The sequence below is a fragment of the Stappia sp. genome (genome assembly GCF_965276915.1).
Lineage (GTDB): Bacteria > Pseudomonadota > Alphaproteobacteria > Rhizobiales > Stappiaceae > Stappia.
The window spans coordinates 4,800,319-4,914,568 of sequence record NZ_OZ255709.1 but is presented as its reverse complement, the minus strand read 5'-3'; the positions used below and the strand labels follow the sequence as shown (position 1 = coordinate 4,914,568).

Genomic DNA, 114,250 nt, shown 5'->3' with positions numbered 1-114,250 from the left:
TGCCTCCCTGTCATGATCGTTAATGATCGAATTGAAGGGAGTCAATGCATAGCGATCAAAAATGCATATGCCTTTGAACCAGTGAAACCTGTGTTCCTGGCGGAGCGCTCGACATATGTAGACGGGTTGTCCGTCCATCGCCGGGAGGTCGCCCGTGCCGCGTCATGTGGAGCCCGGCCCCTTGCGGGCCACGCAGAGCCGGCCAGACTGGCTTGCCCTCGTGTCGGTCAAACCGGCGGTCGGTCAGAAACCGCTTCGAGGTCATTGCAGACGGGTCGAGCCCTTGCCTGCCGGGGGGCTGCGCTGGCGAACGGCAGCTATGCAAACGCCGCGATCCGAAATTCGCCAGTCCGCGCGACCCCACTTCAGGCCCCGGCATCCGGTTCCGCGCTGCTCGTTATCGACCGGCGGAAAACCTGAAGTGCAGCGATGAGGCCGGCGGTGCGTATCCGCCGGCCAACACTGCACTACGCTCAATAGGCGTAGCGCTGCTCCAACTCATCGAACATGTTCTTGCGCACCATGCGCTGGCGCTCGAGGAAACTAGCCACCGGCCCGCCTTCGTCCATCCTGCCGGTGTCCTTGAGCTGTCCGAGCGCCTGCTGCATTCCGTAGACGGCAGATTGCAGGGCGACATTCGCATAGAGCACCAGCGAGAAGCCCATCTCGCCCAGTTCGTTCAGGTCGAGGATCGGCGTCTTGCCGCCGACGACCAGGTTCACGAGTTGCGGCGTGCCTTTCAGAGCGGCTGGAATGCCGCGCATTTCGTCTGCCGATTGCGGTGCTTCGACGAAGGTGATGTCGGCGCCGTCCTCGATGAAGGCGGCGGCGCGATCCAGCGCTTCATTGTAGCCGTGGGTGGCGCGGGCGTCAGTCCGTGCGACAATGAGGGTGTTTTCATCCTGCCGTGCGTCCACCGCCGCGCGAATGCGGGAGCGCGCCTCTTCCAGCGGAACCACTTCCTTGCCGGAAAAATGGCCGCACCGCTTGGGCGTCTTCTGATCCTCGAGCTGCACCGCGCTGGCACCCGCGCGCTCGAGCGTACGGATCGTGTGACGCACGTTGAGCGCATTGCCGAAACCGTTGTCGGCATCAACCACGATGGGCAGTTCGGTCGCGTCGCGGATGGTGGAGGTGTGCTGCGCAATCTCGCTGAGGCCGACGAACCCCATGTCGGGCATGCCGAGATAGGTGTTGGTGAGCCCCGCGCCGGACAGATAGATCGCCTCGAACCCCTGATCTTCTATGACGCGCGCCGCAAGCGCGTTGGCCGCGCCCGGCATGAGAATGGCGCGGCCCTCCAGGATACGTCGTTTGAAGGCGCGGTTGATTTCGTGGTTCAGCATGAAGCGTGTCTCTTTCGTCAGTCCTGTTGGGCAAAGGGGTTTGCGGCGGGGTGCGGCACGTAGATGTGTCCGTCCATCAGGCGCCGCTGGGTGCGAAGGATGCGCGCGACGCTGATGACGCCGCTTTCGGGGTCGCGCGTCGCCCCCACGGTGACGATGCCGCTCGGCGTGCCGATGCGCAGGTTCAACGGATCGGCGCCCTTCGAGATGCAGGCGTTGACAACGGACCCGTCAACCACGGCGGCGCAGGCAAGGGCCAGCGCGCCGGTCACCGGAACCGCCCGATGCGCCTGGCCGGCCGAGATCATGCGGATCTGCAGGTCCTGGGCCTCCGCCGGATGGGTTTTGCCTGAAAGGTCCTTGTAGGCGGCGGCGGGGCCGATCATTGCCACCTTCGGCGTGGCGATGCGCTCCGCCGCCGCCTGGAGATCGGCCGTCAGTCCCATGATGAGAGATGCCTGCCGCCGGATGTCTTCAAGCCGCGCCATCAGCGCCGCGTCCTCGTCGATCGCACCGGGATGGCTGCACGTGTCGCCGGCAACTTCGCCTGCCGCAACAAAGACCGAGGGAACGGCGGCGTCGATCATTGTCACGCGCGCCTTGCGGCCATCCTCGAGCGTCAGCACGTGCGAGGCCTGCCCGTCAGGCAGGGCGCCCCGCCCGAACGTGTCGGAGGGATCCAGAAAGTCCAGCGCGACCGGCGCGCCGGTGCCATGAACGCCGGGAACGGTCGCCGCTCCCGTCACGACCGCGCGGCCGGCCGACACGGCAAAACGGGCGAGGATCACCTTGCCGGAATTCGTGTTGTGGATGCGGACCACGGCTTCGCCGTCCCGTGGCCCTTCGACCAGGCCCTCGTCATAGGCGAAAGGTCCCATGGCGGAACTCATGTTCCCGCAATTTCCGCTGAAGTCGACGGTATCGTTGTCCACGCCGATCTGGGCAAAGGTATAGTCGATGTCGGCGTCGTCACGGCTGGCCGGGCCGACCACGCACACCTTGCTGAGCGAGGAGATTCCGCCGCCCATGCCGTCGAGTTGCCGCTTGTTGGGGTCCGGACTTCCCATAAGCGCGGCGAAGAGATGCGGCCAGGCCGCTTCGTCCTCCGGCAGGTCCTGGCGCTTCAGGACAACCGCCTTGGAAGTGCCTCCACGAATAAAGGCCGCCGGGATGCGTTTCTGGCTCATTCCGTCTCCCCGGCGGTCTCGGAAAGCTGCGCCTCGAGCGCGGTCCAGCTGTTGCGGATGTGCCGGCGCATCAGCAGGCCGGCCACTTCGGCGTCCCCGTCGGCGATCGCCGTCGCGATGCGCTTGTGCTCGTTCAGTGCCTCGGCCCCGCGTCCGACGACGTTGCGGTGCTTGACGCGCAGAAGCGAGAGTTGCGGATAAAGCTCGCGTGCCAGATAGCGCAGGATCAGGGGGTTCCCGGCCATTCGCGCGACAACCATGTGAAAATCGCGATCACCGCCGCCTTGCAGGTAGGCGCCTTCCGGATGCGCCGCGATCTCGCCGGCGTGCTGATCAAGCAGATCGCCAAACCGCGCCGCGGTTTCAGGCGCCGCCCTGGAGGCCGCGAGCATTGCCGCCTCGGCCTCCAGGGCGGCGCGAATTTCATAAAGTGCCCGCGCGTCCGCACGGCCCATCTCGCGCACCCGCGCACCGCTATTGGGAACAATCGTCACAATGCCGGCTTCGCTCAGCAGGTTCAGCGCTGCGCGCACCGGTCCCCGGCTCACCGCGAACCGTTCCGCCAGTGCCACTTCGCCAAGACGCGCGCCCGAGGGGAGGCGGCCTGCAAGGATGTCTTCCCGCAATTCGTCAGCCAGTCGCTCGGCGGCAAGGCCGCGAGATTTATCCATTATTGTTGACAATTTTTATCTCCGGAGACGATTTTCCGAAATTCGAAATTCGCGACAGCCCGTAAAATCCTTAAAAACCATCGACATGTCAACAATGTTCAATCTCTTGACATGAGAAGTCGGGGCGGGATAACTCTGGGCCTCTTAAAATTGAACTACAATATGACAACCACAAAGTCTGGGAGGACGCTTGTCCATGAGAAAACTCGCAATCGCCGCAGCCGCGCTCGGCCTGTCGCTGGCCGCAGCGCTGCAGCCCGTCGCAGCCACCGCCGAGGAGGCCTGGCCGCCGCGCAAGATCACTTTCGTCGTGGCGCTTGGACCGGGCGGTTCGGCGGACCGCACGGCCCGCGCGCTGGCGCAGCGCCTCCAGGAGGAACTCGGAACGCCGATCTCGGTGGTCAACCAGAAGGGTGGCGGCGGCCATGTCGGCCATACCTATTTCTCCCAGATGCCGGCGGATGGCAGCTATTTCCTCGCCACGTCGATCCATCCCTACATTTCCAACGCGATCCTGCGCTTTGACGCGGATTATTCGCTGGACGACTTTGCCTTCATCAATGGTCAGTGGAACGATCACGACCTCTTCGCGGTCAATGCCGAGACGCCGTACAAGACGCTTGCCGAGTTCATGGCGGCAGCCAAGGCCGAGCCCGGCAAATTGAAGGTTTCCGTGGTTCCGGGGTCGACCGGTGCCATCAATCTCGAGCTGGCGCTCGAAGCCTTTGGCGTCGACAAGAGTGCCGTTAACGTCGTGACCTACCAGTCGGGCGGCGCGGCACGCACCGCTGTGGCCGGCGGGCAGGTCGACATGACCGTGCTTGCCGCCGACGGCACGCTGTCGGTGGCGGAATATGTGCGCCCGCTCGCGCTGGCCGCCGACGAGCCCAGCGAAGACTGGGATGCGCCGACCCTCAACGCCGCTCTCGAAAAGAACGGGCTCGCCGCCGTCCCCGTGCTGGCCGGTTCAATGCGCGGCCTGGCGGCTCACGCGGCCTTCAAGCGGGACCATCCCGAAGCCTTCCAGAAGATGGTCGCCGCCTACAAGGCTGTTCTCGAAGACGAGGAGTTCGTTGCCGGCCTCAAGGCGCAGAAAATCGGCACGGAGTGGCTCGGGCCGGAACGTACCACCGGGATCATCAAGTCCAACTTCGAAGTGCTGAAGCGCTTTGACACCAAAGAGTAGGCAGCAAAGCGGGAGCATCGGCTCCCGCTTTCTTTCTCGACCCTGCAGGAGCGAGGGACGGACATGACCACGAGATTCCCGGCCACGCATGCCGCATTGCTCGGCATTGTGCTTGCCATATCAGGCTTCATACTCTGGAGTGCCGTGTCCGCCTCCACCTCGCTCAACAATCTCGTGGTGGTCGCGCCGGTGGCGGCTGTGCTCGGCGTGCTCCTGCCGGTCATCCTTGCGAGCGCGTTGCGCAAGCCCGCGCGCGAGGATGTCGGGAGCGGAGCCTGGGGCGATCTCCTTCTGCTTGCCGGCTTCAGCGCCTTCTGCCTTGCGCTCACGCATGTCGGTTTCGATGTCGCGACCTTCGTCTTTGTCTGGGCCGGGGTCGTGATGAGCGGCGGGCGCGGCCTGTGGCAGCCGCCGCTTTACGCCGCGGTCTTCACTGTCGTTCTGGTCAAGGGGTTCGGTTCGCTCTTCCCTTACCCGATGCTGACGCTGGTGTTCTGAAATGATCGACCATTTCGCCCTTTCCCAGGCCTTTGGCCTGCTCTTCGCCAGCTTCGAGCCGTGGCTGTGGGTCATCCCCGGCCTGCTGATAGGCCTGATTTTCGGCTCGATCCCGGGCCTGCAGATATCGATGGCCATGGCCGTCTTCCTGCCTGTCACCTTCGGCATGGACTTCCTGCAGGCCATGCTGTTCCTCACCGCGATCTTCACCGGCGGAGCCTACGGAGGTGGCGTAACGGCGATCCTGATGAACATTCCAGGTTCATCCTCGTCGATCGCCACCGCTTTCGATGGCTACCCGATGGCCCGGCAGGGCAAGCATAACGAGGCGCTTGGCCTTGGCCTCGCCGCGTCGGTGGTGGGGGCGTTTGTCGGCTATGTCCTGCTGCTCCTGCTTATCAACCCGCTGGCCGCGCTGGTGCTGAAGGTCGGCCCCATGGAGATGGTCGTCGTCGTCCTGTGGGGGCTCACCCTCATCGCCACGCTCAACGACAGCAGCCTGTCAAAGGGACTGCTTGCGGGGTTTTTCGGCCTGATGCTGAGCCAGATCGGCATGTCGACCACCGGCGTCATGCGCACCTCCGTCGGCAATCCGCATCTGCTCGACGGCATTTCGGTCGTGCCGGCAATGATCGGTATTTTCGCGGCCTCGGAGCTTCTGCGGCTGCGCGGCAGCGCCTATCTGGTCCAGGACGAAGCGCAGCGCGACATCGCATTTTCCAGGATCCTGCGCGGCGTGGGCGAAACCTTTCGCTACCCCGGCGTACTTGTTCGCGGCAGCCTTATCGGCGCGGTGATCGGGGCGATCCCCGGCGTCGGGTCCTCGGTTGCCAATCTGGTGTCCTATGGCGAGGCCAGGAGGACATCCAGAACGCCCGAGATCTTCGGCAAGGGTGCGCCTGAAGGCGTTATCGCGGCCGAATCCGCCAACAGCAGTTCGGAAGGCGGCTCGATGACGGCGCTTCTGGCGCTCGGCATTCCCGGCGGCGCGGCAACGGCCGTGCTGCTCGCCGCCTTCTCCTTTCACAACATCGTCGGCGGTCCGTCCTTCATTCGCAACCAGACCGATGTGGTCTATTCGATCATTCTCGGCAATCTGGGGCAGGTCCTGTTGCTGGCCGTCATCGGCCTGCTGATGCTGCGGGTTCTGGGAATGGTGGTGCGGGTTCCTCTCGCCTATCTCGTGCCAAGCGTTCTGGCGATGTGCGCCTGGGGTGGCTACGGCATCACGGGCACGGTTGCAGGGCCGCTGACCGTCGCCGCGTTCGCGGCCCTTGGCTGGCTGATGCGTTGCAACGACTATCCGGTCGCGGCAACGGTGATCGGTCTGCTGCTTGGTCGGATGATGGAAGGGGAGCTGGTGCGCACCCTGCAGATTTCCAACGGCCAGCCGCTCAACTATCTCTTCGAGCGGCCGATGGCGCTTGCCCTGTTCGTGTTCATGCTGATGGTTCTCGTCGGCGCGCCGCTGCTCAAGGCGCTGCGCCGGCGCAAGCTCCAGCAGGCCGGCCGTTGAGCATGCTCGCCTCGCCCGCCATGCGCGGCGCCGCGACGATTGGCATCGGGGCGGCGGGCGGTTTCGCGTTCTTCTTGTTGAACCTCCCGCTGCCGTGGGTCCTCGGCAGCCTTTCGGCTTCCGCTCTCGTTGCGCAGGCGTCCGGGTTTGGCCCCGCACTTCCCGCGAGATGGCGAAGCTATGCGATGGTTGCCATCGGAACGATGCTCGGTGCGGGGTTCACGCCCGACGTCATCGCCCGCTCGGGCACGTGGATCGTCAGCCTCCTCGCCATGGCGCTTCTGTCATTGGCGTTCGGCCTTTTCGCCTATGCCGTCTTCCGGCGCTGGGGAGGCATGAACCGCGAAACAGCGCTCTTCGCGGCCATGCCCGGCGGCCTTTCCGTGGTGACGATGCTGGCCGAGCACTACAGGACAGAGGCCAATCGCGTGGTTCTCTGCCACACGGCGCGGCTGGTGGTGCTGCTTGTGTCCGCCCCGCTGCTGATCCAGTGGATATCCGGCATCGATCTTGCCGCGGCGAACCGGTCGGCCTTCGAGGCTCCCGAAGCGTTCGACCTGCTCGAGCATGGCAAGCTTGCCCTTGTCGCCGGCGCCAGTTGGTATATCGCCACGCTTGTCCGCTTTCCCTCGGTGATGCTGCTTCTGCCGCTGGTGAGCTCGGCGGTCCTGCATGCAAGCGGGCTGGTGACGGTTCATGTTCCGGTCCTGCTTTCGATCCTGGCGCAGATCGTCATCGGTTCCGGCGTCGGCGCCCGGTTCGCCAGCTACACCTTGCGACAGATAGTCCGCGACGGCTGGCTGGCGGGGCTCGTGGGCATCGTTCTGGCCGCGGGGTCCCTTGCCGCGGCTTTCGTCGTTGCGCCTCTTGCCGGTGGCGATGTCGCGCCCCTGTTCCTGGCCTATCTGCCGGGCGGCGCGCCCGAACTCGGTGTCGTTGCGCTGGCACTGATGATCGATCCAGCGATGGTCGCCGCGCATCACGTATTCAGGGTTTTCCTGATCGTCGCGATCCTGCCCTCTGCGGCAAGCCGCGTGGCAGGAGATCACGGCCGTCGTCCATGAACGCCGGATGCTGGGCCAGGGGCAGTTCAAATCAGGGAAGAAGGCGTCCCAAAACCTAGGGGCTATTCAGCGGTCATTGATCAGCCAGCTTTGCGAGAAAGCGCAAAAGGCTCGCCAATCGGTTGATCATGAAAGGTTTTTCCAGAAGTTGAATGTTCGGTGCGTTGTGCCACGCCCGGGGAAGACGTCCGGGACTTGCCGTGGTCACGATGATGCCTCGCAGGAGCTCCGAGTTCTTCATGGTTTCTGAGATGAGCGCCTCGGTCGTGTTCCCCCGGCCCAAGTCGAAATCCGTGATGAAAAAAAACGGTTCGCTCTGCCGCGCCAACGCCTGCCTGGCCTCGCGCACGGAATGGCAGGCCGTTACCGAGTTTCCAAGCCGCTCAAGCAGGTCTTTGGTCGCTGAGTGAACTTTGGTGTTGTCCTCAAGCAGTATCAGGTTGCGCCATTTCAGGCCGTTGTCCTGCCTTGTACTGGGTGAGGGAAGCGCCCGGGCCGGTGCATCTGCCTTTGGCAGCTGAAACCGGAACTCTGTGCCCCCGTCTTGTAGCTTCCGATGCATCATCTCCGTATTCATGGCTTTCGTCAGAGCAAAGCAGATCGAAAGCCCCAACCCGTAGTGCTGAACCGTGTGTTCAACGGCCCTTGCCGCTTCTTGCGAAGGGGTCACAGACAATCCGGGCCCCTGGTCCGCAACGAGAAAGACGACTACGTCGTCCTCGACTTCACACCGCACGAGGGTCGAACCGTCTCGGCCATAGTCCAGGGCGTTGACAAGCAAGTTGCTCAGCACCCGGTAGATCGCTTCGGCATCTCCAAGCGCAAACGTATCCGGCGGCGGAAAACAGAGCTGCAATTGTGCCTTGGCCGACGTGGCACGGGGTGCGAACTCCAGCTCCATTCGCTGAAACAACTCGTTGAGATCAACAGGAACACTGATCGCGGTGAAGGTTCCGGCCTCCAGTTTGGAAAGGTCGAGAATGGAGTTGAACATGTGGCTTGTCTCGCGGGTCAGCGCGGCCAGCTGGTCAATCGTCTGGCGTGAATTCCTGTCGATGGAATTTCGATCAATGCCCCCGAGCAACAAGCCCATCGCATGGATCGGCTGGCGCAGATCGTGGCTTGCCGCCGCCAGCAGTTCGGACTTTGAGCGGTTGGCCTCCTCGGCATCCGCACGCGCTTCCGTTGCGGCCACATTCAACGCCACGAGCCGTGCTTCGCGTTCATTTATCGTATCGCGGAGGGTATTGAAGGATATCTCGATCATGGAGATTTCATTCAATCGCTCCTCAGGCCTGGCTGCGTTGCCTTCCCCCACATACTTGTTGATCTGGCGCGTCAGGCGCTGAATGCGGGCAACCACATTGCGGTCGAGATAGAAGAAGATCGAGATTGCAATGGATGCGAAGACCAGGAAGCCGACAAGGATCAGATAGGCGCTGACGCGCATCTTTTCACGGATAAGCGCGCTTCGGGCGTTTGCGCTTTCGTTCAGGGTCGCGGAGCTCAACCGGGTCGCATCGGTGAGAAGGGAAGACAGTTGCGCGTGCCGGCTCAGCCGGCCCTGGATCGATTTTTCGACACGGGTTTTCTCGCGGCCTGTCGCAATAAGATCCGTGACGAGCAACCGGGGCTCCGGCGTCAATCCCGAACTGGCCATGTCGTCCAATGCAGCGTCGAGCCGCGAGAAATCGACAGGTAGGCTCGCCTCCTTCAAGTCTCTGAGGAAAAAAAGGTATTTCTTCTGCAGGCCGGGTGGAACGCTGGATCGGCTTGCTTCTTCCGCCAGGCCGGCACGCGTCTTTTCCACCTCGATGCGCCGGGCAATCAGATCCGTAAGGACAATAAGATTGTCCGTGAGATCCGTGAGCCAGTCGTCGATCCTCGAAAAATCGGTTTTGTTCAGGCCGAGGTTGCGGACTTGCAGTCTCAGGCGGTCGATTGCCTGGATCTGGTCGGCGATCTGAATGCGAACAGTGCCGAAGGCGCTTTCCGAATGAGCGAGTGCCAGTTCGACTGCCTGGCTGCTCAACCCGGAAACCGCACCGTTCATCTTGATCGAGACATCGGCGCGAGGCAGGTCGATCGCGACGAGCCGATCGAATTCCTCGCTGTAGGAACGGATACCGAAGACGGCAATGAAGCCGATCGCAAGCGTCCCGAGCGACATGCACAGCAAGGACAGAAAGACGATCCTGCCGATGCCAATCTGCGACTGCTGCATATCAGTGACTTACTGGTTCTTCATCGGCAGGGCATACATCAGCCCGCCATCGCGCCAGAGCCTGTTCAGCCCGCGCTCCAGCCCAAGGTTGCTGTCGGAACCCAGGTTGCGGGCAAAAATCTCGCCGTAATTGCCCACTTGCGAAACCGTTCTCCGGGCCCAGCCTTCAGGCAAGCCAAGTTGCCGGTACGCCGGAATCTCCAACCTTTCAAGCACGTCAGGAGGGCTTGCCCGATAAATGCCCTCGGCTTCAGCGAGAACAAGGAGGTTAACAACCCACCGTATGATCTGTTCCCATTGTTGATCGCCATCGCGCACAACCGCGCTCAGGGGTTCATTTGCGAGAACGTCCTCCAATACTACCAACGACTTCTCATCCAGGCCGTGCATGGCCACCATGATAAGGAGATCACTGCTGTCGCTGGTGACGGCGGTGCACTCCTGCCCGAAAAAGGCGCGCCAACGTCCTGCTTGCGATGCGATCTCGAGGATCTCAGCATCAACTTTCTGGGCATCGATCGCCTTCCTGATGTTTAGAATGCTCGTCGTTCCGGCATTTGCGCAAATGGTATGGCCGGCAAGATCCGAGAGCGTCCTGGCCTTTGTGCTCGCATGGGCGAGAATGCGCTGCTCGTCAAAATAAGTGATGGCAGGAAATTCAAAGCCAAGCGCGACGTCGCGCTCCATGTTGAAGGTCGTCGTGCGAAACAGAACGTCGATATCACCGCTTCTAAGGGTGCTCAGGCGATTCAGGCTGTCCAACGGAACAAACTCGACGGCCTCCGCATCGGCCAGGGTTGCCGTTGCAACCGCGCGGCAGAAGTCGACGTCAAATCCCGCCCAGCTGCCATCCACCTGCTGCGTCGCAAAGCCGATGTCACCGATGCCGACGCCGCAAATCAGATAGCCACGGTCTATCACGTCCCTGAGGGTCGAGCCTGGTTCCGCGGACAGGCACTGCGGTGCGGCGACCAGAAGAAACGCAACGGATCGGAGGAAGCTTCGCAACGCAGAGATCATAATCTCGAACCTCAAGCTTGGGCGGAAATATCGCTGGCGCGGTAGCCTTGCGCGAAAAGCACTGCAGTCAAGTCGCTATGCACGACATTGAAGTCGACCACATCGCGGAGCACGGGCTTGCCGTTATAGCTCGCGGAAAGACCGGCGACCTTCAGCATGTCGATGTCGTTGGCGCCATCCCCGATTGCGCAGGCGTGCTCAGGCGAAACACCGAGATCGCGGCAGGCCCTTTCCAGAACCTCGCGCTTCGTACCGGCTGAACAGACGGGGGGAACAAGGTGACCCGTCAGAAGCCCGTCCTGAACGGCAGGCTTGTTGGCAATGACTTCGTCAAACCCGCAGGCTTCCTTGACCCTCTGTGCAAAGACGTCGTAGCCGCCGGTAACGAGAACAGTTCTTGCCCCTGCCTTCTTCATGCTTGAAACGAGACATTTCGCACCTGGAGTAAAGCGGATCCTGTCACAGAGCCGGAGCAACCGGTTTTCAGGCGTTCCGGCAAACAGCGCGGTTCGCGCGGCAAGAGAGCGAGTGAAATCAATCCGGCCGTTCATGGCAAGGCTGGTGATATTGGCGACCGCCTCGCCAAGGCCAAGTTCCTCGGCCAGGAGATCCAGCATCTCGTCCAGAATGATCGTCGCTTCCATGTCGGCAACCAACAGCTTTTTCTTTTCAAGCGGTTTGTGCGTGATGAAAAGGTCGATTCCAAGCGTCGCCGCATGCTCTGTGAGAGACCGGACCGACGCGGTGTCGAAGCTGCGTTCCAGTTGAAACAAGGCGGCCTGCCCGACCGAGAGCCACTGAAAGTCCTGCGATCCGATGGCCGTTCCCAGGTCGTTGAACGACGAAACGCCGCGTGACGGGCACCCGATAGCAACCAGATTTGAGTTCATGCTTGATCCTTTAGACCAAGGGTGTCCTCAGCTTGCGATTGCAGACTGAACCCTCGAAGTTATTGCGGTCCGTCAAGGTTCATTTGGGAGCTTTGGCGGAGCATCTGTAGTTTGTATCAACGCCGGCCTACGTGCCATTCGGCATGAAGGCCTACACAGCGCGCAATCTTCCGGCTTTCAGACTTCCCATAAGGCTCTGATTTTATAGCGATATATCAAACCTCATCCGAAGGTACCAATCCTCTTGGAGGAGCGTGTGGCCCGATCGCGTATCCACGCGGACGCAAGCTCGTCCTCACGGCGGATACTCGACGCAGGGCTTTCATCTCTATGATTTCAATCTGGGAGGAGGGGTTTTAAGGCTGCTTGTACGCGCCGGGAAACAAAAATTCAGAACATATACTTGCAAAAACCAATTCAAGGCGGAGGAGAGAGAAATGAAGACAAGGATCATGGTGCTTGCTGCGCTTGCAGGAATCGCATCGGCAGGTGCGGCCCATGCCGGCACCTTGGAAAAAGTGCGCGAGGCGGGCGTGTTGGCATGCGGTGTCAGCGAAGGCGTTCCCGGCTTCTCCAACCCGAATTCCGAGGGCCGCTGGGAAGGGCTGGACGCGGATATCTGTCGTGCTGTCGCGGCGGCCGTTCTGGGGGATGCAGATGCGGTGCGCTTTGTTCCGCTCTCCTCCAAGCAGAAGATCCTGGCGGTCTCGAGCGGGCAAGTCGAGATGACCTCTCGCACCACGACCTGGACGATGAAGCGCGATGGCGCCGAAGGCGTCGACTTCACCCAGGTGACGTTCTTCGACGGTCAAGGGTTCATGGTTCGAGCCGGGTCCGGCATCACGACGGCGGCGGGTTTGAACGGCGGAACCGTCTGCGTGACAACCGGGACGACGACCGAGTTGAACCTGGCCGATTTCGCTCGGACGAAGAACATCCAGATCGAAGCGGTCGTGTTTGAAGGCAAGCGCGAAGCGGTGGAAGCCTATCTGACGGATCGATGCGATGCCCTCACAACCGACGCCAGTCAGTTGGCTTCGTTCCGCATGAGTTTCCCCGATCCGGGAGCCCATACCATTTTGCCGAACCTGATCTCGAAAGAGCCCTTGGCTCCGCTCGTGGCGCATGGCGACAACAACTGGAAGGACATCGTGTCCTGGACGGTCTATGGCCTGCTCGCCGCGGAAGAGCTTGGCGTCAACTCCGCAAATGTCGACGAGATGGCGGCCGGTTCCTCGAACCCCGACGTTCAGCGCCTGCTCGGCAGTTCTGTCGACACAGGCAACTTCGTCGGACTGGGCCCAAGCTGGATGAGGGATGCGATTTCGGCAGTCGGGAACTATGGCGAAATCTTTGATCGCAACCTGACCAGGCCGCTCGGTCTCGAACGCGGCGTGAATGCTCAGTGGAAAGACGGCGGCCTGATGTACGCCATGCCGATCCGCTAGGCGCACGAGGAACTGATCAAGGACAAGGCGCGTCGAAGACGTGCTTTGTCCAGCCTCGCCATTGTTCAATGGAAGTAGTGATGCCGTTCAAAACAAAGTCGAGATCAGCCGCCCTGAGCGGGCAGAACATGGCGAGCATTCTGGTTCAGATTGCGGTACTCGCCCTTGTCCTCAGTGGTGTGTACTTTCTCTTTCAGAATACCCAGGCCAACCTGACTGCTCGCGGTATCGAAAGTGGTTTTGCATTTCTCGGGCATGAGGCAGGCCTGCCGATTGGCGATAGTCTCATCGAATACAATCCCACCAAAAGCTACGGTTATGCTTTCCTGATAGGTATTCTGAACACGCTCCTGGTATCCGCGATCGCCATCGTTCTCAGCACGATACTCGGGATTTTCGTGGGTGTTGCGCGCGTCTCGCCCAACTGGCTCCTGGCGAAAGTGGCGGCGATCTATGTCGAAACGCTGCGCAACATCCCGTTGTTGCTGACGCTGATCTTTGTCTACACGGTGGTCATCGGATCTCTACCCCATCCAAGGGCCCCGATTTCTCCGGTCGAGGGCGTGTATCTGACCAAGCGCGGTGTCTTTGTGCCGCGCCCTGTGGTGGAAGACGGGTTCATCATTTTCTTGCTGGCGGTCATGATCGCCGGAGCGATCTCGATAAGTTTCTGGATCTGGGCAAGAAATCACAAGAAGACAACCGGCAGGTCAGTTCCTGGATTTCTCGGCGGGTTAGGTATTTTCTCCGTGATCTCCACCCTTGCCTTCCTGGCAACGGGGGGGGCGATAGGGGCTGAACTGCCCACCTATAGCGGGCTCAACTTCGTCGGCGGACTGACACTCAAGCCGGAGTTTGTCTCACTCTTGGTCGGGCTGGTTCTGTATACCGCCGCCTATATTGGCGAGAACGTTCGCAGCGGCATTACCTCGGTGCATGCAGGCCAGATTGAAGCTGCCAATGCCTTGGGAGTTTCTCGGGGGATCGTGACACGTCTGATCATGCTGCCCCAGGCCCTGAGGGTCACCATTCCCGCGACCACGAATGACTATGCGAGCCTGGTGAAGAACAGCTCGCTCGCCGTGGCTATCGGCTTTCCCGACATGGTGTCGATCGGCGGAACCATCATTGGGCAGAATGGGCAAGCTATTGAAATCATTGGCATGTGGATGGCAGTTTATCTGACCATCAATCTTCTCATCTCGCTTGCAATGAACTTTCTGAACTCGCGTGTCCAGATTGTCGAGAGGTAGAATATGTACCCTGCAATGCGTTCGACATCCGCAGACGTCTTTCAGCCGACCGTCGCGCGCCCGGCGCCCGGTGGCAATATCGGAATGCTTAAATGGCTACAGGAAAATCTGTTTAGCGGATGGCTTAACAGCTACACGTCGCTCGTTCTGATCGGCTTTGTGCTCTGGATCCTTCCCGAGATATTCAGTTGGCTCGTGCTCGATGCGACGTTTGTTGGCGACGCAGTCACATGCCGCCGGAGCACGGGTGCCTGTTGGCCGTTCATCCTCGACAAGTTTCCGGTGCTCATGGTGGGCGTCTACCCTCAGGAGTTGCTCTGGCGTCCTGGATTGGCCTGTCTCGCGCTGCTTGTGTTGGCCGGGGTCACCTACACGGATCGCCTCAAGGGCGCTTCACTGGTTATCGCCTGGTTGCTGCTGCCGGTTTTCGCTCTGGTCATGATCGGCGGCGCCTTCGGCATGGTCGAAGTCGAGCAGTCGCTCTGGGGCGGGCTCATGCTGAGCGTACTGTTGGCGCTCGTGGGTGTTATTGTCTCCATACCATTGGGTGTTCTTCTGGCGTTGGGGCGTTACTACGGTTCCCCTTTGATCAAGTCGTTGTGCATTGGCTTCATCGAACTCGTCCGCGGCGTTCCACTGATTACCATCCTCTTCATGGCCTCCGTGATGATGCCGATGTTTCTGCCGCCCGAAATGGTCATCAACAACCTGATGCGCATTCAGATCGGCATGATCTTCTTCTCGGCGGCCTACATGGCGGAGGTGGTTCGCGGCGGTCTGCAGGCAATTCCGAAGGGGCAGACCGAAGCTTCCCTGGCCCTGGGTGTTTCACCTTGGAAAACCATCGCTTTCGTCGTTGTGCCGCAAGCGTTGCGCCATGTTCTTCCGCCTCTGATCGGCCGTTGCATCGCCTTGTTCAAGGATACATCGCTAGTGATCATCGTTGGACTTCTAGATTTTCTCGGCATGATCAAGAACTCGGCCTTTGATCCTGAGTGGCTCGGGTTCCAGAAGGAAGCCTACTTCTTTGCTGCCTTTGTGTACTGGCTGATTTGCTACGGCCTTAGCCTGTATGGACGCGCGCTTGAAAACCGCGGAGCCAGTGGCGCTCGCCGCTAGGCAACATCCTTAGGAGACTCCCATGAGCACCAGAATCGAAAGCCAGATCGCCGAAGACGAGTCCGTTATCGAGATGCGGCAGGTCAACAAGTGGTACGGCAACTTCCACGTTCTCAAAGACGTCTCGCTCTCCGTGAAGAAGGGTGAGCGGATTGTGATCTGCGGCCCTTCCGGGTCCGGTAAGTCCACGCTGATCCGTTGCATCAACCACCTGGAGGAGCATCAGGAGGGCACGATCACGGTCAACGGCACGATCTTGAACGACAAGCTCAAGAACATCACGAACATCCGCCGCGAAGTCGGCATGGTCTTCCAGCAGTTCAACCTGTTCCCCCACATGACCATCCTGGACAATCTTTGCTTCGCCCCTGTCTGGGCGCGCAATATGCCGCGCAAGGACGCCGAGGCAACCGCCTGCATGTATCTGGAGAGGGTTGGTATTTCCGAGCAGAAGGACAAGTATCCGGGGCAGCTGTCCGGCGGGCAGCAGCAGCGCGTGGCCATCGCCCGATCGCTTTGCATGAACCCTTCGGTAATGCTGTTCGACGAGCCCACTTCAGCGCTTGATCCTGAGATGATCAAGGAGGTTCTGGATGTGATGATCGAGCTGGCGGAGTCCGGGATGACCATGATCTGCGTCACCCATGAGATGTCCTTCGCCCGCATGGTGGCGGATCGCGTCATTTTCATGGATGGCGGCGAGATCGTGGAAGAAAATACGCCCGGGCTTTTCTTTGATGCGCCGAAGATTGACCGAACGCAGAAGTTCCTGAGCCAGATCCTGTCCCACTAATCCTTGCTTCCTCCTGGCGCGGCGCATCGCTTTTGCGGAGGTGTTGCCATGGGTGTTTCAGGTTCTACCGGAGGGCATTTCGATTTCCAGCACCGCAATTCTAGTTCAGATCCTCGGTTCCGTCGCCCTCATGCTTTGGGGTATTCGGCTGATCCGGACCGGTATGATGCGTGCCTTCGGGGGATCCCTGCGGCACGCCCTGGGGGTGGCCACCAATGGCAGGTTCATGTCCTTCGGCGTCGGTGTGCTCGTGACGGTCTTTGTTCAGAGCAGCACTGCCACGGCCATGATCGTTGCTTCTCTGGCGGCCAAGGGAATGGTTTCTGCGCCTGCTGCCCTGGCTGTGATGCTCGGTGCGGATGTCGGGACGTCGATCGCCGCCCAGGTTCTTTCGTTTGACCTGTCTGTTGCGTCTTACGTCCTGGTCTTCATCGGGTTCTTTGCCCACTCGCAATGCACCGATCATGTCAGACGGCAGCTGGGCCGTTGCGTGCTCGGACTGGGCCTTGTGCTCTTGGCGCTGTCGCTGGTGCGTTCATCGTCCACGCCCTTGCGCGAGTCCGCGTTGCTTGTCGAAATACTGACAACTCTGGAGAATGAAACACTTCTGACATTGTTCATTGTGGCCGCGATTACATGGCTGGTTCATTCGAGTCTTGCCATGGTGTTGCTGACGACATCGCTGTTCGTGGCGGGGGTTATTCCCGTCAAAATGGGGATGCTGATGGTGCTCGGTGCGAATATCGGGGGAACGATTCCGGCGATTGTCGCGACAATGAACGCAAGCATTGCGGGCAAGCGGGTGGCGATCGGCAACGCCGTGTTCAAGCTGACCGTCTGCCTGCTGTCGATCCCCTTCCTGCACCTCGTCGTGGAATGGCTGGCGCCTTACCTGCAGACGCCGGGCGCCCTGGTCAATTTTCACACAGGTCTAAATTTTCTGATTGCTGCTCTTTTCTTGCCTTGGGTCGGCGTGTTTGCACGGCTGTTCGAGCGAATGATACCGGACACCTCCCAACAGGAGGCAACGCCACTTGCCCGCTATCTCGACCGGAGCTTGCTGGATTCCCCGACATTGGCCCTTGCCAGCGCGTCGCGCGAGTTGAACCGGATTCCCGATCAGATTGACGACTCGCTCCTGGCGCTCGCCGCAACCATCAAGTCGGATGACCTGGCCGGCGTGGAGATCGCCAGACGGAACCATACGACGATCTCTTCTACGTTGGACCTGCTGAAATTCTACGTTAGTGACGTCACTCGCGGCGATATATCCGAAGAGGAAAGCAGTCGCGCGATGAATATCATGCTCCTGTCATCCAATCTGAGGCACGTTTCCGATCTTGTATTGAATGCGGTCATCTTGTGCGAGGCGCGCATCAAGGACCAGGCGCGCTTTTCCAACGAAGGAAAGCAGGAGCTTCTCTGTTTGGTGAATATCATTCAGCAAAGCCTTCGATTGACACTGGTCGCGGCCTTGCAGGGCGATACCCAGATCAGGAAGAACATAAACCGGCAACGAAAAGAGCTCGATCGACTTGTCGAGATCAGCTGGCAGGAACATTTCCGTCGCCTGAGCGACAACAATCCGTCAGCAGTCACGACCTCGGCAGTACATGGCGAGCTTCTCCGCGATTTCGCCCGCATCTTCTATCATATTCACGCAGCATCGAAGGTAATCGTATGACGTATACATCGGTGTTTGATATCTTCAAGATCGGAATCGGCCCTTCATCGTCCCATACAATGGGACCCATGATTGCCGCCAATCGTTTTGCTGCGGAACTGGCTGAGAAAGAAGTGGTATGCAATCCGAAGTTCAGAATAACCCTTCTTGGATCTCTTGCTTATACCGGTCGAGGCCATGCCTCCGACAAGGCGGCTGTGTGGGGTCTTTGCGGCTTGTCACCCGAGAGTTTTGATCACGCGGCAGCGGAGAAGGTCTGGCGAGACATTTCTGACAGCGGGCGAGGCGTGCATCCAGCCGTCGGGCCTTTCGAAATCGATCTCAGGAGCGGTGTCGTCTTCGACACGATCGTCAAACCGCGATGGCATCCCAACACGCTGACATTCGAGGCGTTTCGAGAAGACGGCAGCCTGGCGCTTTCACGGTCCTATGTGTCGATTGGCGGTGGCAGTGTCGTCGCCGAAGAGGACGGACCGGATTTCCGCGACGACGGTGCCTCGGGCGAGCGCAATGACGTTCCGTTTGCTTTCCAGAACGGCAAACAGCTCCTCGATATCTGCGCGGCGTCTGGTATTTCGATATCGGAGGTGATGCTGGAGAATGAAACAAGCCTGCGCGGGAACCGCGATATCGCCGAGGGACTGGATCTCATTTGCGAAGAGATGTTGTCGAGCATTTCGCGCGGTGCGTTGCAGACGGGCGTGCTGCCCGGCGGACTGCAAGTCAGGAGCAGGGCGCAAGCGCTTTTCAGAGCCCTGGAGGTCAACCCGTCCGCGCCTTTCCACGCGCAGGATCGCCTGCTCGCCTATGCTCTCGCGGTGAACGAGGAGAATGCCCGAGGAGCACGGGTCGTGACCGCGCCGACCAACGGCGCCGCCGGCGTTGTGCCTGCCGTCCTGCGATACTGGCTGGACGAAGCCCCGTCGGACCAGCATCCTCTCAGGCGAAGCTATCTGCTGACGGCGGCTGCCATCGGGGCGATCATCAAACGAAACGCTTCCGTCAGCGGTGCTGACCTGGGCTGTCAGGCCGAGGTCGGAAGCGCCGCGGCCATGGCTGCGGCCGGCTATGCGGCTGTCTGCGGGGGAACGCCGAGGCAGGTCGAGAATGCTGCTGAAATCGCGCTCGAGCACCACCTGGGGCTTGCCTGCGATCCGGTCATGGGGCTTGTGCAGGTTCCTTGCATCGAGCGCAATGGCCTTGGGGCCATCAAGGCGGTTGCTGCCGCACGTTTGGCGCTCAGCGGCGACGGTGACCATGTCGTGCCCCTGGACGCCTGCATCGAGGCGATGCGAAACATTGGTAACGATATGCATGAGCGCTATAAGGAAACTTCACAAGGCGGATTGGCCCTCTTCGTGACGGGATGTTGACGCCACCCCTGGCCGGGTCGATTGGATACTATGGTAAAGATACTCATCGTAGACGATCATTCGGTCATTCGCTCGGGCATGAAGGCCCTGCTTGAAATTGAGGTTGACGGAGCGTCTGTTTTCCTGGCTGCGTCCATCGCAGAAGCCTTGCAGACTGTGGAAGCCTCCCAACCTTTTGATCTTGTGCTTCTCGATCTCAAGCTGCCGGATGCAAACGGGTTTGAAGGGCTCAATCGCCTGAAACAGGCCGATCCCGCGATGTCGGTGGCGCTGATTTCGGGCGAGGAGGACCGGGAGACGGTCAACCGCGCGCGCGCCGAAGGGGCCGATGGGTTCATCCCGAAAACCGCCGATCCCAGGGTGATCGTCAATGTGGTCGAGTTGCTGCTGACCGGCGAAGTTTTTTTCCCGCGTGTCCTGTTCGACGGAGAAGCCGTGTCGCCCGGACCTCTCCCCGAGGCAGGATCCCGCCCGGAACGGCTTGACCTCACGAAGCGCCAAACCGACGTCTACAGCTTGGTCGTCGCGGGACTTTCGAACAAGGAAATTGCCCGAGACCTTGAACTGACCGAAAGCACGGTCAAGACGCACGTTGCCGCGATCCTGCAGAAAGCCGGCGCAACCTCACGCGGAAAACTGATTGCACGATCGAAGAACTTGACAGACCGATATCGAGCTTGACCTGCTTCTGCTTGAGGGCATGCCGCGAACCCGGGCCGGTCCAGGGTCGTCGCCAAAGCAGTTTGCCCCATATGCGGCCGGTGTGCCGCATTGCCGCCGAGCTCAGGGTCCAGCCAGGCGTAGCTCTGCTCGAGTTTGCGTTCCTATCCCGACTGTAGCGCCAGGTAGCGCAGATGCTCCGGCCTGCGGACGCTTTCCCGACGCACTGCGATACCGGCGTCGGCCATGCCCTGGGCAACTGCCTGCAGAGGCAATGCCTGCCAGCGCTCTTCGGCTTCGTCCGGGATCAGGCAGTTGTCGCCCCAAGGCGCAAATACCCGTTCCGGTCGAAGCGGAAGGGCACGGCAAGACGGAATGGAATCGCATTCAGGGGAGCGGACCGGCGTTGCGAGGCAGGTCCTGACCTCGCCAGGGACGGCTGTGCGGCGCGTATTGTTCAATCCGTGGGCCAGGCCAGCATTGCCGCGTCGACGATCATCTCGAGCTTTTCCGCGGATGCGCCGTCTCGGGCCTGGATCGACAATCCCTCGAGAACGGTGGTGTAGAAGGCGGCAAGCCGGTCGAGGTCGGCGGCAGGTGCAAGGTCCCCTTCCGCAACGCCGCGCGCAAGACGGTCCCTTAGAGCCGCTTCCCCGCTCAGCCGGTTGTCGGAAAGAAACGCACGCACGCTCTTGTTCTCCGGCGCGCCTAGCAGGGAGGCCAGCACAATCATGCAGCCGCGCGGGCCTTCGTCGGCAACATAGGCGCGGGCATTGGATCGAAGCATGGTCTCGACAGCCTCGCGTGTCGTGGTGGCTGCGCCGAGGCTCTGCGAAGTTGCCCGGCCTTCGAGGCGGTCGTAGAGTTCGACGGCCTCCCGGAAAATTTCTTCCTTGCACCCAAAGGTTGAGTAGAGGCTTGGCTTGTTGACCCCGGTGGCGTCGACGAGGTCCTGGATCGATGTGCCCTCGTAGCCTCGTGCCCAGAAGGTTCGCATGGCCGCAAGCAGAGCCGTGTCTCTATCAAACCCTCTCGGGCGCCCGATTGTCTGGGCAGGGGCTGATTTCGATCGGTTGCCGGGGGTCATTATTCCATCATCCGAAGACCTGCCACGCCGATCACGATCAGCGCCAGAAACAGGAGCTTCGTTGCGGACATGTGTTCGCCAAGAACGAACGTCCCGAAAATCGCCACGCCGAAGGCTCCGATACCCACCCAAATAGCATAAGCAGTGCTCACTGGAAGATGCTTTAGCGCCAGGCCGAGCAGAACGAGGCTCAGCATGGCAATGCTGACACCGATCAGGCTTGGCCAGGGCCTTGTGAACCCGTTTGCCTGTTTCAGCGCCAAGGCCCAGACGATTTCCAGCGCACCGGCCAGAACCAATAGTCCCCAAGCCATCTCAGTCCTCACTCTTTTCCGGCCGCTAAGGTTTGATCCCCAACGGCCTCGCCCGCTGCGCCACGGGGCTCGACCGGCCGCCTCGATGGTGAAGACTTCAAGCCCGGTGAACGGCCATCGCCTCTCGGCGCATGCCCGCGATGCATGCGGGGTCGTATCGGGGGAAGCCGTTGCAGGTCACGACGTCCGCCAGCCGACACCCGCCGGTTTCCACATGACCGGCGCGTTGGATCCGGCGGGTGCCCCGGGTGGAAAGCGGGCAACAGGCGCGGGGCGATGAACGCCACCCGGGCGTTGCCCGATGCGCCGCTATGCGGTGACGCCTCCATCGACAGCGAGCGATGCCCCGGTGATGAACCGGCTTTGAGGGCTTGCCAAAAACCCGACGGCGGCCGCGATTTCCTCCGGCCGGGCGTAGCGCCTGATCGCCATCAGCTCCAATTCTGCTTCCGCCGTCGGACCGTCGGCGGGGTTCATATCCGTGTCGGTCGATCCCGGATCGACGATATTGACCGTGATCCCGCGTTCGCCAACCTCGCGTGCGAGCCCCTTGGTGAAGCCGATGAGCGCCGACTTGCTCATCGCGTAGAGCGTCACTCCCCCATACGGCACCCGTTGGGCAAAGCAGGAGCCGATGGAGACGATGCTCCCGCCGGCGCCCATATGAGCAAGCGCGGCTTGTGAAGCCACGAAGACCGCCCTCGTATGGATCGCCAGTGTGTCGTCTATTTCTTCCGGCGTGGCGTCCTCGATGGGGCCTGCGTAGAAGACGCCGGCGCTGTTGACGAGAATGTCCAGTCGGCCCAGTTCCCTGGCGGTTTGCTCGACGGCCTCTCGCAAGGCGGCCGGATCGCGGCTGTCCGCCTTGATCTTCAGCATTCTGGTTCCGGCCGAACCGAGCTCCCGGACGAGATCTTCGGCCGCCTCGTCGGATGCGGTGTAGGTAAAGGCGATATCCGCCCCTTCCCTTGCGAGCCGCCGAACGACGGCGGCCCCGATGCCTCGCGATCCCCCGGTGACGAGCGCTGCCTTGCCTTTGAGTTCCACTGTAATGTCTCCTTTTGTACCGATCATTTAAAAAACCTATGCGACCATCCTTGGTCGGTCAATCAGTTTTATACCGATCGGTTAAAATTAGTTGGAATCGAGAAGCGATCCCGGCTCACGGCCGGCCATGACCATGCCGGCGGGACCGGTCGCACACGGGCGACCGTGACCGGGTTGGGAGCGGAGAGGCGCGATTTTCCCGGTGCGCGGCGCTTGCCGGCGGATCCGGGGTGAAACTGACAAGGTTCCCCCGCCATCCGGTTCGCGGATCCTCGAACCCCTTCGCCGTCAAGGGGGCGAGAGGCTGCGTGAAGCTGGAGGACGGGTGCCGGCCGTTGTCGGCCGCTGCCGTCAGCTTCCGTTTCCGGCGGCCAGCGGCTTCCGGTTGTCGGGCATGATGTGCGAGATGATGTTCAGCGCCGTCTTCGCCACGTGCTTCTTCATCGCCTCGCTGGCACCATTGCCATCGTTTTTGAGGATGCAGTCGACGACTTCCTGATGCTCGTCCCGCGACTGAGAGACACGGTCTTCGGAGAACAGGAAGCGGGCGTGGAACATGGAAAGCCGGTTGCGGACATCGAGCGTGATGTCGCGCAGCGCATCGTTGTGGCACGCGTCATAGATCGCCCGGTGCAGCGCGTGATTGGCCTCCGCATAGGCGCTCATGTCATGGAGCCTGATCGCTTCCTGTCCCTGGGCATGGAGCATGCGGATATGTTCGCGCTGCACCGCGTCCGCGCGTAGCGCGCAGTATCTGGCACAGAGCCCCTCGAGCTCGCCCAGGGCCTCATACAGATTGCGCAACGTCGTCGTGTCGATCGTCGCCACCGCGAAACCGCGACGCGGCTGCTGCTCGATCAACCGGGTCGAGGCGAGTTCGCGCAGGGCATCGCGAATGGGGCTGCGCGAGACCTCGAAGCGGTCGGCGAGCGACTGCTCGTCCAGCCGGTCTCCCGGCATCAGCTCGCCCTTCAGGATCTCCTCCGAGAGGACGTTGGCAATCTTCCGGCTCAGTGTGCTGCTCGCCATGGGTTTCCGCTCGTTACGACAGCGATCGATCGAATTCGATCACACAATCACGACCTGCAGGACAATAGCAACATGTCGCTTGCGCTTCCAGCGATAAATGTCGACATTAAACTATCTTTGTACGCAAAATGAGGTTTGCGGATGATCGTTCTTCACCACGCTTGGGATTCCCTGCAATCGTTCAAGGTGCGCATGTGCCTTGCCGAAATCGGAATTCCGTGGGACGGCATCGCTCTCAGCCTGACCGATTTCGACCATCTCAAGCCGACATATCTTGCCGTCAACCCGGACGGGCTGGTGCCGGCGCTGGAGACGGGCGAGGGGGTACTTGCCGAATCCTCGGTCATCAACGCCTATCTCGACGAGGCCTTCAACGCCTCCCGGCTGCAGCCGGTCGATGCCTTCGCCCGCGCGCGGATGCGGTGGTGGTGCCATCACGAGGATACGGTCGTGCATCCGGCGATCCGGCCGCCGACCTTCAATCTCTACATCAAGCCGCTGCTGGCGGGCTTGTCGGCGAAGGCGCTGGAAGAGAAGGTTTCCGGCCATCCGCAGCCGGAGCGCGCGGCGACCTACAGGGCCGCGGTCTCGGCGCCTTTCGACGCGGCAGCCGTCATCGCGGCCATCCGGAGCCTTGACCGCACCATGTTTCGCATCGACCGGGCCGTCGCCGGAAGCGGCTGGCTTGCCGGGGATGCGCTCTCGCTTGCCGATATCGCCATGGCCGCGGCGGTCGAGCGCCTGGAGATGCTCTGCCTTGACGGTCTCTGGGACAGGCATCCCGGCGCCCGGTCCTGGTCGCGCCAGGTGGCGGGCAGGCCGTCGTTCACGCTCGCCCGGGAGCCGGAGACGCCCGGAAAGCCGTCGCCGGTCGATCCCGCGCTGGTGCGGGCGCTTGTGACCAAGGCATTCGTCTAGTTGATAACGGAATACAAAAAAAAGATATTGCATACAAAAACTGAAGAATGTACACATTGATGAAATCGAAACCGAACGAGGAGAACTTCCATGCCAGTCATCGCCTTCGGCACATACGCATCGGACGGTCGGGAAGCTCCGGCGGTGATCTGCGACGGCGCGGTCTACGATGCCGGGGCGCTGCGGGAGGCGGGGCTGCACGTTCCGCACGGAAACTGGTCGAATGGCGAGGCGGCGCGGTTCCTGGAGAACCTCTGCGCGGATCGCAGCGACTGGGCCGCGATCGCGGAAGGCATCCGCGCGGCGGCGGCCGGCGGCAAGGTGCGCGCCGTTGCGGGTCAGGCCCGGCTTTCCGCGCCGTTCCGCCCGGGCCGGATTTTCTGCGCCGCGTCGAATTTCGTCGACCATGCCGACGAGATGGGAACGGTGCTTGCCGCCAAGGCGGAGAGCAAGCCCTACATGTTCCTCAAGCTCGAGGATTGCGTCATCGGGTCGGGCGAGCCGGTCAGGATGCCCGCCGAGACCAACCAGCTCGATTGGGAGGTCGAGCTGGCCGCGGTTATCGGCAAGCGTGCGCGTCATGTTTCCGTTGCCGATGCGCTCAGCCATGTGGCCGCCTACACGGTCGTCAACGACGTGACCGCCCGCGACATGAATGTGCGCGGCGACTATCCGTTCAAGTTCGACTGGTTCCAGGGCAAGTGCCATGACAGCTTCGCGCCCTTCGGCCCGTGGTTGGTGCCGGCCTCGCAGATCCCCGATCCGCAGAAGGTCCGGCTCAGCCTGACGGTCAATGGCGAGGTGATGCAGGAGGGCACCGCCGAGGAGATGATCTGGAAGGTCAACGAGCAGATCGCCTATCTCTCGACGATCGTGACGCTGAAGCCCGGCGACGTGATCGCGACCGGTACGCCGACCGGCGTGGGCATGGGGCGCGGCATTTTCCTCAAGCGCGGCGACGTGATGACGGCGGCGATTGCCGAGATCGGGGAGATCACCAATCCGGTGGAGTGACCGTATCGAGTAAACCGACAATCTAGGGAGGATTGATCATGCAGAACAGAAGGCGTGCATTGCGCATCACGGCGGCTGCCATTGCCATGGCGGCATTCATGGCCAGGCCGGCGGGAGCTGCCGAGGAGATCAGCTTCAACATGGCATGGCTGCCGCAAGGCAGCGTCGCCGGCCCGATCATCGCGAAGGCGAAGGGCTGGTTCGACGAGGCCGGGCTCGATGTCACCCTGTCGCGCGGTTATGGTGGCTCGCGCACGGCCAACGAGGTCGACCAGGGCATGTTCACGGTCGGATACGTCGATCCGATCAACGTCGCGCTCAATCGCCAGAACGGCGGCAGCCTGCGCATGATCGGCGTCGTCAACGGGGTCTGGCCCGCGGGCGTGTGCTACGTGAAGAAGGAAGGCGCCGAGCGGCGGGGCATCGACGATATCATCGGCCTGAAGATGGGCGGCGGCGCGGCATCCCCGGTCCACAACATCCTTCCCGCCTGGCTGGAAATGAACGGACGCGCGCGCGACGGGATTTCGCTTCTGCGGCTCGATCCGGCCGTGGTCGACGCCTCGCTTCTCGAGGGCAGGATCGACCTGGCCGAATGCTGGCGGGCCTCCAATCGCGCGGTGCTGCAGAAGATCGCCCGCAGCTCCGGAAAGGAAGTCGGCTGGATCGAGTATTCGGACCACGGCCTCAACGCCTATGGCAGCGGCTTCGTCGCCACCGAGGCGAGCATCGCCGGGAAGCCGGATGCCCTGCGCGCATTCCTGGAAGCCTCCTATCGCGGCTATGCCTTCGCCATGGAGGAGCCGGAAGCGGCGCGCGACATCCTTGTCGGCGCCTATCCGAGCCTCGATCCGGAGATCACGCTTCAGCAGATCAGGGAACTCGCCTCGCTGTTGGCGCCTTCAGGGGAGATCGAGGCGACGTTCGATGCCGGCCGTATCGAGGCGACTCACGCCCTGATGGTCAAGGCGTTCGACCTGAAGCCGGATGCGGTCCAGCCGGATCAGCTCTTCACCAACGCATTGGCTGACTAAGATGGCGGCCGGTCCCGCCGTTCGTGGCGGGCCGGCACCTTTCAAGCCAGGGAGATCGAGATGGCAAAACCGAAGCCCCGCAAGATGGGACACCTCGTGCTGCATGTGCGCGACATCCGCAAGTCCTTCGAATTCTACACCGAGGTTGTCGGTCTGACCCTTTCGGACTGGATCGAGGACAAGCTGGTCTTCCTGCGCTGCGGCGCGGACCACCATGATCTCGCGCTTGTGCAGATCCCGCCCGATGCCGGGAACCGCGAGGATCTCTACCGCGTCAACCGGCCGGGCCTCGAGCATTTCGCCTATGAGCTGGGTTCGCTGGAGGAGATCGAGGCGGCCGCCCGCCATATCCAGTCGAAGGGCGTCAGGATCGAGCGCGGCATCGGCAAGCACGGCCCGGGCGAGAACCTGTTCCTCGTCTTCAAGGATCCCGACAACAACAATGTCGAGTTCTATGCCGACATGGTCCAGGTGACCGAGGAGGCCCCGTACGATCCGAGCGTCTGGAAAGACGACGTGACCGCTTTCGATCAGTGGAAGTTCGAGAAGTTCCTGGTCGAGCCGCCCAAGGGCTGGGGTGAGGACTGATGCGGTACGGTTTGGTGGAGTTTGTCGCATGAGCGCGTTGTTTTCGAAGCTGCGGCTCCCGGAGATCGTTTTCTTCGGCCTCATCGCGCTCTTGTGGGAGATGGCGCCCGACTGGTTCGGCATCCGGCCCTATCTGCTTCCCCCGCTCTCGTCGGTGCTGGCGGCCCTGTGGACCAATGCGGGCGAGCTCTACCGCCACAGCCTGGTCACCCTGAACGAGGTGGTTGTCGGATATCTCTGGGCGGTTGTCGGCGGCCTCGCGCTTGGCCTGGCCATTCATGCCGTGCCGCTCGCGCGCCGCACCGTCTACCCGCTGATCATCCTCTTCCAGGGCCTGCCGAAAGTGGCACTGGCGCCGTTGATGGTGATCTGGTTCGGCTACGGGCTGACCTCGAAGGTGCTGATGGCGTTCCTCTTCGCCTTCTTCCCGATGGTCATCGGCATGCTCGGCGGACTGGAAAGCGTTCCCTCGCATCTGCGGGAGCATTTCGATGCGATCGGCGCCTCGCGCTGGACACGGTTCTGGCGGCTGCAGATGCCGGCGGCGCTGCCCTCGATCGTCGATGCCTGCAAGACCGCCATGCCGCTCGCCGTGATCGGCGCCATCGTCGGCGAATTCGTCGGTGCGGAAGGGGGGCTTGGCTACGTCATCCTCTCGGCCAACGCCTCGGCGCGCTCGGATCTCCTGTTTGCCGCGCTGGTGGTGATCTCAATCCTTTCGACGCTGCTCTACCTCATGGTCGAACTCCTGGGGCGCAGGGTCTGGTGGCGCGGCATCTGAACCGCGCCCGCCAAAGACGCAGTTACCACATCCACATGAAGCCAAAGGAGAATCTCAATGGCCAAGCTACGTCACGTTGCCATCCAAGTTCAGGACCATGCCACGGCGGCACAGTTCTATGTCGATGCGCTGGGCATGGAGATCGTCGGCCAGACCGACTCGCCCCTTGCCTCCGGCACCTATGTGTCCGACGGCACCGTCACGCTCGCGCTGCTTCAGTACAAGGCCGACGAATGGGCCGGCCGCAACAAGGATGACATCGCGATCAACCACATCGGGTTCTGGGTGGACGATCTCGACGAGCAGAGCGACCTGATCAAGAAGAACGGCGGAACCTTCTTCAAGGAGCTGCCGCTGTCCAAGGACTCGCTCTACTACGAGATGAAGTTCCTGGATCCGAACGGCATCATCTTCGATGTTTCGCACAATGGCTGGGTCGGGGCATCGAAGTGACGAGCCCACTCATCCCGGCGGATGCGAATGCATCCGCCGGGGCCATCAGCATCCGCGGGTTGTCGAAGACCTTCGGGGCGCTGAAGGTTCTCGAAGACGTCAACTGCACCATCGGGGAGGCGGAATTCGTCTCGATCCTGGGGCCGAGCGGTTGCGGCAAGAGCACGATCCTGAGGATCATTGCCGGCCTGATCGCACCCGATAACGGTGCCGAACTGAACCTCCTTGGTCAGCCGCTGACGGGACACAGCGAACAGGTGGGGGTCGTGTTCCAGACCCACAACATGCTGCCCTGGCTGACTGTCGAGAAGAACATCAGGCTCAACTGCGAGGTCCGCGGCATCGCGCGTGAGGAGATTTCGCGCCGTGTCGACGAGATCCTGCCGGTTCTCAAGCTCGAAGGGTTTCGCGACAAGTACCCGCATCAGATATCCGGCGGCATGAAGCAGCGGGCCGCACTCGGCCAGACGCTGATCGCGCAACCGAAGGTGCTGTTGCTCGACGAGCCTTTCGGTGCCCTCGACGCGCTGACGCGCGACCAGCTCAATGTCGAGCTGCTGCGCCTCTGGCAAAAGATCAGAAAGACGGTCGTCCTGATCACACACAGCATCTCGGAAGCCATCTTCCTGTCGGACCGCGTGCTCGTCATGTCGGACCGGCCGGCGCGGATGATCAACGATGTCAGGATCGACCTGCCGCGGCCGCGCGATCCCAAGACAACCCGGGAAGACCCGCGCTTCGGCCAGTACGTAACCCAGCTCAGCGCGCTCATGGGCGTGAACTAGACTGAAATCCTCGGAGACCGGAACTCATGGACCTGCAACGCTTTCACGGCATGTCGCCCGCCCTTGCGACGCCCTTCACCGCGAACCAGGAGCTGGACCTCGACAGGCTCGATGCCCTGATCGACGGGTATCTGTCCTGCGGGGTTCATGGCATTTCGGTCGCCGGCAGCCAGGGCGAGTTTTTCTCGCTGGACGAGGCGGAACACATCGCGCTGCTCGAGCGCTGCGTGAAGGCGGTCGGCGGGCGGGTTCCCGTGGTGGCCGGTTGCGCGCGCTCGAACCTGACCGAGACACGGCGGGTGCTCGCTGCCGCCGAGAAGATCGGCATCGACATGGCCATGCTGATCACGCCCTATTTCGTGCAGCCGAGCCAGCCGGAGCTCGCTGCGCATTTCATCGGCCTGGCGGGGGAAACGAAGCTCCCCGTGCTCCTCTACAACAATCCGCCGCGCACCAGCGTCAACATCGCCCCGCAAACCCTTGTCTCGGTGATGGATGCCGCGCCGAATGTGGTCGGCATCAAGGATTCTGCCGGCGACATGACGCAGTCGGTCGAGTATCTGGTGACGACGGACCGCCGCGCGCTGTTGTTCTCAGGCCGCGACACGCTCACGTTCTCCATGCTTCTCAATGGCGGGCACGGTGCGGTCTCTCCGGCCTGCAATGTCTTTCCGCGTCTCCTGGTCAGGCTCCATGACATGGCCGTCTCGGGCGATCTGGCGGAAGCGCGGCGCATTTCCGACCTGCTGTCGCCTTTGCGCGCGGCCTGGGTTCTCGGCTCCTTCCCCGTCGTCATCAAGGAGGCGATGATGATGGCCGGGCGCAGTGCCGGCCCGACGCGCGCGCCGGTCGGCCCGCTTGGCGCGGACGCGCATGCCAGGCTGAAATCCGTCGTCGATGCGATCATGCCGGAAGAAGAGGCATTGGCGCGATGAGCTGCGCAACCGGCCTGTTCGGAGCGTTGAGCCCTTGTGCCGAGGATCTGGTGACGCGCATCTTCCTGGATGCGCGCAGCCAGAACGGCTGGAAGGACACACCGGTTCTTGATGCGGAGCTGCACCGGATCTGGGCGCTGACCCGATGGGCGCCGACCTCGGCCAATTGCTCGCCGATGCGGGTGAAGTTCGTCCGGCCGGGTCCTGCGCAGGAGACGCTGCTCGGTTTCGTCGACGAGGGCAACCTTGCCAAGGTGCGGGCCGCGCCGGTCACAGCGATCCTCGGGTACGATCTGGCTTTTTATGAGCAGTTCGAGGTTCTGTTTCCGCACCGGCCCGCCGTGCGCGAGTGGTTCGCCGGCCCGGAGAATGCCGAGCGGGCGCACATGACCGCGATCCGCAATGGCACGTTGCAAGCCGGCTTCTTCATGCTGGCGGCGCGCGCCGTCGGCCTTGACTGCGGGCCGCTGTCGGGCTTCGACCACGAGGGCGTCGACCGGGCGTTCTGGCAGGGAACCGAGATCCGCACCAACTTCCTTTGCAGCCTCGGCCATGGCGATCCGGCATGCCTGTTCCCCCGCCACCCGCGCTTCGGTTTCGATGATGTCTGCGAAATCCTCTGATCCCGGCGCGGCTGCCGTTGGCGAGGACGGCGCGTTGCACCTTTCGCTCGGCCGCATCGGGCTGCAATCCGGCGAGGCGCTGGACGAGGCCGTGATGGTCGTGAAGACATTCGGCCATCTCAATGCCCGGCGCGACAACGCGGTGGTCATCCCGACCTCGTTCGGCGCCGGCCATCGCGATTTCGAGTGGATGGTCGGGGCCGGTTCACTGTTCGATCCGGCACGCTATTTCGTCGTGATTGCCAACCTGTTCGGCAACGGCCTCTCGACCTCGCCCGGCAACAGCGCCGCCTTCGCGGCCGGCCAGCCCTTTCCCCTGGTGAGCGCCTATGACAATGCGCTCGCGCAGAAATACGTCCTTGAGCGGTTCTTCGGCGTGCGCCGCATCGCGGTGGCGGCAGGCTGGTCCATGGGCGGGCAGATCGCCTGGCACATGGCGTCGCTGTTTCCCGACGATGTCGCAAATCTCGTCGCGATCTGCGCCACGGCGAAGACCTCGGCGCACAATCATGTCTTCCTCGAGGGCGCCAGGGCGGTGCTGACGGCGGATGGCGCCTATGACGCGGAGGCCGGCCGCTTCGTGCGCGCGCCGACGCGCGCCTTGCCGGCGCTCGGGCGGTTTTACGCCGGCTGGGCGCTGTCGCAGGCCTTCTATCGCGACGAGTGCTGGCGAACGGCGGGTTACGACAGTCTGGAGAGCTTTCTCAAAGGCTACTGGGAGGCGGCTTTCATCGAAAGGAACGCCGACAATCTGCTGGCTCACATCGCCACCTGGCAGGCGGCCGATATCTCGACCAACGATCGCCACCGGGGTGATCTCGTCAAGGCAATCGCTGCGGTGCGCGCCCGCGTCCTGCTGATGCCCGCCCGCTCGGATCTCTATTTCCGGGAAACCGACGTGAAGGCCGAGGCAGCGCATCTCGGTGACGTCCGCGTTGCCAGCCTGGTCTCGCCCTGGGGGCACCGCGCAGGCAATCCGGTGAGCAGCCCTTCGGACCGGGACTTCATCGTGAACCGGGTGCGCGATTTCATCTCATGCTGACAGCATCGCTTCTTTCCCTTGCGGACTGGGGTCTGCTTGCCGCGGCGGCGTTCGCGGCCGGCATCCTCAACACGATTGCCGGCGGGGGGAGTTTCCTGACCTTCCCCGCCCTCGTCTATGTGGGCGTTCCCCCGGTCATGGCGAATGCCACCAGCGCGTTTGCCGTGACGCCGGGCTATGTCGGCGGGGCGCTCGGATTCCGGCGGGAGTTGAAGACGCTGGATGGCGGCATGCTGCTGCGCATTTGTGCCGCGGGCATAACGGGGGGCATTCTCGGCGGATTGCTGCTGACGGTCACGCCCGCCAGCATGTTCAACGCGATCGTGCCGGGCCTGCTCCTGTTCGCCACCGTCATTTTCGCGCTTGGCGAGCGCATGGTTCCGCTCATGCGCGGGGGCGGCATATCGCCGGCGCTCGGGGTCTTCGTGGTTGCCGTCTATGGCGGCTATTTCAACGGCGGCCTGGGGATTGTGCTTCTTGCCCTCTTTGCCCTTCTGGGCATGACCAGCCTGCCGCTGATGAACGGCCTCAAGAACCTTCTGTCGTTCTTTCTCTCCTGCGCTTCGCTTGCCGTCTTCGCGCTCGGAGGTCTCATTGACTGGCGGCCGGCGGCGCTGATGGCCGTGTTCGCGATCGCCGGAGGATTTGCCGGTGCCGGCGTGTCCAGAAGGATCTCGAAACCTCACCTGCAGATATTGATCGTCGTGACGGGGGTCGTGATGAGCGGCGTGTTCTTCTATCGGCTTTTCTGACGGCAGGGCCCATCTGGAGGCAATGCGCGTCCGCGCATCTTGTAACCAGGGTGCGCGGACGCGTGTTTTGCCCTTGGCCCGTGCCGGCGCTCCCGTCAGCCGCCGCGGGCGATCACCACCTGGCGCTGGGCACCGAGCTTCTCCACCGAAAGTTCCACCACGTCGCCGGACCGCAGGAAGCGCGGCGGCGCGAAGCCGAGCCCGACGCCTTCCGGCGTGCCGGTGGCGACGATGTCGCCGGGCATCAGGCGCATGAAATGCGACATGTAGGAGATGATCGTGGCGACGCCGAAGATCATGTCCGAGGTGGAACTGTCCTGCATCCGCTCCCCGTTGACCGAGAGCGTCAGGGCAAGGTCCTGCGGGTCGCCGACCTCGTCGGGCGTCACCAGCCAGGGGCCGAGCGGGCCGAAATTCCTTGCCGACTTGCCCTTGATCCATTGCCCGCCGCGCTCGATCTGAAAGGCGCGCTCGCTGACATCGTTGACGGTGCAGTAACCGGCGACATGGTCGAGCGCGTCCGCCTCCTCGACATATTCGCATTCGCGCCCGATGACGACGCCGAGCTCCACCTCCCAGTCGGTCTTGAGCGAACCCTTGGGCAGGATGATCGGATCGTCGGGGCCGCAGATGCTTGAGGTGGACTTGGAGAAGAGCACCGGCTCGGCAGGTTCCGGGTTGCTGGTCTCCCTTGCGTGCCGGGCATAGTTCAGCCCGACCGCGTAGAAATTCCGGGCCGAGCCGACGCAAGGACCGATGCGGGTGTCGGCCGGAACGGACGGAAGGGCGGACAGGTCGGCGTCGGCCAGCCGTGCCAGCGTCTCACAGGTGATCGTCGCCGGCGTGAAATCGTCGATCAGGGCGGAGAGATCACGGATCGTGCCGGCGCCGTCGAGGCAGCCGGGCCTTTCCGCGCCTGTCGGTCCAAAGCGGAGAAACTTCATGCGTCGTCCTTTCGGTTCGTGAAACGGGCAGGCTGTTCAGGCGGAGCGCAGGATCATGTCGGCCGCCTTCTCGGCGATCATTACAACCGGGGTTGCCGTATTGCCGGAGACGATGCGCGGCATGATCGAGGCATCGACCACCCTGAGGCCCTTGAGCCCGCGCAGGCGAAGCCGGGGGTCGACCACGGCCTGCTCGTCGACACCCATCCGGCAGGTGCCAACGGGATGAAAGATCGTGGTGCCGATGTCGCCGGCAGCGCGGACGAGGTCCGCGTCGGAGACGATCTCCGCGCCCGGCAGGGCCTCTTGCGGCGCGTATTTCCGCAAGGCGGGCATGGTCATCAGCTTGCGGGCATGGCGCAGGGAGCGCAGGGCAATCTGGCGGTCGCCGGGTGTCGTCAGGTAGCGCGGCGAGATTTCCGGCGCGGCGTCCTTTGCGTTGCGCGCAAGATGCACCGTTCCCCGGCTCTCGGGCCTGAGGTTGCACACCGAAACGGTGACGGCGGGGTAGGGGTGGAGCGGTTCGCCCAGCCGGTCGGTCGACAGCGGCTGGATGTGGTATTCGAGATCGGGCGTTGCCTGCTCGGGGCCGCTGCGGGTGAAGATGCCGAGCTGGCTCGGCGCCATGGAAAGCGGCCCCGACCGGCTCCACAGATATTCGGCCGCCATCGAGATCTTGCCGGTGAGCGAGTTGGCGATCTGGTTGAGCGTCAGCGCGTTTTCGACACGGAACACCATGCGCAGCTGCAGGTGGTCCTGCAGGTTCTCGCCAATCTCGTCCCGCTCGTGCAGCACCTCGATCCCGGTCTCTTTCAGCCGCTTGCCCTGGCCGATGCCGGACATTTCCAGCAACACCGGAGAATGGATTGCGCCGGCCGCGAGCAGGACTTCGCCGCGGGTGCGGGCCTCGCTCACCCTGTTTGCGCGGGTGAAGATCACGCCGGCGGCGCGGCCGTTCTCGACGGCGATGCGCCTTACCTCGGCACCCGTCAGAACGCGCAGGTTGGGGCGCTTCAGGGCGGGCTTGAGAAAGGCCCGCGCCGCGCTCCAGCGCCGTCCGTTCTTCTGGTTGACCTCGAAATAGCCCGCCCCCTCGTTGTCGCCGGAGTTGAAATCCGTGCTGTGCGGAATGCCCATCTCCAGCGCGGCCGCCTGCACGTCCTCGAGCAACTCCCATTTCAGCCGCTGGCGCGCCACCTTCCACTCGCCGCCGGCGCGTGCAGTCGACCGTCCGCGTCGGGGCGGTCCTCGGAGCGCAGGAAGTGCGGCAGCACATCCTCCCATCCCCAGCCGGTGTTGCCGAGCGCGGCCCAGCCGTCATAGTCGGCGGCCTGGCCGCGCATGGAGATCATGCCGTTGATCGAGCTGCAGCCGCCCAGCACCTTCCCGCGCGGATAGGCGAGCGAGCGTCCGTTGAGCCCGTCTTCCGGCGTGGTGGCGAGCATCCAGTCGCTGCGCGGATTGCCCATGCAGTAGAGATAGCCGACGGGAATATGGATCCAGGGGTGGGTGTCCCTGCCGCCCGCTTCCAGCAGGAGGACGCGGTTGCGCGGATCGGCGGTCAGGCGGTTGGCGAGGACGCAGCCGGCGGTTCCCGCGCCGATGATGATGTAGTCGTAGTCGCCGTCGATGGTGGACGTCATTGGGTATCCAGAGTGTCTTGCCGGTGGCGAGGCGGGGTCAGTAGAGCGCGATGGCCGGGAAGGCGATCAACAGCCCGACCGCGATCATCTGGAGGCAGATGAAGGGCAGCAGCGAGCGGAAGATCTCGCCGAGCGAGATGTCCGGCGGCGTCACGCTTTTCAGGTAGAAGGCGGCCGGTCCGAACGGCGGCGTCAGGAACGACACCTGCATGTTCATGGCGAAGAGGACGCCGAACCAGACGGGATCGTAGCCGAGGCCGATGATGATCGGCACGAAGATCGGCATGGTCAGAAGCGCGATGCCGACCCAGTCGAGGAACATGCCCAGCACGAAGAGGATGAGCATCATCAGAAGGATGATGACGGTGGGCGAATCCGAGACGCCGGTGATCAGCGAGGAGATGAAGCGGATGCCGCCCATCAGGTTGTAGACGCCGACAAGGGCGCTGGCGCCGATGCCGATCCACATGATCATGCCGACGGTGGCGAGCGTGTGCATCGCCGCGTCGAGCAGCATCGGGAACGAGAACTCCCGTCGCAGGATCGTCGAGGCGATCACGCCGGCAACGCCGATGGCCGAGGCTTCCGTCACCGAGGCGATGCCGCCATAGATCGATCCGAGCACGACGGAAACCACCAGTATCGGCAGAACCAGGCCGCGCAGCAGCGGCAGCATCTCGGCAAGCGAGGGGCGTTCGTCCGGAGGGGGAGGCGCGACCGTGGGATCGGTGTAGGAGCGCAGCAGGATGTAGCCGATATAGAGCCCGGCCAGCATGAAGCCCGGCACGAAGGCGGCGGTGAACAGCTCGCCGACGGAGACATTCGCCGTCAGGCCGTAGATGATCAGCACGATGGAGGGCGGCACCATGGTTCCGAGTGAACCGCCGGCGCACACGACGCCGATGGCCAGCCGGCGATCATAGCCGAGCCGTAGCATCTGCGGCAGGGCGACGAGGCCGAGCAGCACGATCTCGCCGCCGATGATGCCGCTCATCGCAGCGAGGATTACTGCGACGAAGATGGTCTGGACCGCCACGCCGCCGCGCAGGCGCCCGCCGACCAGTTTCATCGCGTCGAAGAGATCGCGGGCGATGCCGGAGCGGTCGAGGATCGCCGCCATCAGCACGAACATCGGCACGGAGACGAAGACGAAGGACGAGACGAACGAATAGACGCGGCTGGTGATCAGCGGCACCGCGTTGGGGCCGAACCAGCCGATGGCGAAGACCAGGGCCACCAGCAGCGTGACAAGGGCAAGCGGCATGCCCGTCAGCAGCAGCATCACCAGCAGGGCGAACAGGACCAGCGTGCCGTATTCGATGCCCAGCGCCTTCAGGTTCACTCCGAGGTCGAGAAGCTCAAGCATCGTCGTGCCTTTCCGGTGGCGTCGGGCCGCGCAGGTAATTGAGCGTGAGGAGCAGGAACTGGACGCTCATCGTCACGAGGACGACGAGGAGAAACAGCTTCAGGAGCGCCGGGGCGGGCGAGTTCCAGGCGCTGCCGCTGGTTTCCAGGAAGAAGCTGCCATCGGGGCGAAACGTTGCCTTCATCGCCATCAGCCAGGCCGCCCAGGCGAAGAAGGCGCTGGCGCAAAGGCAGGCGATCGAGATCAGCACGTCGAGGAGGTTGCGCAGCCGAGCGCCGACGATGTCGTAGAGCAGCACGACGCGGATATGACTGTTGCGCGCGACGCAGTAGAGGCCGCCGAAGATGAAGGTGACGGCGCTCAGGAAGGTGGTCGTCTCGTGCGCCCAGGTGGTGGGCGAGTTGAAGACGTAGCGCAGGAAGATTTCCAGGACGAGCACGGCCATGGCGATGAGGATGCCGACGGCGAAAAGGCGTGCGACGCGCGTGATGGCCCAACCGAGCCGGCCTGCCTGAGGCAGATATTCGCGCGGCGTGGCGGCAGTGTCGGCGGTTTCTGGACGCGGGTCCGGCGCTGGGGGCATGGCGAGCCACTCCGGTCTGGTGCACGGTGCTGTCGGGGAGATCCGGTTTGTCGGAAAGAATGCGGGCGGGCGCGACGGCGCGCCCGCCCCGGTCCTGCCATATCAGTTCAGCAGGCCCTGGCTCTTCAGGTAGGTGGTCAGCTTGTCGTAGACCTTCTGGGCGTTCTCAGAGCGCTCGGCGACCTTGGCCCACTGATCCATGGCGATCGTGCGGAACCTGGCGCGCTCATCCGCCGACCAGTCATGGACGGTGATGTTCGGGTCGGCGGTGGCTTCCGCGTAGGCCTTCAGGTCGTTCATCGACAGGATGGCGACGGAATCCTGCGCGAAGTCGCGCACCGAGACCGTGAGGATCGCCTGCAGGTCGGCCGGCAGCGCGTTCCACTTCTCCAGGTTCATCGACACCTCGACGAGGGGCATGGAATGGAAGCCGGGATAGACCGGGTGCACGGCGACCTTGTGCAGGCCTTGCTGGTGATTGGTCGAGAAGACCGTGGAGTCCGCGGCATCGATCACGCCCTTGTCGAGCGCGGTGTAGACCTCCGAATAAGGCAGGTTGACCGGCACCGCGCCGGCTGCGGCGAAGACTTCCTGGATCAGCCCTTCGGGCGCGCGGACCTTCAGGCCCTTGAGGTCGTCAACGCCGTTGAGCGGACGCCTTGAGACGAAGCCTTCAAGGCCGGTCGTGGTCGCGCCGATGAAGCGCAGGCCATAAGGGCCTTCCAGCTCGTTCATCAGTTCGTGCCCGCCGCCGTAGTTGATGAAGCGGAACATCTCGTCGGGCGACGACCAGGCGCCGGTCGGGTTGGCGATCAGGCCGAAGGCCGGGTCCTTGCCGGAGAAGTAGCTGACGTCGGTGATATGGCCGTCGAGGATGCCGGAACCGACGGCTTCCTGGGTCTCGTTGTATTCGACCACGGCTCCGACCGGCAGGAGTTCGATCGTGAGACGGCCGCCGGACATCTCCTTGACGCGATCGGTCCAGGCCTGCTGGATGGCGAAGTTCGGATTGCCCGCCGGATCGACCGACTGGAACGTGAGCTGGAACTCCTGCGCCACGGCGCTGGTGCCGGTCATCAGACAGGCTGCGACGACGGCGTTGAACAGTGTTTTTCTCATGGTTTTCCTCCCAGGGGTGGACATGTTTGGCTGATCCCATGTCCTTGGACCGTGTCGCGGGTGCTTCCCGCGAAGGCGGTTGCTCGTGTCAGGCGACACCGCTCAGCGGTGTCGCGACCGGTGTGTTCACGAGGTTGCGCAGGCTGCCCTCGCGCAGGAACTGCATGGCCGTCTCCACCGACAGGCGGCGGGCGTCGGCGACGCTTTCCGGGCTCGACCAGGCCGCATGCGGGGTGACGAACAGCCGTTCCCCGACGATCGGGTCGGCTCCGTTCGCATAGGCTCGGGCGATGGCGTCCGCAGGCGAGGGCGGCTCGACCGGCAGCACGTCTATGCCGGCGCCGGCGATCGTGCCCTTGCGCAGGGCGTCGAGCAGGGCATCCACGTCGACAATGGCGCCGCGGGCCGTGTTGATCAGCACCGCGTGCGGGCGCATCTGCGACAGGCGCCCGGCGTCGATCATCTTCAGCGTCTGCGGTGTCAGGGGGCAGTGAAGGCTGACGACGTCGCTTTGGGCGAGCAGTTCCTCAAGCCTGTCGCAGCGGTCGACACCGGCGGCGATCTCCGTCCCGCGGGAAACCAGGGGGTCGTAGGCCAGAACCCGCATGCCGAAGGCCTTGGCCCGGAGCGCCGCGGCGATGCCGATGCGCCCGAGCCCGACAATGCCGAAGGTCTTGCCACGGAGGCGGGAGAGAAGCGGCGCGCGGGCATGGTCGAAGCCCTCCTGCGGCGAGGCCATCAGGTTGCGATGGTAGGAGCCGATGCCGCGGCGCAGGGTCAGCATCAGGGCGATGGCGTGATCGGCCACCTCGCTGGTGCCGTAGTCGGGTGTGTTGCAGACGGGGATGCCGGCGGCGGCCGCCGCCTCGAGGTCGATATGGTCGAAGCCGACGCCGGCCCGCACGATGATCCGGCAGCGTTCCAGCTTCGTGATCATCTCCCGCGTCACCGGCATCTCGTGCCAGACCACCATCGCGTCGCAACCGCGCAGCACCGCCTCCGGCAGGCGTTCGAAGCTGCGCTCCCGGTGAATATCCCAGTCCACCTCGTCGCCGGCCGTCGCCCTCTCGATCTCGGCGTCGTCCGGGTATTGGGCGTCGGGGGTGAGCAGGCGAAGGCGGGTCATGGAAACCTCTTGGAGTTCTGCGGCGCGATTGGGAACGCGATTGGCGATTGACGTTTCTATTCTAGAATTCTAGAATTTTACGAAATGTCAAACGGTTTTTATCGCGCTTGAAAAAGTCCGGAATTCAGGTGATTTCAGGCTTGTCGTCCGCGTTGGACCGCACCCGGACCGGGAAGGAGAGGGCCTTGTCACTTACCCAGGACGCCTGCGAGCGGCTTCGCGAGGCCATCGTTTCGGGCAAGTTCGAGTTCGGCGAACGGCTGTCGGAGGAGCAGATCGCGCGGGCATTGGGCATGAGCAAGGCGCCGGTGCGCGCGGCCTTCATGGACCTGCGCGACATGGGACTTGTCACCATCGTGCCGCAGGCGGGTACTTATGTTGTCACCCCCTCGCGGCAGGACGTGGAGGCGATGAGCCGCTTCCGCGCGATGCTGGAACGCGAGGCGCTGGAGACGGCCCTTGCGCGGGATCCGGACGCTTTGGTGCATCGGCTGAATGGCGCGATTTCGCAGATGCAGCATGCGATCGATGTGGGCGAATGGTGGCTCTACAGCCGCGCCGACAGCGCCTATCACAGGGCGATCCTGCAGATGGCGGGCAACCGCTACCTGGAGAAGGCCTACGACCTGACGGCGAACGCGCTGGAGGCGTTGCGTGCCCGGCTGCAGTCGGGCGAGGGCAATTTCTGGAGCCGCTCCTTCGCCGAGCATATCGAACTGCGCGACCTCGTCTCGCGCCGGGAATTCGAGGCGGCGCAGGCCCTGCTGCAGGAGCATATCCTGATCATCAACCGGTCGCTGTCGCTGCCGGAAACGGACCCGCAGGCCCGCCAGAAGGGCAAGCGGCGGTCGGACGAGGAATGCCTGGAAATCCTCTCTGCCCCTCTGGCGCCGTGATGCCGGCGGCCGCTCCCGGCGGGGCGTGATCGCCGTTGTCCCCGTTCACTATACGGGGAAAAGGGGCTGTCCCGCGCGGCAGGCGGAGAACCGGAGGGGCGCCTGAAACGACGGAAACGTTCCGGCGGACTTGTGCAAACGCGACAATTCCGAGCAAAAAACTGCGTCAAATTGCAGCTTTTTTTATCGAAATTGTCGCATTTTTTAGCCGATCGCCTCCAGTGGAGCGTCAAGTTGCAGCGGTTGCCGGCCGGCCGCGACAGGTTCCTGCCGGCCCGGCGTCACCCCGTCCAGGTGCAAAACGGTGTCGGCGACCGCCCGGACCAGCTCGGCATTGTGGCTGACCAGAACGAGCGACAACCCGCGTTCGGCGACACAGTCGCGCAACAGCATCATCGTCTCGCGCTGGACGATCGGATCGAGCCGGGATGTCGGCTCGTCGGCGACGATCAGCCAGGGGTCGAGCATCAGCAGGCGCGCCAGCGCCAGGCGCTGTGCCTCGCCGCCCGACACCTCGCCGATGCGGCGCGTGAGCAAGGCGGGGGCGAGCCTCAGGCGCTCGAGAACCGGTCGCAGGGCCTCCATGTCCGGGCGGCTGGCCGACAGGGCCATGACATCGTGCAGCTGGGCGCCGACGCTGCGATGCGGCGCGAAGACCGTGGCGGGATCCTGGTGAAGCTTCTGGAAGCGCCGCCGCAGCCGCCGCAATCCGCCGCGATCCCTCAGGATGTCGCAGCCGCGCCAGGATACCTCACCGTGCAGCGGCGGGAGCAAACCGAGCAACACGTTGCCGAGCGTGCTCTTGCCGACGCCGCTCGGGCCGGTCACGGCCAGCACCTCGCCGCGATGCACATGCAGGTCGAGATCGCGGAAAAGGGGGCGTGCGGGGTGGTGCGCCGCGCTGAGGTCGTGCGCCGCAAGCACGACGTCGTCGGAAGCCAGACAGGTCGGGCAGGCCGGCCAGTTGCGGGGATCGGCGGCAAGCCACGCACGCGAATAGGGATGCCGGGGCCGTGACAGGACCTCGTCCGTCGCGCCCGTCTCGACGATCTCGCCGTCCTTCATGATGGCGACGCGGCCGGCCAGCGCGCGGACCACGGCAAGATCGTGGGTGATGACGAGAAGCGTCTTTCCCTCGTCGTTGAGCTGCCGGAGAAGTCCGGTGACCCGCCCGATGCGGTCTGTGTCGAGGCCCTTGGTCGGCTCGTCGGCGATCACAAGCCCGGCCGGACTGGCAGCGGCGTTGGCGATCAGGACGCGCTGCGCCATGCCGCCGGAGACCTCGAAAGGGTAAAGGCCGCCGGTCGCGGCCGGAAGGTCGACCCGGGCAAGCTGGTCGGCGATCCCCGATCCGTTCGCGGGGACAACGAGTTGCCGGGCGATGCGGGCAAGCGGATCGAGAGCGGCCGCCGGCTCCTGCGGCACGATGCAGGTCTCGCGGTCCCAAAGTGCGCGAAGGCAGGCCCGGTCCCGCGCATCGACGACCTTGCCATCGGCAAAGCGAAACGCGCCGCGCGCGTCGAGGTCCCCGGGCAGCAGGCCCATGGCCGCCTGGGCAAGCAGGCTCTTGCCGGAACCGGTCTCGCCGATGACGCAAAGCACCTCTCCGGAACGCAAGGCGAGAGGACCGATGTTCAAAAGCGGCGTTCCGGTCCGGTCGACGATTTCGAGACTGTCGAGCGAGAAGGCGTGCGCGGTCATTCCTGTCCTCCTGCGAGATGCGCGGCGATGCTCTCGCCGACAAGGGTGAAGGCGAAGACGCTTGCAACGATGGCAAGGCAGGGCGCCAGGATCTGCACCGGCGCTTCCGGTGCGTAGGGGAGCAGTTCGCCGATCATCGCGCCCCATTCGGGCGTGGGCGGCTCGAGGCCAAGGCCGAGAAAACCCAGCGATGAAATCGTCAGGATCGCGGAGCCGACGCCGAGCGCGGCAAGCGAGACGGTCTGGCGCAGCACGGGCGGCAACAAGTGATGACGCAGGATGTGGCCTGACGAGAAGCCGGCGAGCCGGGCGGCCTCGACATGGGTTTCCTGCAAGGCGACGCGTGCGTTGGCGCGCGCCATGCGGGCAAAGAGCGGCCACAGGGCAATCTGGATGCCGATCGCCATGGGCAGCAGGCCGCCGCCGGTGAGCCCGGCCAAGAGCAGGGCCAGCAACAGGCCTGGAAACGCGAGGACGAGATCGGCGAGGCGCATGATGAGGGTATCGGAGAACCGGCCGCCAAGCGCGGCCGCGAGACCGAGCAGCACGCCCAGCACCGCCGTCGAGGCGACACAGGCAAGGGCGATGCCGAGCGAGCGCGGGGCACCGTGCAGAACCCGGGAGAGAATGTCGCGGCCAAGGTGATCCGTGCCGAGCAGATGGCCGGCTCCCGGCGGGACCAGCACCGCCATCAGATCCTGGCGGTTCGGGTCCGGCAGGGGAAGCCAGAAAGGGGCAAGGCTCGACACGGCAAGGAGGCCGGCAAGCGCCAGGCCGACGGCAAGGCCGTGCGACGGCCGGCGGCGCGGGCGGGCGAGGTCGGTAATGCTCATACGCTGCCCATCCGTCGCAGGCGCGGGTCGAGCCGGTAGCAGGCAAGGTCCGCCGCAAGGTTGGCGAGGGCGTAGACGAGGCCGATCAGCAGCCCGGCGCCCATGATCATCGGAATGTCACGGGCCAGCAGCGAGCGGATCAGCAGGTTGCCGAGGCCAGGAAAGCCGAACAGGGTCTCGACGACGACAAAGCCGTCGATCATGTAGGCCATCTGCAGGGCCATGAAGGTGACGACCGGGATGGCTGCGTTGCGCAAGCCGTGGCGCCGGAAGGCCGCGCCGGGCGGCAGGCCGCGGATCTCGGCATAGGTCATGAAGAAGGCCGAACGGACATCGACCACGGCATTGCGCACGACCCGCACCGAATAGGCGGCAAGGCCAAGGGCAAGCGTCAGGGCGGGCAGCACCATGTGGGCGACCGACCGGTAGCCGGCCGGGGGCAGCCAGCGAAGCCAGAGCGCGAACAGCGAGATCAGCAATACGCCGACAAGGAAGGCCGGTGTCGAGGCAAGAAGCACGGCCAGCCCCTGGGTCACGCGGTCGAGCCAGCCGCCGGGACGCCTGCCGGCGGCAAGACCCAGCGGGATGGCGACCAGATAGGAGAGTGCCCAGCCGGCCAGTCCGAGCACCAGCGTCAGCCGGGCATGGGTCGCGAGTTCCTCGCCCACCGGCCTGCCGCTGACCATCGAGACGCCGAGGTCGCCGCTGGCGAGCCGACCGATCCAGGTCGCGTATTGCACGGACAGGGGGCGGTCGAGCCCCTCCTCGCGGCGGATGCGTTCCGTCAGTTCCGGCGTCAACCGGTCCTGGCCGGTGCGTGCGGCGGCGACGCTGAGGGCGAGGTCGCCGGGCAGGGCCTGGACGAAGGCAAAGCACAGCGTCGCCAGGACGAGGGCGACTGCGGCCGCCTGCGCGAGGCGCGCGCCGATGATCCGGGCGAGCTGCATCATCCCGCCAGGGACACGTCTTGCAGGTTGAAACGCAGCTCGAACGGATCGCCGCGAAAGCCCGACAGGCGCCGGTTGACGGCGATGATCTGGTCGTACCAGACGACCGGGATCAGGGGCACCTCCTCGTGAATGATGCCGATGATGCGGCGGCGCAGGCCGGCCTGCCGTTCCGCGTCGGCTTCCCGCAGGTAGCGTTCGACAAGGGTGCGCAGTTCCTCGTTCTTCCAGCCTGTCGTTCCGGCGGCTCCGGGGGGGATCGTGTCGCTGGCGAAATCGGCGGCCACCGTCCCGATCGGATCGGGGACGATCGCCAGGTTGCGGGAGGTCAGGCCCATGTCGAGGCTTCCGTCGCGCTGGGCCTCGAAGATCGCCGTCCATTCGCCGATGCCGATGGTCAAATCGTAGCCGATCTCGCGAAACTGCGCCTGCATGGCCGTGGCGATGACGGGAAGCTCGGGCCGGTTGGCGAAGGTCAGGATTTCGCCGGAGAAACGGACGCCGTCCTTCATGCGCATGCCGTCCGTGCCGCGTTCCCAGCCGGCGTCGTCAAGCAGTGCATTGGCAGCTGCAACGTCCTTCTTGTGCGGAGCGATGTCGTCGAAATGCCAGTTGGCGAGGACCGGCGGCATGTACTGGGTGGCGGCGAGCGCCGGGTTGCGCATGATGCCGGTGGCAATCGCCTGCCGGTCGAGGGCCATGTTGATGGCCTGGCGGCAGCGCCTGTCGGAAAATTGCGGTTTGGCACAGTTCAGCATCAGGGTGTGAACGCGCGGGACGACCGGCCGGTCGATCGTCATCAGGCCGGTTGCCTCGACACGGCGAATGCTCGGGGCGGGGATGTTGAAGACAAGGTCGCTGTCGCCGGCGATGGCGATATTGCCGCGCGTTTCGCCGTTGGGGACGGCATCGTATTGCACCGTCTCCACCGTGCCTTTGCCGCCGCGCCAGGCGTCGTGACGCACCAGCCGCATGGCGTGGGGCAGCTCGAGTTCGTCAAGGCGGAAGGGACCGGTGCCGACGGGCCGCTCGAGCGTGCCGGAGGCGGAGAAGGACGACCGCGCGACGATGGCGGCGGAATTGTCGACCAGATAGGACAGGAACGGGCCGAACGGTTCGTCCAGCGAGAAGACGAGATCGTTGTCCTCGACGTCGATCGCGGCGATCCCGGCGCGCTTGAGATAGAGCGATTCCCCGATCAGGCGTTCAAGGCTTTCGGCGACCTCGCGCGCCGTGCAGGGCGTGCCGTCGTGAAAGACGAGGTCGCCGCGGATGCCGAGCCGCCAGCGCGTCGCGTCCTCGTTGACCGACCAGCTTTCCGCCAGCGCGGCTTCCAGGCGGCCTTTCTCGTCCACCGCCATGAGCGTCTCGACGATGCCGGGGCGGGTAAAGGAATAACCGGAATTGGCAAGATTGGTCGAGCGGATCTCCCAGGGCTGGGCGATGCGAACCTGCGGGCCGCCGGCTGCCGCCATGGCAATGCGCGAGGGCAGGGCCGCCGCGCCCGCGAGCAGCGCCGTGCCGGCCAGAACGTGTCGGCGGGAGAGATGTGCAAGGTTCATGGCGTCATCCTTTGGGTGGCGGTATTGCGGAAAAGTCGCAGCCGGGGAGCGAAGGCGACGAGGGCCGCGGCCGCGACCACGACCGCCGCGCCGACGAGGCTGAGGGGAGCCGGAACAAGGGCGAAGACGGCAAGATCGAAGCCCATGGCCCAGAGCATCGCGGTGTATTCGAACGGGGCGAGGGTGGAGACGGGCGCGCGGGCGACGGCCTCCGTCATCGCGATATGGGCAAGGCCGCCGCACAGGCCCGCGCCGACAAGCCACACAAGCGTCGTTCCGTGGGCATCGCTCCAGCCGAAGGGCGCGGTGGCAAGGCCGGCGAGGGCGCAAACGAGCGCGAAGTAAAAGGCGATGGTTCCGGCCGGCTCGGTCGCCGTCAGCCGCTTGATCTCGACCTTCGCCGAGGCGGTGGTGAGGGCGCAGGCAAGCCCGGCGGCGACGCCCAGAAGCGTCGAGATGTCGGGCGCCGGCCCGTTGAAGGCCGGTGCCAGCATCAGCCCGATGCCGGCGAACCCGAGGCCGGCGGCGCCGATCACCAGCGGGTCCGGCCGCTCCTTCAGGAAAATCATGGCGAAGGGAATGGCGACCAGCGGCGCCAGGAAGCCGAGGGCGGTGGCGAGCGCCAGCGGCAGATGGGCGAGGGAGAGGAATGAGAAGAACATCGCGGCGCAGCCGAAGGCGCTGCGGCGCAGATGCCCGAGCGGATTGCGGGTCGCAAGGGCTGCCGGGAACCGGCCGATGATCACCAGGTAGACGACGATCGGCACCAGCGCGACGGCGCTGCGCCAGAACACGATCTGTCCGACCGGCGCCTCGAAGGAGGCGAGCCGGACACACAGCGACATGCAGGCGAACAGGCCCGTTGCCGCAAGCCGAAGGGCGATGCCGGCGGCGGGGCTGCCGCTGTCCGGCGCGCGTTGTGCGAAAGAGGGGACGGTCATGCGGTGCGGGATCCGGATTGGGGTTTCAGGCTGCGTGTTTCAGGCGAGGGGATTCAGGTGGAGGGTTTGGTGGCGGACAGCAGGAAGGTGCGGCCGCCATACCCGGCGACGAGGCGCAGGCGCTCGCTCCAGCTCGCCGCCTGCCACTGGCGGCGGCGCACGGACGAGAGCGTGTCGAGTTGCATGTCGGTGAAGCCCGCATCGGCCAGCATCAGGTGAAGCTCGCGGGCCTTCAGGCCCTGGCGGAAGTGAACCTGTGCCATGATCCGTTCATGTGCGGCCTGGTCCCACAGGGGGCGGTTGCCCCGCAGGCGGTCGAGCGTCCGCGACAGGGTCACGAGAAGGCGGGAGAGGGCCGTGGTCGAAACCCAGTCGCCGTCGGCGATGACAAGCCGGCCGCCCGGCTTCAGCACGCGCCACCAGTCGGCGAAGGCGGCGACGGGGTCGACCAGCGTCCAGACCAGGTGCCGGCAGACAACAGCGTCATAGGCATTGTCGGCCATCATGGTGTTCTCGGCATCGCCGAGATGGAAACGGACGCGGGTTTCGGGATGCTTGCGGCGGGCCCGCTCGATCATCGCCTCGCAGAGATCGATCGCGTCGATGTCGCAGCCGATGCGCGCGAGAACGCGGGTGATTTCGCCGGTGCCGGAGGCCAGTTCGAGCACGCGGGCGCCGTCGGCGATCCGCCCGTGACGGCGGAACAGGGATGCCCAGGCGAGCAGCTCCGCATCGGTGCGGATCTTGTGTCCGAAGGAGAGATCGAAGGTCTCGGCGCGGCTCGTCCAGTAGTCGCGAATCTCGTCCTTGACGGAGAAATTCGCCCTGCTGGCCTCAAGGGGCAGCCTCGTCGCAATCGTCATTCGCTCATCCACGCTTCAGGTGCATCGGCAGGGCCGAAGCGGAGAGCATGGACACGCGAAGTACACGCGATCGGATCGAGCGGGCGCACCAAGCGCTCCGGTGCACCCCGCCCGGACCGAGAACAAGCGTGCAGGCAGGTCTCCTGGCTCGCGGGTCGTCACGATACGGCCGCCTTCCCGGATGTCTCCAGTGGCTGATGGCCGATCGCTCGCCGCTCACAGTTGCGGGGGCAGCCGCGGATTTGAACCGCGTTCCCTTTTCAGCCCGGACCTGAGATCCGGGCCACCATGCACGTGGGAACAAGGAATAGTTGCCGGCCCGGCAGGCGTCAACACAAAGGCGAGAAGGCATCGGGATCATCCACCGGTTGCAACGGGGCCCGGTCGGGGCCGGCCGCTGGCTGCGAAGCGGCATGATTGTTATAGTATAACAAAACGCCGCACAAGAGGCACGAGGACGGGCTGATTTTGCTCCGGGGCGTTATGCCGGGCGTCCGGCTGTGCTATCTCTCGGGACAAATAGACATAAAACGACAAGGAATCCCGGGGGGAGCTTTCATGGGAACGGTGGCGTCGAAACGCGCAACGCAGGCGTCCGCCGACGCGGAGTTCGGGCCATGGCTGTCGCAGGCCTCAATCCTGATCGTCGACGACGAGCCGGGCATGCGCAATTTTCTGGTCCGGACGCTCGCGCCCTATTGCAAGCAGGTCGAGGAGGCGGAAGACACCGCCATGGCCTCGGCGAAGCTGGATGCGCATCACTTCGACGTCGTCATCCTCGACAATATCATGCCCGGAAAGTCCGGCGTCGAATGGCTGGCCGAGCAAAGGAAGATCGGCTTCTTCGCCCGTGCGATCCTGATGACGGCCTATGCGGACCTGGAGACGGCGATCCAGGCGCTGCGCGCCGGGGCCGTGGATTTCGTGCTCAAGCCGTTCCGCTCGAACCAGCTTCTCAACGCGGTCGCGCGCTGTCTCGACCGGGTCACGCTGTCGCGGGAGAACCAGGTGCTGCGCCACCAGTTGCAGGCAACGTCCGACCATTTGCTGCTGCGCGACAAGCTGATCGGCCATTCGCCGCAGATCGGCCTCATCCGCGAGACGATCGCCCGGGTCGCGCCGCTGCCGACCTCGGTGCTGATCACCGGCGAATCCGGCACCGGCAAGGAAGTCGCGGCCCGCTCGATCCACGAATTGTCGGACAGGAGCGACAAGCCCTTCGTGCCGGTCAATTGCGCGGCCATTCCCGCCGACATGATCGAGGCCGAATTGTTCGGGCACCTGAAGGGGGCCTTCACCGGGGCCGCATCGAACCGGGAAGGGCTCTTCATGCATGCGCAAGGGGGCACGCTGTTTCTCGACGAGATCGGCGACCTGCCGCTGCCGCTGCAGGGCAAGCTGCTGCGGGCGATCGAGGATCGCAGGGTCCGTCCCATCGGCTCGGAGCGCGAGGTGCCGGTGGACCTCCGGTTCGTCTTCGCCACCAACGCGGACCTGGAACACCAGGTGGAGGCCGGGCGGTTCCGGGCGGATCTTTATTATCGCATCAATGTCCTGCAGCTCGAGATGCCGCCGCTGCGGGCGCGCGGCGACGACGTTCGCGAACTGGCCGAACTGTTCATGCAAAAGCTTGCCGTGCAGCTCGGCATGCCGCCGGTGCCGATGGACGCGGAGACCGTCGCCGGGCTGCTGGCCTATGACTGGCCGGGAAACGTGCGGGAGCTGCGCAACATGATCGAGCGCTCGCTTATCCTCGGCCGGTTCCCGGAGGAGATCTCGGGCAAGGGCGGGTCGGCCCTGGCGGGCCGCGACACACTGGAACCGGAGACGCTGGAAGAGGTCGAGCGGCGCCATATCCTGTCCGTGCTGGCGGCGAGCGAGGGCAACCGGGCGGAGGCGGCGCGGCGCCTGGGCATCGCGCGCAAGACCATCGACCGCAAGCTCGCCGACTGGAATGGCTGAGGGAGGGCAGGCGCCCGCCCGCCGCAACCGGCTCTCCGTCCGGGTCCGGCTGCTCGCCATCGCCCTGCTGCCGACGCTGGTCGTGCTGCCGTTGTTCCTCGGCTGGGCAATGGTCCGCTGGAACTCGAAATTCGACTCCCTGCTGAAAACCAAGGTGAACGGCGACCTGACCATCGCCCACCAGTATTTCACGCGCATCCTGGAGAATGCCGGCGAGCGGATCGACGCGCTCGGCCAGTCGGCGGAGTTTCGCGATATCGTCGCGAGCCGGGATGGCGCCGGACTGGCGGGGCTTTTGGAACGCCGGCGCAAGGAACTGGGCCTCGACTTCCTCTACCTCGCAACCGGGCAGGATGGTGTGCGGGCGGCCTCGCCCGCCGGGGCACGACCACCGCCCGGCCGCGACTGGCCGGTGATCGCCAGGGCGATGAACGGGGAGCCCGCGACCAGCGTCGACATTTTCGAGCGCGAAGACCTTGCCGGCATCTCGCCGGACCTGGCGGCGCGGGCAAGCCTCGACCTGATCCCCACGCCGAACGCGGTGCCGAGCGAACGCACCGCCGAGACAAGGGGCATGATCGTGCATTCGGCGAGCCCGGTCACGGTGCCCGGCAGCTCCGCCGCTGCCCTTGTCGGGGGAATCCTGCTCAACCAGAACCTGGTCTTCATCGACACGATCAACGACCTGGTCTACCGCGAGGCAAGCCTTCCGGAGGGCAGCCAGGGCACGGCGACGCTCTTCCTGGAGGATGTGCGCGTCAGCACCAATGTCCGTCTCTTCGAGGACCGGCGGGCCCTGGGCACGCGGGTTTCGGCGGCGGTGCGCGAGCGGGTCCTGGGCCAGGGCGAGGTCTGGCTCGACAGCGCTTTCGTGGTCAACGACTGGTACATCTCCGCCTACGAGCCGATCGTCGACAGCCGCGGCGACCGGGTCGGCATGCTTTATGTCGGTTTTCTCGAAACGCCGTTCCAGGAAGAAAAGCTGGCGACGCTCATTGCCGTCCTGTTCGGCTTCCTGGTCGTCACCGCCGGAAGCGTGCCGATGTTCCTGCGCTGGGCGCGGGGCGTCTTCAAACCGCTGGAGCGAATGACGGACACGATCGCCCGGGTGGAGCATGGCGACCTCGGCGCCCGCACGCGCTCCAACGGCGAGAGCGACGAGATCGCCCGTGTCGCGCAGCATCTCGACCACCTGCTCGACCAGGTGCAGGAGAGGGACCGGCAGTTGCGCTCCTGGAACGAGGAACTGAATGCCCGTGTCGAGGAGCGCACGCACGACCTGATGCAGGCCAACAAGCAGCTCGAGGAGACCACCAAGCAGCTCATCATGTCGGAGAAGCTGGCGGCCATCGGCGAGATCACCGCCGGTGTCGCCCACGAGATCAACAACCCCATCGCCGTCATCCAGGGCAATCTCGAGGTGCTCCGGATGCTTCTGGGAGAACGGGCCGAGGTTGCGGGCACGGAGATCCGGCTGATCGACGAGCAGGTCCACAGGATCAACCAGATCGTGATGAAGCTGCTGCAATTCGCCAAGCCGGACGAGTATGCAGGCTATGCCGACCGCCACGCCCCCGACGAGGTCATCTCCGACTGCCTGCCGCTGGTCCGCCACCTGTTGCGCAAGACCGAGATCGAGGTGCGGCGCGAGCCGCTGGCCCGCCGCACGGTGCTGATGAACCGGACCGAACTCCAGCAGGTGCTGATCAACCTGATCGTCAATGCCGTTCACGCGATGCCGGAGGGGGGCGTCCTGTCGCTGAAGACGCGCGACACGGCCCGGGACGGCATCGAAGGGGTGACCGTCGCGGTCGCCGACACTGGCGTTGGCATGAGCGCGCAGGTGCTGGAACGGGTCTTCGATCCGTTCTACACGACCAAAAGCCGTCAGGGCACCGGGCTCGGCCTGTCGATCACGCAGACGCTGGTCAGCCGGCAGGGCGGGGATATCCGTGTCGACAGCATGCCGGGGTCAGGCACCACCTTCACGATCTGGTTGCCTGAGACCTCGCCACCTGAGACCTCGCTGCCGGAGAGATGAGCGGATGAGGTCCGGTTGCCGATGGCGGGCCGGGCCGCCGCAGCAGCGGCGGACAAAATGTCCATGCCGCGCAGCGTTTCGCCCGGGGGCCTGGACAAATTGACCTTCCTGAATAGTCGTTATCTATCAAACCATTGATAATACTTATTTCCTCGAGTTGGCTTCGAACTTGCTCAGGTCACGGCGCTGCCTGGATGCAGCTCCCGCTTTCACCCGGGGGCTGTCGTTCCCGGCCAGAGGCGGGAGGCCCCTGGCGGGACGATGCAACCGGCAGCGGGCATCCGGTCCGAAAGGTCCGGCCGGGAGAGGATGTCGATTGCCGGCACCGGCCAGACCGTCTTCGCCGAATGCCCCGACATTCGTGCATGGGAGGAGAATTGGTGCATGTTTGACAGGCTGAAGAAACAACACATCGTCGCAGAGGACGGGTTCAACCGCTGGAAGGTTCCGCCGGCGTCGATCGCCATCCATCTGTGTATCGGCTCCGTCTATGCATGGAGCATCTTCAATCCGCCACTGATCAAGCAGTTCGGCGTGGTGGCCGCGGCTCCCGGCGACTGGAGCCTGTCGTCCGTGGTCTGGATCTTCTCGGTCTCCATCGTGTTTCTGGGTCTTGCCGCGGCCTTTGCCGGCAAGTGGCTGGAAGAGGTCGGACCGCGCATGGTCGGTGTCGTCGCCGCGATGTGCTGGGGCGGCGGCTTCATTATCGGTGGCGTCGGCATCATGACCCACCAGCTGTGGCTGCTCTACCTGGGCTACGGCGTGCTTGGCGGCTGCGGTCTCGGCCTTGGATATGTCTCGCCGGTCTCGACGCTGATCCGCTGGTTCCCGGACCGGCGCGGCATGGCGACGGGCATGGCCATCATGGGTTTCGGCGGCGGTGCCATGATCGCGACGCCGATCAAGGAATACCTGCTCGGCCTGTTCTACAAGGCGCCGGACTATCTGGGGCCGCAAGGAGCGGTCGAGCTCGTCACCGAGGGCGGCAAACGGATGGCCGAACTGAACGGCCAGCTGGTCGAGGTGGTGATCGCCGGCGCGAAGCAGGTGGCGGCCGCCCCGGTCCCGCTGCAGGAAGGCATCTACGTCGTCGGCACGGGCAACACCGGTGCGGCGGGCACCTTCTTCACGCTCGGTATCGCCTATTTCATCGTGATGATCATCGCGGCCTTCTCCTACCGGGTGCCGCGTGAAGGCTGGCTCCCGGCCGGCTGGACGCCGCCGAGCGCCGATGCCGCCTCGCGCAAGATGATCACCCAGAACAACGTTCATATCGATCAGGCTTTGAAGACGCCGCAGTTCTACCTTCTGTGGATCGTGCTGTGCTTCAACGTGACGGCTGGCATCGGCGTGATCGGCGTCGCCAAGACCATGATGTCGGAGATCTTCGGAACGACCCTGCCGATGATCGTGAACTCCGCCTTCGCGGCGACCTACGTGTTCATGATCTCCGTCTTCAACATGGTCGGCCGCTTTTTCTGGGCGTCAACGTCGGACTATATCGGGCGCAAGAACACCTATCATTGCTTCTTCGTCCTGGGCATCATCCTGTACCTGTCCATCCCCTTCGCGGCGGCACAGGTCAGCGTGAACCCGGCGGTGACGTGGCTGGTCATGTTCTACGCGGCCACCATGATCATCTTCACGATGTATGGCGGCGGCTTCGCGACGATCCCGGCCTATCTGGCGGACATCTTCGGCACCAAGTATGTCGGCGGCATTCACGGGCGCCTGCTGACTGCCTGGAGCACCGCCGGCGTGCTGGGCCCGCTCGCGATCACGCAGTTGCGCAACATGTCGCTGACCAACGCGATCTCGGATCTTGCATCCAAGGTCGACCCGGCAACCTTCGCCGAGAAGTTCGGCGCGGGCATCGACCAGCTCGACCAGCTTGTCGCGGCCAAGACGGTGACGGTGGCGCAGTTGATGGAAATCGCTCCCGCCGGAACGGTCGATCCGACGCCGAGCCTCTACAACACCACCATGTATGCCATGGCGGCCTTGCTGGTGATCGCGCTGATCGCCAATGCCATGGTTCGCCCGGTCAACGCCCGGCACTACATGGAGAGCGCCGGGGAGAGCGCCGGGGATGCGAGCCTGGACGGCGCGGAACCGGCGAAAGCCTGATCGCCACGATCATCAGGACCCGGACGCGTTCCTCGCGCCCGGGTCCTGTCTGGCCTGCAAGGGCCATGCAGCGTGGAGGCCGGCCGTGATCGACAAGCTGGAAATGTTCATGGCGCTTGCCCGGGAGAAGCATTTCGGCCGGGCGGCGGAGGAGCGGGGCGTGACCCAGCCGACCCTGTCGGCGGCCGTCAAGCAACTCGAGGAGCAACTCGGCGTGCTGCTGGTACTGCGCGGCTCGCGCTATCAGGGCCTGACGCCGGAGGGCCAGCGCGTGCTGGAATGGGCGCGGCGGCTCGTCGCCGACGTGCGCACCATGCAGCAGGAAATCAGGACGGTGCGCGACGGCCTCAGCGGCCACTTGCGCATCGCCGCGATCCCGACGGCGCTGTCCTACGTCCCGGAGCTGACGACGCCGTTCGCCGAGCAGAACCCGGGAGTGCGCTATTCCATCCTGTCACGGTCTTCCGCGGACATCCTGTCGCTCCTGGAGAACCTGGAGATAGATGCCGGCGTCACGTATCTGGGCAACGAGCCTGTCGGCCGGGTTGTCCAGGTCCCGCTCTACCGGGAAAGCTATTGCCTGGTGACGATGCGCGGGGCGCCGCTGAGCGAGCGGAAACGGGTCACCTGGGGCGAGGTCGGCCGTGTGCCGCTATGCCTGCTGACACGGGGCATGCAAAACCGCCGGATCGTCGACAGCACGCTGGCCGAGATGAATGCCGACGCGACGCCGACACTGGAGTCGGATTCGATCGTGGCCCTGATGGCGCATGTACGCAGCGGGCGCTGGGCGACGATCGTGCCGCAGAGCCTTGCCGAGACATTTGCAAGCGAAGCGTTGCGGATCATCCCGGTCACCGAACCCGATGTCGGCACGATGGTCGGCCTGGTGACAACCCGGCGCGAGCCGCATGCGCCGCTGATCGCCGCGCTGCTGCGTCTGGCGCGGCAGGTTTCGGCAAGTCGAAAAGCGGAGGCTTTGGTTCATCTATAGAAATGTGCAATCGCTCAACGGAACAGCGCTGTTGATGTTTCGCCGTGTATTGCAGAGGTTCCGTCATGCCGGCTCGGCGAGGGAGGAATAAATGGTTTTGCAGTTGTCGTCGCAAGAGATCGCGGAGCGGACGAGTGCCGTTGTCGAAGAACTTGCCCAACTCGAAGGGCCTCTCCTGCCCATCCTGCATGCGGTGCAGCACGAGTTCGGCTTTGTGCCGGCCGGCGCGCTGCCGGTGATCGCCGAAGGTCTCAACCTGAGTCGAGCGGAGGTGCATGGCGTGATGTCGTTCTACCACGACTTCCGCGAGACACCCGCCGGCCGGCATGTGGTGAAGGTCTGCCGCGCCGAGGCCTGCCAGTCCATGGGAGGCGATGCCCTCGCCGAGCGGATGCGCGAAAGGCTTGGCGTCGACTGGCACGGGACGACGGCGGACGGGAACGTGACGCTTGAACCGGTCTTCTGTCTCGGACTTTGCGCCTGCGCACCGGCGGCGATGGTCGACGGGCGCCTTGTCGGGCGGGTGGACGAGGCGCGGGTCGAGGCCCTCTTGGCGGAGGTGGGCGCATGAGGATCTTCGTTCCCCGGGATGCGGCGGCCAGGGCGCTTGGCGCCGATGCGGTCGCGGCCGAAATCGCGGCGCAGGCCGAACGGCGCGGCGTCGATGTGGAAATCGTGCGCAATGGCAGCCGGGGCATGGTCTGGCTGGAGCCGCTTGTCGAGATCGACGGGCCGGACGGCCGGCTTGCCTTCGGCCCGATGGAGGCGAGGGATGTCGCGGGCCTGTTCGAGGCGCGGCAGGATCACCCCAAGGCCCTCGGCCCGACGGACGAACTCGACTGGATGAAGCGGCAGACGCGGCTGACCTTCGCCCGCTGCGGCGTCATCGATCCGCTGTCGCTGGCCGATTACGAGGCGCATGGCGGGCTTGCGGGCCTGCGCCGGGCGATCGGCATGACGGGCGCCGAGATCGTCGAGGAAGTGACCGAGTCCGGCCTGCGCGGCCGTGGCGGGGCGGGCTTCCCGACGGGCATCAAGTGGAAGACCGTGGCGGGCGCGGACGCCCCGCAGAAATACATCGTCTGCAATGCGGACGAAGGCGATAGCGGCACCTTCGCCGACCGGATGCTGATGGAGGGGGATCCGTTCACGCTGATCGAGGGAATGGCGATCGCCGGCCTCGCGGTCGGGGCGACGAAGGGATACGTCTACCTGCGCTCAGAATATCCCGACGCCATCGAGGTGATGAACGAGGCAGTGCGGATCGCCCGGCAGGAGCGGGTGCTCGGCCGCTCCGTGCTTGGCTCCGCCCATGCCTTCGACATGGAGATCCGCGTCGGCGCGGGAGCCTATGTGTGCGGCGAGGAGACCTCGCTCCTGAACAGCCTCGAGGGCAAGCGCGGCGTGGTGCGCGCGAAACCGCCGCTGCCGGCGCTGGAGGGCTTCCTCGGCCGGCCGACCGTGGTCAACAACGTGATTTCGCTGGCAACGGTACCGGTCATCATGGAGCGCGGCGCCGCGTTCTATCGCGACTTCGGCATGGGCCGCTCGCGTGGTACAATTCCGCTGCAGATCGCCGGAAACGTCGCGCGGGGCGGGTTGTTCGAGGTTGCCTTCGGCCTCAGCCTTGCCGAGATCGTCGACGATATTGCAGGAGGCACGGCAAGCGGCCGGCCGGTGAAGGCGGTGCAGGTCGGCGGGCCGCTCGGCGCCTACTTTCCGCGCGAGCTGTTCGACACGCCCTTCGGCTACGAGGACTACGCGGCGCAGGACGGCCTGATCGGCCATGCCGGCCTCGTTGTTTTCGACGATACGGTCGACATGCTGAAACAGGCCCGGTTCGCCATGGAGTTCTGCGCCATCGAGAGCTGCGGCAAGTGCACGCCCTGCCGGATCGGCGCGGTGCGCGGGGTCGAGACGGTCGACAGGATCGCTCGCGGAGACCGGCCGGACGAGCAGATCGTGCTGCTGAAGGACCTATGCAACACCATGAAGGCGGGATCGCTCTGCGCGCTGGGCGGCTTCACGCCCTATCCGGTGGTCAGCGCACTGACCCATTTCCCGCAGGATTTCACCCCCCGGCCCCTGACCGAAGCGGCGGAGTAGACCCATGACCCTGATCAAGGAAACCGATTTCGGCACACCGGCGGCAACGTCCGGAACCATGGTCACCCTGACGGTCGACGGTTTCGACGTCACGGTTCCCGAGGGCACGTCGGTGATGCGCGCGTCGGTGGAGGCGGGCATCAAGATCCCCAAGCTCTGCGCCACCGACATGGTCGATGCCTTCGGCTCCTGCCGGCTCTGCCTGGTGGAGATCGAGGGGCGGCGCGGGACGCCCGCCTCCTGCACGACGCCTGTCGAGCCGGGCATGGTGGTGCGCACCCAGACGGGCCGGCTGAAGGACATCAGGCGCGGGGTGATGGAGCTTTATATCTCCGACCACCCGCTCGATTGCCTGACCTGCGCCGCCAATGGCGACTGCGAATTGCAGGACATGGCCGGCGCGGTCGGCCTGCGCGACGTGCGCTACGAGGCCGTCGACACGCATTTCAGGGCGAAGAACACGTCCGGCGAGGCCAATCCGCAATGGATGGCGAAGGACGAGAGCAACCCCTATTTCACCTACGATCCGGCGAAATGCATCGTCTGCTCGCGCTGCGTCCGGGCCTGCGAGGAAGTGCAGGGCACGTTTGCGCTGACCATCGAGGGGCGCGGGTTCGACAGCCGGGTCTCGGCCGGCATGCACGAGGATTTCCTCGCCTCCGAATGCGTCTCCTGCGGCGCCTGCGTGCAGGCCTGCCCGACGGCGACCCTGCAGGAGAAGTCGGTGATCGAGATCGGCACGCCCGACCGCTCGGTGGTGACCACCTGCGCCTATTGCGGCGTCGGCTGTTCGTTCAAGGCGGAGCTGCGCGGCGACGAGCTGGTGCGCATGGTTCCCTACAAGGACGGCAAGGCCAATCGCGGCCATTCCTGCGTCAAGGGGCGTTTCGCCTATGGTTACGCCTCGCACAAGGACCGTATCCTCAACCCGATGATCCGCGAGAAGATCACTGATCCCTGGCGCGAGGTCTCCTGGGAGGAGGCGCTGTCCTTCGCGGCGACGAAGCTGCGCGCCATCCAGTATGAGCTGGGACGGGATTCCATCGGCGTCATCACCTCGTCGCGTTGCACCAACGAGGAGACCTACCTCGTCCAGAAACTGACCCGCGCGGTGTTCGGCAACAACAACACCGACACCTGCGCCCGGGTCTGCCATTCGCCGACCGGCTACGGCCTCGGCCAGACCTTCGGCACCTCCGCCGGCACGCAGGACTTCGACAGTGTCGAGCATACCGACGTGGTGGTGGTGATCGGCGCCAACCCGACCGACGGCCATCCGGTCTTCGCCTCCAGGCTGAAGAAGCGGCTGCGCCAGGGGGCGAAGCTGATCGTCGTCGATCCGCGCCGCATCGACCTGGTCAAGACGCCGCATGTGGAGGCCGCCCACCACCTGGCCCTGCGGCCGGGCACCAATGTCGCCGTGGTCACGGCGCTTGCCCATGTGATCGTGACGGAGGGGCTGTTCGACGAGGCCTTCATTCGCGACCGCTGCGACCAGGACGCGTTCGCCGACTATGCGGAATTCGTTGCCGATCCGAAGCACAGCCCGGAGGCGGTGGAAGGCCTGACCGGCGTTCCGGCGCAGGAGCTGCGCGCCGCCGCGCGGCTCTATGCCAGGGGCGGCAACGGCGCGATCTATTACGGCCTTGGCGTGACCGAGCACAGCCAGGGCTCGACCACCGTCATCGGCATCGCCAACCTTGCCATGCTGACCGGCAATATCGGCCGGCCGGGCGTCGGCGTGAACCCCTTGCGCGGCCAGAACAACGTGCAAGGCTCCTGCGACATGGGGTCGTTCCCGCACGAGCTGCCGGGATATCGCCATGTGAACGGGGCGGAGGTGCGCGACATCTTCGAGACGCTGTGGGGCGTTTCCATCTCCGACGAGCCGGGGCTCCGGATTCCCAACATGCTCGACGCGGCGGTCGACGGCACGTTCAAGGGCCTCTACTGCCAGGGCGAGGACATCCTGCAGTCCGACCCGGACACCAAGCATGTGTCGGCGGGCCTTGCGGCGATGGACTGCGTCATCGTGCATGACCTCTTCCTCAACGAGACGGCCAATTACGCCCATGTGTTCCTGCCGGGTTCGACCTTCCTGGAAAAGGACGGAACCTTCACCAACGCGGAGCGCCGGATCAACCGGGTGCGCAAGGTGATGGCGCCGAGGAACGGTTATGCCGACTGGGAGGTGACCCAGATGCTCGCCAACGCCATGGGCGGCAACTGGAGCTACACCCATCCCTCGCAGATCATGGACGAGATCGCGGCGACGACGCCGAGTTTTGCCAATGTCTCCTACGCGCTGCTGGAGGAGAAAGGCTCGGTCCAGTGGCCCTGCAACGAGAAGACCCCGGACGGCTCGCCGGTGATGCATGTGGACGAGTTCGTGCGCGGCAAGGGGCGGTTCATCCGCACCGACTACATCGCGACGGACGAGAAGACCGGCCCGCGCTTCCCGCTGCTGCTGACGACGGGCCGCATCCTGTCGCAATACAATGTCGGGGCGCAGACCCGGCGCACCGGGAACGTCGTCTGGCATGCCGAGGATCTGCTGGAGATCCATCCGCATGATGCGGAGGTGCGCGGGGTCAAGGACGGCGACTGGATCAAGCTGGCCAGTCGGTCCGGCGAGACCGCCTTGCGGGCGACGCTCACCGACAAGGTGTCGCCGGGCGTCGTCTACACGACCTTCCATCACCCGGCGACGCAGGCGAACGTCATCACCACCGACTATTCCGACTGGGCGACGAACTGCCCGGAATACAAGGTGACCGCAGTGCAGGTCATGCCGTCGAACGGCCCGACCGACTGGCAGGAGAAATACGAGGAATTCTCCACGCTGTCGCGGCGTATCGAGGCGGCCGAGTAGCCATGGCAACGCATCGCCCCGTCAGCGGTGTCGCCTGGCGCGATGGCCGCTGCGTTCCGTGTTCCCGCGAACTGGCTGAAGAGGTGGCCGTGGCACTCAGCTACAACGGGGCGACCCAGGCGGTGATGATGGCAACGCCGGCGGATCTCGACGATTTCGCCATCGGCTTCTCGATCACCGAGGGCTTCGCCACACGCGAGGAAATCGTCTCGATCGAGGCCGTCCAGGCGGTGCGCGGCATCGATCTGAGGATCTGGCTTGCCGAGAAGGCCGGCCGGCGGCTGAACGAGCGGCGGCGGTCGATGGCCGGTCCCGTCGGCTGCGGGCTGTGCGGCATCGACAGCCTCGATGAGGCGATGCGGCCGCCGCCGCCGGTCGCGGTTCGCCTGGCACCCCTGACGGGGAGCGAGATCCGTGAAGCCATCGCCGGGATTTCCGCGCATCAGCCATTGCACGACGCCACCAGGTCGGCACATGCGGCCGGCTTCTGGCTGCCGGGAAAGGGCATGCTGGCGGTGCGCGAGGATGTCGGCCGGCACAACGCGCTCGACAAGCTGGTGGGCGGGCTCGCCCGCGAGGGTGTCGCCGCCTCGTCGGGCATCATGCTGATCACCAGCCGGGCGTCCGTCGATCTCGTCCAGAAGACCGCCATGGCCGGCTGCGGCATGCTGGTCGCGGCCTCGGCACCGACCGCGGCCGCCGTCGAGACGGCCGAGGGGGCCGGCATATGCCTTGTCGGTCTCGGCCGGACGGACGGCTTTGAAATCTTCTCGAGACTCGAACGAATTCATTCCCGGAAAGACGCCAATGTCGCCTGAGAAACTCACCTACATGGCCAACCAGATCGCCGGCTTCTTCCGCACGCGGCCACATCAGGAAGCGATCGACGGCGTTGCGGATCACATCAGCAAGTTCTGGGAACCCAGAATGCGCGCCCAGTTGTTTTCCATGATCGAGCAGGGCGGTGCCGGTTTCGATCCGCTGGTCCTCGATGCAGCGCCGAGCATCCGCAAGGTCGGCTAGGGCCAGGACCCATTGTCGCCATCGACGCTGAAGCCTTCAGGCTTCGTGCTCCGGCAGGCGTGCTTGCCGGCACGGCATTGCTTGTCGCGATGACCTGGCCCGCTGAGCGCCGGGAGCCCCCTTCCAACGTGGACAAAATTCGAAGAATCAAAGACTAATCGGGAGATATCGATATTCTTCAAAGGAATTGACGATGGCCAAGGCTGCGCGACACAGGCATGTGCACGACCGGCTACGGCTTGGAACTTCCCTCATCGCGATCATGATCTCGGGCGCCGCGCTTGCGGACGGCGCGACACTTCCCGCCTGCGACGCTTCCGGCGCGGGAAGCACGCTGCATATTGTCAGGAACGGCGGTGCGGGGGCTGACGGTCACGGGACGGCGCTGCCCCGTGCCGGCGAAGCCGGCGGCACTGTTGCATGCCAGGTCGGCACGGGGCCGGGCAGCACGTCACCGGGCAGCACGGTGCTTTCGACGACTGTCGTCTCGAATGGCGGCCAGGGCGGCAATGGCGATGAATACAATATCGGTTTCGCGATCATCGGCGCGCCTGGCGGCGCGGGCGGAAGCGGCGGGACGGTCAACCTTCTTGTCGACGGCTCGCTGACCACCAATGTCACGGGCCACGCCGTCCTGGCTGTCGGCGGACTGGCCGGGAACGGTGGCGTCTCGACGAGGTCCCAGGTGGTCAGCGGCGGCGAAGGCGGCACCGGGGGGGCGGGCGGCACGGTGACGCTGACCCATACGGGAACCCTGACGGTGAGCGGCGACGAAAGCTCCGCGCTCGAGGCGACCAGCACGGGGCGGACCGGCGGTCTCGGCGGGGGCACGGCAGCCGATCAGGTTCTCGGCGCATTCACCGGACTTGCCGGCGGCGAGGGCGGCGCCGGTGGCCATGGCGGCGCGGCGACGATCAACAACAGCGGCACGATCACCGTCGGCAACGGCGCTTATGTCGGTGTCCGGGTGCGCAGCATCGGCGGGGACGGCAACACCGGCGGAATGTCCGAACGCGGGCTGCTGGGGCACGTGCATGTCGGGGCCAGAGGCGGCAATGGCGGCAATGGCGGCGTTGCCACGCTCACCAACAGCGGCAGCATCACGACGAATGAGATCAACGTCACGGCCGTGCTCGTCCAGACATCCGGCGGCAATGGCGGCACGGGCGGTGCGGGCATTGGCGGGATCGGCGGCAATGGCGGTGACGGCGGCACGATCAACGTCACCAATACCGGCTCGATCCTGACGACGCGGGAATTCTCCGACGGCGTCTTCACCCAGTCCGTCGCCGGCAATGGCGGGGCGGGCGGCCACGGCGCTGCCGGGGGCACCGGCGGCGCGGGTGGCGACATCACGGTCACCAACAACGGCATGATCGAGACCCAGGGCTATTTCTCCACGGCGATCTACGGCATCAGCGTGGCGGGCGGCGGACAGGATGGCGGGGCCAGCCAGGGCCGGATCGCGGTTGGCGGCGATGGCGGTGCCGGCGGACGGGGCGGCAACGTCACCGTCGACATGAGCGGCACGAGCCTTGCCGCGGGACAATACAGCGTCCACACGTCCGGTGCCTTCGCCAACGGCATTCACCTGATTTCCGTGGGCGGCGGCGGCGGGCGCGGCGGCAATGCGGTTGCAACCGGCGTGTTCTCGGCGGTGGCCATCGGCGGTTCCGGCGGCGCGGCCGGCGATGGCGGCACCGTCACGGTGAACCTCAACCGCTCCGCGAGCATCCTGACCGAGGGCGATCTTGCCAATGCGATCATCGTCCAGTCGATCGGCGGTGGCGGCGGAACGGGCGGCAGCGCTAGGGCGCAGGCTTATTTCTCGTCCGTGGCGGTCGGCGGCAGCGGCGGCACCGGGGGTGACGGCGGCGCGCTGAACGTTGCGCTCGGCAACCAGGCAAGCATCGCCACGCGCGGCCACCATGCGTCGGCGATCATCGCGCAGTCGATTGGCGGCGGCGGCGGATCGGGCGGCCAGGCGCACGCGTCCTCCTCGGCACCGATCCTGGCAACGTCGGTTTCCATGGGCGGCAATGGCGCATCCGGCGGCAATGGCGGTGCCATCGACATCAGGCTCGATGCAGGATCCTCGGTCACGACAGGCACCGAGAACACGGCGAACGCCAACCTGATAGACGGCGCGGGAACCCATTCCGTCGGCGTGCTGGCCCAGTCCATCGGCGGCGGCGGGGGCAATGGCGGGTCGGCAGGCTCGTCGTCGGTGTCCTATGCGGACGGCGTGTCGTTTTCGGCGGCGGTCGCCATCGGCGGCAGGGGCGGAACGGGCGGCGATGGCGGCAGGATTTCCGGTACGGCCAATGGCGGGGTCACGACCCATGACGCCAATTCCGACGCCATCGTCCTGCAATCCATCGGCGGGGGCGGGGGCAATGGCGGCGGCGCGCATGCCTTCAGCCTGTCCGTGGGCGGCGATGCCGACAGCATTTCGGCCGACGTGGCGGTCGGTGGCGCGGGCGGACATGGCGGCGACGGCGGGGCGGTGTCGCTGGCCAGCGCCGGTGCAATCCGGACGGAAGGCGAGAACTCCGACGGCATCGTCTTGCAATCGGTCGGCGGGGGCGGGGGCAATGGCGGGTCGGCTCTCGCCTTCAGCGCGGCTGTCAGCATCGGGCCGAGCCTGAGCGCCTCGGTTGCCATCGGAGGATCGGGCGGGACGGGCGGGCTCGGCCGCGCGGTGACCTTTGCCGGAACCGGCAGCGTGACGACACTCGGGTCGAATTCGACCGGCGTGCTGGCCCAGTCGGTCGGCGGGGGCGGCGGCAATGGCGGCTCGGCCACGACGGTCAGCGTGTCCGCCTCGACCCAGCAATCGGTGACGCTGGGAGCATCGGTCGGAGGGCATGGCGGCAGCGGCGGCCACGCGGAAACCGTCACCATCGACGGCGTCGGCAGCATCGCCACGTCCGGGCACAATTCGGCGGGCGTCATCGCCCAGTCCGTGGGCGGCGGCGGCGGCAATGGCGGCAATGCCTCGGCGGTGACGCTGTCGGCCTCGGCCGAGGGCTCGTTCTCCGCGCCTGTTTCCGTCGGCGGCAATGGCGGCGGGGGCGGCAATGGCGGCGCGGTCAAGCTCACCACCACGGGCGGCCGTGTCGCGACGTCGGGAGCGAATTCGGCCGGAATGCTGATCCAGTCGATCGGCGGCGGCGGAGGCAATGCCGGCACGGCGATGAGCGTCAACGCCAGCATCACGGACGGTCCCAACGCCAAGAGCATCACCACGCCGGTCTCGGTCGGGGGCAAGGGCGGGCCCGGGGGAACCGCCGGGGAAATCACCATCAAGTCGGCGACGACGATTGTCACGAGCGGCGACACGTCGAGCGGGTTGATCGCCCAGTCGGTCGCCGGGGGCGGGGGCAACGGCGGTGCAGCGATCACTGCCAATGTCACAATCTCCAGCGAGGCGCGCGGGTCGCTGGGCGGCGGTGCCGCCGTTGGCGGCGACGGCGGAAACGGGCACAGGGGCGGAACCATCTCGCTCGCCAATGCGGGCGCGATCTCGACCGGCGGGGACCTCTCCCACGGGATCGTGGCGCAGTCGATCGGCGGGGGCGGGGGCAATGGCGGCTCGGCCTCGACCATCACCTTCACCCTGTCGGCACCGGCCGACCTGGAGACGAAGAACAACGCGGTCAACCTGGAAACGTCGATTGGCGGCAAGGGCGGTTCCGGCAATCACGGCGGTGCCGTCAGCGCCGGCAACACGGCAAGGATCCAGACCGGCGGCAATCATTCCGTCGGCATGCTGGTGCAGTCGGTCGGCGGCGGCGGCGGCACGGGCGGCAATGTCGCCTCGCTCTCCGGAGCGGCGGGCAAGTCCGTCACCAGCATCGGCGTCGATATCGGCGGCAAGGGCGGGGCCGGCGGCGACGGCGGCGATATTTCGGCGCAGAACCACGGCACGATCCTGACCCGGGGCAACAATGCATCCGGCGTCCTGGTGCAGTCCGTTGGCGGCGGCGGCGGGTTCGGCGGCAATGCCACGCGGCTGGCGGCCGGGGCGGGGTCGAAGGTCAAGAACCTCAATGCGGTCGTCGGAGGAGGCGGCGGTTCGGCAGGCAATGGCGGGTCGTCGAAGCAGGCGTTCACGAATACCGGAACCGTCGCCACATTCGGCCATCGGTCCGCGGCGGTGGTTGTCCAGTCGATCGGCGGCGGCGGCGGCGCGGGCGGCGACGTCATCACCCGCACGGCCAGCCTCGGCGCCAAGAACACCGACCACGGCACGCGCTCGGTCACCAGCGGAACGACGACCACGACCGTTGGCGGGGCGGGCGGAAACGGCGGCAACGGGCTGGCGGTCGCCATCGCCAACAGCGGCGCCGTGCTGACCCACGGCGCCAACGCGCACGGGCTTGTCGGCCAGTCCGTCGGCGGGGGCGGGGGCATGCACGGCCTCGTCGACACGTATGACCTCAGGCAGGCGACCGACAGTGACAGCGATGACACCGCACCCTCGCCGCCGAACGTGCGGGCGGTGGTGACGCGGGAAGTGACGCGGGCGATCTTCGGCGGATCGGACACGGGAACCGACGGGAACGGCGGTGCCGTCGACATCTCCATGGCCGCCGGCAGCACGGTGTCGACATTCGGCGGGGCGTCCCACGGCGTGCTGGCCCAGTCGCTGGGCGGCGGGGGAGGCGATATCGGCCATGTCGAGGCGGTGAGCCTTGCGGCCGGCGAAACGGCACCGGCGAGCGAGAGCGCGGGAACGGCGAGTTCCACCTACGATTTCACCGTCCGGCTCGGCTCCGCGGACCATTCGCTAGCCAGTTCGTCCGGCGACAGCGGCGCGACACTGGCGGCAGGCGCCACGGCGACGACCTCCGGCACCGGATCCCGCGGCGTTCTGGCCCAGTCGATCGCCGGCGGCGGCGGTACGTTCGCCGCCGTGCTCGACAGCACCCATGTCGCCGGCGACGTGCCCACCGCCACGTTCGACATCACCCTCGGCGGCGAACAGGGGCACAGCGGCCACCCGGCGCGAAGCGGGTCGGCGACGGTGACGTTCGGCAGCGAGGGCGGCGGGCAGGCGGCCCGCGTCGTCACCGCCGCGGACCTGTCGCACGCCCTGGTGGCGCAGTCCGTCGCCTCGGGCGGCGGCAGCGCCGGGGTGATCATCTCCGACACGCTCTCGATTGCCGACCAGCGGATCACGGCGCGCCTTGGCGGGCGCGGCGCGGCGGAGGGCGCCGGCGGGCTCGCCAGCGTCGCCGCCAACGGAAACATCACCACGGCGGGCGTCAACTCCTTCGGCATCCTGAGCCAGTCGGTCGGCAGCGGCGGCGGCGAGTTTTTCGCCGACCTGACGCAGGGAGCCTCGGCAACGCTTCAACTCGACTTCGGCACGGAAGAGGCCGGGTACGCGAGCGCCGGCGAGGCGGCGGCGTCGCTTTCCGGGACGGTTGCAACCCATGGCCGGCTGTCTCACGGGATCGTGGCGCAGTCGGTCGGCGGCGGCGGCGGCGTCGCGACGGTCAATGCGGATGCGGTCGGCACGCTCAACCTCAACGCCACGTTCGGACGCACGACGGCCACCGGCGGGAACGGGGGCCGCGCAACGGTCGACCTGGCCGGCGGTCATGTCGCCACGGCCGGCGACTTTTCCTTTGGCGTGCTGGCGCAGTCGATTGGCGGCGGCGGCGGGCTGCTTTCGGTCGATGCCGGTACCAGTACGACCATCATCGATCTCGCCTTGCACACGGGCGGCGGCGGTGCGGGTGGCGCCGTCGACGTGTCGCTGGACGCGGCGAGTTCGATCACGACCTCGGGCAACCATGCGCATGGCATCTTTGCCCAGTCGGCGGGGAGCGGCGGCGGGCTCGCCCTGATCGGCGGGGAGACAATCGGGATCCCGTCCGGGCCAACGGGCCCGGCCGCGGCACCCGTCGGCGGCGGGGCGGTCACGGTGACCTCGCATGGCGACATCCGCACCAGCGGAGACTATTCGGACGGCATCTTCGCCTACTCGGCCAGCGGCGGGGCGCTGGTGGTCGAGAACGGCAATGGCGGGCGGATGATCGCCGGGCATGAGACGGGAGTGCAATCGGGACAGGTGACAGTCGCTCAGAGCGGCGCGGTCTCGGTGACGGGCGATCATGCCTCGGCGATCTCGGCGCTGGCGCGCCGGTCCGACGGAACCGCCATTTCGCTCGATATCGGCGGCAGGGTGAGCGCCTCGGGGGACGGGGGAGCGGCCGTTCGCGCGGTCAACGGCACGGCCGGCTCGTTCTCGCATGGCAGCAATTCCACCGTCACGACCAGTGTCAATGTGCGCGAGGGGGCCTTCGTGCTGGCCCGCGACGCCGCCACCGCCACCAGCGCCATCCAGATCGACGACGGACTGGGGCGGTTCGCGCTCGACATCGACGGCACGGTCGCCGCCGTCGGGGCGGACGGCGGCAGGATCAGCACCTATGGCGGCCGGCAGACCGCCATCCGCGTCAATGGCGAGGGGGCAATCGAGATCGGCGCGAGCGGCGGTGTCGAGGGAACGATCGAGGTGGATCGCGGCACGGTCGCGGTGACAAACCATGGCGTGATCGACGGGTCGCTGATCAATGCCGGCCTCTACACGCTGGGCAGTGGCGGTCGCCATTTCCTCGAAATCGATCCGGTCGCGGGAACGGCGGCCTATATCTCCGCGCTCGTCGTCGACAATGATGGCGGCACCCTCAACCCCTATCTGTCCTCCTTCGGACACCTGGCGCATTCCGTCGAGATCGTCGACAGTTTCGGCGCGGGCGCGGTTGCCGGACATGTGGCCAACACGCCGGTCCTGACGTTCCATACGACAAGCAGCGCTGACAGCGTTTCCGTGACGGGCGTGACCGCCAGCTTTGCCGGAGCCGGACTTTCCGGCAATGCGGCGACCGTGGCGCGGGCCGTGGATCCGCTGGTGCAGAGCTGGATGAACGGGGAGAGCGTCAGCCCGGCAGACGAGAACCTTTACGCCTTCCTGCTCGCGGCGGCCAACACGACGAGCACCGGCGGGCTGTCGGGCACCCTGTCGGATCATCTCGACGCCTCGCAGGATTACGACGTCGCCGTGAACCAGCACGTCGCCGCCATCTCGCATATCGACAACCTGCACAGCTGCGGAACCCAGTCCGGACCCTGGGCAGCCTTGCGCGAGGACGAGTGCACCTGGGCCAGGGCAACGCACCGGATCACCGACAATTTCGCCTCCGGCAACACGGTCCGCGTTTCCGGCTTCTCCGTCGGCCGGCAGGCGGCCATCGCCGAGAACTGGCGGCTTGGCGTGGGCGCCGGCTTCAACCTGAGCGGCAGCAGCGGTTCGGGAACCTCGAGCGACGGCTACGGCATCCATGCCGGCGGCGTCGTCAAATATACACGCGACGCCTGGTTGGCGACGGCGGCCGTGACCGGCTCCTATACATGGGGGGATTCCAGCCGCTTCGTCCCTGCCTCCGGCGCGACCGCCCAGTCGGACCAGAAGGCCGCCGGTATCTCCGCGCGCCTGCGCATGGCGCATGCGTTCGATTTCGGCGGGGTCTTCGCCATCCCGACGCTGGATCTCGACATGTCCTGGGTTCACGATTTCGGCTACACGGAACGGGGCGCGGGCAGCTTCGGGCTGGCCGTCGATGCGCATGACATGTTCCTGGCCGATCTTCATCCGCAATTGCGGTTCGGCACCGATATCCGCTTCGGCGACGATGTCGTCGTCCGTCCCTATCTGGAGGCCGGTGTCGCCTTCGCGCTCGATGACGAGCACCGGATGACCCAGTCCTTCACGGCGGGAGCGCTGGCGGGCACCAGGTTCTCCGTCACCACGGATCGCGACAAGGTGCGGGGGACGATTGCCGCCGGGCTGAGCGTGCTGCAGGGCGAGCGCTTCGAGGCGAAGCTGCGCTATGACGGCAGCTTCGGCAGGGAGAGCCGTTCCCATGCGGCGAGTTTCAAGGTCGGCCTGCATTTCTGACGGAGCGGGGCGAGCGGCTTGACTTTGCCGCCGCGATCCCCCAACTCTCGGTGCATGTTCAAGTCCGGGTCTCCTTCTTCGAAGCTTCACAGGGTGTGCCCCATCGCGGGACACTGACCCCCGGCCCGGTCGCGTCGCGCCCCGGCCGCGGGGCATAGGCTGGCGTCCCTGCCTTGCAGGACGATGCGAAGCCAGACGCGCGACACTTCATCAAACGATACCGAAACCGAGCCCGACAGCGCACGAGATGCGCCGGCGGTTCGTCACTCTGCAAGGAGAGCCAAGCATGGCTTCCCAGACGAAGAAGCACCGCAAACCCGCCATCCGGATGACCCGCTCGGACCATGAGCGGCTGTCGGGGCTGGCCGAGAACTTCCTCGCCAGGAATCCGGTCGTCGCCGAGGAACTCCTTGCCGAACTGGATCGTGCCCGGATTGTCGCCGACGGGCGGATTGCGGAGGATGTCGTGCGCATGGGCTCGCGGCTGCGGTTCACCACGGATGCGGGAGAGGACCGCCGCGTGTCGCTGGTCTTCCCCGGGGATGCGGATATCGCCGAGGGAAAGGTTTCCGTGCTCACCCCGATCGGGGTGGCCCTGATCGGCCTTTCGGCCGGCCAGTCCATCGACTGGACCGCGCGGGACGGGCGCACCCACCGCCTGACGGTCGAAAGCGTCGAGGCGCCCGCCGAGTTGGCGGCCGGCGAGCCGCGACCGGCATCGTGAACCACCTCCGGTCTCCCCGCGACCTTTCGCTGAGCGGAGGTTGCCTTATCGCAGGATCGTAGCCCCTGTGCCGCAGCGCGCGGCCAGGGGACCCCTCCATTTCGTGTCACGACAACCGCTCCCCGCAGCGGAGCGATGGAGACCTGCGATGTTGAACGAGACCTGCATCCTGACCACCAAGGATTTCACCATTCTCGAGGCGATGCGCGACCGCCGCACCGATCCGCGCGATCCCATGGCACAGATCCTGAAGAGGAAGCTGGAATGCGCCCGGGTGGTCTTTCACGACGATGTTCCCGGAAACGTCGCGACGCTGAACAGCCGCGTGACGTTTCGGGTCGACGGCGCCTGTGCTGAAACACGGGTGATCTCGCATGAGCGAATGAACCTGCTTGTGGGTGTGTTCCAGCCGGTCACGACGCCGCGCGGACTGGCCCTTCTGGGCCTTGCCGAAGGGCAGGAATACCGCCTTTCCTGGCGTGGCCTGGAAGAGTGCGTCGTGCTCGATGCCGTGAACTACCAGCCGGAGGCGGCACGGGGCGGCAGGATGCCGGAGGGCGGGGCGGCGCTGCGTGCAATGTCGCCGTTCAACGCATCGCCGGGCATGCCCGTGCTGCGGCTCGTTCACGGGGCTCGCGCGGATCGCGCCGGAGAGACCGCCGGCGACTGAGACCCGGCAGGCGGTTCCCAAAAGGCGGCAGCCGGCCGGGGCCGCCTATCCGTGCCCGCCTATCCGTGTCCGTCTATCCGCGCCCGGTTGGGGAGCCGGCGGCCAACCGGGTCAGGACGGCCAGCATCAGTTCCGCCCCCTGTTCGATGTCGGGCCAGTCCGTGAATTCCTCCGGCGCGTGGCTGACGCCGTTCCGGCTGGGAACGAAAACAAGGGCGGACGGGCACAATGCCTGCATCGTCTGGGCGTCATGGCCGGCGCCGGACGGCATGTCGAGCGCGGCGAGCCCGAGCCGCGCGGCTTCCTCGCGCAGGACACCCGTCAGGTCCGGATCGAGCGCCACCGGCTCCATCCGGCTGTGCTCCTCCACCGTGCAGCCGAGCCCGTTCGCCTTGGCGACCGCCGTCATGCACTCCCGCATCGCATCGCAGAGTGCTGCGATGCGCGCAGGGTGGGTGTCGCGGATGTTGACGACGAAATCGGCACGACCCGGCACCGTGTGCATGAAGTTCGGCTGGATATCGAGCTTGCCGATGGTGATGCGGCTGTTCTCGCCGCCATGGGCAGCCAGGATGTCGGGAATGGCGTGCGCGATGCCCGCCATGCCGGCGAGAGCGTCGGCGCGCAAGTGCATCGGCGTGGTGCCGGAATGGTTTGCCCTGCCGTCGAGACGGACCGCCAGGTTGACGAGACCGGCCACGGTGTGGGCGATGCCCACGGGTATGCCGCGTTCCTCAAGCACCGGTCCCTGCTCGATATGCAGTTCCAGGAAGGCCGCGACGGAACCGGGCGCGCGTGCCGCCGTCAGTGCGTCGCGGGCATCGAGGCCGCATGATTTCATCGCCTCGGAAAGCCGCGTGCCGTCGGCGTCGATGGCGGCGTCCAGTTGTTCCGTCGTCACCGTGCCGGCAATCGCCTGGGACCCGAGCATGCCGCCGAAGCGCCCTTCCTCTTCCGCCGTTGCCACCACCTCGACGGCGACGGCCGGCACAATCCCGGCATCGCGCATCGCACGCACGCATTCCAGCGCGACGCAGGCGCCCAGTGCGCCGTCGAAGGCACCGCCCTCGGGCACCGTATCGAGGTGCGAGCCGACCAGGATCGAGGGGCCGCCCCGGGGGCCGAAACGGCCGAACAGGTTGGCGACGCCGTCCCGGCTCACCGCCAGCCCGTCCCGGCGCATCTCCTCCATGAACCACGTCCGCACCGCCATGTCGGCCTGCGAGTAGCCGGTGCGGTTGAAGCCGCCGGTGCGCGGGTTTTTCCCGAACGCGTTGACGCCGTCGAGCAGGGCCCGCAGGCGCGAGGAGTTGATGCGCGGGGTGTGCTCGGACATGTCTTTTGCCTCTTTTTCAGATGTTTGCCGGGAGGGGCGACGCGTGCGCACAGCTTGGCCGATAATTTATCATGATAAAAGGTTGCACAAGATCAGATTATCAGAATTAATTATCGGGCGCGAACGGAGGACACGCGATGAAAAAGCTTCTGGCAGCCGCCATCACTGCCGCGGGGGTGTTGCTGGCATCACCGGCGCTTTCCCAGACACCGCCCAATGTTCTGGTCGTCGGCCAGATCGCAGAGCCGAAATCCCTGGACCCGCACGCCGTGACGGCGGTCAACGATTTCCGCATCCTGGTGAACGTCTATGACGGGTTGACCCGCTACAAGGACGGGACGCTCGAGGTGGAGCCCTCGCTCGCCGAAAGCTGGACGATCTCGGATGACGGGAAGACCTACACGTTCAAGCTTCGCCAGGGCGTCGTCTTTCACGACGGAACGCCCTTCAACGCGGAGGCGGTGAAGTTCAATTTCGACCGGATGCTGAACGAGGATCACCCGTTCCACGACACCGGGCCGTTCCCGCTCGCCTTCTTCTTCTCCGCCGTCGACGAGGTCGTGGCGGTCGACGAGACGACCGTCGAGTTCCGGCTGACGGAGCCTTTCGCGCCCTTCCTGTCCAACCTTGCCTATCCGACCGGGCTGATCGTCTCGCCGGCGGCGGTGGAGAAGCACAGCAAGGACTTCGGTCGCAATCCGGTCGGCACCGGCGCTTTCCGCTTCGCCGAGTGGGATGCCAACGCCAAGCTGGTGGTGACCCGCAACGAGGACTATTGGGACGGCCCCGCGCCGCTGGAGGCGGTCATCTACCGGCCGATCACCGATGCCAACACGCGCATCGCGGAGATGCTGTCGGGCGGTCTCGACGTCATGGTCGAGGTGCCGCCGGACAACCTGACGCAGTTGCGGGACGATGCAGCCTTCACCGTTCACGAGCAGGCCGGGCCGCATGTCTGGTTCCTGATCCTGAACACGAAGGAAGGCCCCTTCGCCAAGAAGGCCGTCCGCCAGGCCGCCAACTATGCCATCGACAAGAAGGCGCTCACCGAGAACATCCTGCAGGGCACGGCCGCCATTGCCGCCGGCCCGACGCCGCCCGCCTTCGCCTGGGCCTATAACGAGGCGCTGCAGCCCTATCCCCATGACCCGGAAAAGGCGAAGCAGCTTTTGGCCGAGGCCGGTTATGACGGCGAGGAACTGACCTTCTATGTCACCGAAGGCGGTTCGGGCATGCTCGATCCGATCGCCATGGGCACGGCGATCCAGGCCGACCTGCAGGCCGTCGGCATGAAGGTCAGGATCGAGACCTACGAGTGGAACACGTTCCTCGGCAAGGTGAACCCGGGGCTCGAGGGCAAGGCCGACATGGCGGAGATGGCCTGGATGACCAACGATCCGGACACGCTGCCGTTCCTCGCCCTGCGCTCGGAGGCCATGCCGGACAAGGGCGGCTTCAACTCGGGCTACTATGCCAACGAGAAGGTGGACGAGCTGCTCGACAAGGCGCGGGCGGTCACCGACCAGGGCGAGCGGGCGAAGCTCTACAAGCAGATGCAGGAGATCGTCCATGAAGACGCGCCCTGGGTCTTTGTCGCCAACTGGAAGCAGAACGCGGTCACCGGCGCCAATGTGGAGAACTTCAAGCTGCAGCCGTCGTTCTTCCTGATGCTGCAGGACGTCGCCAAGCCCTGAGGCAGGCGGCACCGCACCCGGCCGCCCGCTCCCGTTGCAAAGCGGGAGCGGGCGGCCCCGACAAGGGAGGCGCGGCGCGCGCCGAACGAGACGCGAAAAGGCTTCAGCCATGGCAGCCTATATAGCCAAGCGCCTGCTTGCCGCGATCCCGGTCCTGCTCGGACTGTCGATCATCGTCTTCCTCATCATGGCGATGATCCCGGGCGATCCGGCAACGGCGATCCTGGGGTCCTACGCGACGCCGGAAAACGTCGCCAAGCTCAATGCGGATCTCGGCCTCGACAAGCCGCTGCCGCAGCAATACCTGATCTGGCTCGGCAACATCCTGCAGGGTGACTTCGGTCGTTCCTACGCGCTCAACCGGCCGGTGCTGGACGAGGTGCTGGAACGCTTTTCCGCGACGCTGATCCTTGCCGGCACGGCGCTTGTCCTGTGTTCCGTCCTCGGCCTGCTTGCCGGCGTCGTCTCCGCCGTGCGCCAGTACGGCTTCGCCGACAAGGCGATCACCGTCCTCGTCCTTGTCGGCATCTCGACGCCGTCCTTCTGGCTCGGACTGCTTTTGATCCTGGTCTTCGCCGTCAAGATCAGGCTGTTCCCGGCAAGCGGCATGTACGCCATTTATGGCGGCGGCGACCTGCCGGACCTCCTGCACCACCTGTTCCTGCCGGCGCTGACGCTTGCGGTGGTGGCCACCGGCGTGATCGCCCGGCTGACCCGTACCGCGATGCTGGAGGTGCTGCGGCAGGACTATATCCGCACCGCCCGGGCCAAGGGTCTCACAGAGCGCCGGGTCATCTATCGTCATGCCTTCAAGGCGGCGCTGGTCAGCGTCATCCCCGTCATCGGCATCCAGGCCGGCTTCGTGCTCGGCGGCGCCGTCTATATCGAGACCGTGTTCCAGTGGCCGGGGATCGGCTCGATGCTCGTCAACGCGATCTCGACGCGCGACCTCCTGCTGGTGCAGGGCGGCGTGGTCGTCGTCGCCGCCGCCTATGTGCTGTTCAACCTGGCCGCCGATGTCGTCCAGACCCTGCTCGATCCGAGGTTGCGCTGATGAGTGACACCGCCGCCACCGGTTCCGCAGGCGGGACGCACAAGGCCCGAAAGCGCGGCCGGCCGGGCCCCTTGCGGCTGCTTTTCAACAACACGCTGGCAACGACCGGGCTTGTCGTGCTTGCCGCGATCGTGCTGGCGGCGCTCGCCGCGCCCTTGCTGCCCTTGCCCGACCCCGATGTCACCGCGCCGGCCGACCGTCTCATCAGGCCGCTGGCCGAAGGGCATCTCCTGGGCACGGACGCGCTCGGCCGCGATATCCTGTCGCGGCTGGTCTGGGGAACGCGGGTCAGTCTCGCGGTCGGGCTTTCGGCGACGCTGATCGCGGCCTTCTTCGGCTCGCTGATCGGGCTTGTGGCGGGATATGCGGGCGGGCGCACCGACACGCTCCTGATGCGCGGCATCGACATGGTGATGGCCTTTCCCTACATCCTGCTGGCGCTGGCGATCGTCGCCGCGCTCGGACCCGGCCTCATCAACGCGCTCTATGCAATCGCCGTGATCAACATTCCCTTCTTCGCCCGCAACATCCGGGGCATCACGATCGGCCTGTCGCGGCGCGAGTTCGTCGATGCGGCGCGCCTGTCGGGCAAGTCGAACGCGGCGATCCTGTTCGGCGAGGTGCTGCCCAACGTGCTGCCGGTGATCATCATCACCATGTCGACGACGATCGGCTGGATGATCCTGGAGACGGCGGGGCTTTCGTTCCTGGGTCTCGGCGCGCAGCCGCCGCAGGCGGATCTCGGCTCGATGCTCGGCGACGGGCGCAAGATCCTTTTCACCGCGCCGCATGTGTCGATCATTCCCGGCCTGATGATCTTCGCCCTCGTGATGAGCATCAACCTGTTCGGCGACGGCGTGCGCGACGTCCTCGACCCGAGGCTCAAGTCCGGCGCGCTGACGCGCCCCGTGGCGCGCACGGCCGTGGACCCGAAGCGCGAGGCGGAAGCGCGCAGGCATTCGGGCAGCGTGCTCGATGTCATCGGCCTCAACACGCAGTTTCATGTCGGGGGAGATATCTACCGGGCGGTCGGCGGCGTCGACCTGCAACTGGAACCCGGCGAGTGCCTGGGGATCGTCGGCGAATCCGGGTCCGGAAAGTCGGTGACCGCCATGTCGCTGATGGGGCTGGTGCCCACGCCGCCCGGCCGCATCGCAGCAGGGTCCGCGTGGCTGGAGGAGGAGGATCTCTTTTCCGTCGACGACGAGCGTATCCGGCAATTGCGCGGGGCCGACGTCAGTCACGTCTTCCAGGACCCGCTGTCGACGCTGCATCCGCTGTTCACGATAGGCGACCAGCTTACCGAGGCGATCATGGCGCACCGGCCGATGCGCCGGTCGCAGGCCGACGAAAAGGCGGAGGAGCTGCTGCGGCTGGTGCGCATCACCAATCCGGCTGAGCGGCTGAAGGTCTATCCGCACGAATTGTCCGGCGGCATGCGCCAGCGCGTCTGCATCGCCATGGCGCTGGCAAACGATGCCAAGGTGATCATCGCCGACGAGCCGACGACGGCGCTGGATGTCACCGTCCAGGCGCAGATCCTGTCGCTGCTGGACGCGCTGCGACGCGAGAGCAACGCGGCGATCCTCTTCATCACCCATGATTTCGGCGTGGTGTCGGCGGTCTGCGACCGGGTGGCGGTGATGTATGCGGGGCGCATCGTGGAGACCGGCGGGACCGAGGCGGTGCTGGCGCGTCCGGCCCATCCCTATACGGGCAAGCTGATCGACTGCGTGCCGGTGCTCGGGCAGCCGGGGCGGCGGCTGGATGCCATCGAGGGGCGGCCGCCGGTCGTCAACGCGCTGCCCGCGGGCTGCGCCTTTGCGGCGCGCTGCGAGCGGGCCGAGGACGATTGCCGGCAGGGCGAGATCCCGCTGACGGCGTTTGGCGAGGGCCGCGCCGTGCGGTGCCTGCACCCGCTGAAAGGGGAGGCCGTCGATGCCTGAGGCAGCGCTTCTGGAGATAAAGAACGCCGAACGCGTGTTCGGGGGCGGGCGAACCCTGTTCGGCAGGGCCTTGCCGGCGGTTCATGCGGTGCAGGGCGTTTCCCTCGACGTGCGCAAGGGCGAGACGCTGGGCGTGGTCGGGGAATCCGGTTGCGGAAAGTCGACGCTTGCCCGCCTGATCGTCGGGCTGGACCGGCCGACCGCCGGCAGGATCACCTTCGACGGCCGCGACCTTGTCGCCGATGCGCGGCGCGATCCGCGGACGCTGGCCCGGCGCGTGCAGTACGTGTTCCAGGATCCGGTCGCCTCGCTCAATCCGCGCAAGACCATTCGCGCGATCCTGGAGGCGCCGCTGCGCCATCTGCTGGACCTGGACAGGAGCGCGCGCGCGGCGCGGCTTGGCGAATTGATGGAGGCGGTGAACCTTGCGCCGGAGTTCCTCGACCGCTACCCGCATGAATTCTCCGGCGGACAGGCGCAGCGGATCGGCATTGCCCGCGCGCTCGCCGCCGATCCGGAGCTGATCGTGCTCGACGAGCCGGTGTCGGCGCTCGACGTGTCGGTGCAGGCGCAGGTGCTGAACATTCTCGACGGCCTGAAGACCCGTTTCGGGCTGACCTACGTGTTCATCAGCCACGACCTGTCGGTGGTGGAGAGTGTCAGCGACCGCGTCGCGGTGATGTATTTCGGGCGCGTTGCCGAAGTCGGACCGGCACGCGAGATCTTCGCGGCACCCCGGCACCCCTACACGCATCTGCTGCTGAAATCGGCACCGGTTCCGGGCAGGCGCTCGCTCATTCCCGAAGACGCCAATACCGAGTTGCCGGATCCCTACAATCCGCCACCCGGCTGCGCTTTCCATGCGCGCTGTCCGCGTGGTACGGACGTCTGTCTGGCGAAGCATCCCGCGCTCGAACGCGTGAGCGGCGCGGTGCCGCATGACGCGGCCTGCCACCATCCGGTGGACGGGAGGGGAGACGGGGAGGAACATGTCCGAGCTTGATCCGACGGCGCCAGCGCCGATGCTCTCGCAGCTCTCCGCCATCCTGCGCCGGCCCAAGCGTCCGGACGTCATTGCCGACAAGATCCGGGAGATGATCGTGGCGCAGGGGCTCGTCCCCGGTGACCGGGTGCCGCATGACTGGCTGCTGCCCGAAACGCACGGCGCCTCGCGCGGAACATTGCGGGAAGCGCTGAAGGTCCTCGAGTTCCAGGGACTGACGACCAGCAAGACCGGGCCGGGCGGCGGTGTGTTTGTCTCCAGTGTCGGCGCCGGCCAGGCAATCCGCCTGCTGGACAACCTGTTCCTGTTCCAGCCGCCGTCGATCGCCGACATCTACGCGATCCGCAAGGAGCTCGAACCGCTTCTGGCCGCAAGCGTCGCCGGCAAGCTCTCCGCCGAGGCCTTTTCCGCGCTGCAGGAGACCATCCGCCTTTACGAAAGCGAGCCGCAGACGGCGGAAGAGGAATACAAGCAGCGCCTTGCCGAGCTGGATTTTCACCTTGAACTGGCGCGCCGCACGGACAATGCGCTGCTCGGCTTCATCTGCATCTTCCTGGTCAGCCTGCTGCGCGACATGACCGCGTGCCGGGCGATCTACCGGGAAGCCAACCCCTCCCTTCGCGAAACCGGGCTGGACTACCAGATACGCCTGTTGCGCGCCATCAAGGCCGGGGACGCGGAGCGCGCCCGCCGCATCATGCGCGAACACATGATCGCCGCCGAGGCCTACATGCTGGAACGCGCCGAGTTCGTGCGCGGATAACCGGGCCCGCCGTGCGGGGGCCTTCACCCTGCCCATGACCGCAAGGCACGGACCGCGATCCTGCGCGATCCGCCCTTTCCGGTTGCCGCGCCGGTTTTCCGCGTCGGTTTTTCGCGTCGGGGCGCACGCGATGCTTGCACGGCCGCGCCTGTTTCTCCTTCCGCTTTTGTTTCGCCCCGCCAGCCATGGCCGCCACGCGTCCGGTATTTAGGAAGCTCATTCTCCAATAGACAGAAATCACAGGTGGATTAGTATGATTGTCCTAATGAACTGTCATATGGTGGAATGATATATGCAAATTGACGAGTTTGATCGAAAGATACTATCCGCAATTCAAGATGATGCTAGTTTATCCGTAGCTCAGATTTCAGACCGCGTAGGTCTTTCGACCACGCCATGCTGGCGGCGGCTTCAGAAGCTTGAGCGCGAAGGGTATATCGACGGCCGCGTAACGCTTTTGAATCAAAGCAAAATCGGCCTCGATCTGACGGTGTTCGTGATGATACGAACCAGCCATCACAACACGGAGTGGCTGGAAAAATTCAACAAGGTGGTGGGTCTTTTCCCGGAAATTGTTGAAGTGAACAGGTTGGCCGGTGAGTACGACTATCTGTTGAAAGTGATCACTCGGAGCAATTCGTCGTACGACGCGTTCTACAAGAAGTTCATCAATCTAATCGAGTTGAATGATGTCACATCCTGTTTCTCAATGGAACAAATCAAGCGAAGCACGCGGCTTCCGCTCGACACTGTCGGAGGCGGGACCTGAGGCCCTGATCGATGCCATTCGCGCCGGCGTCATCGGCGAGGGGCAGGCGATCGCCACACCGTTCGGTGTCCGTCCGCTCGTTTATGCGGATTACGTGGCCTCGGGGCGCGGCCTGTCCTTCGTCGAGGACCTCATCCGCTCGCAGCTCCTGCCGAACTATGGCAACACCCATACCGAAACCTCCCATACCGGGCGCAGAACCACGCAGCTGCGCGAGATCGCCCGGGAGACGGTCCGCAAATCGGTTGGCGCCGGTTCCGGCCATGCCGTGATCTTCACCGGCTCGGGGGCGACCTCGGCCGTCAACAAGCTCGTGCGGGCGCTGCAGCTGCAGGGCACGCTGCCGCGGCGCTCCGAGCTCGCCGGGCTGGCGGAAGCCGACAGGCCGGTCGTGTTCGTCGGTCCCTACGAGCATCACTCGAACGATCTGCCCTGGCGGGAAAGCGGCGCGCGCATCTGCAGGATTCCGCTGGACGGGGACGGGGGCATCTGCCTGCGGACCCTGGAGCGGGAGCTGGATGCGGCATCCGCCGGTGTGGCCAGGATCGGCGTTTTTTCCGCGGCCTCGAACGTGACCGGTATCAAGAGCGACACCCGCGCGATCGCGCGGCTCCTGCATGCCCATGACGGGCTGTTCTTCTGCGACTTCGCGGCCGGCGCGCCCTACATGCCGGTCTCGATCGCGGAGAGCGCTGCGGGAGCCGCAGATCATCCCGACGCATTGTTCCTGTCTCCGCACAAGTTCATCGGCGGCCCGGGCGCCTCGGGCCTGCTTGTCTGCGACGCCTCGCTGTTCGAGGGGATCGAGCCGACGATGACCGGCGGCGGCACGGTCAGCTACGTCACCGCGACCGGCCACCGCTATGTCGCCAGCGTCGAGCGGCGCGAGGAAGCGGGAACGCCCAATATCGTCGGTGACATCAAGGCCGGTCTCGTCCTGGAGCTTAAGGACCGGGTCGGGGCGCGCGAGATCGAACGGCGCGAGGCGGCGATGGTCGAGCGCGCCATGCGCAGCTGGGCGGGCGATCCGAATATCGAGATCCTCGGTCCTGCCGAGGCGGATCGGATCGGGGTGTTCGCCTTCAACATCCGCTGCGGCGCCAAGAAGCTTCACTACGGTTTCGTGGTGGCCCTGCTCAACGACCTGTTCGGCATCCAGGCGCGCGGCGGGTGTTCCTGCGCCGGTCCGTACGGTCATGCACTGCTTGGCATCGACGAGGCCGACGCGGCCCGGCACGAAGAGAAGGTCGGCGACGGGCAGGGGCTTCTCCGGCCGGGCTGGGTCCGGCTCGGGTTCAACTATTTCTTCGATGACAGGACCACGCAGTATCTCATCGAAGCTGTCCGGTTCGTGGCGGCTCACGGCGCCGCGTTCATGTCGCTTTACGAGGTCGATCCGCGAACCGGCGTGTGGAGCGTTCCCCGTTTCGCATCCAGGGCGGCGGCACGCCCCGAGAGCCTGATCGACGCGCTGTGCGAAAGCGATGTGCCGACGGGCACGGGCGATGCGGTTCCCGATTTCGCCGAGTGCATGGCGAAGGCGCGGGAGCTGGCCGCCTCGCAGCTCTCCGGTCTTGGCGTCAATGCCGCGCTTCCCGAGGCGGGGTCCTCAACCGACTGTCTTTCCTGGTTCTGGACCCGGGACGAGATCGCCGAGCTGAACAGACAGTTGATTGAGGCCGCCGAAACTTCTATCCACGAACCCTCCTCCCGCCCGTCCCCCACGGGCCTGCCGTCCGCCTTCCCGCGGACATCCTGATCACGGACCGCGCCGATGTTCTCCAGCCAGCAGATATCGGATTCCCTTTGGGCGGATGTCTCCCCGGCCCGGAACGCGGCGCCTGCGCTGACGGGCCGTGCCGAGACGGATGTCGCCGTCATCGGCGGCGGCTTCTCGGGACTTTCGACGGCGCTTCACCTGGCGCGGGCCGGTCACTCGGTCACCCTGCTGGAGGGGAGAAGCGTCGGATATGGCGGTTCGGGGCGCAACAACGGCCAGGTCATCCCGACGATGACGGCGGCCGAACCGGATGCGATCGAGGAAAGGTTCGGCGAGGCGGGCGAGCGTTTCGTCGCGCTGGTGCGCGACAGCGCCTCCTACCTGTTCGACACGGCGCGCACCGAGGGCATCGACTGCGAGGGCGAGCAGACGGGCTGGTTCCAGCCGGCGCACCGGGAAAGCCGGATGAAGCTCTCCGAGGCCCGGGTCACGGCCTGGGCCAAGCGCGGCGCGCCGGCACGGCTTCTCGACCGGGCGGAAGCGTCCCGCGTTATCGGTTCCGACCGCTGGTTCGGCGGCATGTACAATCCGACCGGCGGGCATATCAATCCGCTGGCGCTTGCCCGCGGCCTTGCCAGCGCCTGCGAGGCGAAAGGCGTCGTGATCCACGAGGCAAGCCCGGTCGAGGCGACCGGGCGGCGCGACGGCAAGTGGCACCTGAAGACGCGGGACGGCGAGCTCGTCGCTCGCGCCGTGATGCTGGCGAGCAACGCCTATACCGGATTCCAGGAAGCCGGCCTCGCCCCGAAGGTGGCGCGCTCCGTGGTTCCGGTCCTTTCCTGGCAGATGGCGACGACGCCGCTTGACGAGGCGCAGCGCGAAGTGGTGGTGCCGGGGCGCGAGGCGGTGTCCGACACCCATGGCGATCTTCATTTCTTTCGTTTCGACAAGCGCAACCGGCTGGTGACGGGCGGCGCGCTGGCGGTCGGCCACAACGGGCCGGAGAGGCTGAAGGCGCTGGTCGGGCGCCGGCTGCAGGAGGCCTTCCCGGTTCTCGGCCGGCCGGAGTTCGACTTCGTCTGGAACGGCTATATCGGCATGACCGAGGACCGTTTCCCGTATATCTGCCAGCTCGGCCCGGATTTCTGGTGCTGGGCGGGCTGCAACGGGCGCGGCGTCGGGCTCTCGGTCTCGCTCGGCCGGGAACTTGCCGCCGCCCTGACGGGAACGCCGGTGGAGGAGCTGGCGCTGCCCCTGTCCGACCCCAGGCCGATCCCGCTGCACGGCCTCGTCAAAACGCTGGCACCCCCGTTGATGCTGCCTCTCTACCGGTGGCGGGACGGGCGCGACTAGATCGCCGCAACGACAAGCAAGCCGCAACGACAAGCAAGAAGGAACCCCGGATGACCCAAGACGCTTCCAGCGAGCCCGTTGTCACTCTCGACATGCTGAAGGCCGCCTTCGCCATGCGCGCCAAGGCCTATGCGCATATGTTCGACGTCCTGCGCGAGGCGTTCGGCGCCGACCGGGCGGTCGAGCTGATCGGCGAATCCACCCGCCGGCTCGGCAAGGACATGGGCACGAAATTCGCGCATCTGGGCCCGGACGACCTGCCGGGACTGAAGGAGGCGTTCATTGGCGGCATTCCCTGCTCGGCGCAGATGTTCGCCCCGGAGATCAGGAAATGCGACGCGGAAGGGCTCGAAATCCAGTTTCACCGCTGCCCTCTCAAGGACACCTGGGTGGAGCAGGGACGCAACGAGGAAGATCTCGAGCTGCTGTGCAAGGCGGCCGGCGCCATTGACGGCGGGCTCTTTACAGAAGCGGGCTTTACGTTCAAAGGGGAAACCTGGACGAAGGGAAAGACCGGCTGCTGTCTCCTGAAAGTCGAGCCGGGACCGCATCACGGGTAAAGCAACCTCGTTCTGAAACGAGGAATAAAAAGAATTCACAATTTCTTCCAGAAAACGGAGAAGGTCACTATGGAAATCTCTCGCAGAAATTCTCTCGGACTGTTTCTTGGAACGGTCGGGTTGCTTGCTCTCCCCATCAGCGCTGTTGCCGAAGGGCCGGTCTATCTGGGTTACCAGCTGCCGCTCACCGGCAATACGGCCCAGTATGGCCAGGACTTCAAGACGGCGGCGGAGATCGCCCTCAAGGATTTCAACGCCTCCGGCAAGCTGAAAGTGCCGGTCGAGATCATTTTCGAGGACTCCCGCTCCGACGCCAAGGAAGGTGTCGCGATCGCCCGCAAGTTTGTCGATGACGACCGCATCGTCGCGGCGCTGGGCGACTTCACCTCCACCGTCTCGATGGCCGCGGCCCAGGTCTACAAGCGCGCCGAGATGGCCCAGCTGAGCCAGACCGCCTCGCACCCGGACTTCGCCAAGATCTCCGAATGGCAGTTCCGCAACATCACCACGCAGGCCCAGGAAGGCGTCTACAACGCCGACTGGATGAACGAGGGCGGCTACAAGAAGATCGCGGTGATCGCCGAGCAGACCGACTGGGGACAGTCGGTGGTCAAGGACTTCGCCGAGAAGGTCGAGGCCAATGGCGGCGAGGTGGTCTTCACCGAGTTCTTCAACCGCGGCCTGCCGGACTTCCGTTCGATCATCACCAAGATCGAGCGGTCCAAGCCGGACGCGATCTACACGGGCTTCTTCTATGAGGACGGCGCCCAGTTCCTCAAGCAGATGAAGCAGCTGAGCGTCGAGACCCCGGTCTATTCGACCTCCGCCGCCTACAACCAGAAGCTCGTCGAGCTCGCCGGACCGGCCGCCGAAGACCTGTTCCTGACGGTCACCTTCCTGCCCAACAGCGAGAGCGACCACGTCAAGACCTTCGTCGACGAGTGGAAGGCCGCCCGCGACGGCGCCGAGCCCGGCCAGTTCCCGGCCCAGGCCTATGACGCCGTGAACATCATGCTCGAGGCCGTCGCCCGTGCCTATCCGGACGTCTCGCGCCAGAACGTCCGCGACGAGCTGGCCAAGACCAAGGACTTCCCGGGCGTTACCGGCGTCACGTCCTTCGACGAGAACGGCGAGGCCCTGAAGCAGCTCACCAAGGCGACGGTGACCGACGGCCAGTTCGTCCCGCTCAAGTAACGTCGCGCTTTCCCTCCCCGGGCTGCCGTCCGGGGAGGGAAGACGCAGCGGGGCTCCGCAGGGCCTGTGCGTATCGGGGAACTGCCGCCGCCATCACCCGGACCTCCGGGGGCGGGGAGCGCTGCCGGTACGTCTGGTTCCAGTGTTCCTAGCTTGCCAGGACAGACACCCGTGATCGATCCATACTATCTGCAGCAGTTCACGATCGGCATATCCCTGGGCATGGTCTATGCCCTGATGGCCATCGGTTTCACGCTGATCTTCGGCGTTCTCAACGTCGTCAACTTCGCCCATGGCGAGGTCTACACGATCGGCGCCTTCGCCGGCATCATGGCGATCGCCGCCTTCGGCCCGCCGTTCCTCGTCATCGTCTTCATCGTGCTGGCGGTCGGTGCGCTGGCGGGCTTCAGCCTGGAAAGGCTGGCGTTCAGGCCATTCCGAAGATTTTCGGACGAAGCCTCGCTGAAATCGCGGGCCATGCGCGAAGCGACGCTGATGTCCTCGCTGGCCATGTCGATCATCGCCCGCGAGGCCATGGAGCTGCTGTTCGGCTCCGAGTTCCAGACCATCGACATCAGCTACCTGATCAACAAGCCGATCTCGCTCGGCCCGGTCACCATCGTCAACGGCGACATCATCATCTTCGTTGTCTCGGTGCTGATGCTGGGCGGGCTGCAGTGGCTGCTGAAATACAGCTCCATCGGCCTGTCCATCCGCGCGGTGTCGAACAATCCGCTGGGTGCGAAATATGTCGGTATCAACACCGACCGCACCATCGTGCTGACCTTCGTCATCGGCTCGATGATGGGCGCGCTCGCCGGCATTCTCGTCGGGCTCTATTACGGCGCGGTGTTCCCCTCGATGGGCTTCATCCCGGGCGTCAAGGCGTTTGTCGCCATGGTCATGGGCGGCTTGAGCTCGATACCCGGGGCCGTGATCGCTGCCCTCGTGCTGGGTGTGGCGGAGAGCATGTCGACCACGTTCATGTCGTCGGTCTGGGCCGACATGGTCGCGTATATCTTCCTCATCGTCACCTTGGTGTTCTTCCCGCAGGGGCTCTTCGGAGCGAGGAGGGAACGTGTCTAAGGACTTCATTCAGTCGGCGGGCATGAAGCTCGCCATCCTGGCGGTGCTGTTCGTCGCCCTTCCGTTCCTGCTGGAGTATCTCAGCAAGGGCTACATCTACCAGGTGGTCATGACCGCCCTGATCTTCTCGCTGCTGGCCGTGTCGCTGCAGCTGGTCACGGGCATTGCCGGCCTGCTGCATCTGGGCCATGCCGCCTTCTATGGCGTCGGCGCCTATATCGCGGCGCTGGCCGGGGCCGACTACGGCATCGGCTTCACCCTCGGCCTGCCGCTGGCGGGCCTGGGCGCGGCGGCCATCGCCTTCGTCGTCGCCCTGCCGACCATGCGTCTCGTCAGCATCTACTTCGCCGTCGCGACGCTCGGCATCGGCCAGATGATCTTCCTCGTCCTGCAGAACTGGGTCGAGGTGACGAAGGGGCCGAACGGCGTCAGCCTGAACTCCGAGATCGAGCTGTTCGGCTACACCGTCGAGAGCGAGCTGGGCATCTACTTCGTGGTGGCGACCGTCGTCTGCGCCTCGATCTGGGTCATCCACCGGCTGAGCCATTCGTATTACGGCAATGCCCTGCGCAGCCTGCGCGAGGACGACCAGTGTGCCGATGCGATGGGCATCAACACGGTCCGGCTGAAGATCGAGTCCTTCATGATCTCGTCCTTCTTCGCCGGAATCGCGGGCGCCCTGTGGGCCTACACCACGCGTTACATCTCACCGGTGGACTTCGACTTCGCCGAATCGATCCTGATCCTCGCCATGGTCGTGGTCGGCGGGCTGGGCAGCATTCCCGGCGCCGTCATCGGCGCCTTGCTGCTGATCCTGTTGCCCGAGGTCCTGCGCGAGGTGGGCGACATGCGCAACGTCATCGTCGGCTTCGTGCTGTTCTTCTCGATCCTGTTCCTGCCCAAGGGGCTGTTCGGAGAGGTGCCGGCGCTCAACTTCATCCGCCGCCAGATGGGTGCGGCCTGGCAGGACAATCCCGACAAGCAGAAGGTGGGCTGGAAATGAGCGCCATGCTGGAGGTCTCCGACGTCTCCCGGCGCTTCGGCGGCCTGATGGCGGTCGACAGCGTCACCACCAGCGTCGGGGAAGGCGAACTGGTCGGGCTGATCGGGCCGAACGGCGCCGGCAAGACGACCCTGTTCAACCTGATTTCCGGCTTCACGCCGGTGTCCTCGGGCGAGATCCGCTATCGCGGCGAGAAGATCAGCGGGCTGAAGCCCTCGGTCATCGCCAGCCGGGGCATCTCGCGCACGTTCCAGAACCTGCGCGTCTTCCCCAACATGACCGTGTTCGACAATGTGTCGGTCGGTGCGGTCGGGGCGATCGGCCAGAGCCCCTGGCAGGCAATCCGCTCCGGCTCGAAGCGGGCCAGGGAGATTTCGGAACGGAGCTGGGAGGCGCTTGAGAAGGTCCAGCTGACCCGGTATGCCAACGATCTTGCGGCCAACCTTGCCTATGGCAAGCGCAAGTATCTGGAGATCGGGCGGGCGCTGGCGATGAAGCCGGATCTTCTCGTGCTGGACGAGCCGGCCGCGGGGCTCAACGATTCCGAGACGGCCGAGCTTGCCGCCTTCATCAAGGAACTGCACGCGGACGGGCTGACGGTCATGCTTGTCGAACACGACATGGGGCTCGTCATGAGCATCTGCGAGCGCATCGTCGTGCTCGCCTCGGGCAAGAAGATCGCCGATGCCGAACCTGCCGTCGTGCGGCAGACGCGAGAGGTTCTCGAAGCGTATCTGGGGGTGGACGAGTGAACGTTCTCGAAATCGAAATCCTGTCGCTGCGCATCGGTGTCCAGGACATCCTGCACGAGATCACCTTGAGCCTCGCGGACAAGGGCATTCTCGCCATCCTGGGCGCCAACGGCGTCGGCAAGACCAGCCTGATGCGCTGCATCTCCGGGATCTACCAGCCGACGGGGGGCGAGATCCGCTATGACGGCGCGAACATCGCCGGCCTGAAAAGCCACCAGATCGTGGAAAAGGGCATCCTGCAGGCGCCCGAGGGGCGGCAGATCTTTTCCAACATGAGCGTCCTGGAAAATCTCACCATCGGGGGCGGGCCGCTCGGCACGCAGGAACTCGACCATGTGCTGAAGCTGTTCCCCAAGCTGAAGGAACGGCTGAAGCAGGGAGCGGGGTCGCTTTCGGGCGGCGAGCAGCAGATGCTGTGCATCGGGCGGGCCTTGATGCGCAAGCCGAAGGTGCTGCTTCTCGACGAGCCTTCGCTCGGCCTTGCCCCGATGCTGGTGCGCTTCATCTTCGACCTCGTCGAGGAGATCCGCGCGGAAGGCTATGCGATCCTGATCGTCGAGCAGAACGCCAGGGCAGCGCTCCGGATCGCCGACCGGGCGGCGGTGATCGAGGGCGGGCGGATCGTGATGGAAGGCGCGGCGAGCGAGCTTGCCAATGACAGCCGGGTTGCCGATGCCTATCTGGGAGGGCATGTGGGCGCGCAGGCCTAGCCGCGCGCTCCTGCTGCCCCGGACAGGGTGCCCCGGACACGGGTGCCACAAAGACGCGAAAGGACACTGCCATGACGCTTCCGATGATCGAGAAACGCCGCATCGAGGCTGCGGTCCTCAAGCATGTCTTCGACGTCCTGGTAGAGCGCCACGGACGCGAGGAGGCGGAGAAGGTGATCGGCGATGCTGTCTCCAATTCCGCCATCGCGCAGGGCAAGGAATTCCGCGACAAGGAGGACCACGAGCCGGACCTCAAGGATTTCGCCGACCTCCTGCCGCTGTGGAAGATGGACGGGGCGCTGGAGATGGACGTGATCGAGGAAGGGCCGGACAGGCTCGACTTCAACATCACCCGCTGCCGCTATTCGGAGATGTACAAGGAGATGGGGCTCGGCGATATCGGCCACCTTCTCTCCTGCAATCGGGATGGCGATTTCTGCATCGGATACAATCCGAAGATGGAACTGACGCGCACCCAGACCATCATGAAGGGCGCGGGCCATTGCGACTTCCGCTACCGGCTGCATCGCGGCGGGGAACAGTCCTGAACGAGGGGATTGCCTGCCGGCTTTCCAACGTCCGGACAGGGCTGTAGCCTTGGCCGCGATGGCCAACGAGAAGTCCCTCACGCTCCGACAGATCGAGGTCCTGCGCGCCGTCATGGTGGCGGGCTCGATCGCCGGCGCGGCCCGCATCCTGAACGTGGCGCAGCCCGGCATCAGCCGGACGATGAAGCATCTGGAAGCCTCGCTCGGCATCAAGCTCTTCACCCGCAGCGGCGGCCGGTATGTTCCCACGCCGGAATCGCAGCAGGTCTTCCTGCAGCTGCAGGAAGTTCACAAGAAACTCCTCCACCTGCAGGTCTCGATCGGGCAGATGGAACGCGGCCACGATGTCGAGATATCGCTGGCCTCGGTGCCGAGCATCGCCAACGTGCTGGTGCCCCGCGCGGCGGCCGGGCTGAAGGCGCGCTACCCCGACATCCGGATGAATATCGAGATCCTCAAGATCGAGGAGGCCATCGATTTCCTTCTCCTTGGCAAGGGGCAGTTCGTGTGCATGAGCCATCGCTTCGACCATCCCTCGATCGTGTTCGAGCACCTGGCGGTCGGGAACCTCGTCTGCGTCGCCCATCGCGATCATCCGCTCGCCCGGCTGGAGAGGGTCAGCGCCGCCGACATCGCCGCCTTTCCGCTGATCGGCATCGACCCGGCGGATCCTTACGGGGCGATCCTTGCCGACATCTTCTCCCGGCAGGGTCTCGATTTCCGTATCGAGATCAGGGCCCGGTTCGGCACGACGGTGCTTGGTCTTGTGCGCCAGAACCTCGGCGTTGCCGTGCTCGACAATTTCACGGTCGCCGAACTGCACGGCCCGGACCGCGACATCCGTCTCGTTCCGATCGTCGAGAAGACGCCGTTCCGAACCTATGTTGCCCGGCGCTCCGATCTCGAGATATCGGGCTTCGCGGAAGCGTTCATCGAATTGCTGCGCGGCGAAATGGACGCGGTCACCCGGCGCGGACTTTCATAACACAAGGTTATGGATATCGTAATTATTGGTATTTGCGTTAAGTCATTCGACGTGCAAACCTTTTGCCGTGCACACCCCATCGCGGTGTAGAGGCGGCCCGCCAATCGTCAGGTCTGGGAGGACCCGGCGGGACGCCAAAGAACAAGTCTGGGAGGACACCATGATCCGCACTTTTGCCGGAGCCCTTGCGGCTCTTGCCCTTTCCGCAGGCGTTGCCACCGCCGAATTTCCGGAGCGCGAGCTGCTGGGCGTCGTGATGTGGGGCGCAGGCGGGGCCACCGACACGGTCGCCCGCGCCATCAACCCGGCCGCCGAGGCCGCGCTCGGCAAGCCGATCGTGGTGCTCAACAAGTCGGGCGGCGCCGGCGCCATCTCGACCGCGTATGTGAACGCCGCGCCGGGTGACGGCTACACGTTCCTGTACGGTGCCGAGAACCCGCAGCTGCATCCGGTGATGGGCGTTGGCAAGCTCGACTATTCGAACTTCTATCCGGTCAACATCCTGGGGCGCGGCGTTGCCGTGGTGGTCGTGCCGGAAGGCTCGAAGTACAAGACGTTCGGCGAACTGATGGACGACATCAAGGCCAATCCGGGCAGCGTCAAGATGGGCTCGACCGGCCCCGGCGGCCTGCCCTCGACGGTGAGCGCCCTGATTTCCAATTCCGCGCCCTTCGACGTCATCGCGATCCCCTTCGACGGCGAGGGCCCCGGCCTGACGGCGATGCTGGGCGGCGAGGTCGACTTCATGCCGTCCGGCCTTTCGGCGGCGGCCGAGCAGATCAAGGCGGGCAAGATGCGCGCGCTCGCCGTGGTCAACGACGCTCCCGTCGACACCTTGCCGGGCGTGCCGGCGGTCACCGAGACCCTTCCCGGGATGGCAAGCTACCTGCCGTGGGGGCCGTTCTACGGTGTGTTCGTCAAGAAGGACACGCCGGACGACGTGAAGGCGAAGCTGGTCGCAGCGTTTGCGACGGCAGCTGAAAGCGCCGAGTTCCAGACGCTGATGGCCAATCGCGGCAACGTGATGATGAACATCTCCGGCGAGGAGGCCGAGACCTTCCTCGTCAAGTGGCAGCAGGTCACGGCCTGGGCCCTGCAGGACACGGGCGGCGCCAAGGTCAGCCCGGAGAGCCTCGGAATTCCGCGTCCGTAAGCCTGCCTGCGGCCGGGTTCCCACGCGCCCGGCCGCGGTTCCATCTTGTCCGGGAGGAAGACCCATGTCCACGCAGGCTTCGCGGCGGCCGGGAGAACTCGCCTTCGCCGTCCTCATGCTCGCCTTCAGCCTCTGGCTGCTTTGGGAAGCCACCAGGATCTCGGGCTTCTCGGGCCTCTCGACGCCGGGCGTCTTTCCGATGCTGGCAAGCGGCCTGATGGTCGTGTCGGCGCTGGCGATCCTGCGCAAGGCCGCTGGCCGGCGCGCTGCCGACGGGGGCTTGCGCCGCTTCGTGGCGGAGATCACGCCGCTTCGGCAGGTGGTGATGCTGGCGCTGGTCGGTGCCTATGTGGCGACGATGCCCTGGCTCGGATTCGTTCCCGCCTCCGGTCTGTTTCTCTTTCTCGGCATCCAGTTTCTCTGGCGGCGGAACATCGTGCTGACGGCGGCGATCACCGCCCTGTCGCTCGGTGCGATCTACCTGCTCTTCCGCGTGATCTTCCAGGTCGTTTTGCCCAAGGGCACGCTGCTGCCGGGGCTGTTCTGAGATGGTCGAGGTTCTGGGATACCTGACGATCTCCTGGTTCGACCCCTGGCTCCTGATGCTGACGGCGGCGGGAACGCTGGCCGGCATCTATGTCGGCGCGATCCCCGGCCTTTCGGTCACGATGGCCGCCTCGATCCTGATCTCCTTCACCTTCAAATGGAACGTGAACGATGCCCTTGCGCTGATCGCCGGCGTCTATATCGGCGGCGTCTACGGCGGCTCGCGCACCGCGATCCTGCTCAACATTCCCGGCGCGCCGAGCGCGATCGCCACCGCGCTTGACGGCTATCCGATGGCGCAGCGCGGCGAGGCGGGGGAAGCGATCGGCCTGACCACCATCATGTCCGTCTTCGGCGGCTTCGTCGGCATTCTCGCGCTGGCCCTTTTTGCGCCGCTGCTCTCCGATTTCGCGCTGAAGTTCACCTCGCGCGACTACCTGCTGCTGGCGATGATCGGCATTCTGCTCGTTGGCACGCTGTCGGGCGAGAGCTTCGCCAAGGGCGTGTTCGCCGGGGCGCTCGGTGTGCTCATCGGCATGGTCGGCCTCGATCCGATGACGGCGGAGGGGCGCTTCACCTTCGACACGATCACGCTGATGGGCGGCATCCCCTATGTGGTGGCGATGATCGGGTTCTTCGGCGTGGCGGAGGCCTTTGTCCAGCTGCACAATCTCGACCTGCCGGCGGTGAAGCAGAAGATCGACCGGGTCATTCCCCGGTTCTCGGACATCCGTCGCTATTTCAAGCTGGCACTGCGGGCCTCCGGCATCGGTACGGTGATCGGCGCGCTGCCGGGCACCGGCGGCGACATTGCCGCGCTGCTTGCCTATGACGATGCCAAGCGGGTGACCAAGGACCCGGACGTGCCTTTCGGCGAAGGCGCGAAGGAAGGGCTGATCGCCCCGGAAGCGGCCAACAACGCGGCCGTCGGCGGGGCCTTCGTGCCGATGCTGACGCTCGGCATCCCGGGCGATGCGGTCACCGCCGTGATCATCGGGGCGCTGTTCATCCACGGGCTGAAGCCGGGGCCGCTGCTGCTCGTCGAGACGCCGCACCTGTTCTGGTTCACGGTCGGAAACCTGGCGCTCGCCAATGTCTTCCTGCTGATCTTCGGACTGACCGGCATCCGCATCTTCACGAAGATCGTCGAGTGCCCGAAAGCGATCCTGATCCCGCTGATCGTCATTCTCTCGGCGGTCGGCTCCTATGCCATCCAGAACAATCCGGTCGACATCTACTGGATGCTGCTTTTCGGCGTCTTCGGCTATTTCCTGAAAGTGTACGGCTTCCAGGTGGGGCCGGTCATTCTCGGGGTCATTCTCGGGCCGATGATGGATGCCAATTACCGGCGGGCGATGATCGGAGCGCGCAACGACCTTGGCACCTTCGCTTGGGATTTCGTCTCGCACCCGATCTCGCTTGTCCTGCTGATCGCCTTTCTGGCGCTGCTTTTGTCGCAGACGCCGGCGGGCGGCTGGATACGGACCTTGCTGCAACGCAGACAGGCGAGTGGCGGCGAGGCGGGTTAGGTCACCGCCGCCGCCCTCGCCGATGCCCCGGGGCACGACCTTATGAAGCAAAGAGCCCGCATAGCGGTTGTCGGGGCCGGCAAGATCGGCCTTGTCCACATGGCGCATGTCATGCGGGAAGGCGAGCTCGCGGGCGTGGTCGATCCCTCGCCCGAAGCCCGTGACGTCGCCGCGACGCTCGAGGCGGCCTGGTTTTCCTCGCTGGGCGAGATGCTTTGCGAAATGCGCCCGGACGGCGTGGTCGTGGCGACCCCCAACCGCTTGCACGTGCCGCAGGCGCTTGAATGCGTCGCCGCCGGGGTTCCGGTGCTGGTGGAAAAGCCGCTCGCCGACACGCCCGCCGCCGCGCGCGACCTGGTGCGCGCCGCGCGCGAGGCGCGCGTGCCGCTGCTTGTCGGCCATCACCGGCGCCACAATCCGCTGATTTCAGCCGCGCGGGCACAGATCGAGGCGGGGGCGATCGGCCGGCTCGTTGCCGTCAGCGCCCAGTGCTGGTTTCGCAAGCCGGACAGCTATTTCGACATCCCCTGGCGCACCCAGCCGGGCGCCGGGCCGATGCTGACCAACCTGATCCACGACATCGACCTGATGCGCCACCTGTGCGGCGACGTTGCGGCGGTGCAGGCGCAACAGGCCTCGATCGCCCGCGGCCACGCGGTCGAGGACACGGCGGCCGTCATCCTGCGCTTTTGCAGCGGCGCGCTGGCGACGATGACCGTCTCCGACGCGGTTGTCGCGCCCTGGAGCTGGGAGCTGACGGCGGGCGAGAACCCCGATTATCCCAGAACCTCCGCCGCCTGCTACACGATCGGGGGAACCGCCGGGTCGCTGTCGCTGCCCGATCTGGGGCTCTGGCATTACGAAGGCGAGGCCGACTGGGGCCAACCGATCTCGCGCAAGGCCCTGACCCGCCAGGGCGGCGACCCGCTGGCCCTGCAGATGCGCCATTTCTGCCAGGTGGCGCTGGGCCGGGCGGAGCCGCTTGTGCCCGGCGAGGAAGGACTGGCAACGCTCGAAGTCCTCGATGCCATCCGGCAAGCGGCCGCAAGCGGCCGGCAGGTGAGCCTTCTTTCCGTTGGCAGCGACCCCGATCTCCCGCACAGCGAGGCCCGTGCATCATGAAAACGTCCATCGCAACCGTTTCGATCAGCGGCGACTTCCGGGAGAAACTGGCGGCGATCTCGGCCGCCGGTTTCGACGGGCTCGAGATTTTCGAGAACGACTTCCTTGCCTTCGACGGACGTCCGCGCGATGTCGGCGAGATGGTCAGGGACGCGGGGCTGGAGATCACGCTGTTCCAGCCGTTCCGCGATTTCGAGGGCATGCCGGAACCGCACCGCACGCGCGCGTTCGACCGGGCGGAGCGCAAGTTCGACCTGATGCAGGAACTGGGCACCGAGCTGATGCTCGTGTGTTCCAACGTGTCGAGCGTGGCGCTTGGCGGCATCGACCGGGCGGCCGGGGACTTTGCCGAACTGGGCGCGCGCGCCGCGGCGCGGGGCTTGCGCGTCGGCTACGAGGCGCTGGCCTGGGGGCGGCATGTCAACGACCACCGCGATGCCTGGGAGATCGTGCGAAGGGCCGGTCACGACAGCGTCGGTCTCATTCTCGACAGCTTCCATACGCTGGCGCGCAAGACCGACGTGAACACGATCCGCTCGATCCCGGGCGACCGCATCTTCCTCGTGCAGCTTGCCGACGCGCCCTTGATCGACATGGACCTGCTCTACTGGAGCCGGCATTTCCGCAACATGCCCGGCGAAGGGGACCTTGCCGTCACCGACTTCATGCGGGCGGTGGCCGCGACCGGCTATGACGGAGTGCTGTCGCTGGAGATCTTCAACGACCAGTTCCGCGGCGGGTCGCCGAAATCCATCGCCGTCGACGGGCACCGGTCGCTGGTCTACCTGATGGACCAGGTGCGGCGGCTGGAGCCGGACATTCGCATCGAGGTGACCGAAATGCCCGACCGCATCGAGGTCGAGGGCATCGAGTTCGTCGAGTTTGCCGCCGACGAGGCGGAGGCCGAGGTGCTGGCGGGCATGTTCGAGGCGCTCGGCTTTGCGCATATCGGACGGCACGTCTCCAAGGACGTTACCCTCTGGCGCCAGGGCGGCATCAACCTTGTCATCAACACGGAGCGGGAAGGATTTTCGCACTCCTCCTATCTCGTCCACGGCACGTCGGTCTGCGATATCGGACTGAAGGTCGCCGATGCCGCTGCCACCGTGACCCGGGCTCGGGCGCTCGGGGCCGACACGTTCGAGCAGCCGGCAGGTCCGGGGGAGCTGAAGATCCCGGCGATCCGCGGCGTCGGCGGCGGCGTGATGCATTTCATCGACGACACGGCGGAACTGGCACGGGTCTGGGAGACCGAGTTCCGGCCGCTGGCGGCGGGGAAGGAGGAGCCTTCCGCCGGCCTTACCCGCATCGACCATCTGGCGCAGACGATGAACTACGAGGAGATGCTGACCTGGATGCTGTTCTACACGTCGATCTTCGCCACGCGGAAGACGCCCATGGTCGATGTGGTCGACCCGGCCGGGCTCGTGCGAAGCCAGGCGATCGAGACGGCGGACGGTAATCTGCGCATCACGCTCAACGGGGCGGAGAACAGGCGCACGCTTGCGGGCCGCTTCATCGCCGAAAGCTTCGGCTCGGCCGTGCAGCATATCGCCTTCGCCACCGACGACATCTTCGTCAGCGCCGCCGCGCTCGAGGCGAAGGGGTTCAGGGCACTGGAGATCTCGCGCAACTATTATGACGACCTGGAAGCGCGGTTCGGCCTCGATCCAGACTTCGCCGAACGCCTGCGGGTGCGGAACATTCTCTACGACCGGGACGGAGAGGGAGAGTATTTCCAGCTCTACAGCCCCAATTACGGGGAAGGGTTCTTCTTCGAGGTTGTCGAGCGGCGTGGCGGATACAAGGGCTACGGCGCGGCCAACGCCCAGTTCCGGATCGCCGCCCAGAAGCGGCAACTGCGCTCCGACACGATCCCGCGGTGCTGAGCCGGGTCCCGCCGGCAAGCCTTCTCGGGCCAACCTTCTCAGGCAAGCATCCTGGTGTCGCCGCACACGGAAATCGCCTGGCCCGAAATCGTCCGGCCGTGCTCGCTCGCCAGGAAGAGGACCTGGCCGGCGATCTGGCGCGGCGTGACGTATTCGCGGATGGACGTGTAGGAGAAGGCCTCCGCCTCGACTTCGGAGAAGGACTGCCCGCGCCGCTGGGCCTTGGCCTCCAGGACGCGCCGCTGCCGATCGCCGGCGACCAGCCCCGGCAGCACGGCATTGACGCGCACGCCGTCCGGGCCGAGCTCTATGGCGAGCGACTTGGTCAGCCCGATCACGCCCCATTTCGCCGCCGCGTAAGGGGTTCGCATGGCAAAGCCCAGCCGGCCGGCAAGCGAGGAAAGGTTGATCATCGAGGCGCTGTCGCTCTGCCGCAGCAGGGGGGCTGCGAGACGGGCGAAATTGAACTGTCCCGTCAGGCACACGGCAAGGCAGCGGTCCCAGTCCTCGGGTGCGACGTCGTCGATGCGCGCGGTCGGACCGGCGATGCCGGCATTGTTGACCAGCACGTCGAGCCCGCCGAGCGCGGCCGTCGCCTCCTGGAAAAAGCGGGCGACGCTCTCCCGGTCGGAGACGTCGCAATGGCGCGCGGAGAGCGCCGGGTCGCTCGACGAAAGGGCGGCAAGCGCGTCGTCGTCGACGTCGCAGACCCAGACCCTGGCGCCCTCCTCGACAAAGGCACGGGCTATTTCCAGGCCGATGCCGGCAGCCCCGGCGGTGACGATCACGCGCCGGTCTTGAAGGTTGAGGTCCATTCTCGGGTTCTCCTGGATCAGGACGGCAGCTTGTTCTGGCGTTCGATGAAGCGCGCGGCGGCGTCGATGTCGCGGGCGATGGCCGCGCGGGCGGCCGCCGGATCGCGGTTGCGGATGGCGTCCAATGCCTCCGCGTGGCAGATGGTGGCGATGCCCGATTCGAGCCGGTCGGGGTTCTCGCGCAGGTCGAGGTTAAGCACCGGGCCGACGCGCAGCCAGAGCGCCTGGACGATCTCCAGCAGGGTCGGCGAGTGGGCCGCCGCATAGATCTCGAAATGCAGCTGCTGGTTCCGCTGGACGGCATTGGAGACATCCTGCGGCCTGGCGCTGCTCAGGTCGCGGAAGGCGCCCTCCGCCGCCTCGATCGCCTTCAGATCCTCGGCCGTGCGGTTTTCGGCGGCGAGTGCCGCGGCGAAGCCTTCGATCTCGATCCGGACCCTGGTGATGTCGCGGAACTTCTGGACATTCATCACCGGCACCGTGGCGGCGCGGTTTCGGGAGACCTCGAGCGCGCCCGTTGCCGCCAGCCGGCTGACCGCCTCGCGCACCGGCGTCATCGAGACGCCGAAGGCTTCGGCGATCTCGCGGATCGACAGGCGTTCTCCCGGCGCGATCTGGCCGGATATCAACAGGCCGCTGAGTTGCCGGAAGGTCTGGTCGCCCAGGGTGGGCGGGACGAGCAACGGTGTTTCGTTCACGAGTGCGTCGGGCATGGGTTCCCTAGAAATCTCTCGACAGGTGGTGGTTTATAGCACAAGATAAACTGTGATCACAGATTACAGATCACATAACGCGACAAAGATCGTGACCAGGCCCTGATCGGATCCATGTGGAGGAGCGAATGACCAAGGTATCGACCATTTCACGCCGGCGGCTGCTGCAGGCCGGCGCAGGCGCGGCGGCATTCACGCTGGCTGCCCCGCCGATCCTGCGTGCGCAGGACGTGCTTCGTTTCGGGCATCTGACGCCGCGCACCGGCTTTCTCGGACCGCTTGGCGAATATGCCGCGATGGCCTCGAAGCTTGCCGTCGACGAGATCAACGCGGCCGGCGGCGTGCTGGGCCGGCCGATCGAGTTGCTGCAGGAAGATTCGGTGAACCCGCAAACCGCCTCGACCAAGGCGGAACGCATGATCGAGCGGGACAAGGTCGCGTGCATTGTCGGTGAAATCTCGTCCGCCTCGGGGCTGGCCATCGGTCAGGTCGCGCAGCGCACCGGCACCTTGTTCATGAATACCGGCTGCAACTCCGACGCCCTGCGCGGTTCGGACTGCCAGAAGTTCATGTTCCACATCGAGGCGCAGAACTCGATGTATGTGAAGTCCATCGGCCAGTATTACGTCCGCGAAGGGCTGGTCAACGGCAAGTCGTGGTACTCGATGACCGCCGACTACGCCTTCGGCCACGACCTTCTCAAGGTCGCCAAGCGCTTCATGGAAGCCAATGGCGGCAGCTTCGCCGGCTCCGCCCTGGTGCCGACGGATGCGACCGACTTTTCGGCCTATCTGCTGGAGATCCGCGCTGCAAAGCCCGATCTCGTGATCCTCAATCTCGCCGGACAGCAGACCACCAACTTCTTCAAGCAGTATGCCGAGTTCGGCCTCGACTTCCCGCTTGGCGGGTTCGGTTTCGACATGGCACTGGCCTGGGCTGCCGGCAAGGGCAACTTCGTCGGGTCGTGGCCGTCGGTCTGGCACCATCTGGTGGACACGGACGGCAGCCGCGCCTTCGTCAGCGCCTTCACCGAGCGACACGGCAAGCCGCCGGAGAACCAGGCCTGGGGCGACTACAACGCCATCAAGATCATCGCCCAGTCGATGCAGGAGACCGGCTCCACCGACAGTGCCGACATCGTCAGGCATCTGGAAAGCGGCGCGACCTTCGATGTGCTGAAGACGCGCGAAGGCTATTTCCGGGCGAGCGACCACCAGTTCATGAACGAGATGTACGGCATCACCGCGCTGCCGGCCGATCAGGTCAAGAACCAGTGGGACATCTTCACCTCGTCCGAGGCGGTGCCCGGAAAGGACGAGAGCCTGGAGCTGATCGCCGCCACCGGCGACGAGAACGCCTGCACCTTCCCGGGCTGATCTTCCTCCCCCGGCGCCGGCCGCCTGCCCCCGGGCGGCCGGCGCAACGGGTTTCCTACCGGAGCGCGCTTCCCCATGCTCTTTGTCATGCAGCTGCTGAACGGCCTTCTCGACGGCGTCTATTACCTCCTGATCGCCCTCGGCCTTTCGCTGATCTTCTCGCTCGGCGGCATCATCAACCTGGCACATGGCGCCTTCTACGCGATCGGCGCCTACCTGACGCTGGTGATCGCGCCGAGGCTCGGCTTCGGCGGCGCGCTCGTCGTCTCGCCGGTGCTTGTCGCCATGCTGGGCATGCTGGTGGAACGGTTCCTCTTCACCCGCTACTACCGACTCGACCCGCTCTATTCGCTGCTTCTGACCTTCGGCCTTGCCATGGTCGCGGAGCAGTCGCTGCGCATGATCTTCGGAGCCGCGCCACTGTCCTATTCGATACCGGATCTGCTGCGGGGCCAGGTCTTCATCGGCGACTTCATCTACTCGCGCTACCGGGTGTTCCTGATCGTGATCGCGGCGGCCTGCGTCGGCGGGCTCTGGCTGCTCCTTGAAAGGACCGCCTTCGGCCGGGTGGTGCGCGCCGGTGTGCAGGATCCCGACATGGTGGGGGCGCTCGGCATCTCGCTGCGGCCCTACATGGCGGCCGTCGCCGGTCTGGGTATCGGGCTTGCCGGCCTTGCCGGCGTGCTGCTTGCGCCGATCTACACGATCCACCCGGCGATGGGCGCGGAGATCCTGACCCCGGCCTTCGTGGTCGTCGTCATCGGCGGCCTCGGCTCGTTCTGGGGCGTGGTGCTTGCCGCGCTGCTGGTCGGTCTCGTCAAGGGCGCGATGGTGGGGCTGGGCTTTTCCGCCTTCTCGACCGCCGCGATCTACTTCCTGATGCTCGCGATCCTGCTCCTGCGTCCGCGCGGACTGTTCGGCGAGCGCATCACCCGCTTCGAGTGACCCCCATGCAGAGATACATGCCTCTTGTCGCCGCCGCGGCCGGCCTCGTCGTCATGCCCTTCCTGCTCTTGTCGATCGGCCTGACGATGACATCGGCCGCCGAAGTGGTGATCTTCGCCATCGCCTGCATGGCGCTCAACGTCCTCACCGGACATACCGGCCTCGTCTCCTTCGGCCATGGCGCCTGGTTCGGCTTTGCCGCCTATGCGGCCGGCATCGCACAGCGGTCGCTGTTTCCCGAAAGCTTCTGGGGACCGGCGCTGATCGGCGTGGGCGCGACGGCCGTCGTCGCGACGGTGTTCGGCTTCCTGATCCTGCGCCGGCGCGGCGTCTACTTCTCGCTGCTGACACTGGCGCTGTCGGCGATGCTCTACGTCATCGCCTTCCGCTGGACCGAGGTCACGGGCGGCGAGAACGGCCTGGGCGGCATCACCCGGCCGGCCTTTGCCGGCATGGATTTCGAGGCGCCGGGGAACTATTACCTGCTTGTCGCCGGCATCGGTTTTGCCATCGTCTACCTGCTCTGGCGGCTCTATCATTCCCCGCTCGGCTCCGTGCTGGTGGCGATCCGGGAGAACGAGCAGCGGGCCCGCTTTCTCGGCTATCGTACCAACCGCTACAAGCTGGCGGCCTTCGTCACATCGGCCAGCATCACCGGGCTTGCCGGCATCCTGCTGCTCTACAAGAACCGGATGACCTCGGCCGAGCCGATCAGCGTGATCTTTTCCGGCGAACTGCTTGCCATGGTCGTGATCGGCGGCATGCGCAGCTTTGTCGGGCCGATGATCGGGGCGCTGTTCTATGTGCTGTTCCGCGAGTTCCTGTCGATCTACACGCCGAACTGGCTGTTCTGGTTCGGGCTCCTGTTCGTCGGCTTCGTGGTGTTCTCGCCGGACGGGCTGACGGGCGTCTGGCAAAGGGTCTGGCGGATGATCCGCCCCGCGCCCGAGGTCGAGGCGGCGATGGCCGGCCGCAAGATCGAGGAGCGACCCCTGCCGGTTCACCTGCGCCCCGGCACGCCGGTGGAAGGTCCCGCGCTGGAGGCGCATGGCATATCCAAGGCGTTCGGCGCGCTGCAGGCCGTGGACGGGGTGACCCTGAAGGTCGCCGACCGTTCGCTGCATGCCCTGATCGGGCCGAACGGCGCGGGCAAGACGACGGCGTTCAACCTGATGTCGGGCATGATCGCGCCGGACACGGGCCATGTTTCCGTGATGGGCAGGCCGGTGGCCAGCGGCAGCCCGGAGGCGGCGGCGGAACTGGGGATCGGACGGTCGTTCCAGATCACCAACCTCTTCCCCGATCTCAGCGTCGAGGAAAACATTCGCCTCGCCGTCCAGGCGCGCAGCCCGGGAAGCTTCAATTCGTGGCGACCGACGGGCGACTATCCCGCGACGCTGGCGGAGGCGCGCGAGCTGATCGACTGGCTCGGCCTTGCGGGCATGGAAAAGGCGCAGGCCGGATCGCTCTACTATGGCGGCCAGCGGCTTCTCGATCTCGGGCTGGCGCTTGCCGCAAAGCCCCGGATCCTGTTGCTTGACGAACCGCTTGCCGGGCTTGCGGCGGCCGAACGTGTCCGGGTCGGCGACCTGATCAAGACGATTTCGCGCGAGATGCCGGTCCTGCTGGTCGAGCATGACATCGACCGGGTGTTCCAGCTCGCCGACGCGGTGACGGTGATGAACGAGGGGCGGGTGCTGCTCGACGGCGACGCGCAAAGCGCCAGCACCTCACCGGTGGTGCAGGAGGTCTACATCGGTGCCGGCAACGCCGCCATCGCCGCGCGGCCGCGCGAAAGTGCCGCGTCCGCCGACGTGTTGCTCAAGGTGGAAGGGCTCAACACCCATTATGGCAAGAGCCATATCCTGGGGGACGTGAGCTTCGAGCTGCACAATCACGAGATCATGGCGCTGCTCGGCCGCAACGGCGCGGGCAAGTCGACGATGCTCAAGTCCCTGATCGGCATCGCGCCGGTCAGTTCCGGGTCGATCACGCTCGGGGAAACCGATATCGCGTCCTGGCCTGCCTCGGAAAAGGCGCGCGCGGGGATCGGCTATGTGCCGCAGGGCCGGGGGCTCTTCGCCGGCATGTCGGTGCGCCACAACCTGGAACTGGGACGTCTGAAGCGGCGCACGGGCGCCGGCAGCCACTGGGACGAAGAGAAGATATTCGAGTTCTTCCCCCGCATCCGCGAGCGGCTGGAGACACCGGCCGACATGCTGTCGGGCGGCGAGCAGCAAATGGTCGCGGTTGCCCGGGCCCTGTCGGGCGACACCAAGCTGCTGCTGCTCGACGAGCCGTTCGAGGGGCTGGCTCCGGCCGTGGTCGAACAGTTGTTCGAGAGCTTCGACCGGCTGCGCAAGGAAGTCTCGATCATCATCGTCGACCACAATCTCGATCTCGCGCTGGCGCTTTCCGACCGCACCGTCGCGCTCGAGCGCGGCCGCGTCATCCACCAGGGTCCGTCGGCGGCCCTCAGGGACGATTTCGACCTCAGGCGCAAGGTGCTGTGGTTGTAGACCGGACGGAAGGAGAGGGTTTTCCGCCCGCATGCTCCTTTGGCCTATTAGACTCAACGATATATGCGGCCCGGCCCGATTCGCGGCCGGCCATGGTGATGCGGGAGTTTGACGAATGACAAAAGCATCGATCGTCGGCGCCGGGCTGATCGGCCGGGCATGGGCCGTGGTCTTCGCGCGGGCCGGCCGGGAGGTTTCCGTCTGGGACCCGGACGAAGCGACCCGCTCGGGGTTCGCGGCGGCCGTCACTGCTGATCTCGACGTCCTGGAGCGCGCCGAACTGGTTGCGGACGCGAAGGCCATTGCCGCGCGGATCACGGTGGCCGAAACGCTGGACGCGTGCCTTTCCGGCACGAGTTTCGTCCAGGAGAACGGACCGGAGAAGGTCGAGGTCAAGACCGCGCTCTTCCGCGAACTCGACAGGCTGGCGCCGCCCGACGCGATCCTGGCCTCGTCCACGTCGGCGATTGTCGCTTCGCTGTTCACAGAGGGTCTGGCCGGCAGGGGACGCTGCCTCGTCGGGCATCCGGTCAATCCGCCGCATCTCATTCCCCTGGTCGAGGTCTGCGGCGCGCCGTGGACGGATCCGGCCGTGGTGGAACGGGCGGTGGAGGTCTACCGGGCCGTCGGCCAGACCCCGGTCACAGTTCACAAGGAAATGGAAGGCTTCGTCCTCAACCGGTTGCAGGGCGCGCTGCTGGCCGAGGCGTTCCGGCTGGTGGAGGAAGGCGTCATCGGTGCCGAGGATCTCGACCTGACGCTGACCGACGGCCTTGCCCGGCGCTGGTCCTTCATCGGGCCGCTGGCGACGATCGAGCTGAACGCGCCCGGCGGCATTCCCGATTACTGCGCCCGCTACACGGGCTTCTACAAGCGCCTTGCCGCCAGCCCGGCCGGGCCTGAAGTTTACGAGGAGGCGCAGGTCGCGCGGCTGCTCGAGAGCTGGCCGCATGCGGCCGAGCCGGAGCGTCTTGCCGCCCGCGCCGCCTGGCGCAACACCCGTCTGGCCGCGCTTGCGGCCCATCTTGCCGAGGCCCCGAAGGCCGGTTGAGGAGTTCGAGAATGAAGAAGAAAGTCATCATCACCTGCGCGGTGACCGGTGCGATCCACACCCCGTCCATGTCGCCGGCGCTGCCGGTGACGCCGCAGGAGATCATCGACGCGGCGCTGGGCGCGGCGGAGGCGGGCGCGGCGATCATCCATCTGCACGCACGCGACCCCGAGACCGGCAAGCCGGACCAGAGCCCGGAAGGGTTCGCGGCCTTCCTGCCGACCATCAAGCAGGGGACCAATGCGGTCCTGAACCTGACCACGGGCGGAGCGCCCTACATGAAGGTGGCCGAGCGGGTGGAGCCGGCCCGCAAGTACCGGCCGGAGGTTGCCTCGCTGAACATGGGTTCGATGAATTTCGGCCTGTTCGGGATGCTCGACCGCTTCAAGGACTTCAAGCATGATTGGGAGAAGGAGCATCTGGGCAACCGCGACATCGTCTTCCGCAACAGCTTCCAGGACATCGCCTTCGTCCTGGACACCTTGAGCGAGGCCGGTACCCGCTTCGAGTTCGAATGCTACGACGTCTCGCATCTCTACAACCTTGCCCATTTCCTCGACAAGGGACAGGTGAAGACGCCGCTGCTGGTGCAGACCGTGTTCGGCCTGCTGGGCGGCATCGGCGCGCATCCCGAGGATGTCATGCACATGAAGCGCACCGCCGACCGGCTGTTCGGCGACCAGTATGTCTGGTCGGTGCTGGGAGCCGGGCGCAACCAGCTCCCGATCGCGGCGACGGCTGCGGCCATGGGCGGCAACATCCGCGTCGGTCTCGAGGATTCGCTCTGGTCCGGTCCGGGCACGTTCGCGAAATCGAATGCCGAGCAGGTGGAGAAGGCCAAGCAGATCATCCACGGCCTCGGCCTGGAGGTGGCAACGCCCGACGAGGCGCGCGAGATCCTGCATCTCAAGGGCGGTGACCAGGTCGCTTTCTGACCAGACCGCCTTTCGGGTGCGCCCGGCATGAGGGCAGGAGGCGGCCGCGTTCGGGCCGCCTCGTTGCCATGCAGACCGCAAATGCAGGCCCGGGATCCCGGACCTAGACGCCCAGGAAGGGATGCGGGCCGTCGAACCGGCCGACCGGGATCCAGTGCGACAGGAGCGCGCCTTCGCGGATCTCGTGAAGGAGCATGCCGCCGGGTTCCACTGTCAGGCTGTTGCCGGCATCCCGCCGCTGGTCGAGCGTCACCGCGTGCGAGGTGCCCGGGCAGACCTGGCAGATGCGCCCGTCAAACAGTCCCGTGATCGTGCGGTGCAGGTGGCCGCAGACGATCCGCACCTCGCCGGGATAGCCGGCAAGCGCCTTGCGCAGCGGCGAAGGGTCGATGAGGTTCTGCGCATCCATCGCCGCGATGCCGGAGGCGTAGGGCGGGTGGTGCAGGCCGAGCAGCACCGGCTTGCCGCCGAGGCGGGCGAGGCTCTCGCGCAGGAAGCGGGCTGAGGCCTGTGACAGCGCGCCGTGCGCGGCCCCCTCGACCAGCGTGTCGACGCAGATCACCGCCATGTCCGAAAACTCGGTCATCCAGTCGAGCGGCCCGACAACGGGCATCCAGTCCGCCGAGGCGAAAGCCTGGCGCATCGGCTCGCGCCGGTCGTGGTTTCCCGGAACGGCGCAGTACGGAACCGTCAGGTCGCCGAGAATGTCGCGAAACCTTGCATATTCCTCGTCCGTGCCGTGCTCTGTCAGGTCGCCGGTGACGATGACCAGTTCGACCGGGCCGACCTGCGGCAGAAGCCGGTTGATGGTGGCGACGGTGTCGGAAAGGGCAGCGGCCGTGTCGACCTTGTCGTAGGCAAGGGTTCCGGCGGGAACGATATGCGTGTCTGAAATCTGCAGGATCTTCGTCATTCGGGCATGTGACCTGATTGGGGGAGGAAGACGAGGTCGTCGGGAGAAATGCGCAGCCGCACGCTGTCGCCGGGGGCGGGCGCCTGCCGCCCGGGATGAGTGGCGAACAGCGTGTCCTCGACGACATCGCGGATGCCGAGACGATAGTGGCCACCGGAGAAGGAGACGGTTTCAAGCGTTCCCTGCAGCGGCCCGTCCTCATCCAGGTGAATGTCCTCGGCGCGGACATAGACGTTCGAGCCGACGGCCGCTTCCGGCACCGGAAGGACGCCGCCCCTGAGGACGAGCCGTCCCGGCTCCATCCGGCCGGGAAGCGGCATGGCGTTGCCGATGAAGCGCGCGACAAAGGCCGAGGCCGGGGAGCGATAAAGCTCCTCAGGCTTGCCGACCTGCTGCATCACGCCGTCCGACATGACCGCGATCCGGTCGGCGATCGCCAAGGCCTCGCTCTGGTCGTGCGTGACGAAGACGGCGGTGATGTCGAACTGGCGCAGCATGGCGGCCAGTTCGTCGCGCAGGCTGTCGCGCAGCGCGGCATCGAGCGCGGAAAGCGGTTCGTCGAGCAGCAGGATGCGCGGACGCGGGGCAACGGCGCGGGCAAGGGCGACGCGCTGGCGCTGACCGCCGGAGAGGGCGGTGACCGGGCGTTCCGCGTGATCCTCGAGCCGGCACAGGGCGAGCACCTCGTCGACCCGCCGCGTCAACTCGGCGGAGGGCACTTTGCGGACCTTCAGTCCGTAGCCGATATTGGCGCGCACCGACATGTTGGGAAACAGCGCGTAGGACTGGAACACCATGCCGACATTGCGGCGCTCGACCGCCAGCCGGGTGACGTCCTCGTCGCCGAAACGTACCTCGCTGCCCGGGTCGGGGCGCTCAAGGCCCGCGATGATCCGGAGCAAGGTGGTCTTGCCGCAGCCCGACGGGCCGAGCAGCGACAGGATTTCCCCGGGCCCGACCGTCAGGCTGGTCGGGCGCAGCGCGCGGGTGCCGTCGGGATAGGTCTTGCTGGCATTGGCGATGGTCAGGGTCATCGGGTGATCCTTTGCGCTCTGTCGGTGGCCCATTGCATCGCCATCAGCAGCGGCACGATCATCACGAAGAAGACGAGCGTGTAGGCGGAGGCGATCTCGAGGCGCATCGAGGCGTAGCTGTCGGCGAGGCCGACAGGCAGGGTCTTCAGATAGGGCGTGTGCAGCATCCAGGTCAGGTTGAACTCGCCGATCGACAGCGTCACCACGGTCAGCGCGCCGGCGAGAATGCCCGGCATGGCGTTGGGCACGACGACGGTGCGGAACCGGGTCCAGGGCGAGGCACCGAGGGTCGCGGCGCTTTCCTCCAGCGACCTGAGGTCCATCGCCATGAGGACGGCGAGCACCGAGCGCACCATGAAGGGCAGCGTATAGAGCACGTGGCCGACCAGGATGAAGAGCCAGGAGGTACGGAACCCCTGCATCGAGCCGTAGAGCTGCAGCAGGGCCAGCGCGAGCGCGAGACCCGGCACGGCGAGGGGCAGGGAGATGAACTCCTCCAGGACCCGCGACATCCGGCCGGGGGTCTTGGCCAGCGCATAGGCGGCAGGCACGCCAAGCGCCAAAGTCACCGCAAGACAGCTTACGGCCAGCCACATCGACAGCGCGATGCTGCCGGCATAGAGCTCCCACACCTGCCCGAGCCATTTCAGCGTCAGGCCGGAGGAAATGCCGCGAAAATAGTTGACGGTGAGGCCGGCAAGCACCGACTGGATGGCCGGCACAATGAGGAAGGCCGCGGTCAGCAGCGTCACGGCGAGTTGCAGTGCGCGGGGCATGGTCATGCGCATCGGATCAGCCTCCCGCGGCGACGGTTGTGCCGGCGAAGCTGCGCGCGACGAGAAGCAGGATCCAGGTCGCGAGACCGAGGACGACGGAGAGCGCCGAGGCCATGGCGATGTTCGCCGACAAGGTGAACTCGGTGTAGATCACCATCGGCAGCACATCGATGTCGGTCGCCAGCGTGAAGGCGGTGCCGAAGGCTCCCATGGCGGTGGCGAAGGCGATCGCGCCGGCGGCGACGAGCGAGGGGGCAAGGCCGGGCAGGATGACATCGATGACGATGCGAAAGGGCGAGGCGCCGAGCGTTCGCGCTGCTTCCTCCAGGGACGGATCGAGCTTCTCCGTCGCCGCCATGACGGTGAGCAGCACCCGGGGGATGGAGAAGTAGAGATACCCCAGGAACAGGCCCGTCAGCGAATAGGCGAAGACGACATGGCCGGGCAACAGGGTGTTGAACAGGCCCTGGCGTCCGCCGAGCAGGATGATCAGAAAGCCAATCACCACGCCGGGAAAGGCGAGCGGCAGCGTCAGGATCGACAGCAGCGCGCCGCGCCCGGGGAAGCGGTTGCGGGCGAGGAACAGCCCGGCCGTCGTCGAGATCGCCAGCGCCGTCACGCTGACCGCGAACGAGACCAGCACGGTCTGCAGCAGCGTCTGCAGGTAGCGCGGCTTTTGCAGGATCTGGAGATAGATGCCCCAGCCCTCGGCGCTTTCCCCCGAGGCCTGGACGAGGCGGACGATGGGCAGGGCGAGGAAGGCCATCGAGAAGACGGCCAAAGGCAGCAGGCAGAGGGCAACGAACTTGCGATTTGTCATGATGGGCCGTCGTGTTGCCAAACGCCGTCCACGCCGGCCGCGCCGCGTGGCGCAACCGGCGTGAAGCGGGCGTCGGCTTACTTGACTTCGTTCAGGTAGCGCTCGCCGAAGCCGGCCTGCGCCTTTTCCATCTCCGCATAGTCGACGGCGACGGCGCGCTCGTAATCCTTCGCGGGAAGGAACTTGGCGGCGACTTCCGCCGGCAGCGCGACCGGGCGGGCCGGCTGCAGGTAGGCGTTGGTCCAGATCGCCTGGCCTTCGTCGGAGAGGATGAAGTCGAGAACCTTCTTGCCGGTTTCCTCATGCGGGGCTCCGGCAACGAGGCTCATGACATAGGGCACGCGGATCGAGCCTTCGCAGGGCAGGACGAACTCGAAATTGCCGTCCTCCTCGTATTTGCCGCGATAGGCGTTGAAATCATAGTCGAAGAGGATCGGGATCTCGCCGGAAACGACGCGGGCGAAAGAGGTCTGCTTGGGGACGATCGGGTCGTTCTCGGCGAGCTTGTTGAAATACTCGATCGCCGGACCGAAGTCCGACAGGTCGCCGCCGAAGGCAAGGTTCGCCGCGACGGCGCCGGCATAGCCGACAAAGGCCGAGGACGGGTCGAGATAGCCGACGAGGCCGCGATATTCCGGCTTGGTCAGGTCCGCGAAGCATTGCGGCACCGGCGTGCCGCCAAGGGCGTCGACATTGACGAAAAAGCCGAGCGTGCCGTAGTGGATGGCGAACCACTTGCCTTCCGGATCCTTGAGGCCGGCCGGAATGTCGTCGAAGCCCTTCGGCTTGTAGGCCGTGGCGACGCCTTCGTTGCCGGCCTTGATGCCGGTGGTGACGCCGTAATAGGCGACATCGGCGACGGGGCTTGCCCTTTCCGCCAGAAGCTGGCTCAGCGTCTGGCCGGAATTCTTGTTGTCATGCGGCATCTGCACGTCGATCTTCTCGTCGATCGCCTTCAGCATCGATGCCCAGTCGGCCCATTGCGGCGGGCAGTTGTAGCAGATGGCGTCTTCGGCCTTGGCCGGAAGAACGGCTGCCATTGTCACGGCTACAGCCAGAAGTGTATGTTTCATGACGGTGACTCCTGAGGGGAAACTCGTTCTCGGGTTACTGGTCCGACGGTGGAGAAGTTGCAGCTTCTCCGCCGTCACTCTTCCCGGCGGACGGAGGCCCGAGACTGCCGCCTTGCCGGAAACTGAAAGTGTGCGCCGGGTCGGGCCGACCGGGCGGTTCGAGACCCGCAAGTCGCGCCAGAACGGTTTGTGCCGCGCCGCGTCCCATGGCCTTCGGGTCGGTGACCACGGTCGCCAGGTTCGGCTCGACCATCAGGCCCGTGGCGATCCCGTCGAAACCGACGATCGAGAGATCCCGTGGCACCTGCATGCCAAGGTCCCGTGCCGCCTTCATCGCCGCCAGCGCCAGATAGTCGTTGGAGGCGAAGATGCCCGTGATGCCGCGGTGCTCGGCGAGCATCGTCCCAAGCAGGTGAAGCAGGCGGCCTTCCTGCTCCTCGATCTCCAGCAGAACCGGATGGGCCATGCCGAGCCGCGCGCAGGCGGCGACGAAGCCCTCGTAGCGCTCGCGCGAGCGGTCCGAGCGGCCGAACTCGAGCGCAAGGAAGCCGGTGCAGCTATGGCCTTGCTTCGCGAAGCCCTCGGCGACAGCGTCCGCCGCGCCTCGATTGTCGACCGTCCAGGCCGGGAGGCCGTCGCCGGTGTCGCCGGGGACGGTGTCGCTGCGAAGAGGGTCGGGAGGCGTGTTGTAGACCAGGCAGCACGGGGTTCCCTTGGCGCGGATCAACTCCAGCCCGTCGCTTGTCCGCGCATCCCCGACCGTGACGATCAGCCCGTCCACCTGTTTTGCCAGAAGCGTGCGGATCGCCTTGGTTTCCAGGCCGCCGTCATAGTCGGAACAGGCCAGGATGAGCTGATAGCCGGCCCGGTTGGCCTCGGCCTGGGCGGCCTGGACGACCTCGGCGAAGACCGGATTGGCGAGCGAGGGGACGATGCAGCCGATGGTCCTGGTGCTGTTGCTCTGCAGCGACCGGCCCAGGTCGTTGAACTCGAAGCCGAGCGCGTCGGCGGCGGCCAGCACCTTGCTGCGTGTCTGCTCGCTGGACGAGCCCTGGCCGTTCAGGACCCGGCTGACCGTCGCGATGCCGCAGCCGGCACGCTGTGCAACGTCCTTGATGGTCGGTCGACGGAGCAAGGCAGTCCTCCCAGACTGGAAAATCGGAGCCGCTTTGGAAACGTTTCCAATTCAATACTAGCATTGCATGTCGGTTTAATGAAGCCTGTGCCGTCACATCGATAAATATGCGGAGTTGGGCTACCGGCCGTCGATCAGGGCCAGCGCCGTCTGTTCGTCGGTGATCAGGGTGGACGGCTGCAGCGCCTTGATGCAGGCGCGCATGATCACGTGCTTTTCCGGGCCGCCGGAGATCAGCACCTTCTTGCGGATGCGGGCCAGCCTGTCGATGGGCAGCGCCAGGGTGCGGCGGTTGACGTCGTGATCGACAAGGCGCCCGTCCCTGTCGATGAAATTGTAGAGCACGTCACCGACCGCGCCGGCCGCGGCCAGCGACATTCGCTCCGCCTCCGACAGGTGGCCCAGCCGGTAGGAGGTCGTCAGGCTGGCGATGCCGCCGCAGGACAGGAGGGCGACATCGCTCGCCTCGGCCATTTGCAGGATCTGGTCGAGGCCGCAATGCTCCAGCAGCGCGTGGCGTGTCTGAGGGCTGTCGACCAGTGCCGGTGCGGGAACGAGAAAGCCCTCCGCGTCGAAAAGCTCGGCGAACTGCCAGGCGAATTCCGCCGGGTTGAAGCGCTTCGCCTGGGCGATGCCGCCGAGCAGCGAAACGATGCGGACATTGTCGAGCGGCTTGCCCTCGATATGGGACAGCGTTGCGTGCAGGGTGCGGCCCCAGCCGACGCCGACCGTCATGTTGTTGGCCATGATCGAGGAGACGTGTTCGCCGGCGGTCGCCGCGATCACGCGAGTCGGGTCGCCGGCCGGGTCGGAAAAGGGGGCGACGATCGCCTTGTCGAAACCGAACGCCTTTTCCAGCTTGCGCTGCAACTCGACGATCGGACCGAGGCTGGACTTGATCCGGATCACGACCTCGCCGCGGCGCCTGGCCTCCGACAGCAGCCGTGTGACGGCGACGCGGTTGACGCCGAGCGTCTGGGCGACCTCGTTCTGGGTGCGACCCTCGATATAGTAGATCCAGGCGGCGCGGATCCGCAGCTGCAGATTCGGATCGCTCGGCAACTGTGACGGATTGTCGACGACAGACGCGCCCCGTTTCCCCAGCACTTCCGCCACGCACAACTCCTGCAAGGATGGAATCGCCCGCCGGTCCGGCGAGCCAATCCTGCTATCATTTCATGTCGGCAAGCAAAATACCAATCTGCCCGGCAAGCTCGATGTGAGGCAGGTGACCGGCGTTGTCGAAGAGGTTCAGCGACACCCGGCCGGGTGCCCTGAGCGCGTGCGACCAGGGAATGATGCGGTCTCGCTTGCCCCAGACGATGCGGGTCGGAAGCTCGATCCGGTCAAGTGCTGCGGCGATGGAAAACGCCTGCACCCCGTCGGGAAAGAGGTGCTCGGCGAGATCGGCCTGGGCGGCCCGCAGGGCGGGATCGGCACGGGTGAGCATGACCGAGCGGACATAGTTCGAGGTGATCGTCTCCTCGTCGGCCGGCAGCAGTTTCAGCCAGGGAGCCAGGCTTTCGGCGCGGGTCGCGCGTGCGATGCCGGCAAGCGCCGGGCCGTTGATCTCCGGTCCCAGACCGGCCGGGTTGAGAAGCGTCAGCGAGGCGATCCGGCGGGCGCGGGTGTCGGCCAGCGCGGTCGCGACGGCTCCGCCGAGCGAATGACCGACGAGATGCACCTGCTCAAGACCGAGCCCGTCGAAGGCCTGCCGCATGTCGCGCACCAGTTCGGCGAAGGAGGCGATCCTGCGCCGGGGCGAGCGGCCATGGGAGGGGAGCTCGATCCGGTGGACCGGATGCCCCTTCGGCAGGTTTGCCAGGAGCGGAGCCCAGCTGGCGCCGTCGCTGGCAAAGCCGTGCAGCAGGACGAAGGGGGTCTTGTCGCCCGTTCCCGTGCGCAACACCGAAAGCGGCCTGGCTTCCGGGCTCCAGTGAACGGGGAGGGCTTGCACCGGCGCCGGCGGGGAGAGCGCTTCCAGATGGCGTGCGACGTCCGCGGCCTGGATGCGGCCGCGCGGGCCGTTGCCGCCGACCGCCGCGATCTCCAGCCCGTTGTCCCGTGCAAGCCTGCGTGCCTTTGGCGTTGCGCGGGGAGATGCCGGGTCGGGGAGAGCGGAGCCGACACCCGAAGGCGCCGGCTCCGGAGTCCGCTTTGCGGGCTCTTCCGGGGAGGAAGGGGCGGGAAGGCGCGCTTTGCCGGACATTCCTTCGTCGGGATCCGAAGTTTTCGGGGCGGAGATGTCATCCGATCCGCCGGCGAGGCCGTCGGGTCGTGGTCCGACATCCTCGCCATCGGCGTAGATCCAGGCGACGGGCTGGCCGATCGCGACTTCCGAGCCGGCCGCCGCGATCACGTGGTGAAGGGTGCCGGAGGCGGGGCTCTCCACCTCCATGGCGGCCTTGTCTGTCTCGATGTCGAACAGCGCCTCGGATTTCTCCACCCGGGCACCGGCCTCCACATGCCACACGGAGATACGGCCGCTCGCCATGTCCATGTCGACCTTCGGCATGATCACTTCGACCGGCATCTCAGACGCGCTCCCCTGCAAGGGCGCGGGCGGCCTCGAGAATATCGGGCACCTGGGGCACGGCGGCCCGTTCGAGATCGGGGTTGTAGGGGATCGGGCATTCGGCGCCGCCAAGGCGGACGATCGGCGCGTCGAGATAGTCGAAGGCGTCGCTTTCGGCAACCATGGCGCTGATCTCCGCGCCGATGCCGAGCGTCTTGACGCCCTCGTAAACGCAGAGCAGCCGCGATGTCTTGCGCACGCTGCCCAGCACCGTGTCCCGGTCGATGGGGCGGATCGTCCGCAGGTCGATGACCTCGGCCTCGATGCCCTCTTCGGCGAGCGTGCGCGCCGCTTCCAGCGCCTTGTGCACCATGATGGAGGTCGCGACGATGGTGAGATCGGTGCCCTTCCGGCGGATCGCGGCCTTGCCGATCGGGGTCAGGTAATGCCCCTCCGGCACCTCGCCCTTCATCTTGTAGAGGATCTTGTGCTCGAAGATCAGCACCGGATCGGGATCCTCAAGGGCGGCGAGGAGCAGCCCCTTGGCATCTTCCGGCGTCGAGGGTTGCACCACCTTCAGTCCCGGGACATGGGCGAACCACGCTTCCAGGCTCTGGCTGTGCTGGGCGGCGGCACCGGTTCCCGAGCCCGCCGGCATGCGCATCACCACCGGCACGGAGACGGCGCCGCCCAGCATGTAGCGCACCTTGGCGGCCTGGTTGACGATCTGCTCCATGGCGAGGGTGGCGAAGTCGGAAAACTGGAACTCGAAGATCGGGCGCAGGCCGGTCATCGCCGCGCCGACGGCGACGCCCGCCCCGCCCAGTTCGGAGATCGGCGTGTCGATGACCCGGTCGGGTCCGTATTTGTGGACGAGATCGCCGGTGACCTGGAACGCGCCGCCATAGACGCCGATATCCTCGCCCATCAGCACGACGCGCTCGTCGGCGGCCAGCGCGATGTCCATCGCCTCGCGAATGGCTTCGGCATAGGAGAGTTCGCGCGTCTGCTGCCCCTGCCGGGCGGCGGTTCCCGCATCCATGTTCATTGCACTGCTTCCGTGTAGACGTCGCGTGTGACTTCGGCGACTTTCGGGTTCTCGCCGGCCTTGGCGAACTCGATCGCCTCGGCGATCTCGCGGTCGGCACCGGCCTCGAGCCCGGCGATCTCCTCGCGCGATGCGATGCCGTGTTCGACCAGCATGTCGGCCATGCGGACAATCGGGTCGCGCGACATCCAGTCGGCGATTTCTTCCTTGCTGCGGTAGCGGTTGCGGTCCGACTTTGAGTGGCCGCGCCAGCGATAGGTCATGGATTCCACCAGCGACGGTCCGTCGCCGGCCCGGGCGCGGGCGATTGCCGCGTCCATCGCCTCGCTGACGGCGGAGAAGTCGTTGCCGTCGACGGTCACGCCGGGCATCGCATAGGCGTCCGCGCGGGTGGCGATCTGCCTGACCGCGGTCGAACGCTCCGTCGAGGTCGACATGCCGTACTTGTTGTTCTCGCAGACGAAGACGACAGGCAGTTTCCAGACGGCCGCCATGTTCAAGGCCTCGTGGAAGGCACCCTCGTTGTTGGCGCCGTCGCCGAAAAAGCAGACCGTGACAGCCCCGGTGCCCAGGCGCTTGGCGCTCAGCGCCGCGCCGACGGCGATCGGCAGGCCGCCGCCGACGATGCCATTGGCGCCCAGGTTGCCCTTTTCCACGTCGGCGATGTGCATCGATCCGCCGCGGCCGCGGCAATAGCCGGTTTCCTTGCCGAAGAACTCGGCGAACATCCGCGACACGTCGGCGCCTTTGGCGACGCAGTGCCCGTGACCGCGATGGGTGGAGGTGATCTTGTCGGCATCGCCAAGCGCCATGCAGGCGCCGACGGCGCTGGCTTCCTGGCCGATCGACAGGTGCATGGTGCCGTGGATGAGGCCGCGCGTGTAGCTCTCCTCGGCGCCTTCCTCGAACTTGCGGATCAGATACATCTTGCGCAGGGCCGCCTTCAGTTCCCCGGGCGTGTAGCGGGTGATGGCGAAGGGTTTGTTCTCGGGCGGAAGGTCAGGCATTGACGAACTCCCGGGCGGCGGTCCCGAACAACATCTCGTCCTGGCGCGCGCGCAAGGCGGCGATGCGGGAGTTCGCCGGAATCTCGGCATTGGCGTAGGTGACGAGTTCGCCCTTGCGGATCGGCGCGGTGACCCTTGCGCCGGTCAGCAGGCCGCAGGGGATTGCCTTGGCGGCGCGTGCTTCCCCGGCCTCCATGATCCAGGCGCGGTAGCAATATTCGCCGATCTGGTCGAGGAGATCGCCGGGGGCGAGGTCCTTCTTGGCGACGGCCGCCACCTCCGCCGTCGGCCGGTCGAGCGGAACCATGTCGGCCTTGCCGTAGAGCACGGCGCGGGCGCAGGTCAGCGGAACCTCGAGCGAGGTGAGGTGGTAGGGGCGGATGAAGGTGAAGTAGGGGCCTTCGCCCATCTTCAGGTCGCTCATGCGCTCCCACACACGGGGATGACGCATCTCGGCAACGACAAAGACCCCGGGGGCGAGACCCTCGCCGACGGAATAGTCGACCCGGCCGGCGCCGGACAGCACGCCGCCATCGTCCTGCGGGATCAGGACCTTCGACAGGTCTCTCGGCCCGGCGGCGGGCCCGTGCATGCCCGGCTTGTCCGGGACAAGGCCGGTGGCGTTGGCGATGGCAGCCATCTCCACCATCGTCTTGGACCCGTCGACGAACTCGACCAGCATGCGCGCGTTCATGTTGCGGGCCTTCGCCTCGGCGGCATAGGCGTCGGGGGTGGCGTCGATGTTGAGCGGGTTGTTCTTGCCCTTGCCGGCTGAGACGATCGTGTGCCCCATCGCGGAGACGAACTCGATCAGCTCCATGCAGGAGGAGGGCTCGTCGCCGGCGCCGAGGGAATAGACGACGCCGAGGCGCTCGGCCTCCGCCTTCAGGAAGGCGCCGATGGTGACGTCGGCCTCGACATTCATCATCACCAGGTGCTTGCCGCGCTCCATGGCGGCAAGCCCCAATTCCGCGCCGACGGAGGGGACGCCGGTCGCGTCGATGACGACGTCGATCAGCCCGCTTTCGAAGATCTGGCTCGCGTCGGAGGCGATGGCCGTGCGGCCGCGCTCGATCAGTGCGTTGAGGTCGTCGGTCGACCTGCAGTCGGCCGAGTGTCCCGTCTCGCCACGGGCGATCCCGACCGCCTTGTGCGCGGCTTCCGGGGTCAGATCGGCGATGGCGGCCACGTCGATGCCATCCATGAGGGCGGCGCGGGTGACGATGTCTGTGCCCATCTCGCCGCAGCCGATCAGGCCGATGCGGACCGGCTTTCCCGCGTCCTGGCGTTGCTTGAGATCTCTTGCCAGGCCGGTCGGCGCAACATTGCTTGTCATGACGCGTGTCCTCGAAAATGTGATGGTTCGTATAAACAGAACTTTCGTTCATTGGTCAACCAATATGTTCATTCTCCGATTCAATCGTGCGGAGAATGGTGCGATGCAGCAATTTTATATCGCTATAAAACTTGTTTCCCGGCCCATCTGCAGTCTTGACAGGGGGAGGGGAATG

96 protein-coding genes, 1 pseudogene and 1 riboswitch are annotated in these 114,250 nt (G+C 65.5%); of the genes and pseudogenes, 61 read left to right on the top strand and 36 right to left on the bottom strand.

Annotated features, from left to right (window positions below):
* Positions 1 to 473: 473 nt before the first annotated feature.
* From ACQY46_RS22920 to ACQY46_RS22910, 3 genes are read right to left on the bottom strand one after another with little or no spacing between them, the layout of a single operon-like run.
* On the bottom strand, positions 474 to 1,346 hold the full coding sequence (locus ACQY46_RS22920; protein ID WP_428698270.1) for an isocitrate lyase/PEP mutase family protein: 873 nt from the start codon (positions 1,344 to 1,346) through the stop codon (positions 474 to 476).
* A gap of 17 nt (positions 1,347 to 1,363) precedes the next feature.
* Entirely contained in the window at positions 1,364 to 2,533 is a 1,170-nt protein-coding gene (locus ACQY46_RS22915; RefSeq protein ID WP_428698269.1) for a PrpF domain-containing protein, read from the bottom strand.
* Positions 2,530 to 3,216: a GntR family transcriptional regulator gene (locus ACQY46_RS22910; RefSeq protein ID WP_428698268.1), complete on the bottom strand. Its 687-nt coding sequence runs from the start codon at positions 3,214 to 3,216 to the stop codon at positions 2,530 to 2,532. The genes ACQY46_RS22915 and ACQY46_RS22910 overlap by 4 nt, the downstream gene beginning before the upstream one ends.
* Before the next feature lie 184 nt (positions 3,217 to 3,400).
* On the opposite strand from ACQY46_RS22910, the gene ACQY46_RS22905 reads away from it, so the two are divergent.
* The 4 genes from ACQY46_RS22905 to ACQY46_RS22890 all read left to right on the top strand — a co-directional run bounded on the left by ACQY46_RS22905 (position 3,401) and on the right by ACQY46_RS22890 (position 7,468).
* Complete coding sequence (locus ACQY46_RS22905) at positions 3,401 to 4,390, top strand: tripartite tricarboxylate transporter substrate binding protein (RefSeq protein ID WP_428698267.1); 990 nt, start codon at positions 3,401 to 3,403, stop codon at positions 4,388 to 4,390.
* A gap of 63 nt (positions 4,391 to 4,453) precedes the next feature.
* Positions 4,454 to 4,888 (top strand): hypothetical protein, encoded by a 435-nt coding sequence (locus ACQY46_RS22900; protein WP_428698266.1) that lies wholly within the window; start codon positions 4,454 to 4,456, stop codon positions 4,886 to 4,888.
* A gap of 1 nt (position 4,889) precedes the next feature.
* Entirely contained in the window at positions 4,890 to 6,404 is a 1,515-nt protein-coding gene (locus ACQY46_RS22895; RefSeq protein WP_428698265.1) for a tripartite tricarboxylate transporter permease, read from the top strand.
* A gap of 2 nt (positions 6,405 to 6,406) precedes the next feature.
* Positions 6,407 to 7,468, top strand: coding sequence for an AbrB family transcriptional regulator (locus ACQY46_RS22890; protein WP_428698264.1), 1,062 nt, complete (start codon positions 6,407 to 6,409; stop codon positions 7,466 to 7,468).
* Between the two features lie 73 nt (positions 7,469 to 7,541).
* Here ACQY46_RS22890 and ACQY46_RS22885 read toward each other — a convergent pair whose 3' ends face one another.
* The 3 genes from ACQY46_RS22885 to serB are packed head-to-tail and all read right to left on the bottom strand — an operon-like array spanning position 7,542 to position 11,602.
* Positions 7,542 to 9,692, bottom strand: coding sequence for an ATP-binding protein (locus ACQY46_RS22885; RefSeq protein WP_428698263.1), 2,151 nt, complete (start codon positions 9,690 to 9,692; stop codon positions 7,542 to 7,544).
* 9 nt (positions 9,693 to 9,701) lie between these two features.
* Positions 9,702 to 10,712 (bottom strand): amino acid ABC transporter substrate-binding protein, encoded by a 1,011-nt coding sequence (locus ACQY46_RS22880; protein ID WP_428698262.1) that lies wholly within the window; start codon positions 10,710 to 10,712, stop codon positions 9,702 to 9,704.
* Positions 10,713 to 10,723: 11 nt separating this feature from the next.
* On the bottom strand, positions 10,724 to 11,602 hold the full coding sequence (serB, locus tag ACQY46_RS22875; protein ID WP_428698261.1) for a phosphoserine phosphatase SerB: 879 nt from the start codon (positions 11,600 to 11,602) through the stop codon (positions 10,724 to 10,726).
* A gap of 437 nt (positions 11,603 to 12,039) precedes the next feature.
* Between serB and ACQY46_RS22870 the strand changes: the two genes are divergently transcribed.
* The 7 genes from ACQY46_RS22870 to ACQY46_RS22840 all read left to right on the top strand — a co-directional run bounded on the left by ACQY46_RS22870 (position 12,040) and on the right by ACQY46_RS22840 (position 19,953).
* Positions 12,040 to 13,050 (top strand): amino acid ABC transporter substrate-binding protein, encoded by a 1,011-nt coding sequence (locus tag ACQY46_RS22870; protein WP_428698260.1) that lies wholly within the window; start codon positions 12,040 to 12,042, stop codon positions 13,048 to 13,050.
* Positions 13,051 to 13,130: 80 nt separating this feature from the next.
* Entirely contained in the window at positions 13,131 to 14,303 is a 1,173-nt protein-coding gene (locus ACQY46_RS22865; protein ID WP_428698259.1) for an amino acid ABC transporter permease, read from the top strand.
* 15 nt (positions 14,304 to 14,318) lie between these two features.
* Entirely contained in the window at positions 14,319 to 15,422 is a 1,104-nt protein-coding gene (locus tag ACQY46_RS22860; protein ID WP_428698258.1) for an amino acid ABC transporter permease, read from the top strand.
* Positions 15,423 to 15,444: 22 nt separating this feature from the next.
* Positions 15,445 to 16,215, top strand: coding sequence for an amino acid ABC transporter ATP-binding protein (locus ACQY46_RS22855; RefSeq protein WP_428698257.1), 771 nt, complete (start codon positions 15,445 to 15,447; stop codon positions 16,213 to 16,215).
* A gap of 52 nt (positions 16,216 to 16,267) precedes the next feature.
* Positions 16,268 to 17,899 (top strand): Na/Pi cotransporter family protein, encoded by a 1,632-nt coding sequence (locus ACQY46_RS22850; RefSeq protein ID WP_428698256.1) that lies wholly within the window; start codon positions 16,268 to 16,270, stop codon positions 17,897 to 17,899.
* Positions 17,896 to 19,272 (top strand): L-serine ammonia-lyase, encoded by a 1,377-nt coding sequence (locus tag ACQY46_RS22845; RefSeq protein WP_428698255.1) that lies wholly within the window; start codon positions 17,896 to 17,898, stop codon positions 19,270 to 19,272. The genes ACQY46_RS22850 and ACQY46_RS22845 overlap by 4 nt, the downstream gene beginning before the upstream one ends.
* A gap of 30 nt (positions 19,273 to 19,302) precedes the next feature.
* Positions 19,303 to 19,953, top strand: coding sequence for a response regulator (locus tag ACQY46_RS22840; protein WP_428698254.1), 651 nt, complete (start codon positions 19,303 to 19,305; stop codon positions 19,951 to 19,953).
* Positions 19,954 to 20,389: 436 nt separating this feature from the next.
* Here ACQY46_RS22840 and ACQY46_RS22835 read toward each other — a convergent pair whose 3' ends face one another.
* The 4 genes from ACQY46_RS22835 to ACQY46_RS22820 form a co-directional block, all read right to left on the bottom strand.
* A complete protein-coding gene (locus tag ACQY46_RS22835) occupies positions 20,390 to 21,019 on the bottom strand; it encodes a TetR/AcrR family transcriptional regulator (protein ID WP_428698253.1) in 630 nt (209 codons plus the stop codon).
* A complete protein-coding gene (locus ACQY46_RS22830) occupies positions 21,019 to 21,333 on the bottom strand; it encodes a DMT family transporter (RefSeq protein ID WP_428698252.1) in 315 nt (104 codons plus the stop codon). The genes ACQY46_RS22835 and ACQY46_RS22830 overlap by 1 nt, the downstream gene beginning before the upstream one ends.
* A 309-nt stretch (positions 21,334 to 21,642) precedes the next feature.
* Positions 21,643 to 22,407: an SDR family NAD(P)-dependent oxidoreductase gene (locus tag ACQY46_RS22825; RefSeq protein WP_428698251.1), complete on the bottom strand. Its 765-nt coding sequence runs from the start codon at positions 22,405 to 22,407 to the stop codon at positions 21,643 to 21,645.
* A gap of 324 nt (positions 22,408 to 22,731) precedes the next feature.
* Complete coding sequence (locus ACQY46_RS22820) at positions 22,732 to 23,409, bottom strand: GntR family transcriptional regulator (RefSeq protein ID WP_428698250.1); 678 nt, start codon at positions 23,407 to 23,409, stop codon at positions 22,732 to 22,734.
* Positions 23,410 to 23,550: 141 nt separating this feature from the next.
* Between ACQY46_RS22820 and ACQY46_RS22815 the strand changes: the two genes are divergently transcribed.
* From ACQY46_RS22815 to ACQY46_RS22765, 11 genes are all read left to right on the top strand, one after another.
* A complete protein-coding gene (locus ACQY46_RS22815; RefSeq protein ID WP_428698249.1) occupies positions 23,551 to 24,327 on the top strand; it encodes a glutathione S-transferase family protein in 777 nt (258 codons plus the stop codon).
* A 90-nt stretch (positions 24,328 to 24,417) separates the two neighbouring features.
* Entirely contained in the window at positions 24,418 to 25,341 is a 924-nt protein-coding gene (locus tag ACQY46_RS22810; protein ID WP_428698248.1) for a fumarylacetoacetate hydrolase family protein, read from the top strand.
* Positions 25,342 to 25,379: 38 nt separating this feature from the next.
* Positions 25,380 to 26,375, top strand: coding sequence for an ABC transporter substrate-binding protein (locus tag ACQY46_RS22805; RefSeq protein ID WP_428698247.1), 996 nt, complete (start codon positions 25,380 to 25,382; stop codon positions 26,373 to 26,375).
* A 60-nt stretch (positions 26,376 to 26,435) separates the two neighbouring features.
* Complete coding sequence (locus ACQY46_RS22800) at positions 26,436 to 26,963, top strand: VOC family protein (protein ID WP_428698246.1); 528 nt, start codon at positions 26,436 to 26,438, stop codon at positions 26,961 to 26,963.
* Between the two features lie 28 nt (positions 26,964 to 26,991).
* The gene (locus tag ACQY46_RS22795; protein ID WP_428698245.1) at positions 26,992 to 27,744 is read left to right on the top strand and encodes an ABC transporter permease; all 753 of its coding nucleotides are present in this window, start codon (positions 26,992 to 26,994) and stop codon (positions 27,742 to 27,744) included.
* Between the two features lie 57 nt (positions 27,745 to 27,801).
* Entirely contained in the window at positions 27,802 to 28,197 is a 396-nt protein-coding gene (locus ACQY46_RS22790) for a VOC family protein (RefSeq protein ID WP_428698244.1), read from the top strand.
* On the top strand, positions 28,194 to 28,982 hold the full coding sequence (locus tag ACQY46_RS22785; RefSeq protein WP_428698243.1) for an ABC transporter ATP-binding protein: 789 nt from the start codon (positions 28,194 to 28,196) through the stop codon (positions 28,980 to 28,982). The genes ACQY46_RS22790 and ACQY46_RS22785 overlap by 4 nt, the downstream gene beginning before the upstream one ends.
* A 26-nt stretch (positions 28,983 to 29,008) precedes the next feature.
* The gene (gene dapA, locus ACQY46_RS22780; RefSeq protein WP_428698242.1) at positions 29,009 to 29,917 is read left to right on the top strand and encodes a 4-hydroxy-tetrahydrodipicolinate synthase; all 909 of its coding nucleotides are present in this window, start codon (positions 29,009 to 29,011) and stop codon (positions 29,915 to 29,917) included.
* Complete coding sequence (locus tag ACQY46_RS22775) at positions 29,914 to 30,540, top strand: malonic semialdehyde reductase (RefSeq protein ID WP_428698241.1); 627 nt, start codon at positions 29,914 to 29,916, stop codon at positions 30,538 to 30,540. The genes dapA and ACQY46_RS22775 overlap by 4 nt, the downstream gene beginning before the upstream one ends.
* Positions 30,521 to 31,582 (top strand): alpha/beta fold hydrolase, encoded by a 1,062-nt coding sequence (locus ACQY46_RS22770; protein ID WP_428698240.1) that lies wholly within the window; start codon positions 30,521 to 30,523, stop codon positions 31,580 to 31,582. The genes ACQY46_RS22775 and ACQY46_RS22770 overlap by 20 nt, the downstream gene beginning before the upstream one ends.
* Complete coding sequence (locus ACQY46_RS22765; protein WP_428698239.1) at positions 31,576 to 32,334, top strand: sulfite exporter TauE/SafE family protein; 759 nt, start codon at positions 31,576 to 31,578, stop codon at positions 32,332 to 32,334. The genes ACQY46_RS22770 and ACQY46_RS22765 overlap by 7 nt, the downstream gene beginning before the upstream one ends.
* 95 nt (positions 32,335 to 32,429) lie before the next feature.
* Here the strand turns inward: ACQY46_RS22765 and ACQY46_RS22760 are convergent, their stop codons facing one another.
* The 6 genes and pseudogenes from ACQY46_RS22760 to ACQY46_RS22735 form a co-directional block, all read right to left on the bottom strand.
* Positions 32,430 to 33,278, bottom strand: coding sequence for a fumarylacetoacetate hydrolase family protein (locus ACQY46_RS22760; protein ID WP_428698238.1), 849 nt, complete (start codon positions 33,276 to 33,278; stop codon positions 32,430 to 32,432).
* Positions 33,279 to 33,314: 36 nt separating this feature from the next.
* Positions 33,315 to 34,921 (bottom strand): annotated as a pseudogene (locus ACQY46_RS22755) (GMC family oxidoreductase).
* Between the two features lie 37 nt (positions 34,922 to 34,958).
* Entirely contained in the window at positions 34,959 to 36,287 is a 1,329-nt protein-coding gene (locus ACQY46_RS22750; protein WP_428698237.1) for a TRAP transporter large permease, read from the bottom strand.
* On the bottom strand, positions 36,280 to 36,870 hold the full coding sequence (locus tag ACQY46_RS22745) for a TRAP transporter small permease subunit (RefSeq protein ID WP_428698236.1): 591 nt from the start codon (positions 36,868 to 36,870) through the stop codon (positions 36,280 to 36,282). The genes ACQY46_RS22750 and ACQY46_RS22745 overlap by 8 nt, the downstream gene beginning before the upstream one ends.
* Positions 36,871 to 36,972: 102 nt before the next feature.
* Positions 36,973 to 37,989: a TRAP transporter substrate-binding protein gene (locus ACQY46_RS22740; RefSeq protein ID WP_428698235.1), complete on the bottom strand. Its 1,017-nt coding sequence runs from the start codon at positions 37,987 to 37,989 to the stop codon at positions 36,973 to 36,975.
* Between the two features lie 88 nt (positions 37,990 to 38,077).
* Complete coding sequence (locus tag ACQY46_RS22735) at positions 38,078 to 39,115, bottom strand: C-terminal binding protein (RefSeq protein ID WP_428698234.1); 1,038 nt, start codon at positions 39,113 to 39,115, stop codon at positions 38,078 to 38,080.
* Positions 39,116 to 39,300: 185 nt separating this feature from the next.
* On the opposite strand from ACQY46_RS22735, the gene ACQY46_RS22730 reads away from it, so the two are divergent.
* A complete protein-coding gene (locus ACQY46_RS22730) occupies positions 39,301 to 40,011 on the top strand; it encodes a GntR family transcriptional regulator (RefSeq protein WP_428698233.1) in 711 nt (236 codons plus the stop codon).
* A 204-nt stretch (positions 40,012 to 40,215) separates the two neighbouring features.
* On the opposite strand, the gene ACQY46_RS22725 is transcribed toward ACQY46_RS22730, so the two are convergent.
* The 6 genes from ACQY46_RS22725 to ACQY46_RS22700 are packed head-to-tail and all read right to left on the bottom strand — an operon-like array spanning position 40,216 to position 46,858.
* Positions 40,216 to 41,712 (bottom strand): ABC transporter ATP-binding protein, encoded by a 1,497-nt coding sequence (locus ACQY46_RS22725; protein WP_428698232.1) that lies wholly within the window; start codon positions 41,710 to 41,712, stop codon positions 40,216 to 40,218.
* Positions 41,709 to 42,545: an ABC transporter permease gene (locus ACQY46_RS22720; RefSeq protein ID WP_428698231.1), complete on the bottom strand. Its 837-nt coding sequence runs from the start codon at positions 42,543 to 42,545 to the stop codon at positions 41,709 to 41,711. Before ACQY46_RS22720 ends, ACQY46_RS22725 begins: the two co-directional genes overlap by 4 nt.
* Positions 42,542 to 43,495, bottom strand: a complete 954-nt coding sequence (locus tag ACQY46_RS22715) for an ABC transporter permease (RefSeq protein WP_428698230.1) — start codon at positions 43,493 to 43,495, stop codon at positions 42,542 to 42,544. The genes ACQY46_RS22720 and ACQY46_RS22715 overlap by 4 nt, the downstream gene beginning before the upstream one ends.
* Positions 43,492 to 45,054, bottom strand: coding sequence for an ABC transporter substrate-binding protein (locus ACQY46_RS22710; RefSeq protein WP_428698229.1), 1,563 nt, complete (start codon positions 45,052 to 45,054; stop codon positions 43,492 to 43,494). Before ACQY46_RS22710 ends, ACQY46_RS22715 begins: the two co-directional genes overlap by 4 nt.
* Positions 45,051 to 45,995, bottom strand: coding sequence for a DMT family transporter (locus tag ACQY46_RS22705; protein ID WP_428698228.1), 945 nt, complete (start codon positions 45,993 to 45,995; stop codon positions 45,051 to 45,053). The genes ACQY46_RS22710 and ACQY46_RS22705 overlap by 4 nt, the downstream gene beginning before the upstream one ends.
* 53 nt (positions 45,996 to 46,048) lie before the next feature.
* Positions 46,049 to 46,858: a class I SAM-dependent methyltransferase gene (locus ACQY46_RS22700; RefSeq protein WP_428698227.1), complete on the bottom strand. Its 810-nt coding sequence runs from the start codon at positions 46,856 to 46,858 to the stop codon at positions 46,049 to 46,051.
* 116 nt (positions 46,859 to 46,974) lie between these two features.
* Positions 46,975 to 47,165: riboswitch (cobalamin riboswitch) on the bottom strand.
* A gap of 251 nt (positions 47,166 to 47,416) precedes the next feature.
* Here ACQY46_RS22700 and ACQY46_RS22695 point away from each other — a divergent pair.
* From ACQY46_RS22695 to ACQY46_RS22640, 12 genes are all read left to right on the top strand, one after another.
* Positions 47,417 to 48,820, top strand: coding sequence for a sigma-54-dependent transcriptional regulator (locus ACQY46_RS22695; protein ID WP_428698226.1), 1,404 nt, complete (start codon positions 47,417 to 47,419; stop codon positions 48,818 to 48,820).
* The gene (locus ACQY46_RS22690; RefSeq protein ID WP_428698225.1) at positions 48,813 to 50,861 is read left to right on the top strand and encodes a sensor histidine kinase; all 2,049 of its coding nucleotides are present in this window, start codon (positions 48,813 to 48,815) and stop codon (positions 50,859 to 50,861) included. The genes ACQY46_RS22695 and ACQY46_RS22690 overlap by 8 nt, the downstream gene beginning before the upstream one ends.
* A 384-nt stretch (positions 50,862 to 51,245) precedes the next feature.
* Positions 51,246 to 52,988: an OFA family MFS transporter gene (locus ACQY46_RS22685; protein ID WP_428698224.1), complete on the top strand. Its 1,743-nt coding sequence runs from the start codon at positions 51,246 to 51,248 to the stop codon at positions 52,986 to 52,988.
* 85 nt (positions 52,989 to 53,073) lie between these two features.
* Positions 53,074 to 53,982 (top strand): LysR family transcriptional regulator, encoded by a 909-nt coding sequence (locus ACQY46_RS22680; protein ID WP_428698223.1) that lies wholly within the window; start codon positions 53,074 to 53,076, stop codon positions 53,980 to 53,982.
* Between the two features lie 91 nt (positions 53,983 to 54,073).
* A complete protein-coding gene (locus ACQY46_RS22675; RefSeq protein ID WP_428698222.1) occupies positions 54,074 to 54,553 on the top strand; it encodes a formate dehydrogenase subunit gamma in 480 nt (159 codons plus the stop codon).
* Positions 54,550 to 56,088, top strand: a complete 1,539-nt coding sequence (locus ACQY46_RS22670; RefSeq protein ID WP_428698221.1) for an NADH-ubiquinone oxidoreductase-F iron-sulfur binding region domain-containing protein — start codon at positions 54,550 to 54,552, stop codon at positions 56,086 to 56,088. The genes ACQY46_RS22675 and ACQY46_RS22670 overlap by 4 nt, the downstream gene beginning before the upstream one ends.
* A 4-nt stretch (positions 56,089 to 56,092) precedes the next feature.
* Positions 56,093 to 58,960 (top strand): formate dehydrogenase subunit alpha, encoded by a 2,868-nt coding sequence (fdhF, locus tag ACQY46_RS22665; RefSeq protein WP_428698220.1) that lies wholly within the window; start codon positions 56,093 to 56,095, stop codon positions 58,958 to 58,960.
* Positions 58,961 to 58,962: 2 nt separating this feature from the next.
* Entirely contained in the window at positions 58,963 to 59,778 is an 816-nt protein-coding gene (fdhD, locus tag ACQY46_RS22660) for a formate dehydrogenase accessory sulfurtransferase FdhD (RefSeq protein WP_428698219.1), read from the top strand.
* Positions 59,768 to 59,983, top strand: a complete 216-nt coding sequence (locus ACQY46_RS22655; RefSeq protein WP_428698217.1) for a formate dehydrogenase subunit delta — start codon at positions 59,768 to 59,770, stop codon at positions 59,981 to 59,983. The genes fdhD and ACQY46_RS22655 overlap by 11 nt, the downstream gene beginning before the upstream one ends.
* Positions 59,984 to 60,176: 193 nt before the next feature.
* Positions 60,177 to 67,955, top strand: a complete 7,779-nt coding sequence (locus ACQY46_RS22650) for a hypothetical protein (RefSeq protein WP_428698216.1) — start codon at positions 60,177 to 60,179, stop codon at positions 67,953 to 67,955.
* A gap of 286 nt (positions 67,956 to 68,241) precedes the next feature.
* Positions 68,242 to 68,679: a nucleoside diphosphate kinase regulator gene (gene rnk, locus ACQY46_RS22645; protein ID WP_428698215.1), complete on the top strand. Its 438-nt coding sequence runs from the start codon at positions 68,242 to 68,244 to the stop codon at positions 68,677 to 68,679.
* A gap of 148 nt (positions 68,680 to 68,827) precedes the next feature.
* Positions 68,828 to 69,349, top strand: a complete 522-nt coding sequence (locus ACQY46_RS22640) for a nucleoside-diphosphate kinase (RefSeq protein ID WP_428698214.1) — start codon at positions 68,828 to 68,830, stop codon at positions 69,347 to 69,349.
* Between the two features lie 73 nt (positions 69,350 to 69,422).
* Here the strand turns inward: ACQY46_RS22640 and ACQY46_RS22635 are convergent, their stop codons facing one another.
* A complete protein-coding gene (locus ACQY46_RS22635; RefSeq protein WP_428698213.1) occupies positions 69,423 to 70,685 on the bottom strand; it encodes a Zn-dependent hydrolase in 1,263 nt (420 codons plus the stop codon).
* A 137-nt stretch (positions 70,686 to 70,822) separates the two neighbouring features.
* On the opposite strand from ACQY46_RS22635, the gene ACQY46_RS22630 reads away from it, so the two are divergent.
* The 21 genes from ACQY46_RS22630 (at position 70,823) to ACQY46_RS22530 (ending at position 94,064) form a co-directional block, all read left to right on the top strand.
* Positions 70,823 to 72,379 (top strand): ABC transporter substrate-binding protein, encoded by a 1,557-nt coding sequence (locus ACQY46_RS22630; RefSeq protein WP_428698212.1) that lies wholly within the window; start codon positions 70,823 to 70,825, stop codon positions 72,377 to 72,379.
* Between the two features lie 109 nt (positions 72,380 to 72,488).
* Positions 72,489 to 73,433 (top strand): ABC transporter permease, encoded by a 945-nt coding sequence (locus ACQY46_RS22625; protein WP_428698211.1) that lies wholly within the window; start codon positions 72,489 to 72,491, stop codon positions 73,431 to 73,433.
* The gene (locus ACQY46_RS22620; protein WP_428698210.1) at positions 73,433 to 75,379 is read left to right on the top strand and encodes a dipeptide/oligopeptide/nickel ABC transporter permease/ATP-binding protein; all 1,947 of its coding nucleotides are present in this window, start codon (positions 73,433 to 73,435) and stop codon (positions 75,377 to 75,379) included. Before ACQY46_RS22625 ends, ACQY46_RS22620 begins: the two co-directional genes overlap by 1 nt.
* The gene (locus ACQY46_RS22615; protein ID WP_428698209.1) at positions 75,372 to 76,382 is read left to right on the top strand and encodes an ABC transporter ATP-binding protein; all 1,011 of its coding nucleotides are present in this window, start codon (positions 75,372 to 75,374) and stop codon (positions 76,380 to 76,382) included. Before ACQY46_RS22620 ends, ACQY46_RS22615 begins: the two co-directional genes overlap by 8 nt.
* Positions 76,369 to 77,145, top strand: coding sequence for a FadR/GntR family transcriptional regulator (locus tag ACQY46_RS22610; RefSeq protein ID WP_428698208.1), 777 nt, complete (start codon positions 76,369 to 76,371; stop codon positions 77,143 to 77,145). The genes ACQY46_RS22615 and ACQY46_RS22610 overlap by 14 nt, the downstream gene beginning before the upstream one ends.
* Before the next feature lie 298 nt (positions 77,146 to 77,443).
* Complete coding sequence (locus tag ACQY46_RS22605) at positions 77,444 to 77,914, top strand: Lrp/AsnC family transcriptional regulator (protein ID WP_306029602.1); 471 nt, start codon at positions 77,444 to 77,446, stop codon at positions 77,912 to 77,914.
* The gene (locus tag ACQY46_RS22600) at positions 77,835 to 79,673 is read left to right on the top strand and encodes an aminotransferase class V-fold PLP-dependent enzyme (protein ID WP_428698207.1); all 1,839 of its coding nucleotides are present in this window, start codon (positions 77,835 to 77,837) and stop codon (positions 79,671 to 79,673) included. Before ACQY46_RS22605 ends, ACQY46_RS22600 begins: the two co-directional genes overlap by 80 nt.
* Positions 79,674 to 79,688: 15 nt before the next feature.
* Positions 79,689 to 80,987, top strand: a complete 1,299-nt coding sequence (locus ACQY46_RS22595) for an NAD(P)/FAD-dependent oxidoreductase (RefSeq protein WP_428698206.1) — start codon at positions 79,689 to 79,691, stop codon at positions 80,985 to 80,987.
* 50 nt (positions 80,988 to 81,037) lie between these two features.
* Positions 81,038 to 81,547, top strand: coding sequence for an L-2-amino-thiazoline-4-carboxylic acid hydrolase (locus tag ACQY46_RS22590; RefSeq protein WP_428698205.1), 510 nt, complete (start codon positions 81,038 to 81,040; stop codon positions 81,545 to 81,547).
* Between the two features lie 120 nt (positions 81,548 to 81,667).
* Positions 81,668 to 82,741: an ABC transporter substrate-binding protein gene (locus tag ACQY46_RS22585; protein WP_428698204.1), complete on the top strand. Its 1,074-nt coding sequence runs from the start codon at positions 81,668 to 81,670 to the stop codon at positions 82,739 to 82,741.
* Positions 82,742 to 82,912: 171 nt separating this feature from the next.
* Positions 82,913 to 83,827, top strand: coding sequence for a branched-chain amino acid ABC transporter permease (locus tag ACQY46_RS22580; protein WP_428698203.1), 915 nt, complete (start codon positions 82,913 to 82,915; stop codon positions 83,825 to 83,827).
* Positions 83,820 to 84,830: a branched-chain amino acid ABC transporter permease gene (locus ACQY46_RS22575; protein ID WP_428698202.1), complete on the top strand. Its 1,011-nt coding sequence runs from the start codon at positions 83,820 to 83,822 to the stop codon at positions 84,828 to 84,830. The genes ACQY46_RS22580 and ACQY46_RS22575 overlap by 8 nt, the downstream gene beginning before the upstream one ends.
* Positions 84,827 to 85,582 (top strand): ABC transporter ATP-binding protein, encoded by a 756-nt coding sequence (locus ACQY46_RS22570; RefSeq protein ID WP_428698201.1) that lies wholly within the window; start codon positions 84,827 to 84,829, stop codon positions 85,580 to 85,582. Before ACQY46_RS22575 ends, ACQY46_RS22570 begins: the two co-directional genes overlap by 4 nt.
* On the top strand, positions 85,579 to 86,292 hold the full coding sequence (locus ACQY46_RS22565; RefSeq protein WP_428698200.1) for an ABC transporter ATP-binding protein: 714 nt from the start codon (positions 85,579 to 85,581) through the stop codon (positions 86,290 to 86,292). Before ACQY46_RS22570 ends, ACQY46_RS22565 begins: the two co-directional genes overlap by 4 nt.
* 71 nt (positions 86,293 to 86,363) lie before the next feature.
* The gene (locus ACQY46_RS22560; RefSeq protein WP_306029472.1) at positions 86,364 to 86,840 is read left to right on the top strand and encodes an L-2-amino-thiazoline-4-carboxylic acid hydrolase; all 477 of its coding nucleotides are present in this window, start codon (positions 86,364 to 86,366) and stop codon (positions 86,838 to 86,840) included.
* Positions 86,841 to 86,898: 58 nt separating this feature from the next.
* Positions 86,899 to 87,825, top strand: coding sequence for a LysR family transcriptional regulator (locus ACQY46_RS22555; protein WP_428700552.1), 927 nt, complete (start codon positions 86,899 to 86,901; stop codon positions 87,823 to 87,825).
* A gap of 160 nt (positions 87,826 to 87,985) precedes the next feature.
* Positions 87,986 to 88,978, top strand: a complete 993-nt coding sequence (locus ACQY46_RS22550; RefSeq protein WP_428698199.1) for a tripartite tricarboxylate transporter substrate binding protein — start codon at positions 87,986 to 87,988, stop codon at positions 88,976 to 88,978.
* Positions 88,979 to 89,042: 64 nt separating this feature from the next.
* Entirely contained in the window at positions 89,043 to 89,525 is a 483-nt protein-coding gene (locus tag ACQY46_RS22545; RefSeq protein ID WP_428698198.1) for a tripartite tricarboxylate transporter TctB family protein, read from the top strand.
* Between the two features lies 1 nt (position 89,526).
* Positions 89,527 to 91,053 carry a tripartite tricarboxylate transporter permease gene (locus ACQY46_RS22540; protein ID WP_428698197.1) on the top strand — a complete coding sequence of 509 codons (1,527 nt, stop codon included), beginning with the start codon at positions 89,527 to 89,529 and terminating at the stop codon, positions 91,051 to 91,053.
* A 42-nt stretch (positions 91,054 to 91,095) separates the two neighbouring features.
* Positions 91,096 to 92,175 carry a Gfo/Idh/MocA family protein gene (locus ACQY46_RS22535; RefSeq protein WP_428698196.1) on the top strand — a complete coding sequence of 360 codons (1,080 nt, stop codon included), beginning with the start codon at positions 91,096 to 91,098 and terminating at the stop codon, positions 92,173 to 92,175.
* A complete protein-coding gene (locus ACQY46_RS22530) occupies positions 92,172 to 94,064 on the top strand; it encodes a bifunctional sugar phosphate isomerase/epimerase/4-hydroxyphenylpyruvate dioxygenase family protein (RefSeq protein ID WP_428698195.1) in 1,893 nt (630 codons plus the stop codon). The genes ACQY46_RS22535 and ACQY46_RS22530 overlap by 4 nt, the downstream gene beginning before the upstream one ends.
* A gap of 38 nt (positions 94,065 to 94,102) precedes the next feature.
* Here the strand turns inward: ACQY46_RS22530 and ACQY46_RS22525 are convergent, their stop codons facing one another.
* Positions 94,103 to 94,879, bottom strand: coding sequence for an SDR family oxidoreductase (locus ACQY46_RS22525; protein WP_428698194.1), 777 nt, complete (start codon positions 94,877 to 94,879; stop codon positions 94,103 to 94,105).
* Positions 94,880 to 94,896: 17 nt separating this feature from the next.
* Positions 94,897 to 95,592 (bottom strand): GntR family transcriptional regulator, encoded by a 696-nt coding sequence (locus tag ACQY46_RS22520; protein WP_428698193.1) that lies wholly within the window; start codon positions 95,590 to 95,592, stop codon positions 94,897 to 94,899.
* Positions 95,593 to 95,720: 128 nt separating this feature from the next.
* On the opposite strand from ACQY46_RS22520, the gene ACQY46_RS22515 reads away from it, so the two are divergent.
* The 5 genes from ACQY46_RS22515 to ACQY46_RS22495 all read left to right on the top strand — a co-directional run bounded on the left by ACQY46_RS22515 (position 95,721) and on the right by ACQY46_RS22495 (position 102,418).
* Positions 95,721 to 96,968, top strand: coding sequence for an ABC transporter substrate-binding protein (locus ACQY46_RS22515; protein WP_428698192.1), 1,248 nt, complete (start codon positions 95,721 to 95,723; stop codon positions 96,966 to 96,968).
* Positions 96,969 to 97,043: 75 nt separating this feature from the next.
* Positions 97,044 to 97,913 carry a branched-chain amino acid ABC transporter permease gene (locus ACQY46_RS22510; protein ID WP_428698191.1) on the top strand — a complete coding sequence of 290 codons (870 nt, stop codon included), beginning with the start codon at positions 97,044 to 97,046 and terminating at the stop codon, positions 97,911 to 97,913.
* Between the two features lie 5 nt (positions 97,914 to 97,918).
* Positions 97,919 to 100,432, top strand: a complete 2,514-nt coding sequence (locus ACQY46_RS22505) for an ATP-binding cassette domain-containing protein (RefSeq protein ID WP_428698190.1) — start codon at positions 97,919 to 97,921, stop codon at positions 100,430 to 100,432.
* A 115-nt stretch (positions 100,433 to 100,547) separates the two neighbouring features.
* Entirely contained in the window at positions 100,548 to 101,483 is a 936-nt protein-coding gene (locus ACQY46_RS22500) for a 3-hydroxyacyl-CoA dehydrogenase (RefSeq protein WP_428698189.1), read from the top strand.
* An 11-nt stretch (positions 101,484 to 101,494) separates the two neighbouring features.
* Positions 101,495 to 102,418: a 3-keto-5-aminohexanoate cleavage protein gene (locus tag ACQY46_RS22495; RefSeq protein ID WP_428698188.1), complete on the top strand. Its 924-nt coding sequence runs from the start codon at positions 101,495 to 101,497 to the stop codon at positions 102,416 to 102,418.
* 103 nt (positions 102,419 to 102,521) lie between these two features.
* On the opposite strand, the gene ACQY46_RS22490 is transcribed toward ACQY46_RS22495, so the two are convergent.
* From ACQY46_RS22490 to ACQY46_RS22440, 11 genes are all read right to left on the bottom strand, one after another.
* Positions 102,522 to 103,331, bottom strand: coding sequence for a phosphodiesterase (locus ACQY46_RS22490; protein WP_428698187.1), 810 nt, complete (start codon positions 103,329 to 103,331; stop codon positions 102,522 to 102,524).
* Positions 103,328 to 104,365: an ABC transporter ATP-binding protein gene (locus ACQY46_RS22485; protein ID WP_428698186.1), complete on the bottom strand. Its 1,038-nt coding sequence runs from the start codon at positions 104,363 to 104,365 to the stop codon at positions 103,328 to 103,330. The genes ACQY46_RS22490 and ACQY46_RS22485 overlap by 4 nt, the downstream gene beginning before the upstream one ends.
* The gene (locus tag ACQY46_RS22480; protein WP_428698185.1) at positions 104,362 to 105,153 is read right to left on the bottom strand and encodes an ABC transporter permease; all 792 of its coding nucleotides are present in this window, start codon (positions 105,151 to 105,153) and stop codon (positions 104,362 to 104,364) included. Before ACQY46_RS22480 ends, ACQY46_RS22485 begins: the two co-directional genes overlap by 4 nt.
* Before the next feature lie 4 nt (positions 105,154 to 105,157).
* A complete protein-coding gene (locus ACQY46_RS22475) occupies positions 105,158 to 105,961 on the bottom strand; it encodes an ABC transporter permease (RefSeq protein WP_428698184.1) in 804 nt (267 codons plus the stop codon).
* Between the two features lie 77 nt (positions 105,962 to 106,038).
* On the bottom strand, positions 106,039 to 107,034 hold the full coding sequence (locus ACQY46_RS22470; protein WP_428698183.1) for an ABC transporter substrate-binding protein: 996 nt from the start codon (positions 107,032 to 107,034) through the stop codon (positions 106,039 to 106,041).
* A 34-nt stretch (positions 107,035 to 107,068) separates the two neighbouring features.
* A complete protein-coding gene (locus ACQY46_RS22465) occupies positions 107,069 to 108,169 on the bottom strand; it encodes a LacI family DNA-binding transcriptional regulator (RefSeq protein ID WP_428698182.1) in 1,101 nt (366 codons plus the stop codon).
* Positions 108,170 to 108,289: 120 nt separating this feature from the next.
* On the bottom strand, positions 108,290 to 109,285 hold the full coding sequence (locus tag ACQY46_RS22460; protein ID WP_428698181.1) for a sugar-binding transcriptional regulator: 996 nt from the start codon (positions 109,283 to 109,285) through the stop codon (positions 108,290 to 108,292).
* 55 nt (positions 109,286 to 109,340) lie between these two features.
* Positions 109,341 to 110,702, bottom strand: a complete 1,362-nt coding sequence (locus tag ACQY46_RS22455; protein ID WP_428698180.1) for an acetoin dehydrogenase dihydrolipoyllysine-residue acetyltransferase subunit — start codon at positions 110,700 to 110,702, stop codon at positions 109,341 to 109,343.
* A 1-nt stretch (position 110,703) separates the two neighbouring features.
* Complete coding sequence (locus ACQY46_RS22450; protein ID WP_428698179.1) at positions 110,704 to 111,732, bottom strand: alpha-ketoacid dehydrogenase subunit beta; 1,029 nt, start codon at positions 111,730 to 111,732, stop codon at positions 110,704 to 110,706.
* On the bottom strand, positions 111,729 to 112,739 hold the full coding sequence (locus ACQY46_RS22445; RefSeq protein WP_428698178.1) for a thiamine pyrophosphate-dependent dehydrogenase E1 component subunit alpha: 1,011 nt from the start codon (positions 112,737 to 112,739) through the stop codon (positions 111,729 to 111,731). Before ACQY46_RS22445 ends, ACQY46_RS22450 begins: the two co-directional genes overlap by 4 nt.
* Positions 112,732 to 114,075 carry an NAD(P)H-dependent oxidoreductase gene (locus ACQY46_RS22440; protein ID WP_428698177.1) on the bottom strand — a complete coding sequence of 448 codons (1,344 nt, stop codon included), beginning with the start codon at positions 114,073 to 114,075 and terminating at the stop codon, positions 112,732 to 112,734. Before ACQY46_RS22440 ends, ACQY46_RS22445 begins: the two co-directional genes overlap by 8 nt.
* Between the last annotated feature and the right edge of the window lie 175 nt (positions 114,076 to 114,250).

What these genes read in the sequence shown, in the direction of transcription:
- ACQY46_RS22500 (WP_428698189.1), top strand. Translation starts at nt 100,548, where the DNA reads ATGACAAAAGCATCGATCGTCGGCGCCGGGCTGATCGGCCGGGCATGG.
- fdhF (WP_428698220.1), top strand. Translation starts at nt 56,093, where the DNA reads ATGACCCTGATCAAGGAAACCGATTTCGGCACACCGGCGGCAACGTCC.
- ACQY46_RS22700 (WP_428698227.1), bottom strand. Translation starts at nt 46,858, where the DNA reads ATGACGATTGCGACGAGGCTGCCCCTTGAGGCCAGCAGGGCGAATTTC.
- ACQY46_RS22810 (WP_428698248.1), top strand. Translation starts at nt 24,418, where the DNA reads ATGCCAGTCATCGCCTTCGGCACATACGCATCGGACGGTCGGGAAGCT.
- ACQY46_RS22570 (WP_428698201.1), top strand. Translation starts at nt 84,827, where the DNA reads ATGAGCGCCATGCTGGAGGTCTCCGACGTCTCCCGGCGCTTCGGCGGC.
- ACQY46_RS22545 (WP_428698198.1), top strand. Translation starts at nt 89,043, where the DNA reads ATGTCCACGCAGGCTTCGCGGCGGCCGGGAGAACTCGCCTTCGCCGTC.
- ACQY46_RS22610 (WP_428698208.1), top strand. Translation starts at nt 76,369, where the DNA reads ATGTCCGAGCTTGATCCGACGGCGCCAGCGCCGATGCTCTCGCAGCTC.
- ACQY46_RS22615 (WP_428698209.1), top strand. Translation starts at nt 75,372, where the DNA reads ATGCCTGAGGCAGCGCTTCTGGAGATAAAGAACGCCGAACGCGTGTTC.
- ACQY46_RS22870 (WP_428698260.1), top strand. Translation starts at nt 12,040, where the DNA reads ATGAAGACAAGGATCATGGTGCTTGCTGCGCTTGCAGGAATCGCATCG.
- ACQY46_RS22685 (WP_428698224.1), top strand. Translation starts at nt 51,246, where the DNA reads ATGTTTGACAGGCTGAAGAAACAACACATCGTCGCAGAGGACGGGTTC.
- ACQY46_RS22705 (WP_428698228.1), bottom strand. Translation starts at nt 45,995, where the DNA reads ATGACCGTCCCCTCTTTCGCACAACGCGCGCCGGACAGCGGCAGCCCC.
- ACQY46_RS22740 (WP_428698235.1), bottom strand. Translation starts at nt 37,989, where the DNA reads ATGAGAAAAACACTGTTCAACGCCGTCGTCGCAGCCTGTCTGATGACC.
- ACQY46_RS22885 (WP_428698263.1), bottom strand. Translation starts at nt 9,692, where the DNA reads ATGCAGCAGTCGCAGATTGGCATCGGCAGGATCGTCTTTCTGTCCTTG.
- ACQY46_RS22555 (WP_428700552.1), top strand. Translation starts at nt 86,899, where the DNA reads ATGGCCAACGAGAAGTCCCTCACGCTCCGACAGATCGAGGTCCTGCGC.
- ACQY46_RS22720 (WP_428698231.1), bottom strand. Translation starts at nt 42,545, where the DNA reads ATGAGCATTACCGACCTCGCCCGCCCGCGCCGCCGGCCGTCGCACGGC.
- ACQY46_RS22485 (WP_428698186.1), bottom strand. Translation starts at nt 104,365, where the DNA reads ATGACCCTGACCATCGCCAATGCCAGCAAGACCTATCCCGACGGCACC.
- ACQY46_RS22695 (WP_428698226.1), top strand. Translation starts at nt 47,417, where the DNA reads ATGGGAACGGTGGCGTCGAAACGCGCAACGCAGGCGTCCGCCGACGCG.
- ACQY46_RS22440 (WP_428698177.1), bottom strand. Translation starts at nt 114,075, where the DNA reads ATGACAAGCAATGTTGCGCCGACCGGCCTGGCAAGAGATCTCAAGCAA.
- ACQY46_RS22595 (WP_428698206.1), top strand. Translation starts at nt 79,689, where the DNA reads ATGTTCTCCAGCCAGCAGATATCGGATTCCCTTTGGGCGGATGTCTCC.
- ACQY46_RS22450 (WP_428698179.1), bottom strand. Translation starts at nt 111,732, where the DNA reads ATGAACATGGATGCGGGAACCGCCGCCCGGCAGGGGCAGCAGACGCGC.
- ACQY46_RS22620 (WP_428698210.1), top strand. Translation starts at nt 73,433, where the DNA reads ATGAGTGACACCGCCGCCACCGGTTCCGCAGGCGGGACGCACAAGGCC.
- ACQY46_RS22905 (WP_428698267.1), top strand. Translation starts at nt 3,401, where the DNA reads ATGAGAAAACTCGCAATCGCCGCAGCCGCGCTCGGCCTGTCGCTGGCC.
- ACQY46_RS22515 (WP_428698192.1), top strand. Translation starts at nt 95,721, where the DNA reads ATGACCAAGGTATCGACCATTTCACGCCGGCGGCTGCTGCAGGCCGGC.
- rnk (WP_428698215.1), top strand. Translation starts at nt 68,242, where the DNA reads ATGGCTTCCCAGACGAAGAAGCACCGCAAACCCGCCATCCGGATGACC.
- ACQY46_RS22675 (WP_428698222.1), top strand. Translation starts at nt 54,074, where the DNA reads ATGGTTTTGCAGTTGTCGTCGCAAGAGATCGCGGAGCGGACGAGTGCC.
- ACQY46_RS22550 (WP_428698199.1), top strand. Translation starts at nt 87,986, where the DNA reads ATGATCCGCACTTTTGCCGGAGCCCTTGCGGCTCTTGCCCTTTCCGCA.
- ACQY46_RS22800 (WP_428698246.1), top strand. Translation starts at nt 26,436, where the DNA reads ATGGCAAAACCGAAGCCCCGCAAGATGGGACACCTCGTGCTGCATGTG.
- ACQY46_RS22520 (WP_428698193.1), bottom strand. Translation starts at nt 95,592, where the DNA reads ATGCCCGACGCACTCGTGAACGAAACACCGTTGCTCGTCCCGCCCACC.
- ACQY46_RS22445 (WP_428698178.1), bottom strand. Translation starts at nt 112,739, where the DNA reads ATGCCTGACCTTCCGCCCGAGAACAAACCCTTCGCCATCACCCGCTAC.
- ACQY46_RS22790 (WP_428698244.1), top strand. Translation starts at nt 27,802, where the DNA reads ATGGCCAAGCTACGTCACGTTGCCATCCAAGTTCAGGACCATGCCACG.
- ACQY46_RS22535 (WP_428698196.1), top strand. Translation starts at nt 91,096, where the DNA reads ATGAAGCAAAGAGCCCGCATAGCGGTTGTCGGGGCCGGCAAGATCGGC.
- ACQY46_RS22510 (WP_428698191.1), top strand. Translation starts at nt 97,044, where the DNA reads ATGCTCTTTGTCATGCAGCTGCTGAACGGCCTTCTCGACGGCGTCTAT.
- ACQY46_RS22540 (WP_428698197.1), top strand. Translation starts at nt 89,527, where the DNA reads ATGGTCGAGGTTCTGGGATACCTGACGATCTCCTGGTTCGACCCCTGG.
- ACQY46_RS22475 (WP_428698184.1), bottom strand. Translation starts at nt 105,961, where the DNA reads ATGACAAATCGCAAGTTCGTTGCCCTCTGCCTGCTGCCTTTGGCCGTC.
- ACQY46_RS22860 (WP_428698258.1), top strand. Translation starts at nt 14,319, where the DNA reads ATGCGTTCGACATCCGCAGACGTCTTTCAGCCGACCGTCGCGCGCCCG.
- ACQY46_RS22655 (WP_428698217.1), top strand. Translation starts at nt 59,768, where the DNA reads ATGTCGCCTGAGAAACTCACCTACATGGCCAACCAGATCGCCGGCTTC.
- ACQY46_RS22795 (WP_428698245.1), top strand. Translation starts at nt 26,992, where the DNA reads ATGAGCGCGTTGTTTTCGAAGCTGCGGCTCCCGGAGATCGTTTTCTTC.
- ACQY46_RS22830 (WP_428698252.1), bottom strand. Translation starts at nt 21,333, where the DNA reads ATGGCTTGGGGACTATTGGTTCTGGCCGGTGCGCTGGAAATCGTCTGG.
- ACQY46_RS22890 (WP_428698264.1), top strand. Translation starts at nt 6,407, where the DNA reads ATGCTCGCCTCGCCCGCCATGCGCGGCGCCGCGACGATTGGCATCGGG.
- ACQY46_RS22915 (WP_428698269.1), bottom strand. Translation starts at nt 2,533, where the DNA reads ATGAGCCAGAAACGCATCCCGGCGGCCTTTATTCGTGGAGGCACTTCC.
- ACQY46_RS22495 (WP_428698188.1), top strand. Translation starts at nt 101,495, where the DNA reads ATGAAGAAGAAAGTCATCATCACCTGCGCGGTGACCGGTGCGATCCAC.
- ACQY46_RS22635 (WP_428698213.1), bottom strand. Translation starts at nt 70,685, where the DNA reads ATGTCCGAGCACACCCCGCGCATCAACTCCTCGCGCCTGCGGGCCCTG.
- ACQY46_RS22480 (WP_428698185.1), bottom strand. Translation starts at nt 105,153, where the DNA reads ATGCGCATGACCATGCCCCGCGCACTGCAACTCGCCGTGACGCTGCTG.
- ACQY46_RS22855 (WP_428698257.1), top strand. Translation starts at nt 15,445, where the DNA reads ATGAGCACCAGAATCGAAAGCCAGATCGCCGAAGACGAGTCCGTTATC.
- ACQY46_RS22560 (WP_306029472.1), top strand. Translation starts at nt 86,364, where the DNA reads ATGACGCTTCCGATGATCGAGAAACGCCGCATCGAGGCTGCGGTCCTC.
- ACQY46_RS22775 (WP_428698241.1), top strand. Translation starts at nt 29,914, where the DNA reads ATGAGCTGCGCAACCGGCCTGTTCGGAGCGTTGAGCCCTTGTGCCGAG.
- ACQY46_RS22805 (WP_428698247.1), top strand. Translation starts at nt 25,380, where the DNA reads ATGCAGAACAGAAGGCGTGCATTGCGCATCACGGCGGCTGCCATTGCC.
- ACQY46_RS22630 (WP_428698212.1), top strand. Translation starts at nt 70,823, where the DNA reads ATGAAAAAGCTTCTGGCAGCCGCCATCACTGCCGCGGGGGTGTTGCTG.
- ACQY46_RS22525 (WP_428698194.1), bottom strand. Translation starts at nt 94,879, where the DNA reads ATGGACCTCAACCTTCAAGACCGGCGCGTGATCGTCACCGCCGGGGCT.
- ACQY46_RS22640 (WP_428698214.1), top strand. Translation starts at nt 68,828, where the DNA reads ATGTTGAACGAGACCTGCATCCTGACCACCAAGGATTTCACCATTCTC.
- ACQY46_RS22760 (WP_428698238.1), bottom strand. Translation starts at nt 33,278, where the DNA reads ATGAAGTTTCTCCGCTTTGGACCGACAGGCGCGGAAAGGCCCGGCTGC.
- ACQY46_RS22865 (WP_428698259.1), top strand. Translation starts at nt 13,131, where the DNA reads ATGCCGTTCAAAACAAAGTCGAGATCAGCCGCCCTGAGCGGGCAGAAC.
- ACQY46_RS22505 (WP_428698190.1), top strand. Translation starts at nt 97,919, where the DNA reads ATGCAGAGATACATGCCTCTTGTCGCCGCCGCGGCCGGCCTCGTCGTC.
- ACQY46_RS22880 (WP_428698262.1), bottom strand. Translation starts at nt 10,712, where the DNA reads ATGATCTCTGCGTTGCGAAGCTTCCTCCGATCCGTTGCGTTTCTTCTG.
- ACQY46_RS22750 (WP_428698237.1), bottom strand. Translation starts at nt 36,287, where the DNA reads ATGCTTGAGCTTCTCGACCTCGGAGTGAACCTGAAGGCGCTGGGCATC.
- ACQY46_RS22835 (WP_428698253.1), bottom strand. Translation starts at nt 21,019, where the DNA reads ATGACCCCCGGCAACCGATCGAAATCAGCCCCTGCCCAGACAATCGGG.
- ACQY46_RS22765 (WP_428698239.1), top strand. Translation starts at nt 31,576, where the DNA reads ATGCTGACAGCATCGCTTCTTTCCCTTGCGGACTGGGGTCTGCTTGCC.
- ACQY46_RS22825 (WP_428698251.1), bottom strand. Translation starts at nt 22,407, where the DNA reads ATGATCGGTACAAAAGGAGACATTACAGTGGAACTCAAAGGCAAGGCA.
- ACQY46_RS22600 (WP_428698207.1), top strand. Translation starts at nt 77,835, where the DNA reads ATGTCACATCCTGTTTCTCAATGGAACAAATCAAGCGAAGCACGCGGC.
- ACQY46_RS22650 (WP_428698216.1), top strand. Translation starts at nt 60,177, where the DNA reads ATGGCCAAGGCTGCGCGACACAGGCATGTGCACGACCGGCTACGGCTT.
- ACQY46_RS22745 (WP_428698236.1), bottom strand. Translation starts at nt 36,870, where the DNA reads ATGCCCCCAGCGCCGGACCCGCGTCCAGAAACCGCCGACACTGCCGCC.
- ACQY46_RS22895 (WP_428698265.1), top strand. Translation starts at nt 4,890, where the DNA reads ATGATCGACCATTTCGCCCTTTCCCAGGCCTTTGGCCTGCTCTTCGCC.
- ACQY46_RS22590 (WP_428698205.1), top strand. Translation starts at nt 81,038, where the DNA reads ATGACCCAAGACGCTTCCAGCGAGCCCGTTGTCACTCTCGACATGCTG.
- ACQY46_RS22840 (WP_428698254.1), top strand. Translation starts at nt 19,303, where the DNA reads ATGGTAAAGATACTCATCGTAGACGATCATTCGGTCATTCGCTCGGGC.
- ACQY46_RS22815 (WP_428698249.1), top strand. Translation starts at nt 23,551, where the DNA reads ATGATCGTTCTTCACCACGCTTGGGATTCCCTGCAATCGTTCAAGGTG.
- ACQY46_RS22690 (WP_428698225.1), top strand. Translation starts at nt 48,813, where the DNA reads ATGGCTGAGGGAGGGCAGGCGCCCGCCCGCCGCAACCGGCTCTCCGTC.
- ACQY46_RS22710 (WP_428698229.1), bottom strand. Translation starts at nt 45,054, where the DNA reads ATGAACCTTGCACATCTCTCCCGCCGACACGTTCTGGCCGGCACGGCG.
- ACQY46_RS22920 (WP_428698270.1), bottom strand. Translation starts at nt 1,346, where the DNA reads ATGCTGAACCACGAAATCAACCGCGCCTTCAAACGACGTATCCTGGAG.
- ACQY46_RS22455 (WP_428698180.1), bottom strand. Translation starts at nt 110,702, where the DNA reads ATGCCGGTCGAAGTGATCATGCCGAAGGTCGACATGGACATGGCGAGC.
- ACQY46_RS22490 (WP_428698187.1), bottom strand. Translation starts at nt 103,331, where the DNA reads ATGACGAAGATCCTGCAGATTTCAGACACGCATATCGTTCCCGCCGGA.
- fdhD (WP_428698219.1), top strand. Translation starts at nt 58,963, where the DNA reads ATGGCAACGCATCGCCCCGTCAGCGGTGTCGCCTGGCGCGATGGCCGC.
- ACQY46_RS22735 (WP_428698234.1), bottom strand. Translation starts at nt 39,115, where the DNA reads ATGACCCGCCTTCGCCTGCTCACCCCCGACGCCCAATACCCGGACGAC.
- ACQY46_RS22470 (WP_428698183.1), bottom strand. Translation starts at nt 107,034, where the DNA reads ATGAAACATACACTTCTGGCTGTAGCCGTGACAATGGCAGCCGTTCTT.
- ACQY46_RS22845 (WP_428698255.1), top strand. Translation starts at nt 17,896, where the DNA reads ATGACGTATACATCGGTGTTTGATATCTTCAAGATCGGAATCGGCCCT.
- ACQY46_RS22625 (WP_428698211.1), top strand. Translation starts at nt 72,489, where the DNA reads ATGGCAGCCTATATAGCCAAGCGCCTGCTTGCCGCGATCCCGGTCCTG.
- ACQY46_RS22715 (WP_428698230.1), bottom strand. Translation starts at nt 43,495, where the DNA reads ATGATGCAGCTCGCCCGGATCATCGGCGCGCGCCTCGCGCAGGCGGCC.
- ACQY46_RS22820 (WP_428698250.1), bottom strand. Translation starts at nt 23,409, where the DNA reads ATGGCGAGCAGCACACTGAGCCGGAAGATTGCCAACGTCCTCTCGGAG.
- ACQY46_RS22670 (WP_428698221.1), top strand. Translation starts at nt 54,550, where the DNA reads ATGAGGATCTTCGTTCCCCGGGATGCGGCGGCCAGGGCGCTTGGCGCC.
- ACQY46_RS22900 (WP_428698266.1), top strand. Translation starts at nt 4,454, where the DNA reads ATGACCACGAGATTCCCGGCCACGCATGCCGCATTGCTCGGCATTGTG.
- ACQY46_RS22725 (WP_428698232.1), bottom strand. Translation starts at nt 41,712, where the DNA reads ATGACCGCGCACGCCTTCTCGCTCGACAGTCTCGAAATCGTCGACCGG.
- dapA (WP_428698242.1), top strand. Translation starts at nt 29,009, where the DNA reads ATGGACCTGCAACGCTTTCACGGCATGTCGCCCGCCCTTGCGACGCCC.
- ACQY46_RS22770 (WP_428698240.1), top strand. Translation starts at nt 30,521, where the DNA reads ATGTCTGCGAAATCCTCTGATCCCGGCGCGGCTGCCGTTGGCGAGGAC.
- serB (WP_428698261.1), bottom strand. Translation starts at nt 11,602, where the DNA reads ATGAACTCAAATCTGGTTGCTATCGGGTGCCCGTCACGCGGCGTTTCG.
- ACQY46_RS22530 (WP_428698195.1), top strand. Translation starts at nt 92,172, where the DNA reads ATGAAAACGTCCATCGCAACCGTTTCGATCAGCGGCGACTTCCGGGAG.